Below are 95,408 nucleotides of genomic sequence, written 5' to 3'. Positions count from 1 at the left end.
AAGACAGACACAAAGTGTGGTGGCGATGGCAGGAAGGATACACCTGTAACCATGCCGAACACAGCAGTTAAGCTTCTTAGCGCCGAGGGTAGTGAAGGGTTTCCCTTTGTGAGAGTAGGACGCTGCCGCGCTTTTGTGTTTATTGGAGGTTTAGCTCAGCTGGGAGAGCACCTGCCTTACAAGCAGGGGGTCAGCGGTTCGATCCCGTTAACCTCCATATGACTCGTTAGCTCAGTTGGTAGAGCATCTGACTTTTAATCAGAGGGTCACTGGTTCGAGCCCAGTACGGGTCATTTGCCTTATTTTAATATGCGGGTGTGGCGGAATTGGCAGACGCACTAGATTTAGGATCTAGCGCTTAACGGCGTGGGGGTTCAAGTCCCTTCACCCGCATCGCTAAAAAAGAATAAGCGCCGGCTTAGCTCAGTTGGTAGAGCATCTGATTTGTAATCAGAGGGTCGAGGGTTCAAGTCCTTTAGCCGGCATCACAATGCGGAAGTAGTTCAGTGGTAGAACACCACCTTGCCAAGGTGGGGGTCGCGGGTTCGAACCCCGTCTTCCGCTTATAAGAATGCCAACGCATGGACCTAAACAACCAGCCGGGGTGGCGGAACTGGCAGACGCACAGGACTTAAAATCCTGCGGTAAGTAATTACCGTACCGGTTCGATTCCGGTCCTCGGCATTTTCTAAACAGCGCCCATAGCTCAATTGGATAGAGTGTCTGACTACGGATCAGAAGGTTAGGGGTTCGACTCCTCTTGGGCGCGTAGCAGCATATACGGGAAGTAGCTCAGCTTGGTAGAGCACTTGGTTTGGGACCAAGGGGTCGCAGGTTCGAATCCTGTCTTCCCGATTTTATAGTGTTGATAAGACAATTGGCGAAGAAGTGATTTTTCACCAATTTTATTTTTATTACAAATCAGTTCTGCCTAACCATTTGTTAAGAACAAAAGAGGACACCAAAATTTTTTATTGATTTTGGTGTCCTCTTCTTTTGTTTTTGAGATGTCTTAGCTGGCCCCACTAATCATGCTGTCAAGATAATCTAGTAATACAAGAGTAGTGATATTAGGACAAAAGCACTGGCAAAAAATTCTTTACTTAGAAATCCGGAAACTTTTGTAAATAAATAAAGCATGAGAAAGTTACTGATTGTAAATAACACAAGTGTTAAAACAGACACTCGGTTAAATATTAAAATATATGTCATGATTAATGCAGCGAATGACATAATCAAGTAAGGAAATTTCTTTCTTTGATAAGCATACAAACCTTGTATCAACGAGGTTAACATTAAGAAAAGTGCTGTAGAAATGACAAATGGTTTGAATAAATCAAGATTAAAAACAAACGGACGGTCTACTACTATTACCAGGTTGAACACCATTCCCTTGAAAAAACTGTTTAAGAGTGTATAGGAGATTGATTCGACAAACTTAAATTGTTTTGCAATGCTTAATAATTGAAAAAATTCATAGGCGATAAAAATAAGCGCAAAGTAAAAAGTTGTTTTACTGGTGATGGAATAAATCAAAAGAAAACTGGCAGCAATTTTAATGATATAGAAAATTAACGGTACAAATTTTCCTTTACGATTCATCAGTTTAGCAAACGATTGAAATATTTCGCAAAGGAGTAAATAAAAAATCAGCTGCCACCAAGGTTCAAATACGTTGGAGCTGCTTATGTTAATCTGCCAAGCGGGTAAGATGCTTGCAGCGGTTTGTAGTAAAATTATTGCCGCCCATAATAAAACAGAGAACGTCATTGTTTTTTGCTTGTTCAATTCATCCAACCTCATTTATGTTTAGTACTTATATGTTATTGTAAGAATATCAATTCGTCAACAAGTTATGAATTTATTTTGCAATAAATAAGTTTTTTTTGGTTATTTCTGTTATACTAGCAATGTTGCAAGATTCCCGATAGGATTTATTGATGAAACAATAAAGATTCCTTGTAACCGAAAAAAAATTAGGGGGAATGAAATTGAAAGAAAAAAAATTATTTACATCTGAATCAGTATCTGAAGGGCATCCGGATAAGATTGCTGACCAAATCAGCGATGCCATTTTAGATGCTATCTTAATGCAGGATCCAATGGCTCGGGTGGCTTGTGAAACAGCTGTGACAACCGGGCTCGTCCTTGTCTTTGGTGAAATTACAACTACTGCGTATGTTGACATTCAAAAAATTGTCAGAAATACGATCAAGGAGATAGGCTACACACGTGCCAAATACGGGTTTGATGGCGATACATGCGGTGTCATGGTTGCGATTGATGAGCAGTCACCAGATATTGCTCAAGGAGTCGATGAATCGCTGGAACTGAAAGCAAAAGATGCGGACACCTCTTTTGCAGATGACATTGGGGCTGGCGATCAGGGACTGATGTTTGGTTTTGCAATCAATGAAACACCTGAATTGATGCCTTTGCCGATATCACTCAGCCATAAGCTGACCGAAAGACTTGCTGAAATAAGAAAATCGCGTGAAGTATCGTATTTAAGACCGGATGCTAAAGCACAGGTAACGGTGGAGTATGACGAAAATGATAAACCTTTTAGAATTGATTCCATTGTAATAAGTGCGCAGCACGATGAAACAATCAGCCTTGAACAGTTGAAACAGGATATTATGGATAAAGTGATCAGAGCTGTCGTCCCTGCCGAATTATTGGATGATGAGACTACTTATTATATCAACCCGACGGGCCGGTTTGTGATTGGCGGTCCGCAAGGCGATGCCGGTTTGACAGGGAGAAAGATAATTGTTGATACATACGGCGGGTATGCGAGACATGGCGGCGGTGCTTTTTCAGGCAAAGATGCAACAAAGGTAGATCGGTCGGCTAGTTATGCTGCCCGTTATATTGCCAAGAATATTGTTGCTGCCGGCTTAGCTGAGAAGTGCGAAGTTCAATTAGCCTACGCTATAGGAGTGGCACAACCGGTTTCTATTGCCGTTGAAACGTTTGGAACCGGAAAGGTATCTGAAGACAAACTTGTTGGAGCCATTCGTGAACATTTCGATTTGCGTCCGTCGGGAATTATCGAGATGCTGGATTTGAGACGTCCGGTTTTCAGAAAAACGGCAACGTATGGCCATTTCGGCAGAGAAGATGACGAGTTTACTTGGGAAAAAACAGATAAAGCAGATGTACTTAGAAAAAGTTTGATCGACTAATTGAAGAGCCATCTCACGTTTATACAACGGGAGATGGCTTTTTTTCAATGGCGATAACAGACGGCGGATGATTCCGTTGATTTAAAAACGCATAGTAAAGTACTGAAAAGTCTTCTTGGGGTAGCTGACGAACAAAAGAAAGCAGTGCGTCTTTTTCGACCTTGCCTTCAGCATGACCATCATAGACAACTAACACGATGCGGCCGCCTGATTTTAAAAGAGGCAATATTTTTTTAATAGCTGTAATGGTTGTTTGCGGTTTTGTCGTGACTGATTTATCACCTCTTGGCAAATAACCTAAATTAAACACAGCTGCTGAAATTACTGTTTTAGGTTGAATCACTTGGTCAACGTGTTCATGACTGAGCAGCGACAGACTGGTTTGTTGTATCATGTTGTTTTGTTGTAATCTTTTTTCAGTTTTATCGACAGCCGTTTGTTGGATGTCGAATCCGTATACTTTTCCTGTCTCTCCGACTAATTCAGCAAGAAACAATGTGTCATTGCCATTGCCGATGGTTGCGTCAATCACATAATCACCGGTGTTTATGCAGTCGGAAAGTAATTGATGACTATATTGTAAAGCAGTTCGCAGCATGTTTTCTCCTTTCACTATCAGGCATTTCGCGCGTTGAAAATTCCTTGATAAGTATTTCTTTTTGCGAGTTCTTTGTCTATTTGATTCAGCACTTCCCATTTATTCAGGCTCCACATAGGACCAATGATTGTTTCGCGTGGTGCATCTCCTGTCAGCCGGTGAATGATTATTTCGGGTGGCAGGATTTCCAGCTGATTGCATACAATAGAAACATAATCGTCTTGGCTGAGCAGTTTTAGTTTGCCATTCATGTAATCTTTCACCATTTGCGTGTGCTCCATCAGATGCAGCAGATGCAGTTTGATGCCCTGGATATCAGAATCCAAAACAACTCGCCGAACATTTTCGAGCATCATGTCAGCCGTTTCTCCAGGCAAACCATTGATTAAATGTGTGCAGACATTAATATTATGGCGGCGTAATTTGTCGACCCCTTCTAAATAGGTGTAGTAATCGTGCGCACGGTTGATTAAATCACTTGTTTCTTCGAATGTTGTCTGCAGGCCCAGTTCCACCCAAAGGTAAAAACGCTGATTGAGTTCGGCGAGATAATCCACCACCTCGTCGGGCAGACAGTCCGGTCGGGTTCCGACTGACAGACCAACAACACCTGGTTCATTCAATACTTGTTCAAATCGGTGTCGAATGACGTCAACCGGGGCATGGGTGTTGGTAAAATTTTGAAAATAGACTAGATATTTTTTTGCATTAGGCCATTTTTGATGCATTTTTTGGACTTGTTTTTGAAATTGGACTGGCAGAGGAGCTGATGGGGCGATGATAGTATCTCCCGATCCGGAAACACTGCAAAATGTACAGCCTCCGACAGCAACAGTGCCATCCCGATTCGGACAGTCAAATCCGCCGTCAATTGGTATTTTGGATAACTTGGCACCGAAATTTTTTTGTAATGCCTCATTCCATGTATAGTAACGCTTGCTGTGTTTTTCTTTTAATAATGTCATTTTTGATGTCCTTTAAATCGGTTTATGAATGCTTGTTTTTTATAAATTGGATACGTAGCCAGCAGCCAACTTGATCCCAGGAGAAGACCTCCGAGAATATCTGTGGGGAAATGTACGCCCAAGTAAATGCGACTGAGGCTGATTAAACCGATCAGCATACCTAAAATTAATTGCAGAACACGTCGCAGCGAGTTATTGCTGATAAATTTCGGCAACAAAAATATCAGTGTGCCGTAAAATAAAACACTGCCCATTGCGTGTCCGCTTGGAAAACTGCTGTTGGGTGCATGAACCAGATGGCTGAGCTCTGGTCTGGGTCTGTTGAAAAAGAGTTTAATCAGGTAATTGCCGGCACCGGCGATTAAGGCAGAATTAATCAGAACCCATACCGCTTCAATGACTGCCCGATTTTTGTAGCAAATAGCGACAGTCAATGCGGTTAAGATACCAATAGTCACAGTATTGCCAAATTTGGTGATGTATAGAAAAAACTGCGTCACTGGTACTGACATATTGCTGCGAATCAATTGGCTGACCGGTTGGTCCAGAGCAGACAGTATAGCCGGGTTTGCTTTAACAAAATAGGCGATGAAAGCAAAAAAGAGCAGACAGATGCTTGCGGCATACTGCCAATATAATTTGTTTTTAACCATTTGTATCCTCCTGAAAAAGTAAGAAGAACTCTCTAAACAAGAGTTCTTCCAAATTATAACATGAAATGGTTAATCTTCGTAGTCTTCAAAACGATATGTGTAAAGGGTGATGTCGCCGGTATTTGATGTGGCCGATATGCTGGGGCCGCTAGCGCTCTTCTTGTAAGGATTTCGCTGAGGCTCATCGTCTAAATAGATGTCTCCAAGCTTTGTTTCACCGCTGAATTGTGATTTTTTCCAACCGTCTTCACTAAGGCTGATATAAATGTCCCCATTTTTTGTTGTCAGTGAGGCATCAGCGGTTAATTGAGCAGACTCAATAGAGATGCCCCCATGATCATTTTTAGCAGTCAGCTTTCCTTTAATATTCCTGATGTCGATTTCACCGCTGCCGTTTTCAATAAGTGTGTTTGCTTGAACAGTATCAAGCGACATATCTCCCGAGCTTGTTTTGATAGTAATCTGCTCTGCCGCTTTTTTATCATCTGTTGCCGCTTGTGTTTTTAATTCATAAAGCGACAGATAACCCGAGCTTGATACGAATTGTGCGGTATTAAACACAAATCCTTCAACATTAATACTGCCTGAACGGGTTTCGAGCAGCGCATCTTTTTCAAGAAACACATCATCGATGCGGATGTCTCCAGAGTGACTGGCAAACTTGAGTTCATCTGCTGTGATATCAAATAAACTGGCAGAACCGTTTTCTGAATCTATATCGATGGATTTAGCTGTTATAGTGTTCAGAGAAACAGAGACGTTTGCTCCTTTGACCGCGATTTTTTGATAGGATTTCGGGACACGCAACTGAATTGTTTCGTCAGTGAATTGATTGAAATTATGAAAGAATTTTTTTGTTTGAGAAGCGGGTTCACTGTATGTGATTTTAACGTTTGTTTCATTATTTTTCGTTTTAACTTCCCTCTTGAAGTCGTTTTGTTCAACGAGTGCTCCTTCTTGCGTCAAATGAATGTCATCATCATCGGACACCCTGATATCCACATGAGCTGCGCCGTCAACAGTCAGATTCAGCGTATCTGCTTTTTCGGACGGATAGGTTTCATAAATAGTTCTGGCTGCTCGTTCCTTCTCTAATTGAAAATAGTAATATCCGCTGCCGACAGCTCCAGTTAAGATAAGGAGAACTGCAGTCCCTAAAATGACAAGTGTTCGTCGTTTCATTAGATTCTGTCTCCTCTCAATACGCGTAAGTTCCATTTAAAGTATGATTTAATCAACTGATATGACGCTTTTGTGACAGGATTCATGATGAGAATCCCGATTAATCCAAATCCGCAAAATAGAATGCTTAGAGATAACTGGAACAAGCCAAAGCTGCCTAAAGCTGTTATTACCGAAAAAATGCCAAGCGCAGGACTAAATAGCAACAACCCTGTCGTCAGCCATCCGCAGAATAACAACATAATCCAACAGAAAATAACCCAGAGCATCAAGAAAATATTCAAAAAAATAATCCCAATCACTTGAATGAGTCTGACAAACGCAGAATCAGGCGGTCGCGTATCGATGTCAGTTCCGTGGTAATGACGTGCATCTGAAAATATGTCATCATCATAAATTTCCGTCCAGCCGTTATGGGCTTCGTTAGCTGGTTGATAATCTAAATTTAATTCTTTTAAAATATCTTTGGCAATTTCTTTTGGTGAAGGCAAATCTTTTGTGATTTCGACTTCCTTCATGCCGAGTTCCTGTTTTTCCGCAAAAATAGCTTCATATTTATCTAAAACAGCTTGAAGCTCTTCTTCAGGCAGTTGCCGCAAATGAATTTTAAGTTCGATAAAAAAATGTTCTTTGTTCATTTGTTGTCACCAAACTTCCCTACAGTAATAAGTATTATCTTTAAGGTTAATATACCTGCAAAAAAAACAATACACAAGGACTTGTGATGAAAATCGGGCTAAAGTATGAGGGATTTTAAGTCGTTGGAATTGGGATCAGTTTAAGGTCATATTACTATGTTTCTTTTAGATTACAAATAATTGTTGGGGTAGATAATGCCTTGATATTATTGTGTTGACATGGTTAAATTGAATAAACTGACAAAATAAACTAGTTATTGAAATAGACAAGGAGAATACTGCGAAATGAATGAAAAAACACCGAAAATCAAACCGTCATCAACCAGTTCTTCTTTCGTAAAACGAATTTCTTTATATAGTGTTTCTCTTCTGATGTCTTCTGTTGTATTGCCGATTTTTTCTGTCAAAGTGAATGCAGATGAATTGCCGGCAGGAGAAGAATTGAGTACAGCCAGCGAACCGACAACGCATTCGCAATCAGAGGTGGAATTACAGAATTCATCTGAAACTCAGCAGACGAAAGCAGACGCTCACGCCTTACAGATTGATACACTAAAATTGCCAGAATCTGTGCCATCCGGTACGGATCAGTTTGACGTGGAAGTGCAGCTGTCATTGACAGCCACTGCAAAGGCCGTTTTTCCGTTGACTGCATCTGACAATCTGCGCTTTTTAAATACGGAAGCAGCTGTCGACTTGGAAACTGACACTCATGATGTGATTGGTCATGTCAGCGTGAGTGAAGACGGCAAGCAATTAGAAATCCATGTAACAAATGACTACCAAGGAACAGCCAGCTTCAAGCTTGCTGCAGCATTAAATGATGTGACTCAAGCAGTTCAAACTGTTTCTCTGACGTCGAACGAACAAACTATTTCGCAAACAATAACTGTATCAGGAACAGAGACCACTGATACGGATACTGTGTCAACGGAAAGCGAAACGACGGAAACATCTAGCGACAAAGAAACTGAAACCACGGTCGAAGAGCTTGAAGCAACAGAAACCTCAACATCTAGCGAGGCTGTTTTGGAAACATCTGAATCCACGGAAACCGCCCAGACCGGCACATCCGAGGAATCTTCCCAAGAAACGACAGAGTCTGTTGATACGACAACATCAGAGACCACTGAACCGGCTAGTTCAAGTTCAGAAAAAGCGAAAGAAACTTCTGAAACAAAGACTTCTGAATCAGCTGAGACGAAAAGTAAAGCTGCGGCTCCGACACTGCGGACGTTTTCTGCTCCAGTACTGAGAAGTGCCCCACTGACGATTCAGTCACCGGCTCACTTTGTTTCAGTGGCAGCGTCCCATGCTCAGCAGGTAGCTGCTAGAAATGGGCTGTATGCTTCAGTCATGATTGCACAAGCTTGTCTTGAAAGCGGCTATGGCACTAGCACATTATCAAGTGCGCCAAATTATAACTTGTTTGGTATCAAAGGTTCTTATAATGGGCAGTCGGTGAGAATGAAAACGTGGGAAGTGATTAATGGGAAGAATGTGTATATTAACGCAGATTTCAGAAAATATCCTTCTTACAGCGAGTCGTTTCAGGACAATGCCAATTTATTGAAAACAACTTCTTTTTCTCCGGGCAATTATTTTTACTCCGGGGCATGGAAGGCTAATACTAACTCATACAGGGATGCAACAGCGTGGCTGACCGGACGCTATGCGACTGACCCTAACTACGGCACTAAATTAAATAATATTATTCAGCAGTTTAATTTGACGCAATATGACACACCTTCGACAGGTGTTGTGACACCGCCGACTGATAATTCGGGTTCGCTTATCGGTACTGGTACAGGCTCTACGACGAATGTTGATAAAAACACCAGTTCATATACTGTCAAAAGAGGTGATACGTTATCTGGTATTGCCTCCAGATACGGCGTGACGGTGGCTAACTTGAAGAGCTGGAACGGTTTGAAGAGCGACTTGATATTTGTTGGTCAAACACTGACAATCAAGGGCGGCAACAATAACACTGGTTCGACCGGCAGTACCAGCTCCGGCAATAGCGGCAGCACAGCCAGCGGTTCTTACAAGGTGAAAAGCGGCGACACGCTTTACGGCATCGCCTCTAGATATGGCGTGACGGTGGCTAACTTGAAGAGCTGGAACGGCTTGAAGAGCGACTTGATATTTGTTGGTCAAACACTGGCAATCAAGGGCGGCAACAATAACACTGGTTCGACCGGCAGTACCAGCTCCGGCAATAGCGGCAGTACAGCCAGTGGCTCTTACAAGGTGAAAAGCGGCGACACGTTGTCCGGTATTGCCTCCCGATATGGCGTGACGGTGGCTAATTTGAAGAGCTGGAACGGCTTGAAGAGCGACTTGATATTTGTTGGTCAAACACTGACAATCAAAGGTGGCAGCAGCAGTTCATCAACCAGCAACACAAGTTCTGCTAATACAGGCAACACAAGTGGCAATTATAAAGTGAAAAGCGGCGACACGCTTTACGGCATCGCCTCCAAATATGGCGTGACGGTGGCCAACTTGAAGAGCTGGAACGGTTTGAAGAGTGACTTGATTTATGTCGGTCAAAGCCTATCAATTAAGGGCAGAAGCGTCGTAACTGTCAGCAATACCAGCTCCGGCAATAGCGGCAGTACAGCCAGTGGCTCTTACAAAGTGAAAAGTGGCGACACGTTGTCCGGCATCGCCTCCCGATATGGCGTGACGGTGGCTAATTTGAAGAGCTGGAACGGTTTGAAGAGTGACTTGATTTACGTTGGTCAAAGCTTGTCAATCAAGGGCAAAAGCGTCGTAACCGTCAGTAATACCAGCTCTGGAAGCAACACAAGTGCAGCTTCTTATGCAGTGAAGAGCGGTGACACACTTTACGGTATCGCAGCCAAATATGGTGTGACGGTGGCCAACTTGAAGAGCTGGAACGGCTTGAAGAGTGACTTGATTTATGTTGGTCAGAAGCTCTCAGTGAAACGAAGCGGGAATAACAGCAACACTGTTGTTGCATCCAGAAGTCACAAAGTGAGTTCCGGCGACACGCTTTGGGGTCTGGCTAAAAAATACGGCACAACCACTCAAAAAATCAAAACATTAAATGGTTTGTCTTCTGATACTATTTATATGGGCCAAAGTTTGAAAGTTTAAAGATACAAAGAGGCTGTTAACTTAATGACAGCCTCTTTTTTCAGTTTTAGATTATACAGTTCATTTGAAAACCTTGCGTATTTTTGGTATGATATTGTGAAATGGGACGATGAAAAGAAGTAGTAGAAAGAGGAGTGTTTTCAGAGAGCGCGCGGCTGGTGTGAGCGTGTAACAGAATCTTTTGAACTCGTCTTTGAGTTTCTGCATAGTTGCCGGAGTTCATCCGTTATCATGATGAGATACTTTCTGTGGGAAGTATGAAAATAGGTGGTACCACGTTTATATTGAACGTCCTATAAAAATAGATTTTTCTGTTTTTATGGGACGTTTTTACTTTATAAAATAGAGGAGAGAAGGACATGAGTTTTAACCATAAAACAATTGAAAAAAAATGGCAGGCATACTGGCAGGAAAACGACACATTTAAAACAGGTGAAGAACCGGACAAGCCGAAATTCTACGCCTTGGATATGTTTCCTTACCCGTCAGGACAAGGGCTGCATGTCGGCCATCCAGAAGGATATACAGCAACTGATATTGTGTCGCGGATGAAACGCAGTCAAGGCTACAATGTGCTGCATCCGATGGGCTGGGACGCATTCGGCCTGCCGGCTGAGCAGTATGCGCTGGATACTGGAAATGACCCGGCTGAATTTACCGAAAAAAACATTGCCACATTTAAACGCCAAATCAATTCATTGGGATTCAGTTATGATTGGCAGAGAGAAATCAATACGACTGACCCGGCTTATTACAAATGGACACAATGGATCTTCACTAAGCTATACGAAAAAGGACTGGCGTATGAAGCGGAGGTCGCAGTGAACTGGTGTGAAGCATTGGGGACTGTTCTGGCAAATGAAGAAGTGATTGACGGGAAATCGGAACGCGGCGGTTTTCCTGTTGTCCGCCTGCCGATGAAGCAGTGGATGCTGAAAATCACAGCATACGCTGACAGGTTGCTGGATGACCTGGACGATGTGGACTGGCCGGATAGCATTAAAGAAATGCAAAGAAATTGGATTGGCCGCTCGGTTGGTGCAAATGTAACGTTCAGCATAAAAAACCACTCACAGACGTTTACTGTGTTTACCACAAGACCGGATACATTGTTCGGGGCAACGTATGCCGTGTTGGCACCAGAGCTGTCTTTAGTTAAAGAAATCACAACACCGGAACAGCTGGATGAAGTGCTGTCCTATATTGATACAGCGTCTAAAAAATCTGATTTGAGCCGGACGGATTTGTCGAAGGAAAAGACGGGTGTCTTTACAGGTGCTTACGCGATTAACCCGGTCAATGGCAAAGAAATACCGATTTGGATAGCCGATTACGTGCTGGCATCATATGGTACCGGGGCTATTATGGCAGTTCCTGCCCATGATGAACGGGACTATGAATTTGCGAAAACGTTCGGTCTGGATATTATTCCTGTTTTGGAAGGCGGCGATGTGACGCAAGCAGCCTTTACGGGAGATGGCCAGCATATCAACTCTGATTTCCTGAATGGTATGAATAAGGAAGATGCGATTGAAGCAATGAATAACTGGTTGGAAGAACATCACGTCGGCAAGAAAGAAGTCAGTTACCGATTGCGTGATTGGTTGTTCTCCCGTCAGCGCTACTGGGGCGAACCGATCCCTGTCATTCATTGGGAAGACGGAACAACGACAACTGTACCGGAAGAGGATCTGCCACTGAGACTGCCAAAAACATCCGATATCCATCCGAGCGGGACCGGTGAATCCCCTCTGGCCAATATATCAGAGTGGGTGAATGTAGTAGATGAAAAGACTGGCAAGAAAGGCCGGCGCGAAACAAACACCATGCCGCAATGGGCAGGGAGCTCTTGGTATTACCTGCGTTTTATTGACCCGGAAAATGATAACAAGCTTGCCGATTATGACAAGCTGAAACAGTGGCTGCCGGTTGATATTTATATCGGCGGCGCAGAACATGCGGTTCTTCATTTGCTGTATGTACGTTTCTGGCACAAGTTTTTATACGACATTGGAGTCGTCCCGACAAAAGAGCCGTTCCAAAAGCTGTTTAATCAGGGGATGATTTTGGGTGAAAACAATGAAAAAATGTCCAAGTCCAAAGGAAATGTTGTGAATCCTGATCATGTCGTTGAGAAGTATGGCGCTGATACACTGAGACTGTATGAAATGTTTATGGGGCCGTTGGAAGCATCTATTGCATGGAGTGACAACGGATTGGAAGGCAGCCGCAAATTCCTAGACCGGGTGTGGCGTCTGTTTATTGATGAAGAAGGCAGGCTGAGAGACCGAATCACTATGCATAATGATGGCAAATTGACCAAAGTGTACCATCAAACGGTGAAAAAAGTTACAGAAGATTACGAAAACCTGCAGTTCAACACTGCTATTTCGCAAATGATGGTATTTGTCAATGAAGCCTATAAACAGGATGCATTGCCGTATGAATATATGAAAGGATTTGTCCAGTTGCTGGCGCCAGTCACCCCACATCTGGGTGAGGAACTTTGGGAAAAACTCGGCGGCAAAGAGGGGATTTCTTATGTCAGCTGGCCGACTTATGAAGAAGACTTGCTGGTGGATAATACGGTTGAAGTCGTCTTTCAAATTAACGGCAAAGTGCGCGCCAAGCAGGATGTCCCGCGTGATGCGGATAAAGCAGAACTGGAAAAGATTGCCTTGTCTCACGAGCTGATAAAAGAGCAATTGGCTGGTAAAACGGTTAGAAAAGTAATCGTGGTACCGAACAAACTAGTGAATATTGTTGCCGGTTAATGGTTCTATTTTTCTGCGGACTGTTTTTTCTAAAAGAGTTTGCATATCTACAATTTTACCTTTACAATTAGGTAAGGATTATCGATGAAGAAAGTTGGATGCGAAACTATGTCTAATCAGGAAATTTCATTTAAAGATAAAGATATTGAAACGAAGGAAAAAATGGTCCGCGGTTCTATTTGGATGACTTCCGGCAGTGTTATTTCACGTCTGATTGGGGTAATTTATATATTACCTTGGTATGCGTGGATGGGCGAAAATGGCAGGGTTGCTAACGCTTTGTTTAACAAAGGCTACAATGTTTACGCGCTGTTTTTGATGATTGCTACGGCAGGTATTCCCAGTGCTGTTGCCAAACAAATTTCTCATTATAATTCGTTGAATGAGTATGGTATCAGCAAGAGGCTGTTCAAGCGGTCGATGATGTTGATGGCTATTTGCGGCGTGTTATTTGCAAGCATCATGTTTTTTGCAGCACCTGTTTTGGCTGACGGCAATGCGGATTTGATTCCCGTGATGCGGTCATTGAGCTGGGCGGTCTTGATTTTTCCGTGCATGAGTGTGATTCGCGGGTTCTTCCAAGGGTACCATGACATGATGCCTTCTGCTGTTTCGCAAATCATCGAACAAATTGCACGCGTTTTTTACATGCTTTTGGCGACATTTATCATCATGAAAGTAAGCAGCGGCGATTATGTCAAAGCTGTGACCCAGTCAACCTTTGCCGCATTTATTGGTGCGGTGGTGGCGGTCGCTGCTTTATGCTGGTATTATTACAAACAAAAACCGATGATGGATGAGCTGGTTGAAAACAGCAGCAATGACATTGAAATATCAGAAAATAGTCTGTTGAAGGATATTATTATCGAAGCCATCCCGTTCATTATTGTCGGGTCCGGTATTAATATTTTTAAATTGGTCGACCAATTTACCTTTGAGCGGTTTATGAGCGGGTTTACACATTATTCCGACAAACAGCTGGAAGCTTTGTTCAGTGTGTTCAGTGCGAATCCGGATAAGCTGGTCATGATTATCATCTCTCTGGCAACAGCGTTGGCGGCAACAGGCTTGCCTCTGATTACAGCCGCCTTTACGGAGAAAAACAAAAAAGGCCTGGCCAAACTTGTCAGTGAAAACATCCAATTATTCTTTTTTATTATGATTCCGGCGACGTTTGGCCTTATTGTGCTGGCTGAACCGATGAATACGTTGTTTTATGGTCATGATGTTTTAGGATACAAAGTATTGATAGAAGCCAGTTATGTCGGGTTGTTAATGGGCTTTTTCATGTTGATTTCAACAACTCTTCAAGGCTTGTATAAACATAGTGAAGCTATCCTTTATTTAGGTGTCGGTGTTGCTGTCAAAATCATTTTGCAATACCCGGCTGTTCGCTTATTTGAAGTTTACGGGCCGTTGTTATCGTCGGCTGCCGGTTTTTTGATTACTTGCTATTTAATGTTGAAGTCAGTTCATACATTGACTCGATTTAACTTATCACTGACAGCCAGAAGGACGCTTTTGATTTTCATTTTTAGTCTCGTGATGGTTATCGGTACTTGGCTGATGCGGTCGTTTTTATATTTATTTTTATCGCCTGCAAGCAAAATTCAGTCGTTCATCATTATTTTGCTCGTTGTGGCAGTGGGAGTTGCCATCTACGGCTTCTTATCCCTCAAAGTCCGACTGGCAGACAAGCTTCTAGGGAATAAAGTCAGTCACATTCGTCGAAAGTTGAAAATCAGTTAAGAACATCTTCTGGATGTTCTTTCTTTATTAAGGGGAAAATGAATGCGGTTAGATAAATTATTAAGTCATTCCGGTTTCGGCAGCCGGAAAGAAGTTAAGCAATTATTAAAAAAAGGGCAGGTAGCTGTCAATGAGTTAATTGTGAAGGACGGTAAATTTTCAGTGAACCCGGATAGAGATAATGTGCGGGTCGGTCAGGAGATTGTCAGCTATCAGGCCAATGTGTATTTTCTTTTGAATAAGCCGGCAGGCGTTATTTCAGCGACTGAGGACAAACGGGAAAAAACAGTTGTCGATTTGTTGAAAACAGAAGATTTTCGTAAAGATATTTTTCCTGTGGGCAGATTGGATAAGGATACGACAGGTTTGCTGTTACTGACGAATGACGGGAAGTTGGCACACGAATTATTGTCTCCTAAAAAGCACATTGAAAAAGTCTACACGGCTCTTGTATCAGGGATTATGACAGAGAAAGATGTCCGGCAATTTAAAGAAGGAATAATCATCAGCGGCGGGGAAAAATGTTTGCCGGCGGAACTGATGATTACCTCCGTTGATGAGGAAAAGAAGCAATGTACGATTGCTTTGACGCTTGTTGAAGGCAAGTTCCATCAAGTCAAGCGAATGGTCGCAGCAACCGGCAACAAAGTCGAACAGCTGGAACGTGTCAAAATGGGCAGTTTGCTGTTGGATGACGAACTGGCGTATGGCGCATACCGTCCGCTGACAGCAGCTGAATTATCGGCGTTAAAAACAACTGAAACTTAGCAGTCGGAGTGAGTAGTCTCTGACTGCTAAGTTTCAAATTGTTTCATCGTCCGGCTGATGAGTCCGATGAGTTTTGACGGCAATGCGACATAGTGGGATTTGCCCAGCTGTTCTCCTAAAAGACTGTGTAGATAGACGGCGGCTAACAAAGCTTTGTCTTTTGGCTGGAACTGTGCGGTGAAGCCGGCAATGATACCGGCTAAAGTATCTCCCATACCGCCTGTCGCCATCGCCGGTGTGCCGATAGGGTTCAAATATGTATCTGTCTCAAAGAAAATTTCTGTGCGGTGCTTTTTGAGCACAACGGCAGCAGGGATTTTTTCCTTAGCCAAAAGGTTACGTTCTTCGTTCTGTTCGGTAACCGGTATGCCGCTGAGTCGTTCCCATTCTTTTTTATGGGGTGTGAGAATGAAGGCGGCACTGTGGTTCGGCACTGTCACATCATGTTCGGCCATTAGGGTGATGGCTGACCCGTCGACGACACAAACTTGCTGTCTTGTCACAGATGCGAAGACCAATTTCAGCAGTGCCAGACTTTGGCTGTCCAGCCCTAATCCGGGTCCGATGACAATGACGGATGCTTGGCGGACAATTTCTTTGACGGCAGGCAAATCAGTCCAGTCAACCACCATGGCTTCTGGCAGTCTGGCATGAAGCGAAGCATGGTTTTCAGGAGCGGTGACGGTGGTGACGAGTCCGGCGCCAGTATTTACTGCGGCTTCGCTTGCGAGGATGATGGCGCCGCCGAACTGTTGATTGCCGCCGATTAAGGCGACTCTGCCATAAGTGCCTTTATGGGAGACGGCGGGCCGTTTGGTTATCGTTTGAGAAAGGATGTTGTGCGGGATAATGTGTTGCATGAGCTCACCTCGTTTTGATTCTTTGCTATTGTCATTATATCAAATAAAATAAACGGATTGCCGTACAAGTTGTTTTTCTTGCGCTTTAAAAGTGGTATGATGGGTATGTAATTTAAATATGGAGGGGTTGCATAATGACCATTGACTGGAAAAAAGAAGTCGAAGCTCGAAAAGAGGATTTGCTGAAAGACTTATTTGATTTATTGCGTATTCCTAGCGTGCGTGAGGATGATCAGGCGACTGATGACGCGCCGGTCGGTCCGGGACCTAAGGACGCCTTGTTGAAATTTCTGGAAATTGGAGAACGTGATGGCTTCACGACTAAAAATGTCGGCAACATTGCGGGACATATCGAGTATGGCGACGGCGATGAGATGCTGGGGATTTTCGGGCATGTGGATGTCGTCCCTGTTGGCCCGGGCTGGGAGACAGACCCGTTTGAGCCGGTCATCAAAGACGGCCGTTTATATGCCAGAGGTTCCAGTGATGACAAAGGACCGACTATGGCAGCCTACTATGCATTAAAAATCATCAAGGAACTGAATCTGCCGGTTTCAAAGAAAACACGGCTGATTATCGGGACGGATGAAGAGAGTGATTGGCAGTGCATGGACCATTATTTGGCTGTGGAAGAGACGCCTGATTTTGGGTTTTCACCAGACGCTGAATTTCCGATTATCAACGGTGAAAAAGGAAATGTCACGATGCAGCTGCTCTTTGACGGCGGCAACTCGGGTGATTATCAGCTGCTTCATTTCAAATCCGGACTAAGAGCAAACATGGTGCCGGAACTGGCAGAAGCAACTGTCAAACTGGCAGGTGAGCAGGCCGCGTTTGAACAAGCTTACACTGACTTTTTGGCGAAGCAGCCGGTGACTGGAGAAGTGACTTTCGAAGGCGATGTAGCGAAACTTACGTTGACAGGCAAAGCAGCCCACGGTGCAATGCCGGCTAAAGGAACCAATGCCGGAACCTATTTAGCCACATTTTTAAACCAGTTTGCATTTGTCGGCTCTGCAAAGGATTATTTAGCTGTTGCGGCTCGTTATGTTCATGATAATACAGACGGCGCCAAGCTAGATGTCGCTATTGCGGATGATATTATGGGTGAATTGACAATGAATGCAGGAGTTTTCTCATTTGAGGACGGAGCCTCGGACAACTTCATCACGCTGAACTTCAGATTTCCAAAAGGCATTGATGTGCCGGTCATTCATCAGCGAATTGTCGAAAAATTAGCTGATTACACTGTGCGGGTCAGCGTGGAAAACGGTGCGAAAGTGCCTCATTATGTTTCTCCTGAAGACCCGTTAGTCAAAACATTGTTGAGTGTCTATGAGGAGCATACCGGCCTTAAAGGCTATGAGCAAGTCATCGGCGGCGGCACTTTTGGCCGCTTGCTTGAACGGGGAGTTGCTTATGGTGCGATGTTCCCGGACAGCATCGATACGATGCACCAGGCGAATGAATTTATGGCAGTCGATGATTTGATTAATGCAGCGATTATTTATGCAGATGCGATATACCGGTTGATAAAATAGCGTCTGTATCACTCAAAAAACTCACTGTAGCAGGTTTTTCCCCGTTACAGTGAGTTTTTTCTGTAGCGAATACGTTGTTACATTTCATCTGGCGCATCCAGCCCGAGCAGACGCAAATCTTCTTTCAAAATGGTTTTAACAGCATAGACCAATGCCAAGCGGGATTCTTTTTCCGGATCATCTGCCAGCACTTTGACATGCGCATAATACTTATTGAAGCTTTGTGCCAGTTGAATGGCATGCTTGGCGATAACCGACGGCTCATATTTCTCAGCAGCCCGCAGCACGGTTTCCGGGAAGTTTTGCAGCAGTTTGATGACTTCCCAGCTGTCAGCGTCTCCCAAAGAATAGCGCTGGCTGCTGTCTGGTTGCCAGCCGGCTTTTCGTAAAATGCTTGCAGATCTGGCATGCGTATACTGGACGTAAGGGCCTGTTTCGCCTTCAAAGCGGACAACTTCTTCCAATGTGAAGTCGAAGTTGTTCAGCCGGTCATTTTTTAAATCGTGGAAAATAACGGCTCCGACTCCTACTTGGTGTGCCACAGTTTCCTTATCCGCCAGCGACGGATTCTTTTCCTCAATCTGTTCTTTGGCGGAAGAAATAGCTTCGTTCAGCACTTCTTCCAGCAGCACGATTTTTCCTTTCCGTGTGGACAGTTTTTTTCCGTCCTTGGTTATCAGACCAAATGGAATGTGGTGAATGTCATTGGCCCAGTCAAAGCCCATCTCCAGCAATACGGCTTTTAATTGTTTAAAGTGGACAGACTGCTCGTTTCCTACGACATACAGCGCACTGGCAAAGTCGTACGTTTCTTTCCGGTAAATCGCTGATGCCAAGTCCCGCGTGATGTACAAGGTGGCGCCGTCGGATTTACGGATCAGAGCAGGGTTCAATTGATATTTTTCCAAATCAACGATATCAGCACCTTGGTCGGCTTTCAACAATCCTTTTTGAGATAAAAGTTCGACAACGGCTGCCATCTTGTCATTGTAAAAAGATTCGCCATTGTAAGAGTCAAAGGAGACACCGAGCATATCGTAAACACGTTGAAATTCTTTCAGTGATTCCTCTCTGAACCACTGCCACAAAGACACCGCCTCTGCGTCACCGTCTTCAAGTTTTTTAAACCATGCACGGCCTTCATCTTCAAGTGCGGGGTCTGTTTCTGCTTCTTCATGGAAATCTACATACAATCTCAGTAATTCTTTAATCGGGTTATTTCGGACAGCTTCTTCGCTGCCCCATTTTTTATAGGCAACAATGAGTTTTCCGAATTGAGTTCCCCAGTCGCCGATGTAATTGATTTTGACAGGCGAGTAGTTGATTTTTTCCAGAATTTTAGACAGAGAGTTGCCGATGACAGTGGAACGCAGATGTCCCATTGACATTGGTTTGGCAATGTTTGGCGATGACATGTCGATCGGCACAGCTCTTTTGCCGCCGATGTCTGCGTCACCGAAGTGTTCCTGCTGCGTTAGGATGTCATGCAATGTTTGGGTGCTGACATTTCTTTTATTCAGGAAGAAATTGACGTAAGGGCCGACTGCTTCGACTGTTTCAAAAGAGTCTTTGGCGATGTCTGCGGCAATCTCTTGCGCGATGAGCTGCGGTGATTTGCGCAGCGCTTTTGCCAATGAAAAAGCAGGAAAAGCCAAGTCGCCATGCTGGGCTGTCTTTGGTTTTTCCAGTAAGCTGATGATGTCTTCTTCACTTATATGTTCGCTGATGATGGCTGTTAAAGCATCAGCAACTAATTTTTTTTCAGTCATGATTTTCCTCCCGGTACGAATATCTGTATATAGATGATATAATTACAAAATGCATTGCTATTATAGCAAATTTTTCCCGATAATTCTATTAAGAGTGAATAAAACGGCTGGCAGATAGAAGAAAATTCGAAAAGTATCCGGCTTTTTTGGTATAATCAAAGCATAAAAATACAAGGGAGACACTTTTATGAATAAAAAAAAGCGTCAGGCACTCATTAAACAATTAATTGCCAAACATGATATCGAAACACAAGATGAGTTAATCGACTTGCTGAAAGAAGCAGGGGCGGAAACGACCCAAGCGACGATTTCAAGAGATATTCGCGAAATGCACATTATCAAGGTGAGAGATACAGACGGGCGCGTCAAATATGCGATTTTTTCTCCTCCGGAAGAAGCGACAGAGGACCGGCTGCGGGAAGTCTTTCATGATGCGGTGGTCAATATCACACAAGTCCAGTTTATGAATATTTTGAACACACTGCTGGGCAATGCGGATGTGGTGGCAGCAGAACTGGACGAGCTGAATTACCCGGAAATTGTTGCAACACTTGCTGGAACTGATACAATAGTGTTGATTTCAAAAGATGTGGAAGACGCCCGAATCATCCACGATAAATTACAAGAATACATCATTTAACTCAGGAGGGATTTTTTTGGATAAATTGCAGGCATTACAAAATGGGTCGGACATCAGAGGGATAGCGATTTCTACAGATGAGGCGGCCGCCAACTTAACAGCGGTCGAGGCTTCAGCGATTGCCAACGGCATTGTAGACTGGCTGCAGCAGCATCATGCAACTGACGGACAGCAGTTGCGAATCGCCGTTGGTCATGACAGCCGGCTGTCAGGCCCGACATTAAAACAAGCCCTGATTGACACATTCCTGACACATTCCGTGGAAGTGCTGGATACAGGGATGGCAACGACCCCTGCGATGTTCATGGCGACACAGTTCGAGTCATTTGACTGTGATGCAGGTATCATGATTACAGCCAGCCATCTTCCTTACCACTATAACGGCATCAAACTGTTTTCCAGAAAAGGCGGTGCGGAGCATGAGGATATCGCTTATATTTTAGCCCACAGCTATCCGCTGGACCGTTCGCTGCCAGTGGTAGGGCAAGTTCAAACGGCGGATGTCATACCGGTGTATGCACAAGATATGGTGCGCAAGATTCAACGTGCTACAGGAGAAGAAAAACCGCTGGCTTCTTTTCATATTGTATTGGATGCAGGAAACGGCGCAGGCGGCTTTTTTGCGGAAAAAGTGTTGCAGGAGCTGGGTGCCGATACGACAGGCAGTCAATTTTTAGAACCGGATGGCACGTTTCCCAATCATATTCCTAACCCGGACAATAAAGAAGCCATGGCCAGCATTCAACGTGCTGTATTGACACAGGGGGCTGACCTTGGTGTCATCTTTGACACTGATGTCGACCGTGCCGCAGTCGTTGACCGAAACGGCGAAGCGCTGAACCGCAATAATTTGATTGCCGTCTTGGCAACAATTGTGCTGGAGGAACATCCGGGGACGGCGATTGTCACAAATTCGCCGACTTCCAGTCACTTGAAGACGTTCATCAGTCAATTGGGAGGCAAACAGGTCAGATACTTATCCGGGTACCGTAATGTTATTAATAAAGCAATATCCTTGAATGAACAGGGTGTGGATACCCAGCTGGCTATCGAAACGAGCGGACATGCGGCTTTCAAAGAAAATTATTTTCTGGATGACGGCGCTTATGTGATTGCCAAAATTTTGATGTTGCTGCCTAAATTGAAGAAACAGGGACGCCAGCTGAGTGATTTGATTGCTGATTTAAAACAGCCTGCTGAAACACAGGAAGTCCGTTTTCCGATTGCAGGAAGCGACTATCGTGCGTATGGCGAGCAGGTTATTCAGCAGATGGCTGTGTTTGCAGATGATCATGCAGATTTTAGTATGGATGACGACAATGAAGAAGGCGTCCGTGTCACTGTCCGCGGCGAATACGGGTCCGGCTGGTATTTGCTGCGCATGAGTTTGCATGAGCCGCTGCTGGTACTGCAAGCAGAAAATGATGTGAAAACCAAAAACAGCGCAGTGCTTCATGAACTGCAACCGTTCTTTGGCGCGTATGACCGGCTCGATACCAGCAAACTGACTGCTGTTCTGAATGAGGCGTAATGAAAAAGGGAGTGTTGACTCCCTTTTTTCTTGCCAAGCCGGCAGGACCGGCTGATAATTTTGAGTGGCACTTAAAAATGGTCAGCCTTGCCGGCGGGGCATGTCTTTCAGCCCGAGCGCCGTCCGAACGGTAATGGGTTCATGCGTAAACGGATGCTGCAGCGACAGTTCTCTGGCATGAAGCATCAGCCGCTGGTTGGCGGGAGCGTTTTGCTGATATAACGGGTCGCCGATGACGGGATGGCCGATGGCTTGCAGATGGACGCGGATTTGATGTGTCCGGCCTGTTTCCAGCCGGCACCTCACCCAGGTGCTTTGGTGTGAGCGGTCAGTCACAGTGACGTGGGTAACTGCCGGTTTGCCGTGTTGTTCATCAACCACCCGTTTGCGGCGGTCATGCCGGTGCCGTCCGATTTTTTTGGTGATAGTCAAGGCAGGTTCCGTAATGATGCCGGCAACTTCCGCTTCATAAATACGCTGGATTTCTTTTCTTTCCAAACGTCTGCCTAACAGCGGGAGCACAACGGGATTTTTGGCGAACAGTACGGCTCCGCTAGTTTCTTTGTCAAGGCGATGGACGACGTAAGGGCTGCTGCCAGAGGGAGCCAAGTACGCAGCAATGTGATTAAGCAGTGTGTCGGTTTCGTCCGGTTGATTGGGGTGGGTTTTTATGCCGTGGGGTTTATTGACAATTATCAGGTGGTCATCTTCAAACAAAACGGCTGCTTTGTCTGCATCGCCGAGGGCAATGTCAGGCACTGGATAGTCATTTTCTTCAAATGAAAGTGTCACTTCATCACCAGCTGTGACTGTTTCATGAAAAAGTTTTGCCGAACCGTTTACTTGGACATTTTTCCTGACACGTAAAAAATGGCGGACTTTTCGGGGAATCAGCCAGTCCTCCTCAAGTAAAGTCCGGATGTCTTTGGTTTGAAATGAGCTGGGAAGAGTAATCGTCAGTTTCACCAGTACTTGCCTCCAATACAGTAATTTTGTAAATTCTTAAAAATTGTATCATAAATTATTAATAAGTTCATGCTACTATGATTAAATGAGTCTTTAGACTTATTTGCTACCAGCATTTTTATGATAAAATGATAGTCAACCAGAAGCGATAAAGAAGGAGTTTCTATGGATTTCAAACAGATATTAGCAAAATTATCAGCATCTTTCCAAAAAATCTGGTCGTGGCTGAAACCGTATTGGAATCGGTTCAGAAAATGGCGCAGACACGTTTGGAAGAAATATCATGTCAATAAAATTATACTGCTGACCGCACTGGTCGCGATATTGGGTTTTAGCATGTACTTGTTTTATGTTGCCAAGAGCACGAATGTATCCACGCTGAAATCAGGTCTTGAACAGGTCACTACAGTTTATGACAAAGACGGTGATGAGGCCGGCACGCTGTCTAAATATGGCCAAAAAGGCACGTTTGTCACGATTGACCAAGTATCCCAGCATATTAAAGATGCGGTGATTTCGACGGAAGACAAACGGTTCTATGAACATAAAGGGTTTGATGTGCGGGGGATTGCCCGGGCCGCGGTCAGAATGGTCATCAACCGCAATACCAGCGGCGGCGGCGGCAGTACCATCACACAGCAGCTGGCCAAAAATGCGTATCTGACTCTTGATCAGACATTTGACCGGAAAGCGCGGGAGTTGTTCCTTGCGATTGAAATTGAGAAGCAGTATTCCAAGGACGAGATTCTTGAAATGTATTTGAATAATGCTTATTTTGCCAACGGTGTGTGGGGAGTTGAGGACGCGTCGCACAAGTATTTTGGAAAAAGTGCTGCAGATGTCACCATTGATGAAGCAGCGGTCATTGCCGGTATGCTGAAAGGTCCTGGTATTTATAATCCGATCGACCATTTGGATAATGCCAAAGACCGGCGGGACACTGTTTTAGATTTGATGGTGACAAACGGCAAACTTGATGAAGCTACAGCGGGCCAATTGAAATCAGAGGAGTTGTATGTCAGAGACGATTTTTATCATGTGGATGATTCGTACACGTTTCCTTATTATTTTGATGATGTCATCAATGAAGCGGAGCACAAGGCCGGTATCAAAGATGAAGATTTAGTCAGCAAAGGCTACAAGATTTATACAACGCTTGACCAGAATTATCAGAAAGCAATGAACACGTCGTTTGAAAATGACAGTTTGTTTCCTCCAAATGCCGAGGACGGCGAGAAGGTGCAAGGGGCGTCGATTGCTATCAATCCGACGACAGGCGGAGTCATGGCGGTTGTCGGCGGCCGGGGTGATTACACGCCGCGGGGCTTGAACCGGGCGACTAATTCAACTGTTTCGCTGTCACCCGGCTCAACTCTGAAGCCGCTGGCAGTTTATACACCGGCACTTGAAGCAGGTTATGAACCTAATGATATGCTGAAAGATGAGCCGCTGTCATTTTATGATGTGCAAAACTATACTCGGACTTATAGCGGACAGGCGCCTATGTATCAAGCACTGGCGCAAAGTCTCAACGCTCCGGCTGTCTGGCTGCTGAATGAAATCGGTTTGGACCGGGGCTATAAAAAGGTTGAAAAATTCGGCATTTCCTTAAATGAAAAGGACCGCTATTACGGTCTGGCTTTAGGCGGCTTGACCAAAGGCACCAATCCGCTCAAAATGGCCAGTGCGTACAGTGTGTTTGCCAATCAAGGCGAACGGATCGAACCATATTATATTACCAAAATCGTGGATGCGTCCGGCACGGTGGTTTATGAAAACAAACCTAAATCTGTGCGGGTGACGACACCTGAAGTAGCGGAAGAAATGACCAGCATGATGCAAGGCGTGTTCAGCTCGGGAACAGGCGTCGATGCGCAGCCGTACGGATACACGATGGCAGGTAAAACGGGAACGACTGAAAGTGTCAACGTGGACGATGCATCAAAGGACCAGTGGATTATCGGTTATACTCCGGACGTTGTCATTGCGACGTGGGTCGGTTTTGACGAGAGCAGCGAGACACACTACTTGACGGGCGGCAGCGGCAGTAATTTAGCAACGCTGTTCCGTGACGAATCGCAGCGGATTTTGGCAGCATCGCCGGGCACGCCGTTTTCTGTTGCGGATGCTAGTCAGGAAAATCAGACCACCGAGTCAGAAGAAGACTTTAGACAAAAACTAGGTGAATTCGGTAATAATGTGAAAGAAAATGCCGGTAAACTGGGCGGTAAACTAAAAGAAGGCGCAGAAGTGCTGAAAGATTCTCTTTCTGATTTGCTGGGAGGACTGCGCGAGCGCATCGGCCAATAATTTATGGGAAAGTCTGTTAAAGAATGGTACAATAGCAGAGATGACAATTAAAGAGGGGACGACGAATGTATGACAGTGAATATTTACGACAGCGCTAATCAGATTGAGCGTGAAATCAGACAGTTAGATGAGTTTAAAACATTGGAAGCGGCATTTCATGCTGTGAAGTCAGATGAAACGGCCTATGACTTGTTCAAAAATTTCCAAAAACTGCAGCAGGAATTGCAGACAAAACAGATGCAGGGAGAAGAATTCTCTGAAGAAGATGCCAAGACGGCTCAGGAAATGGCGGAAAAAGTTCAGGCGTCCGAGTTGATCAATGATTTAATGCAGAAGGAGCAGGCGTTCAGTCTGATTATTAATGATTTGAACCGCATCATTATGAAACCTGTGCAAGAATTATATCAGTTAAATGATTAAATAGTTTATGAAAAACGGCCGGAATGTTTCCTGTCGTTTTTCTTTTTGCAGCGGAACATGGTAAAGTAGAAGATATGATAAAAGGGGATGACGCGGATGAAATTTATACACACAGCTGACTTGCATTTGGACCGGCCTTTTTCGCATGTTTACGGATTGCCGGAGCAGTTCCATGAAACATTAAACAGATTGAATCACCAGATGGTCAGCCGCATCGTCGATTGCTGTTTACATGAGCAGTGCGACTTTCTGCTCATCGCAGGCGATACGTTTCATCAATCGCTCTCTTCCATACATGTGCAGACTTTTTTTCTGGAACAACTGACACGATTAAAAGAGGCTGGTATTCCTGTCGTCCTGTCTTTTGGCAATCATGATTACTATACTGCTGACCGCTACTGGTTTGACTGGCCGGACAATGTGCTGCTGTTCGACAGTGCCGAGGTAACGACCAAGCGGTTGACGACTAGGTCAGGAGAAACAGTAGCAATCAGCGGCTTCTCTTATGATGAACGCTGGCTGGCGGAAGGCAAGCTGGCACAATTTCCGCCGCGTGTCAGCGGGGCGGATTACCACATCGGCTTCTATCATGGCGAACAGAGTGACGAGCAGCCGTATGCACCGTTTGCCATCCGGGAAATGCAGAGCAAAGGCTATGATTATTGGGGACTGGGGCACATTCATCAACCGCAGGTTCTGTCTGACGCCCCGCCGATTGTCTATCCCGGTACGCCCCAGGGACGCACGCGCAAAGAATCAGCAGCGAAAGGCGTTCTTGTAGTCGATATAACGCCGGAACGGACAGTGTTTGACTGGCAAGATGTCGCACTGACGGGCTGGCTTGAGGTCCCGGTCGACACATCATCTGCTGAAAGTAAAAACGATGTGCTGCTGGCGATTATCGACAGTTGTTTGGCCCGGTTGTCGGAGGGGAAAGTAATGTTTGTCACGGCAACTCTTCAAGGGTTAAAACAAGAATGGCTGGCCACTATACTGGCAGAAAAAAAAGGACTTTTGGCCTTTTTGAAACAAGAAATTTTCTCGGAAAGTCGGCAGCAAGTGGTGTTGGTTGCCCTTGAAACGGAGGCGCCTGAAGAGGAGCTGCTGTTGACAGGTATCACGCAAGAAGTGATTGATGAATTGAGCCGTGGATATGCGACACAGGAAGTGTATCAGCAGCTGACTAAAGATTTGATGCAGCAGCCGTTACTGGCAGCTAATTTGCAAATCGACCGCCGGTTAGTGACCGAGAGTTTGGCGCAAGCCGTTCAGTTGTTGAGAGAAAAAATAGCCGATAAAAAAGAGGTATGACGATGAGACTCACGAGGATAGAGATATACGGGTTTGGCAAATGGCAAAATCAGCACTTTGAGATAGATACTCCTTGTCTGCTGGTTTTCGGCAGCAATGAATCAGGCAAGTCTACTCTGTATCATTTTATACGTGCGATGCTATTCGGCTTCCCTAAGAAACGCGATAAGATACGCGACTTCACACCGGCAGCAGGTGTGTTGTTCGGCGGCCGGCTGACATGCCGCCATGCTGTTCACGGCGAGCTAATCATTGAGCGTGTCCGGGAGAAAAACAACGGGAAAAGTGTTGTTTACCTGGGCGACCAGCGTATTGTCGGCGATGATTTTCTCGAGCAGCTGTTAGCGCCGTTGACACAGACTGTTTTTGACCAGGTTTTCAGCTTTCAGCAGGAGCAGCTGGGTGATGTTGTTCATCTTAATGAAGAAGTATTGCAGAGAACATTGCTGTCTGTCGGTTTGACCGGCACGCGCCGGCTGGAGATGGCGGAAGCGGATTTTTTTAAACAGCGTCAGGAAATTTACAAACCGGCTGGCCGCAAGCCGCTGCTGAATCAAGAGTTGAGCCGGCTGGCTGAGCTGGAGGCGCAAATCAGTGTCAAGGAAGCGCAAATTCAAGATTATCAGCTGCTGCTTGAAAGAAAAGCGCAGCATCATCAGCAGCTGGAGCGGTTGGCTGAGGCAGCAGATTTATTGGCTGATGAGCTGGCTCAGAAAGAAAAACAACAGCAGCACTGGCCGTTGTTTCAGGAATACCGGGCAATCTCGCGCCAGCTGGACACAGCCGTTGTCTATGAAGCGGAAAGAGAGGCAGTGGAACGTTTGTATCGAGACTGGCAGTATTTGCAAGCTGAAGAACAGCGCTTGCTGCATGAGCAGATGCAGCAGACCGATCTATCCCAATCGGGCGCCTTCTCGTTTTATCTGGCGCATGAAGCGCAATTTGAACAGCTTGCGGCATCTGTGCCTCATGTTGAGAAGTTGTCGCTGTATCAAGCACATTTAGAGGAGCAGCTGCAAGAAACGGCTCGTGAAATGGCTGATTTGGCAGCACGTTACCAGATTGATGAGACAGCTGACCCGACGCCTCTGTCCGTTCATGACGAACAGGCAATCCAACATCTTTCCGGGGAAGAGGAGCGGGTGTCCCAGCGCTTGGCGGCGATTCAGCGGGAAAAAGAAACACAGCTGTCCGACATCGCCCAACTTGAACAACAACTGGCAGACACTGAAAAGAAATTGGGTAAGCTGCCATTGCCTTATCCGGCAGTCGTTTTAGCAGGTGTCTTGGTTATTGTGCTGGCGGCCGTTGGAGTGTTGACGGCACAACTGTGGCTTGCGGCAGCTGCGATTGTTTTGGCGGGCGTCGGTTTCGGCAGCTTCTTGCTAGGTTCAGGCAAACGCCAGCTGGCCGCAAAAGAAATATACCGCACCCAATTATCGCAAATGGATGTGCTGCAAGACAGGCACCGTGTTCTGGAGCGGGAACAAGAGGAATGTGAGAGGGAGCAGCAGACGCAGCAGCAGAAAAAAATCCAATTAGCTGAAACGTTCGGGTTTAATCAAGAGTCATCCTTGAGGGACTGGCTCATACAATTACCGGGCCGCACGCGCATGCAGCAGTTATTAGTCAAGCAGCAGTCGCTGACCAATCAGCTGACAGCTAATAATCAACAGCTGGAACAAAGCCGGCTGGCTGTATCCTTTGCGGAAAAATGGATCCAAATCGCTAATTTGCCTATACTTGACGCCTATGGTCGTGTAAAATCATTTGTAGAAGAACAGCAGCAGCTTAAACAGACGAAACTGGCAGGTACGGCGGAAGACCACAATCGCGAGCAGCTTTCCCGTCTGGCACGCAATAAGACAGAAAAAGAACATGACTTGTCCCTCGTTATGAAGCAAGCGGAAATCAAGCGGTTTGAAGATATTCCCGCTTGGCTGGAGGAACAGCAGCAGCTGCAGGACAAACAGCGGCGCCGTGAAGAACTGCTGCTGATCCTTGATGGTCTGTTTGATTTTCAGACTTCTTATGAAGCAGCGGAACTTGCCGCGCAAATAGCCGCTTGCCATAAAAAAACAGCCCGTATCCGGGAGCAGGTGAAACAAGAACAGTCTGCTTATCATGAAGTGGGTTACGCGCTGCGGCAGATTGAACAAGACGGCACACTGGATGAACTGTACCAGAAGAAAGCAAGCCAGTTGGATGTCACTGAAGAATTGAGCCGGGATTGGTTGAGTTATCGTTTTGCCGAACGTCTGACGCAAGATGTGTTTCAATATTTGTCCGATCAACAGCTGCCGGCTTTGCTGGCGACGGCCGGCAGCTTTTTTAACACATTGACGCTGTCCCGCTATGATAAACTGCTGATTGACGGCCAGCAACTGGCAGTACGGGATGCTCAGCAGCGGACCTTTGGCATCAGGCAGTTGTCAACAGGTGTTCAAGACCAGTTGTATATTGCGTTCCGGCTGGCCTTTGTGCACCTTCATCATGACCATTACCCGTCACCGATGATTATTGATGACGGCTGGCTCCATTTTGATGAAGACCGGAAAAAAGCCTTTCATTCGCTGCTGGTACAGTTGAGCAGCAGGATTCAGATTATCTGTTTGTCTTCGGATATGGCAATGAAACGCTTGTTTGAACAGTCTGACGGGCGGATACTGAGATTGAACGAGGAGGAAAAAGAGTGAAAAAATTAAGAGAGCTTGCGGTTGACGAGACATTTGAACTATTTGCTCTGATAAAAACAGCAGATGTCAGAACTGCCAGAAACGGCAAAAAATTCATCGCTTTTACCTTTCAAGACACTTCCGGCACGATTGACGGAAAGTATTGGGATGCCGGCGAAGATGAGATTTCCCGGTTTACAGCCGGCAAGGTGGTGCTTTTAGGAGGCAAGCGAGAGCTTTATCAAAATATGCCTCAAGTCAAGATTCTTCATCTGCGTTTGGCAAAACCGGGTGAACCGGGCGAACCGTCGTTATACATGGAGAGAGCGCCTGTTAAACCGGCCGATATGGCGGAAGAAATCAACCAGCTGCTCTTTGATATTACGAATGCTAAATGGCAGCGCATCGTCAGACATTTGCTGAGCAAGTATCAGAAAGATTTCTTCAGTTATCCGGCGGCTAAAACCCTTCATCATGCATTCGCCGGAGGGCTGGCTTATCATACAGTCACTATGCTGCATCTCGCCAGAGGCATTTGCGACGAATACCCTGAACTGAACCGGTCATTGTTATACGCAGGGATTATACTGCATGATTTAGGCAAAGTAGTCGAACTGTCAGGTCCGATGTCGACTGAGTATACGCTGGCCGGCAACCTGCTGGGCCACATTGTCATCGCTGATGAAGAGATTTCCAAAGCATGCACGGAACTGAAAATCGATGAGTCGGATGAAGAAGTACTGGTGCTGAAACATGTGATACTGGCGCACCACGGGCAGCTGGAATACGGCTCGCCTGTGCGTCCGAAGATTATGGAAGCAGAGGTGCTGCATATCATTGATAACTTGGATGCATCCATCCAGATGATGCTCGGGGCATTGAAGCAGGTCCAGCCGGGTGAATATACCGACCGGATCTTTGGGATGGACAACCGGAATTTTTATTTGCCTAATCTTTAAAACGTACCCGACAGCGCGCGTTTGCTGTCGGGTACGTTTTTAATTGTTTTTCTTCATGTTAAATGCCTGACTGATTGCATCGGTCGTATAGTCCTTAGCAACGATGCGGGTCAATTCCCCTTGAACAATGAGGCGGTTTTCGCCGGTCGTGTCGCAAGTGACCAGTGTAATCATCCGGCGGTCGTCTTGGTCTTCAATCACATCGATGCGTGTTGGTGCCACATATTCTTTATAAACGATGCGATATTCGTACACGTAAGACAAGTCTGTGATAAAAATGGCAGCACCTAAATCGACATCCACCAGCGGAGAGAACAACAACTCAGGGTTGTTCATATGATGGCTGGCCAACGCGTAATTTCCCTTGCCCATGACTTGTTCTTCTTTCATGGTTCCGGCGCCGACTGCAAGTGCATAGTTGGAGAGTCCTTTGAAGATCGGCAGATTCAGGTTGACACTTGGGATAGCAATCCCGCCGATGACATCCATTCCGATATCTGAATTGCTGGCTTTTACGATGGTTTCAAGATCCAGTGACTCCACTGCATCAAAATCGAAAGAAGCCGCCTTTTGATTATTTTGCTCAATGTCTTTGGAACTGACTGCTGCGATAGCATGTTTGTCAGTCGTCCGTCCCACGATAAAATCTTTGATTTGGCCGTTGAAAATCAGGGCCAAGCCGATTAACAGAAAAACAAACATGATAAAATTGAACAGGGCGTTTTTCACCCTTGCAGCCACTGATTTTTTGGGACGCTGTCTGCTGCTGCGATTATGAGATTGGTGCGAGGCTATAGCAATCCCTCCTTGATTTATTTTACAGTCATCATAACACATTTACTTGAAAAAAAGAAAAATTTAAAATGCGGCTCAACGATTGTTACACATGTATTTCCAAAAATGTTGTATTAATGAAATGATGTAACACAAACTTAACGTTAAAATCAGTCCTTTGTCCTATTAAAACACGCGCCAAAAATGTTATAGTTTAGATAGGAAGGGGGGAAAGCTGTTGATAGATTATTTGTATGTCCATTTGGATACAATGAGTAATGCCGTTTTGACAAAAGGTATTACACACGTTGAATTTAATCATTCAACGCAAAACCGCCCGAAAAACATCCTGTTATTGAATGCAAATGAAACAGATGGAGAGTATGAAAATCATACAGGCTTGAAAGTTGTTCGCGGGGAAGATCAAGTGAACAGCTATTTTTTAAAATTAGAAAACCGCAGCAACAGCGATATAAAGTGGATTGATTTCAAGGAATATGAAATATTGAAGCAGTTGACTGCTTTGGAAATTTCTGAGTTATTGTACTTTTCCCACATGAAGAAATCACTTCATTCGCCTTTTTTTTATAAACTCCAAAATGATTTTGTTTTTTTGGGTCTGGACGATGCGACCAGTAAAATTTATTACCGCCACATTGATGAGTTTTTTTGTTTGATATCGGAAAAATTATCTCAGCAGATGTCGCACTGGTTGAATCGCAGACGCTCTTTTTTGAGCCGGAAAAAAATCGACGTACGCCCCGTCCCCCTGCCGCTTATCAGTGAGCTGAAAGGCTGTATGCAAGACGGCTTAGCCTTTGATTTAGTCAATATAACATCGCAATCATCCTTATCTGAAATACGTGCGTATATCGTGGAAGATAATTTCCGGAATGTGGACAAGCAGTCGTTTGGCGGACAGGAACTGGCCTGCACGATTACTTATGACAGCGAAGAACAGAAATGGCACCTGCAAAAAGAAGAAATGGACTGGGATTTTGCTGAAATAATAACCTAAAGCGAGCTTTAGGTTATTTCTTTTGCTGATAAGGGCATGGTTTTTTCAAAAAAAATAAAGTATAATGAGATGCGGAAGACAAAGGAGGGGTATAATGAAAATAGCTCTTATCTATGGTGGAAAGAGTGCAGAGCATGATATATCTATCTTGTCAGCATTTTCAATTTTGCAAGCCATTTATTATGATTATTATCAAGTTCAGCTTATATATATCACACAGTCAGGTGACTGGTTGAAAGGTCCATTGCTGGCTGAAGCGCCTGCCGAGGAGCATCAGCTGCACATTGATAAAAATGGTCAAGGCAAAAAAATCACACCATGTGAAATCAAAGAAGACGGCATCATTGTGTTTCCCGTGCTTCATGGACCAAATGGCGAGGATGGCACGATTCAGGGGTTATTTGAGATTCTCGAAGTCCCCTATGTAGGAGCCGGTGTGCTTGCCAGCGCATGCGGCATGGATAAAATCATGGCCAAACAAGTGTTTCAGCAGGTGAGTATTCCGCAGCTGCCTTATGTTCCCGTGACAAAAATGAGCTGGAAGCTGAATCCCGAAGAAATCTACAATCAGTGTGAAGGCTCACTGATTTATCCTATGTTTGTCAAACCAGCCAATATGGGCTCAAGTGTCGGCATCAGCAAAGCCGCCGACCGTGATGAGCTGATTGCAGCTATTAAGGAAGCTTTTCGTTTTGACTACCGCGTCGTCGTTGAACAGGGAATTGACGCACGCGAGATTGAAGTTGCGGTGCTCGGCAATGAAGAAATCCGCACCACTCTTGCAGGGGAAATTGTCAAAGATGTGGCTTTTTACGACTATGAATCGAAGTATATCGACAATCAGGTGTCACTGCAGATTCCTGCAAAAGTTTCCGAAGACGTGCACAAAAAAGCCCGGGAATATGCAGAAAAAGCTTATGCTGCTCTGGACGGTTGCGGCTTGACGCGCTGCGACTTTTTCTTGACCAGCAATGGCGAACTCTTTTTAAATGAAGTCAATACGATGCCGGGCTTCACGCCTTACAGCATGTACCCGCTGTTATGGAAGCAGATGGGGCTGAATTATGGCGATTTGCTGGAAGAACTGATTCAGCTGGCTAAACTGCGGTTTGAAGAAAAGCAGAATGTAAGAGTCATAAAGTAGAAGTCGGCTGGACATCAGGTTCAGCCTTTCTTCATTGTATGAAAAGAGGAAGATGTTATGTTAACACTACAGGAAATTGCTGAAGCAGTCCATGCGACAAATGACTGGCAGACATACGGCGAGGTGCAAGTGACCGGAGTAGAGTTTGACACGCGACGCATCCAGCCCGGCAGTTTATTTGTGCCGCTTCAGGGGACGCGCGACGGGCATGACTTCATCGGGCAGGCCTTTGCAGCTGGAGCGGTCTTGACGCTGACCAGTCGTCCGCTGACAGGCGATTACCCGCATTTGCTCGTTCCGGATACGCTGCTTGCGCTTCAGCAGCTGTCAACGTATTATTTGCAAAAGGTCAATCCAAAAGTGGTGGCAATCACCGGCAGCAACGGGAAAACAACGACGAAGGATATGACAGCGTCTGTCTTGGGCACCCGCTACCGCACGTATCACACACAAGGCAACTATAACAACCATATTGGCGTTCCGTACACGATTTTACACATGGCAGCCGACACCGAAATGCTGGTCTTGGAGATGGGGATGGACCACAAAGGGGAAATCAGTGTGCTTTCCCGCATCGCCCAACCTGATGTGGCAGCCATTACGATGATTGGCGAGTCTCATATTGAACACTTGGGCTCACGGGCAGGCATTGCGGAAGCAAAAATGGAAATCACTGATGGTTTGAAATCGGACGGCTTGCTGGTCGTCCCCGGTAATGAACCGCTTTTGACGCCTCTTGTTGCAGCGTGTTCCCAACAAGTGATTACGTTTGGCGGTTCGCAGGATGTGTATCGCAGCCGCGTGTTGTCTGAAGACAAAGAACAGACGGCTTTTGCTGTGCCTGAATTGTCGCCGAAAACATACGTCATCCCGGTTTTAGGCAGTTATAATGTGAACAACGCGTTGATTGCACTGATTATCGGTCAGCATTTTGGTGTGACAGAGGCTGACATTTATCAGGGATTGGTGGCATTCAAACTGACCAAGAACCGGACGGAATGGCTCACTGCCGCTAACGGAGCTGCTATATTGAGCGATGTATACAATGCGAATCCGACAGCGATGCGGCTGGTGCTTGATACGTTTTCAGATTTGGAAACATCAGGGCGTAAGCTGGCGGTATTAGGCGACATGCTCGATTTAGGCGAGCTGACTCAACCGCTTCATGAGAGTATTGCCGACCATCTGCAGCCGGATAAAATCGACAAAGTCTATTTATTTGGTACTCACATGGCGTATTTGGCCGAACGGATTAACGGTGCATTTCCGCCGGGGGCAGTGGCTTATTTTCCGGAAACCGGGAAAGAACAGTTGATTGCTGCTTTACGGCAAGACTTGCAGCCGACGGACACAGTTTTTCTCAAGGCTAGCAACGGAATGGGGTTGAATGCGGTCGTCGCAGCTCTAATTCAGGATTAAATTATTGAAAATTTCTTGAAAACATGATAACATAAATCGGATGTACGTCGTTAGGAAATGAAATACAAAGAAAAATTAGGAGGAACCCTTTTGAAATTTAGTGAACTTGGACTTGCGCAGGAATTACTGACCGCAGTCAAACAAGTTGGGTTTGAAGAAGCAACACCTGTCCAGAAAGAAACAATTCCATTGGCATTGGAAGGCAAGGATGTTATCGGACAGGCTCAGACAGGTACAGGGAAAACGGCAGCGTTCGGCTTGCCGATGCTGCAGAAAATAGATGCGGAAAAGCGGGTCTTGCAAGGACTTGTGATTGCGCCTACGAGAGAACTGGCGATTCAAACTCAAGAAGAATTGTATCGTTTAGGAAAGAACAAACGGATTCGTGTGCAGGCCGTTTACGGCGGTGCCGATATCGGCCGTCAGATCAGAGGCTTGAAAGACCGTCCGCATATCGTGGTCGGGACACCGGGCCGGCTGATCGACCATATCAACCGCCGGACGCTCAAACTGGAAACCATCGAAACACTCGTTTTGGACGAAGCAGATGAAATGCTGAACATGGGCTTTTTGGAAGATATCGAACTGATTATTTCCAAAGTGCCGCAGGAAAGGCAAACATTATTGTTTTCTGCGACTATGCCGGACAGTATCAAACGGATTGGCGTTCAGTTTATGAAAGAACCGGAACATGTCAGAATCAAGGCGAAGGAAATGACAGCGAGCTTGATTGACCAGTACTACGTCCGCTGCAAAGAATTTGAAAAATTTGACATCATGACACGTTTGTTTGATGTGCAAAGCCCGGAACTGACAATTGTCTTCGGCCGGACTAAACGCCGGGTGGATGAGCTGGCAAAAGGTCTGGAATCACGCGGCTACAAAGCAGAAGGAATCCACGGCGATTTGTCCCAGCAAAAACGCATGAGCGTTCTTCGGGCATTTAAAGAAGGCAAACTGGATATTTTGGTTGCTACCGATGTGGCAGCCCGCGGATTGGACATCTCCGGAGTCAGCCACGTGTACAATTACGATATTCCGCAAGACCCTGAGAGCTACGTTCACCGGATCGGCCGGACAGGGCGTGCGGGCAAGGACGGCATGTCCATCACATTGGTCACGCCGAACGAGATGGGCTACTTGCACGTGATTGAAAAATTAACGAAAAAACGGATGTCACCACTGCGTCCACCATCTAAAAAAGAAGCTTTTGAAGGACAAATTGGTACAGCTGTCAAAGAAATCGATGAGCTGCTGGAGCAAAATGGTCTGGAAAATTACATTGACGCAGCAAGTGAATTGCTTGAAAACTACACGGCTGAGAATTTGGCCGCTTTGCTGGTGAAGGTAGTCGCTAAAGATGATGCATCGGCGGTGCCAGTCAAAATTACACCTGAACGGCCGCTTCCGTCTGCTAAAAAAGGCAGTCGCGGAAATTACGACCGTCGCAGCAATTACCGTGGCGGCCGGGACAATCGCCGGTCCAAAGGCGGTTACAATAAAGGCAGCCGTTCCGGCAACAAAAAATCAGGCGGCAACGACAAGCGCGGTTTTGTGATTCGCTCAAAAAATAAGTAACTTAAAAAAAGCTAATTTTAATATTAGCTTTTTTTGTATTATAATGGGAATGACATGTTAATAGGAGGGGATTTGTCCATGATATACGGCATCGGCATTGATGCGGTGGAATTGGTGCGCATTTCAGATATTATTACCCGCAATCCCAAATTCATCAATCGGGTACTGACAGCCCGGGAACGGCTGCTCTTTGATCAATTAGGCAGCCACAAGCGCCAAACCGAATTTCTTGCCGGCAGATTTGCGTGCAAAGAAGCTTTTTCCAAAGCTTACGGCACCGGTATCGGCAAAGTGACTTTAAGAGATATTGAGATACTCAAGCACGACAACGGCAGTCCGTATGTCTCGCAGTCGCCCTTTGACGGACGGGCGCATGTTTCCATTACCCATACCGATACCACGGCTGTTGCGCAAATTATTTTGGAAAAAAAATAACGAAGCGCGTTGCTTCGTTACGGATTGGCTGATAATGTATCAGGTGTACTTGAATTAATCAGGGTGATGCGCTTGATGTTTTTGGCGGAAATCATCCGGACCTGATTAGTCGACTGCAATTTTATGACCAGCGAGTCTGAATTGGTCTGATGCCGGTAAATCCGGCCGACAATTGACTCGAAAGCGGCACGTTGTCGGGAATTAGTGGCTGTACGATATTGAATGACGACGATGCTTCCTTGAGCGACGGCCAAATTGATTTTCTGGGTAATGGTGTCACGCTGTTCCTGCAGCTTGATGTCGTCATCTAAAAATGATGATAAGAACTTCTGTGACGAACGAGATAAAAACTGTGTGAAGCGTTTGACGCTGTTTTCTGAGTCTGCAGCAGTCTTCTCTTTGTCGGTCATTCTTTTCGCCTCCTTTAATCTCACATAGTAATATTATACGAGTGAATGGGTTGTTAGTCAAACAAAGAAATCAAATAGACAGTTTTTTATTGTGGTCATCCGCATGAAGCAATCGGTTTTCAGTGAGGAGGGAATCAGGTGCACTGCGAAAAATTATACCCGTCGGATTGGCCGGCTTTAGCTGAAATGGCTGAAACAAGTTTGCAATTGCTGCCTTTTTATGCGACGCGCAGCCAGTCTTGCGGGCAATTAAAAAAAGCCTTGTACCATCAGAATAAATACAGTCGCGTTTTTGGCTATGCGGCACATAAACGTCTCATGGCTGCGGTCCATGTGGTAATGAAAGACGGTCTGCTGCAAGTTAAGAACGCCTTGGTGCTGGACCGGCCGGACAATCCGCTGACACGCCTGTCGGTATTTGAGCGGGAACTGTGTTTACTGGCCAAAAACTACCGTTTGTCCCAGCTTTCGTTTTGTATTCGGGATATTGATAATCGCGTCAATCATTTTTTTGCCCAAAGACAGTATCAGCAGGAGCAGCTGGCTAATTACCGATGTTTTGCCACACGGCTGTCTTACCGAACCGGTCTTGTGCTCGGCGGGGGCGGCGCAAGAGGCGCTTATCAGATTGGAGTTTGGCGCGCGTTGGAGGAGCTGGGCATCAGCTTTGAAATGGTCAGCGGCACATCAGTCGGTGCGCTGAACGGCGGTCTGATACTACAAGGGGAGCTGGATGCGGCCGTCAAGATGTGGCAGGACATCGACACGCAGCAGATTCTTTCGTTTCCGAGCGAAAAAAAAGCGGGTGTTGAGGCACTGTCGCCGGAAGGACTGGTCTCAGCGATTCAGCAGCTGACAGTGTCAGCTATCAGAAACGTCGGTGTCAGTACGGCCCCTTTGCAGCAGCTGATTGCAGACATGATGGATCAGCAAAAAATCAGCCGCTCAGGCAAAGATTTTTTCATTGTCACAACGCATATCCCGGATATGAAAGAAACCGTCATTTCCCTAGCCGACACTAAAGAGAGCGATTTGCCTTTGTGGCTGCTTGCCTCGGCGTCATTTTTCCCAGCCATGGCAGCCGCTAAAGTGGACGGCGAGTATTATGTTGACGGCGGCTATCGGAATAATATCCCGACAGATGTTTTGCTGGCCCATGGTGCGACAGAAATCATTGAAGTCAATGTCAAAGGACCGGGGCTGACCAAGCCGCTACGGCTGCCGCCGGACATTTCGTATATTCAGCTGGAAAGCCCGTGGAGTCTGGGGACAGTACTGCTGTTCGACGGCAAGCGTTCAGACTGGAACATGAAACTGGGCTATTTCGAAACCATGAAACGATTTGAGCGGTATGCCGGAAAATTCTACACGTTTCCTTTGGCACGTTTCATGCAGGAGAGCCAAGAGTTGACGCAATCGTTTGTCAAATTTCTGGACGCGCGTTATCCTTTGAAGGAGAGCAGGTTGTTTCATGATGACACGTTGCGCGCGTTTCGCAAGCTATATGGCAGCCGGGTCGTTCCTGAAACGGTCGTGACGGTCATTTTAGAATTAAGTGCCCAGCTGTTTGATATCGACCCGACACGCGTCTATACACTGCAGGCGCTGCTGGAGGAACTGACAAGCGAACTCAGCTCCCACCAAGAAGAGCATTCGACTGAAGGCGAGATGCTGTACTCTCTTCCCGAGTGGACACAGCAATTTATCAAACAGCAGCTGCCGATTTCGGATAAACAGCTGATTCTGGACTATTGCAGGTTTTTGCAGGCAGAAGACGAGTCGTCAGTCAAAGGCAATGTCTTGTCGCTGCTTATGGATATGTCAATCGCAAACAGTTACCGGGCTTTATTTTTATTATTTTTACTCAATCAGGAGGATGAGACATAATGGCAGAGGATTTTTCATATGAAATTTTAGAAGAAATAGCCGTTCTTTCAGAAAATGCAAAGGGCTGGCGCAAAGAGCTCAATCTCGTCAGCTGGAACGGACGTCCGGCTAAATTTGATTTGCGGGACTGGGCACCGAACCATGAAAAAATGGGCAAAGGCACTACGTTGAGCAATGAAGAATTTGCGGCACTGAAAACAGCGCTGCAAAAAATGTAGATAAGGAGACCCTGTCTGATGAAAAGTATGACCGGTTTTGGCAAGAGCGTAAAAGTGACGGATGCCTATCAAGTTGAAGTGGATATGAAGGCAGTCAATCACCGTTTTTTGGATGTGCAGCTGCGGATGCCCAGAGAGTGCAATGAGCTGGAGCTGCCGCTGAAAAAGATGATTAAAAAGACGGTGAATCGCGGACGTATCGATTGTTTCATCACGATTCAGAAAGATTTGGACAGTTTTAAAGACATTAAGATTCACTGGCGGCTGCTGGACAAAGTCGTTGATGAATTGACGAGGGCACAGGAAGAACGTTACGGCGACACACCTGTTTCAGTGGCTGATTTTCTGTCCGGTGTCGTTCAACAGGAAACCTTTTTTGAAGTGGTCGACAAACAAATCGCCACGGACGATTTTTTTCAGACGGTGCTGACTGCTTGCGGCGAAGCACTGGCAAAGCTTGATGACTCCAGACAGGCGGAAGGGGAAGAAATCCGCAAATTTATTGTGGATTATGCGGAGCAGTTGCGTGTTTATACGGATGAAGTGCGGGCGCACCATGCTGAGTTCGAAGCAGAGTATGGGGAAAAGCTCCGCCAGAAAGTGACGGATTTGTTAGGCGGCGAGCTGGATGAAGTGCGTCTTCTGACTGAAGTAACCTTGATGCTTGAAAAAGGCGATATCCATGAAGAACTGGATCGTCTGGCCATTCATCTGGCTTCATTAGCCAAAATGACCGGCTCGGATAAACCGATCGGCAAAGAAATGGATTTTTTAATTCAGGAAATCAATCGGGAAATCAATACAATCGGCTCCAAAACAACGCTGATTGCGATTAAAGAACGGGTTGTCAAAATGAAAACGACCCTTGAAAAAATTCGTGAACAAATACAGAATGTCGAATAGATTTTGCTTTTTTTTCTGGAATACTTGAAAAAAGATAAGAAACAGTGCAAAATAGGTAATAAACTATCTAAGAACTTGTAAGTGAAAGGAAGACACCATGTCAGCACAGAAAGGATTACTGATTGTCCTGTCCGGCCCTTCCGGAGTAGGCAAAGGCACTGTACGTAAAGCACTATTCGAAAGTGATGACAATGATTTCGAATATTCAGTATCAATGACGACCCGTCAAAAAAGGGCAGGCGAACAAGAGGGAGTGGATTACTTTTTTCGCACCAGGGAAGAATTTGAACAACTGATAGCTTCCGGAGAGATGCTGGAATATGCGGAATATGTCGGCAATTACTACGGCACACCGCTTGAATATGTGAACAAAACGTTGGAAGAGGGAAAAGACGTTTTCCTTGAAATAGAAGTTCAAGGCGCGATGAAAGTGAAAGAAAAAGTACCGGACGGTGTTTTCATCTTTCTGACTCCGCCGGATTTGGTCGAACTGAAATCCCGGATTGTCGGCAGAGGGACAGATGATATGGCCGTGATCAATGAGCGCATGGAAATAGCCAAGGCAGAAATCGAGATGATGCGTCATTACGATTACGCAGTCGTCAACGACCAAGTCTCGCTGGCCGTTGACCGCATAAAAAAAATTATTGAAAGCGAGCACTACCGAGTGCCGCGCGTGATAGAAAAATACGAAAATATGATAAAGGGGCTATAAATGATGTTACATCCATCAATTGACAATCTATTAGAACGAATTGATTCAAAGTATTCGCTAGTGATTTTGGCCAGCAAGCGCGCCCATGAACTGGACGCCGGCGCCAAGCCGATGATTGAAGAAAAGAAATTTTCCTCACTTAAAAATGTCGGCCGGGCACTTGAAGAAATCGCTAATGGCGATGTGGTGATTGACCCGAATCCGGAATTGAAACGGGCATTATTAAAGAGACAAGAAGAGTTGCGCCGTGCAGCCAGAAGACGGGAACAGCAGGAACTGGAAGAGCGCATTCAAATGGAAGGTAAAATGTAGACATTATAGAGCAGGCAGTCATGCTTGTTCTATTTTTATGAACAAAACAAAAAAGACAAATGCCGGGAATTTTAGTACAATAAAAAGAACGAAAGGTGGTGGCGAAATGCAGCACATTGCACATGTCATCGTAGATGTACCGACCAGACAAACAGATCAGCCGTTCAGCTATGAGATTCCGGAAGAGCTTTTGACATTGGTGGAGACAGGCATGCGCGTGGAGGTGCCTTTTGGCAATGGCAATCGCCACATTCAAGGGTTTGTCGTCGGGGTAAGTCAAACTGACACTCCTGCTTCGCAGCCGCTGAAAAAGATTATCTCGGTACTGGACTTAGCACCAGTTTTAAACGATGAATTACTTTTATTGGCAGATGACATGAAAGAAACGACATTCTCATTTAAAATCACTTGCCTGCAGACGATGCTGCCGAGCGTGATGCGTTCGACTTATCAGAAAAAATTGTGCCTTTTAGATGAAGAGGTGCCCGAACACATCAAAGAAGATGTGTTTCAGGGATTGTCGGAAGTGCCGTGGGAGGACGTGGTATCGTCGCCTTATTTGCGGGAAGTCATCGCTTTGAGGCAAGCCGGCAAAGTGGATATTCAATACGAAGTCAAAACGAAGAACAAAGTCAAAAAAATAACAGTGATGCAGCCGTCCATGTCAGCGGAGGACTTACAGGCAGAAGCGCAGAAGTTACGGAAAAATGCGGTTCAAAAGAAAAAACTGCTGTCATTGCTGCTGTCATTGAAGACAGGCAGCATGACTGTCAATGAAGCAGTGAAAGAGCACGACATCAGCCGTCCGGCGATACGTGATGCTGAATCGGCCGGCTGGCTGACACTGACTGAAAAAGAAGTGTACCGCGACCCGTACGGCTTCCAAACTTTTAAAAAGAGCCTGCCGCTTCCGTTAAATGCGGAACAGCAGTCAGCCCTCGATGCCATTAAGGAGAAGATGGCGGCTAATCAGCACTGTGTGTTTCTGCTGCAAGGAATTACCGGCAGCGGCAAAACGGAAGTCTACTTGCAGGGGATTGCCGAAGCTCTGGCTCGCGGCAAAACAGCCGTCATGCTTGTGCCGGAAATCTCTTTGACGCCTCAAACAGTGACCCGTTTCAAAGAACGCTTCGGGCAGGATGTAGCCGTCTTGCACAGCGGGCTGTCGCAAGGGGAAAAATACGACGAGTGGCGCAAAATCGAGCGGAACGAAGCACGGGTCGTCGTTGGTGCCCGCTCGGCTATTTTTGCGCCGCTGACGAACATCGGGCTGATTGTCATTGACGAGGAACATGAAACAAGTTATAAACAAGACGAGTCGCCCCGCTATCACGCCCGTGATTTGGCCATCTGGCGCGGCAAGTATCATCAGTGCCCGGTTGTTCTGGGCAGTGCGACGCCGTCTTTGGAATCGCGTGCCCGCGCGCAAAAAAATGTGTACCAGCTGTTGCAGCTGCAAGAGCGTGCCAACCCGGAGGCCTCGCTGCCGTCCATCACTATTATTGATATGAAACAGGAATACCAGCAGCGCCGTACCGGCAATTTTTCTCAGATGCTTCTGGACAAACTTTCCCAGCGGCTTGAACGCGGGGAGCAAAGTGTCCTGATGCTGAACCGCAGAGGCTATTCGTCGTTTGTGATGTGCCGGGACTGCGGGTATGTCCTGCCTTGTCCGAATTGCGATATTTCCTTGACGCTTCATATGGATACCAAAAAGATGAAGTGCCATTATTGCGGACACGAGGAGCCGATTCCCAGAGAATGTCCGATTTGCGGCAGTGATAAAATACGCTACTATGGCACCGGTACGCAAAAGGTGCAAGAAGAGCTGGCCCAGCTGCTGCCGGAAAGCCGCATCATTCGGATGGATGTCGATACGACCAGAAGGAAAGGGGCGCACGAACGTCTGCTGGCACAGTTCGGCAACGGCGACGCGGATATTTTGCTGGGAACCCAGATGATTGCCAAAGGGCTGGATTTCCCGAATGTCACGCTCGTCGGGGTGTTGAACGCGGATACGGCTTTAAATTTGCCTGATTTTCGCGCCAGCGAACGGACATTTCAATTGCTGACGCAGGTCAGCGGCCGCGCCGGCAGAGCTGAAAAACCGGGAGAAGTGCTGATTCAAACATTCAATCCGAACCATTACGCGGTCCAGCTGGCCGGCACACAGGACTATGAGGCGTTTTATCAGAAGGAAATGTTTATCCGCCACCGCGGCAACTACCCGCCGTATTATTTTACGGTCCAACTGGTAGTCAGCCACGAAGAAGAAGCTGCGGCGGCTAAAAAAATGTATGAAATCGTTGTGCTGCTCAGACAGTTTTTATCGCCTCAGGCCATTCTTTTAGGGCCGACACCGAAAGCTGTTGCCCGGGTTAATAAACGGTATATGTACCAAACCGTGGTTAAATACAAACAGGAGCCGCGGCTGCATGACGGACTGAAACAGATTTTGAATGACTCTCAGCGGGAAATCAGCCGGGGTCTGCGCATCTCGATTGATGTGGAACCGCAACAATTTATTTAAAGGAGTTTATGATGATTTTACCAATAGTGACGTACCCTGACGAGATACTGACAAAGCGGGCGGCAGCAGTGACAGAAATAACAAACGCCGTGATTCAGCTGCTGGATGATATGCAGGAAACGATGCAGGCTTATGACGGCGTCGGGCTGGCGGCCCCGCAAGTAGGCCAGTCTTTGCGCGTGGCGATTGTTGAAACGGATGACGAGAGCGGACCGCTTGAACTGATTAACCCAAAACTCATCATGCAGGAAGGTGAAGCAGTTGATGTGGAAGGCTGTCTCAGTTTTCCTGATGTGTTCGGCACAGTGAAGCGTGCCGCCAAAATTGCTGTCCGTTATGTGGACAGGGAAGGTTATGAAAATGAGCTGGTTGCGCATGATTATGCCGCACGGATTATTCAACACGAAATAGAGCATTTGGATGGCGGTTTGTTCACTGACCGCATGATTCGGCGATTGACGCCGGAAGAACTTGAGGAATATATGGAGGAACATGACGATGACTAGTATTGTGTTTATGGGTACGCCCCAATTTTCAGTGCCGATTTTGGACGGGCTGGTTGCGGCCGGCTATGATGTGCTGGCTGTTGTCACACAGCCGGACCGGCCAGTCGGCAGGAAAAAAATCGTGACACCGCCGCCAGTCAAACAGGCAGCGCTCGCGCATGGCCTCCCCGTGCTGCAGCCTGAAAAAATATCCGGCTCTCCTGAAATGGCCGAAGTGCTGTCGCTAGCTCCTGACCTCATCGTGACGGCAGCTTTCGGGCAGTTTTTGCCGGAGGCGCTGTTGCATGCACCAGTCTATGGGGCTGTCAATGTGCATGCGTCATTATTGCCAAAGTATCGTGGCGGAGCGCCGGTCCACTATGCAATCATGTCAGGAGAGAGCGAAACCGGCGTGACGATAATGCGAATGGTTAAAAAAATGGATGCCGGCCCGGTTTTCAGCCAAAGAAGCCTGCCCATCGGTGCAGCAGATGATGTCGGCACGATGTTTGACAAACTGAGTCTTTTAGGCCGCGACCTGCTGCTTGAAACATTGCCGGCAATCATTGACGGGTCGGCTGAAGCTGTGCCGCAAGATGAACAGCTGGTCAGCTTTTCGCCGAATATCACCAAAGAGCAGGAACAAATCAATTGGCAGCAATCAGCTGAACAGATTGATTATCATGTCAGGGGACTGCGTCCGTGGCCGGTGGCGTTTACGACTTACCGCGGACAGCGCTGGAAGCTGTGGGATGTCACGCCGACAGACGAAACGACCGGCGCCGAACCGGGGACTATCATTGCTGCTAAGAAACAGGATTTCCGGATTGCGGCAGGAGGCGGGACTGTCCTGCAAATCAATCGTCTGCAACCGGCCGGCAAAGGCCAGCTGACTGCTGTCGATTTTTTAAATGGCGTCGGCAAGGAATTGAAAGTAGGCGATCGTGTTGGGTAAAAAAAAGCCGGAGAGGCGGCGTCTGGCTGCCAACCCGCGGTATGCCGCTTTGGAGCTGCTGATAAAAGTCGACAAACAAAAGGCGTACTCCAACCTGCTCGTTAACGACGTGATAGCCGGTCATCACCTGTCAGGCAAAGATGCCGGTTTGTTTACCGAGATTGTTTACGGCACGCTCAGCCGCCAGCTGACACTGGATTTTTATCTGGAGCCTTTCCTTCAAAAAGCGAAGAAGGTGGACAGTTGGGTGCGGCAGCTGCTGCGCTTGTCTGTTTACCAGATGGTCTATCTGGACCGTGTCCCCGACTACAGCATTTTGCATGATGCGGTAGAAATAGCGAAACAAAAGGGAAATGTCGGCATCGGCAAGTTTGTGAACGGAGTCCTGCGTTCTGTGCAGCGGCAGGGGGTTCCTTCGTTTGACACGATTGCAGACAATCATGAACGCTTATCGGTTGAACTGAGCCTGCCGGTCTGGCTGGTCGCATACTTCACAGAGCTGCTGGGAGAGGAGACGACGCGCAGCATGGGCTTGTCGCTGTTGGTGCCGAGCAGTGCCAGCGCCAGAGTCGACACGACCCGCCTGACTGTTTCCGAGGCGCTGTCTCAGCTGGAAGACGAAGGCATCATCTGCCAAAAAAGTTCTCTCTCGCCTGTCGGCATCATTGCCGAGAAGGGGCATCTCGCCGGCAGCCGCCTGTTTGCAGCCGGCGCCCTGACGATTCAGGACGAAAGTTCGATGTTAGTCGCCCCGGCGATGCAGCTTGAACCACATCATCAGGTGCTGGATGCCTGTGCAGCACCCGGCGGCAAAACGACACACATTGCCGCGTATCTGGATGCGGCGCAAGGCGGTCTGGTGACGGCTCTGGACATTCATGAGCATAAAGTAGCTTTGATTGAAGAAAATGCCCGGCGTCTTCATGTTGCCGACCGTGTCAGGGCGCTGCGTCTGGATGCGCGGCATGCCGCCGAGCAGTTTGCCGATGCGTCGTTCGACCGGATTCTGGTGGATGCACCATGCTCAGGTCTGGGTCTGTTGCGGCGCAAGCCGGATTTAAGGTATAATAAGAAGCCTGAAGACTTTATGAATTTACAACGAATTCAATTAGAAATATTAGACAGTGTTTCCACAAAGGTCAAGCTTTGGGGTATAATAACCTATAGCACGTGTACGATGACCAGAGAAGAAAATGACGAAGTTGTCAGTAAATTTATTGAAACACATCCGAATTTTGACGTGATAACGGTGGACGCCGGCGCTGCGGCTGCTGGAAGTTTGGATGGTAAGTTGTTAAAAATATATCCTCATCATTATCATTCAGACGGCTTTTTCATCAGCTGTTTAAGGAGAAAAGCGTGATTGAATCGCTGAAGGAGTGTAGGTATGCAAATTAGCTTTCAGACCAATATTGGCAGAAAACGCAAAAACAATCAGGACACGGTCGGCATCTTTTTGAATCAAGAAGATGTTTCTCTTGCGATTGTCGCAGACGGCATGGGCGGGCATCAGGCCGGCGATACGGCCAGCAACCTGCTGGTGACCAATCTGGGGGCATCCTGGGAACAAACAGTGCTCTCTGAGCGTGATGCGGTTGTTGACTGGCTGTTGACGTACATCCAAAAAGAGAATACGGCAATTTTTCAGAAAGGCCTCAATAACCCGGCTTTATTTGGCATGGGCACGACGATTGTTGCAGCGATTATGCTGGAAAAAGAACTGATTCTGGCGCATGTGGGCGACAGCCGCGCGTACTTGATTCGGGACAATCATATTTCCCAGCTGACAGAAGACCATTCGCTTGTCAATGAGCTGGTAAAAGCCGGTGAGATCACAGCCGAAATGGCTGCGACACATCCAAGAAGAAACGTGCTGACCCGGTCTGTCGGCATGCCTGAAGAGGTCGAAGTCGACATTTCTTTTGTTGCGGTCTCAGACGGTGATAAAGTGCTGCTGTGCTCTGACGGCCTGACTAACATGCTGAGTGATAATAACATTAAAGACATTGTTTTGGAGACGACCCCGTTGGATGATCGTGTCCGCACATTAATTGACGAAGCAAATGAAGCTGGTGGTTCGGATAATATCACTGTCTTACTGATAGAATTTGCTCCTGCGTCAGGGGAGGGAACAGAATGATTACTGTTGGGACAATAATTGATGAACGTTATGAGATTATTGGCAATGTCGGCAGCGGCGGCATGGCAAATGTTTATTTGGCAAAAGATTTGATTTTAAATCGTGAAGTCGCAGTGAAAGTGCTGCGGTTTGATTTTCAGGATGATCAGGATGCCATCCGCCGGTTCCGCCGGGAAGCATTGGCAGCTACTGAACTGGTCCATCCGAACATTGTCGGCGTGTATGATGTCGGCGAAGAAAACGGCATGCAGTATATCGTGATGGAATATGTGCGCGGCACGGACTTGAAGCATTATATTCACGAGAATCCGTCCATCCCGCTTGAAAAAGTCGTAGACATCATGGGGCAAATCTTGTCGGCCATCTCCCTTGCGCATCAGCACCGGATTATTCACCGCGACTTGAAACCGCAAAATATTTTGATGGATGAAAACGGCGTGGCGAAAATCACCGATTTCGGGATTGCGATTGCACTGTCCGAAACTTCCATCACTCAGACGAATACGTTGTTGGGCTCGGTCCACTATTTGTCGCCTGAACAGGCACGCGGCGGCATGGCAACGCGTCAATCCGATATTTATGCGCTGGGCATCATCCTGTATGAGATGCTGATCGGCGAGGTGCCGTTTGAAGGGGAGTCAGCTGTATCCATCGCACTGAAACATTTCCAAAATGATATCCCGTTTGTACGCGACCACAATCCGGCAATTCCTCAGCCGCTGGAAAATGTGGTGCTTCACGCTACGGCCAAGGAAATCGCTGACCGCTATGTTTCCGTCGATGAGATGTATGCCGATTTGCGCACATCGCTTAATCCCGAACGCGCTAATGAACCAAGATTCGTGCCCACAGTGATGACCGATGAAACCCGGGCAATCACGTCGCTTCAGCCGGAAGCCGTTTCGGCTGCTGCTGAACCGCCGCAGACTGAGACTGCTGAGGCGGCAGCCAAGAAGCCGCCGAAGAAGAAAAAAAGCCGGAAAAAGAAGATGATCATTTTTGCGGTACTGGCGCTGGCGGTAATCGGTGCGGTGTTCTTCCTGGCGCAAGGACGGGAAGAAATCAGGGTGCCGGATGTCACTGACATGACCCGGGCGGAAGCCATAGAAGTTTTGGAAAAAGCCAAACTGCAAGTTGACCCCAATATCGAAGAAATAGCCAGTGACGAGATTGAAGAAGGCCGGATTGTCAAAACCGACCCGGCAGCTAAAAGCATGGTCAAAGAAAATGCCCGCATCACGCTGTTTGTCAGTATCGGGTCTAAAAATATCAAGATGAAAGACTACACTGGGTGGAATGTGGATGAAGCCATATCCGACCTTGTACAGCAGGGATTTAAATCAGAAAATATCAAGACAGATGAAGTGTATGACGAATCAGCTGAACGGAACACGATCGTGAAGCAGAGTATCCGGGAAAATGCGGAAGTCTCTCCGGAAAAAAGCCAAATTACATTTAGTGTCAGCAAGGGTCCGGAAAGTTTTGTGCTGGAGGACATGACCGGGTATTCGCGGTCGCGCGTTGCGGCTTACCTGCAAAGCGTCGGTTTGACAATGGTCGAAGGGGCTGCCGAGCATTCGGAAACGATTGCCGAAGGCCAGCTGTTATACAGTGTGCCCGGCGGAGGCGTTTCGGTGCAGAAAGGCGATACCGTCACCGTTGTTTTCTCGGCGGGACCTAAAGCACCGGAAACGACGGAGACAAGTGCGCCGGAAACTTCGGAAACCACTACGCCGCCGACATCCGATACCAAAACGACTGAGCCAAACGACACACCACAATGATGACAAAACCGGATAAAAAAATTGAGAGGAGTGCATGAGGCATTCCTCTCGCTTTTTTTGTTTAAAAATGTGTTACAATGAAACGTAGCAAAGCGTCAGCAACATGATACGAAAGGAGGAACTCTATGATAGAAGGAGAAGGACAGATTATTAAGGCGCTCAGCGGCTTCTATTATGTTTACAGCGGCGGTGAGATATACCAGACGAGAGCCCGGGGAAATTTTCGGAAGCGGAACATTACCCCGCTGGTCGGTGATTTCGTTGCGTTTGAAAGCACTAGTGCAACAGACGGGTACATACTGGATGTGCTGCCGCGGAAAAATGAACTGATTCGGCCGCCGGTCGCCAATGTGGACCAGGGGGTAGTAGTGACCAGCTGTGTCGACCCGGCTTTTTCTTATAATCTGCTTGACCGGTTTCTGGTGACTCTGTCATACAACCATATCAGCCCAATCATCTACTTGACAAAAATGGATCTGCTTGATGATGACAAGCTGGAAGAAATGGCAGGGGTGAGACGGGCCTATGAAAAAATCGGCTATCCTGTGCTGTTTTCCAGCCAATTTGAAAAAGACCGCCTGACGTCTTTTTTTGCTGACCAGGTAACAGTCTTCATGGGACAGTCCGGTGCCGGAAAATCCACACTGCTGAACCGGCTTTCGCCTGATTTGGAGTTGGCTGTGGGAGAAATATCCGAAGCACTTGGCCGAGGCCGGCACACTACAAGGCATGTTGAGCTGCTGCCGTTGTTCGGCGGCTGGGTAGCGGATACGCCGGGATTCAGTTCAATTGAGTTTTTGGCAATTGAAGCTGCGGATTTATCCAAGCAGTTTCCGGAGTTTGTCAACGCATCCGCATATTGCAAATTTCGCGAATGCCGTCACCGCCATGAGCCGCAGTGTGAAGTGAAAAAAAGAGTGGCTGACGGCCAGATTCTGGAGTCGCGTTATACGAATTATTTACAGTTTTTAGATGAGATAGAAAACAGAAAACCAATGTATCGTAAAAATAATTAATTTGGAGGCATGTCACATGATTAAAATTGCACCATCGATTTTGAGTGCGGATTTCGCTAATTTGGAACGGGATATTGTGAAAGTGGATCAGGCCGGAGCGGATTACATCCATGTTGATGTGATGGACGGCCAGTTTGTGCCAAACATCACGCTGGGACCCAATATTGTTTCAGCTATCCGTCCGGTTACTGAACTGACACTGGATGTTCACTTGATGATTGTTGAGCCGGAACGGTTTATTGATGATTTTGCGCAGGCGGGCGCCGACATCATCACAGTGCATCAGGAAAGCACGGTTCATTTGCACCGGACGCTGCAGATGATTAAAAAAGCAGGCGCTAAAGCAGGTATCGTCATCAATCCGGGCACGCCGGTTTCAGCTATTGAAGAGGTGCTGCATCTGGCTGATTTGGTGCTGATAATGACGGTCAATCCGGGCTTTGGCGGCCAGTCCTTTATTAAAGAATGTCTGAAAAAAGTGACACAGCTGGCTGAGCTCCGCCGTGAACACCAGTACACATACGAGATTGAAGTCGATGGCGGTGTGGCTGATGATACAGCGGCAGCGTGTGTTGAAGCAGGTGCGGATGTGCTGGTTGCGGGTTCGTATGTTTATAACTCGGAAAATGTGGCGGAACGGATAAACAGACTAAGAGAGGCTGTCAAGTAATGACTGGCGGGACAGTCCTGATTGCGGGCGGGAGTCCGGACAGCTGGCCGGACTTGGCATTGCTCGGGTCGGATGTTGCCCTTTGGATCGGTGTGGACCGGGGCGCTTTTTACGCGCTGGAGCAGGGGCTGCCGATATCAGTGGCGGTGGGGGACTTCGATTCTCTTAACCGGACAGAGCTGGCCTATCTGGAAAAAAGGATACCGGAAATCCATTATTCGCAAGCGGAAAAGGACGATACGGATACCCAGCTGGCTTTGCTGACGGCGCTGGAAAAAGCACCGGCGGGGGACATCACCCTGATTGGCGCAACGGGTGGGCGGCTGGACCATTTTCTGTCCAATTTGTGGCTGCCGCTGGAAGAACGGTTTGCGCCGGTTCGGGAACGGCTGGTCATGCGCGACATGCAGAACAGTATCCGTTACTATTCACCCGGCCGCTACCGTATCACGCAGGAGCCGGGGATGACTTACTTGGCGTTTGTTTGTCTGACGCCGGTCACCAAACTCAGCATCCATCAGGCCAAGTACCGGCTGTCAGAAAAAGATTTTGTGCGTCCGACATCGCTGGCAAGCAATGAATTCGTCGTCGGCAGCAGTGAGTTTTCTTTTGAGAGCGGTGTTGTGGCAGTGATACAATCACGGGATAACGAAAAAAGAAGTTGATGCATTTGCATCAACTTCTTTGATTCATTTAATTTATTAGACGCGTTCAACTTTACCTGATTTCAAAGCACGAGTTGAAACCCAAACTTTCTTAGGTTTGCCGTCTACTAAAATACGAACTTTCTGCAGATTGGCTTTCCAAGTACGTTTTGATGCATTCATCGCATGAGAACGTGAGTTGCCGCTTCTTGCTTTACGCCCAGTTATATAACATTCCTTTGCCATGTTTCTTCCTCCTTTGCTTTGAATTGGTTCAGATAGTTTTCTAACCATACTAGAATAATCTATCATATTACGTTTGACAATGCAATAAAAATCCCCAAATTTTTCATCATTTTCAATGAAAAACAGCTGTTCCGATGAATTTTTCTTTAATAAACGCGGCCGCTATGATAAACTTAGGAATGATAATGGGTAACTATGACCCTTTTAATAAGGAGGCAAAAAATATGGCTGTGAAAATTAAAACACAGGCAGGAACCATTGAGATAGCGAATGAAGTCATTGCCACAGTCGTAGGCGGCGCTGCAACGGATATTTACGGCGTTGTCGGCATGGCGAGTAAAAACCAAATAAAAGATAATTTAAATGACATATTAAGAAAAGAGAACTATTCGCGCGGTGTCATTGTTCGTCAAGAGGAAAATGGTGTGGCAGTGGATGTGTACATCATTGTCAGCTACGGCACGAAAATTTCGGAAGTCAGCCGGAATGTTCAGGAAAAAGTCAAGTACAATCTCGAAACCATGCTGGGGATTGTGGCCAATTCCGTTAATATCTTTGTTCAGGGCGTACGCGTACTGCCTGAATAAGTGAGTTTTGAATCAATGAGGAGGATTATTAGTGAAAGTAACAACGATTAACGGTGGACAATTTCAAGCGATGGTACAAGCCGGAGCAAATCGTTTAAATCAAAATGCCGAATATGTGAACTCTTTGAATGTGTTTCCCGTGCCGGACGGAGATACGGGAACGAACATGGATTTGTCCATGAGCAGCGGTGCGCAGGCTGTGAGAGATGCCAGCTCAGAGAAAGTCGGCGAGCTGTCGGCGATTCTTTCCAAAGGACTGCTGATGGGGGCACGGGGCAACTCAGGCGTGATTCTATCACAGCTTTTCCGGGGTTTTTCCAAACGTATTAAGGACGTCGACGTGCTGACTGCAGCGGATATGTCGGCAGCCTTTGCCAACGGTGTTGAAACAGCATATAAAGCAGTCATGAAGCCGGTGGAGGGCACGATTTTAACGGTTGCCCGCGGAGCGGCCATTGCCAGTGAGCGCAAGGCCAAGGATTCTGATGACTGTCTAGCGGTTATGGAGGCTGCGTTGAAAGGTGCGAAAAGAGCACTGGCTAAGACGCCGGAGATGCTGCCTGTCTTGAAAGAAGTCGGTGTCGTCGACAGCGGCGGTCAAGGCCTGGTTTACATCTACGAAGGGTTTTTAGAAGCCCTCTCCGGAAAAGATGTGGAAAGTGACGCGTACCAGCCGACGCCGGCGCAAATGGACGAGATGATTAACGCGGAACATCACCGCAGTGTCCAGAGCCACTTGGCAACAGAAGATATCACTTACGGCTACTGTACGGAAATCATGGTCCAAATCGGCAATGGTCCGACAGTCGACAGCCAGTTTGATTATGACACGTTCAGAAATCATTTGGATAAAATGGGCGATTCCCTTTTAGTGGTTGCAGATGATGAAATCATCAAAGTACACGTCCATACAGAACATCCGGGCGAAGTAATGAATTACGGACAGAAATTCGGTTCGCTGATTAAAGTGAAAGTAGACAACATGCGTCTGCAGCACGAAACTATTTTGGAAGCTGACGAGAAAGAAGATTCAGCTGCGCCGGCAGAACGCATCCCTTACGGTGTGATTGTGATTGCTGCGGGCGAAGGTGTACAGGAATTATTCCGGAGTATGGGCGCCAACTATCTTATTAACGGCGGACAGACGATGAACCCGAGCACAGAAGATATCGTGAAGGCGATTGAGGCGGTGCATGCGGAGCAGGTCATTATTCTGCCGAACAACAAAAATATCTTTATGGCAGCTGACCAAGCGGCAGAAGTCAGTGATGTGCCGGTAGCGGTCGTGCCGTCCAAAACGATTTCCCAAGGAATGACCGCACTGCTGGGCTTCAATGACCAGCTGTCCTTAGAAGAAAATAAAGCGGCAATGAGCGACATGCTGGCTGATGTCGTCAGCGGACAGGTGACCACAGCGGTCCGCGACACGTCCATCGACGGCATGGCAATCCGCAAAGACGATTACATCGGCATGGTGGACGGGAAAATAGTTGTCTCTCTGCCGGACAGATTCGAGTCGTCCTTCAACACACTCAAAGAGATGCTGAATGATGACAGTGAAATAGTCACCATCCTTGTGGGAGAAGAAGGCTCGCAAGCCGAAGCCGAAAAATTGCGGGATGCCGTGTTGACTCTGTCGAAAGACCTGGAAGTTGAAATCTATCAGGGCGACCAGCCGGTTTATCCGTATCTTTTTTCAGTAGAATAATGAAAGATGTAAAGCCAGACTGATGTTGAGTTTGGCTTTGTTTGTTGAGAGGAAAGGAGGACGTTATGACACAGTTGAATCATCCCGTGACCGTCTTAAAAGGGGTCGGGGAAAAAAGACAGGCGGCACTGCAGACATTAGGTATCACGACTGTGGGGGACCTCATGGCATACTACCCGTTTCGGTATGACGATATTCAGGAGAAAAATTTACTGGAAATTCAAGATCAGGAAAAAGTTGTTCTGAAAGGCACGGTCATTTCTGATGCTGTTGTGACACATTACGGCTATCGGAAAAGCCGGCTGGTTTTCCGGATGATGATTGAACAGGCTGTGGTTAATGTGACCTTCTTCAATCAGCCTTTCTTGAAAAAACAAATCAGTTTGTCCGAAGACATCGCTGTTTTTGGAAAGTGGGATGCCCGGCGGCGGGCGCTGACCGGGATGAAAATCATTGCCTCAAAAGAAGGAGAGCTGTCCGATTTTGCCCCGATTTACCATGTCAATAAGCATGTCCGTCAAAGTACGCTGGTGGACTTGATTCGTCAGGCTTTTGCTGAATACGGCGCCGGCATTGAGGAAAATCTGCCGCAATGGCTGCTGGAAAAATACCGGCTGATGCCGAAGGGGCAAGCGATGTTTGCCATGCACTTTCCCCAGACCAATGATGAAAACCGTTTGGCCCGGCGCCGGCTGGTTTTTGAGGAGTTTTTTTTGTTTCAACTGCGGATGGCTTTGCTGAAGCAGGAAGAGACTGCGACCGCATTCGGCAACGCCATCTTGTATGATGTGGAACGATTGAAACAATTTACACGCCAGCTGCCCTTTGAGCTGACGGCAGCCCAGAAACGGGTCATCAATGAAATCTGCGGCGATATGAGGCGGCCGAACCATATGCACCGCCTGCTTCAAGGGGATGTCGGCAGCGGCAAAACAGTCGTTGCAGCCGTCAGTCTTTATGCAGCTGTGACGGCCGGCTACCAAGGGGCGCTGATGGTACCGACGGAAATATTGGCCGAACAACATGCGGAAAGCTTGCAACAGCTGTTTGAGCCATTTGAGGTACAGACGGCGCTGTTGACCAGTTCGACCAAAGCAGCGGAAAAAAAGCAGATTTTGGCAGGACTTGAGAACGGCAGCATCAACGTGGTCGTCGGCACGCATTCGCTGATTCAATCCGACGTGCTATTTCATCGTTTGGGGCTGGTTATTACTGACGAGCAGCACCGCTTTGGTGTCAATCAGCGGAAGATACTGCGGGAGAAGGGGGATAACCCTGACGTCCTCTTTATGACAGCAACACCGATTCCCCGGACATTGGCAATCACTGCTTACGGGGAAATGGACGTGTCGATTATCGACGAACTGCCGGCCGGCCGGATTCCTGTGGAAACCCGCTGGATTCGACCGAAGCAAGTTGATACGGTGCTGGAGTGGATGCGCAAGGAACTGAGGCAGGGAAGCCAGGCGTATGTCATCTGTCCTTTGATTGAGGAATCAGAAGCATTGGATGTCAAAAATGCGACCGAGATTTATGAGCATTTGCGGGCGTTTTTCCTTCCCGAGTTTGCGGTCAGCCTGCTCCACGGCAAAATGAAACCCCAGGAAAAAGAAGCGGTGATGCAGTCTTTTAAAGACAATGAGACACAAGTTCTGGTGTCCACGACAGTCATAGAAGTCGGCGTCAATGTGCCTAACGCCACCATCATGATGATCATGGATGCGGACCGTTTCGGGTTAGCGCAACTGCATCAGCTGCGAGGACGGGTCGGCCGCGGCGATAAGGCATCGTATTGTATCTTGGTTGCTAACCCAAAAGGCGAAACAGGTCAGGAACGCATGACCATCATGACGGAGACGACCGACGGGTTTGTCTTGAGCGAAAAGGACTTGGAGATGCGCGGACCGGGAGATTTCTTCGGCAGCAAACAATCCGGGTTGCCGGAATTTCGCGTTGGTGATATGATGGCAGATGCGGTGATTCTTGAGACAGCGCGCAAAGAGGCGTTTACGCTTTGTCAGGAAACGAACTGGCAAAAGCAGCCCGCTAACCGGCTGCTGGCCGAAGCTGTCGCCTCGCTGGCAGAGCAACAGACATATTTAGACTAATATGCTATTATTATCATTATCACTATGAGTGGGAATTGAGGAGGTTTAGTATGAAAATAGCTGTAGATGCAATGGGCGGCGATTATGCGCCGCAAGCCATCGTTGAAGGTGTGATGCTGGCCAAAAAAAAATTGACCGACATCGAGTTTCAACTGTACGGCGACGAGCAGGCCATCCGTCAATACGTAACGGATGAAACTAACATTCAAATTATTCATACAGATGAAAAAATAGCCAGTGACGACGAGCCGGTCCGAGCCATCCGGCGCAAAAAAAATGCGTCGATGGTACTGGCCGCCCAGGCAGTCAAGGAAGGCCGGGCCGATGCGGTGTTTTCCGCCGGCAACACAGGTGCCTTATTAGCTGCCGGGTTGTTTATCGTCGGCCGGATTAAACAAATTGAACGTCCGGGATTGATGACGACCATGCCGGTGTTTACAGGAGAGGCTGATGCCGGGTTTGATTTTATCGATATGGGGGCGAATGCGGATAATAAACCGGAACATCTGCTCCAGTACGCCATTTTGGCCTCATTCTATGCGAAAAACGTGCGGCATATTGATACCCCGCGGGTCGGCCTGCTCAATAACGGGACGGAAGAAACCAAGGGCAGCGAGCTGACAAAAAATGCGTTTGCGTTACTGTCGGCTGAAAAAAGCATTCACTTTATCGGTAATGTGGAAGCCCGCGACTTGTTCCAAGGCGTCGCCGATGTCGTCGTCACAGATGGATTTACCGGCAATGCCGTGTTGAAATCAGTTGAAGGGACGGCACTTTCCCTGATGGATTTATTAAAGTCCTCAATTATGGACAGCGGCATGAAAGGGAAAGTCGGTGCCCTGATGTTGAAGGACAGCCTGAAACAGCTGAAAAATAAACTGGATTACTCCAGCCACGGCGGGGCAGTCTTGTTCGGGTTGAAGGCGCCGGTCGTCAAAACACACGGCTCGACAGGACCGGAAGCGGTCAGCCATACTATTTCACAAATTCACACAATGCTGTCGACAGATGTCGTCGGTAAACTGGTGACATATTTTGATGCGCAAAGCACATCTTCGGACACGAAATAGTGAAAAAAGGATAGACAAACAAACTGATAAAAAGTAAAATGGCTATAAGTTGACATGACATAATGAGCAAACAGGGAGGTGTATACCGTGACAAGAGAAGAAGTATTAGGAAAAATCCGGGAAATCATTTTAAAACATTTTGATATCGAAGAAGACAAAATTGTTGATGAACTGAACATCGCAGAAGATTTGGGTGCTGATTCAATCAGTATTATGGAGTTCGTACTGGAATTGGAAGATGAATTCGATACGGAAATTTCAGATGAAGATGCGGAAAATATTGCCACCGTGGGCGCAGCAATAGACTACATACTGTCGCATCAATAATATCATATATAGCACCATCTAAGGCAGGCTGGTTATTGCACATATATACGCAATATCTGGCTTGTTTTTTTTCTGCCAAATTTTTTTGTTATGTTTTTTTCTCAAGCGCGTGTTTAATCCAACGCAATTGTATGCGCTTACCAGTGAATAAATCGCCGCATTATGCTAAAATATAGACAAGTATATTAAAAGTTGATGAATTTGTGAAATTCTGATGAGAATACGAACATATTTTAGCATAGTTAAAACCGAACAAATAGTTCTAACTATTGCAAAGGGGGGTCATTTCTAATATAATTATAAGATGCTTCATACTAATTTTTAATTAGCACCTGATTGCATTGTAGGAGTATTTGAATGAATTACTATCGGGAAAAAATCAGGAAAGGGGAATTCTATTGTTTGATGACAATAAGCTATTAGATGTGCGCAATTTGCACACAGGATTTCGCATCAAAGACGACTATTACGATGCGGTGGACGATGTGTCCATCACGCTGGACAAAAATGAAATTTTGGCTATCGTCGGCGAGTCCGGCTGTGGGAAAAGCACACTGGCTACGACAATTATGGGTCTCCATGATCTCAATTATACGCGAATTACCGGTGACATCATATATAACGATTTGAATTTAGTCGGTTTGAGCGAAACGCTGTATAACAAAATCCGTGGAAATGATATAGGGATGGTCTTTCAGGATCCGTTGGCCTCGCTCAACCCGTTGATGAGAATCGGCGACCAAATAGCAGAAAGTTTGTCTTATCACACTGATTTGACAGAGAAGGAGCGCAACGCACGTGTCCTTGAATTATTGAAGCAGGTGGGGCTGCCTTATCCGGAGCGTGTGGCAAAACAGTATCCGCATGAATTGTCAGGAGGGATGCGCCAGCGTGTCATTATCGCAATTGCCATCTCGTGCAAGCCGCCGATTATTATTGCCGACGAACCGACCACTGCACTGGATGTGACGATTCAGGCACAAATACTGGATTTATTGAATGAGCTGCAGCAGGAGACAGAAGCCGGCATTATTTTAATCACGCATGACTTGGGCGTTGTAGCAGAAACCGCTGACCGGGTGGCCGTCATGTATGCCGGACAAATCGTTGAGCAGGCGCCTGTCGACTTGCTTTTCAACAATCCGCAGCATCCTTACACGCGTTCCTTGCTGAACTCTATTCCGCAAGAAGATTCGCATGATGCCGAACTGCACGTCATTGAAGGGGTCGTGCCGTCATTAAAGAACATGGTGCGTGAAGGCTGCCGTTTTGCACCGCGGATCGACTGGATACCGGCCGAGGCACATGAAGAAAATCCGACACTGCATGAAGTGGAACCGGAACATTTTGTCCGCTGTACGTGCTACAAACATTTTCATTTTAGAAATGAAGAAGGAGAAGCGTAATGGGATTATTAGAAATTAAAGACTTAAAAGTACATTATCCGATACGCGGCGGCTTCTTTAATAAAATTGTCGACTATGTGTATGCGGTGGATGGTGTAGACTTTATCATCGAACCAGGCACGACATATGGCTTGGTGGGCGAATCGGGCTCCGGCAAATCGACTATCGGGAAATCCATCGTCGGTTTGGAAAAAGTGACGTCCGGGCAAATCGTTTTTGAAGGTACCGATGTCACGGCGAAAAATGCCCGTAAAAAAATGAACTACAACAAAGAAGTTCAGATGATTTTTCAGGATTCAATGTCAAGTTTAAATCCAAAGAAGCGGGTTATTGATATCATTGCGGAACCGATACGCAACTTTGAACGTTTATCTGTTCAGGAAGAAAAGAAAAAGGTTCAAAGCTTGCTCGATACCGTTGGCATGCCTTCCGATGCGTTGTACAAATATCCACATGAGTTTTCCGGCGGTCAGAGGCAGCGTATAGGTGTTGCTCGAGCGGTAGCAACTAATCCGAAGCTGATTGTGGCAGACGAACCTGTTTCGGCGCTGGACTTGTCTGTACAGGCGCAAGTGCTGAACTTTATGAAACGGATACAGGAAGAATATAACCTGAGCTATTTATTTATTTCCCATGATTTGGGCGTTGTCAAACACATGTGCGACAACATTGCGATTATGAACAAAGGCCGGTTTGTTGAAATCGGCACACGGGAGGATATCTATTCCAACCCCCAGCATATCTACACAAAACGGCTGTTGTCGGCTATCCCGAGAATCGATGTGGACAACCGGGAGGCGCACAAGGCTGAACGCCGCGCCGTTGAACAAGAGTACCAAAACCTTCACAGCCAGTATTACGATGACAATGGCCGTGTCTATGACTTGCAGACAGTCAGTCCGACACATCAAGCCGCTGTGAAACATGTAGAAAGAGGGGGCGCATAATTATGTGGAAGACGATACTGCGACGTGTGCTGCTGATGATTCCGCAAATCATCATTTTGAGTCTGTTTATTTTCCTGATTGCCCAAGCGATGCCGGGCGATCCGTTTACCGGGCTGATTAACCCCAACCAGAGTCAGGAAGTTATTGACCGGTTAAGGGAACAGGCCGGATTGAACGACCCGTGGTACGAACAGTATGCCCGCTGGGTCGGTAATGCGCTCCAGGGCGATTTCGGCCGGAGCTTCCTGTACAAACTACCGGTGACAGACATCATCGGTCAGCGTGTCGGCAATACGATCTGGCTGTCGCTTTTGACAGTTATCCTGACGTATTTGATTGCGTTGCCGCTGGGGCTTTTTTCCGGACGTTATCAAAACTCGCTGTTTGACAAAGCGGTTGTTGTTTACAATTTCTTCAGTTTTGCTGTGCCGCTCTTTATCTTTGCACTGATTATGCTGTTTGTATTCGGCTACCGGCTGGACTGGTTCCCGACCGCGGGCTCAGTATCCAGCGGCGTGACCAAAGGCACATTTGCGTATTTTCTGGACCGGCTGCATCACATGATACTGCCGGCCGTTTCCCAGGCGCTTCTGGGGACGGCAGTGACCATCCAGTATTTGCGGAACGAAGTCATTGATGCCAAACAGATGGACTTTGTCAGAACGGCACGTTCCAAAGGGGTGCCGACAGGTAAGGTCTTTACCCGGCACATTTTCCGGAATGCGTCGTTGCCGATTGCCGCTCAGCTGAGTTATGAAATCACCGCTTTGATCAGCGGTTCAGTCGTTATTGAACAAACATTTGCCTATCCTGGTATCGGGAAGTTGTTTATTGATGCCATCAACGGTCGTGACTATTCAGTGATTACCGCGTTGGTGCTGATTCTCGGTGTGGTGACAGTTGTCGGGAACCTGATTTCCGATATTGTCATGAGTATTGTTGACCCGAGAATTCGTATTCAATAAAACCTGATATAAAGGAAGGAGAAAACAGAAATGACTAAAGAAAAAGAACAAGCTTTAGAACAAGTAAGTATCCCGCCGACAGGTTTTCGGATGATTGCGCGGGAGTTTAAAAAAGATAAAATCGCCATGGTTTCATTGGTTGTTTTAGTCGGCGTGCTGCTGTTTGTGTTTATCGCTGCGATGCTTTTGGACCAGCAGGCTGTAATGAAAGTCAGCATTCTGGATAAATATGCGCCACCCGGCAACGGTTTTCTGCTGGGCGCTGATGAAGGCGGACGTGATGTCTACGGACAGTTGATTATCGGGGCGCGGAACTCCATCTTGATTGGTTTTTCCGTCACCATCATCACCTCCATCGTCGGGGTCGGACTGGGAGTTCTCTCCGGTTATTTTGGCGGTATCGTTGACATCATTGTGATGCGCGTGGTGGATTTTGTCATGATTTTGCCGATTCAGATGATTATTATTGTGTTTGTCACGATTGTTTCGAATTACAATGTCTTTTCATTCGTTGCAATTATGAGTGCTTTTTACTGGGTTGCCAAGGCGCGTCTTTTCAGAGGGAAAACTTTGTCTGAAGTGCGCCGCGATTACATCAGCGCATCCAAAACCTTGGGCACAAATGATTTTAAGATTATGTTTTTTGAACTGATGCCGAATTTAAGCTCGCTGATCATCACTAATTTAACCATGAATTTTGCTGCGAATATCGGCATCGAAACCACACTCTCCTACTTGGGCTTTGGTTTGCCGCCAACGACCCCGAGTTTAGGAACGCTTATCGGTTTTGCCTCAAACGGTGTGGTGCTGTCAGAAAAAACATGGATTTGGGTACCAGCATCAATACTGATTCTAGTGTTGATGTTAAGTATAAATTATGTTGGTCAGGCGTTTAAACGTTCTGCAGACGCAAGACAAAGATTAGGATAAGGGGGAAAAGAAATGAAGAAAAGAAAATTGATTGGTCTGGCGACAATGGGAGTGATTGCCTCATTGACGCTAGCTGCATGCGGTGGCGGCGGCGGGAAAAAGGAAAAAGGCGGCTCTGGCAATGGTGAAACAGAGACAGCCGACATCTCCAAATTCCCGATTAAAACCACTAACGAAGATGAAGCAATCGAAGGCGGTACACTGGAAGCTGCCATGGCAATGGATACGACATTCCAAGGACTGTTTGACCCGGCGTTCAACGAGGATGCTTACGACAGCCGTTTTATGGAAGTGTCGCATGAAACGTTGTTTGGCTTTGATGAGCACTTTATGATTGACGACAGTGGTGTTGCCACATTCAAGCTGGACAGAGAAGCTAAAAAAGGTACGATCCAGCTTGTGAAGGATGCCAAGTGGTCGGACGGCCAGCCGGTCGTAGCTGAAGACATTATCCAGCCGTACTTGATTATTGGTCATAAAGACTATGCAGGTGTCCGTTACGGCGCACAATTTGAGAACATCGTCGGAATGACTGAGTATCACGAAGGCAAGACAGAAGACGTTGCCGGAATCAAGAAAATCGACGACAAGACAGTGGAAATCGAATTTAAGGAAGTCAACCCAGGTCTTGAAATGGCTGACGGCGACGGCGGTATCTGGCAGTTTGCAATGCCTGCGCACATCTTCAAAGATCTGCCGGTCAAAGACATGGAGTCCAGCGACCCTGTCCGTAAAAACATTGTGACTTTCGGTCCTTACAAGATGAGCAAGATTGTCCGCGGCGAAGCAGTGGAGTATACACCGAACGAGTATTACTACCAAGGCAAACCGAAACTGGACAAGATTATCATCCGTCAAACGCCGACAGATTCCATCGTTGAAGCAATGAAATCGAAAAAATACGACATGATTATTTCCATGCCGACAGACAACTACTCTGCTTATAAAGATATCGAGGGCTATGAACTGTTGGGCCGCGGCGAGTTGGCGTACACATATATCGGCTTTAAACTTGGTAAATGGGACACTAAAGCAAAACGTGTTGCGTACGACCCTGAATCCAAGATGGCTAACAAATCCCTGCGTCAGGCAATGGCCTATGCAATCGACAACAAAGCAATCGGCGATAAATTCTACAATGGCTTGAGAACAGCTGCCAACACATTGGTGCCGCCAGTACTGGGCGACTTCCACGCAGAAGAAGTTAAAGGCTATGTTGACCAAGATGTCGACAAAGCCAATAAATTGCTGGACGAAGCCGGCTACAAAGACACAGACGGCGACGGACTGCGCGAAGACCCGAACGGTGAGAAACTGGAAATTAAATTTGCTTCAATGTCCGGCGGTGAAGTGGCACAGCCAATGGCCGAGTACTACATGGACCAGTGGAAAGAAATCGGACTGGATGTGAAACTGACGACTGGCCGTTTGATTGATTTCCAATCCTTCTATGACAAGTTGAAGAACGATGACCCTGAAATCGATATTTACCAAGCAGCATGGAGTATCAGTGTCAACCCGTCACAAGTAGCACTGTTCGGCCCGATTGCCTCCTTCAACTACACACGTTTTGAAGACGACAAGAACACTGAACTGCTGGAAGCAATGGACTCTGAGGAAGCCTTCGACACAGAACGCCGTATCGAAATCTTCCACGAGTGGCAAGAGTATGCAGCAGAAGAAGCATTTGCGATTCCGACATTGTACCGGAATGAGCTGCTGCCTGTCAGCGCACGCGTGAAGAACTTTGACTGGAACCATGCACCAAACGGTAGATTCTGGTACCCAGTTGAACTGACTGCAGAAGAACGTTAAGCATTTTTTAAAAGTATGTAGTTAAAAATCGGACTCTCTAATTTTTAGAGAATCCGATTTTTATTTAATGTTTCAAAAACAGATGAAAAACAAGTATAATAGGATGTGTGCGAAAAAATACGGGAAGGAATGCGGTTAGATGAAAGAAGAACTGTTAAACCTGTTGAAAAAAAATTATCAAATCGTTTTTAATGATATCACCCTGCTGGAGCAGGCCTTTACCCATTCATCCTATGTGAATGAGCATCGCCACTTGGAACTGACAGACAATGAGCGGCTGGAATTTTTAGGTGATGCCGTGTTGGAATTATTGATATCGCAATATCTGTACGCTAATTTTACGGACCTGCCGGAGGGCAAGCTGACCAAATTGCGGGCAACCATTGTCTGCGAGGAAAGTTTGGCTAAATTTGCCAGAGAGTGCGGGTTTGATAAATACGTGCGTTTAGGCAAAGGCGAGGAAAATTCCAACGGCAGAAACCGCCCGTCTTTGTTGTGCGATTTGTTCGAGGCTTTTTTGGGCGCATTGTATCTGGACCAGGGGTTCGACAGCACTAAGGCATTCGTCGAACAAGTCATGGTGCCTAAAATAGAAGCAGGTGCTTTTTCACATGAGATGGATCATAAAACCACGTTGCAGGAAATGCTGCAGCGCAACGGCGACGTCACAATCGACTACCAGCTGGTCAACGAGGAAGGCCCGGCCCATGAGCGGGTATTTTACGTGGAAGTTGTGGCGCACGGCCAAATTCTGGGCACAGGCGCCGGCAAATCAAAAAAAGCGGCGGAACAGCGTGCGGCGGAAGTAGCGCTGATTAATCTGGCCAAAAAGGGCAAATGACAATGCGAAAGGAATTCTGCCAGTCATGTATTTAAAGAGAATTGAACTATCAGGATTCAAATCATTCGCCGACCGGACGGTGATTGAATTTGATGACGGCTTGACAGCGGTTGTCGGCCCCAACGGCAGCGGCAAGAGCAACATCACTGAAGCGATCCGCTGGGTGCTGGGCGAACAGTCAGCGAAAAGCCTGCGGGGCGGCAAAATGCCGGACGTTATCTTTTCCGGTTCAGCTGCGCGCAAACCGTTGAATATTGCAGAAGTGACGCTGGTGCTGAACAATGAGTCACATTTTTTGCCGCTGGATTTCAGCGAAGTCAGTGTCACCAGACGGCTGAACCGCAACGGCGACAGCGACTTTTTTATTAATAAGCAAAGCTGCCGGCTGAAAGATATCGTCGACTTGTTTACGGACTCAGGGCTGGGAAAAGAATCGTTTTCGATTATTTCTCAAGGGAAAGTCGAGAGTATTTTTAACAGCAAACCGGAAGACCGCCGGGGGATTTTTGAAGAGGCCGCCGGTGTTTTGAAATATAAACAGCGGAAACACAAGGCCGAACAGAAACTTTTTGAAACGGAAGACAACCTCAACCGTGTGCAGGATATCATTTACGAGCTGGAAAGCCAGCTTGATCCGCTGTCACGGCAGAGCGAGCAGGCTAAGAAGTATATGATGCTGAAAGAAAAGCTGACGGAAATCGATGTCGGTGTCACGGTGGCTGAAGTGGATGCGGCCAGAGCTCAATGGGAAACGACCAAAGAAACGCTTGCCGGGCTGAATCAGTCCATCGGCGTTTCCAAAACGCAGATCGCCTCTTTTGAAGCGGAACTGGACATGCTGAGGAGTCGGCGGGCGTCGCTGAATGCCGAGCTGGATGACCAGCAGCGGCAGTTGCTGCAGGCGACAGAAGCGTATGAACAGGCGGAAGGCAAGCGTAACGTCTTGACGGAGCGCTCCAAACATACGGCGGAGAATGTGCAGGGGTATCAGCAGACGATTGCCGAGGCGGGCGAGCAGCTGACGGCTGTTCAAGGCGAGCTGACGCAACTTATTGAAACAATCGATGGAAAAAATACTGAAAAAATCCATCTTCAAAAGCAAGTGTCCGAATTGGAAAAACAGCTGGCACGTGTCAGCAAGTCTGCCAAAGAGCAGCTGGAAGAAATGCGCAGCGAGTATGTTGACGTCATGCAGCAGCAGGCGAATGCCAATAATGATTTGAAGCACTTGGAGAAAGAATACCAGCAAATGGTCCAGCGTAATGACAAGGACATTTCGCGTTACGACCAGTTGAGCGCAAGGGAAGAGGAACTGCTTGCCGAGCAGCAGCAGCTGACGGAAACGAAGGACCAAAAAAACCAAGAGCTGGCCGACTGCCGCGGACAATACCAGGACAAGCAGCAGCATCTGGCAAGGTTGAAACAGGAAGCCGGATTTACGGAAAAGCAGATGTACGAGGCGCTGGGAATACTCCAGCAGGCGCGCGCACGCCAGCACAGTTATCGGGAACTTCAGGAAAACTACGCCGGTTTTTATCAGGGCGTGCGCTCGGTGCTGACGCAACGTCAAGAACTGGGCGGCATTGTCGGGGCAGTGGCTGAGCTGATGCAAGTGCCGAAAGAGCTGGCACTTGCCATTGAAACCGCATTGGGCGGTGCCGCACAGCATATCGTAACAGAAGATGAAGCAAGCGCACGTCGGGCGATTGCCTATTTGAAGCGGCAGCGTCTGGGGCGCGCGACATTTTTGCCGCTGACAACGATCAAACCGAGAAAACTGCCTCAATCTGTGATGCAGCAGCTGGCAGGCTGTGACGGGTTTCTCGGCGTGGCGAGCGAGCAGGTGACTTTTCCCGGGCAGGTGGCGCAAATCATGGAAAATCTGCTGGGTGTCACGCTGCTGGCGCAGAATTTGGATACTGCCAATCAGATAGCCCGCCAAGTGTCGTTCCGTTACCGGGTCGTGTCGCTTGAAGGCGACTTGATTCATCCGGGCGGTTCGATGACCGGCGGTGCGACGAAAAAGAGCGGTCAAGGCAATTTGTTCATGCAGGCCAATGAGCTGGAAGAGTTGACGAAGCAGATTGCCAAGATGGAACGGGCATATCAGCAGAAAGAAGTGGCTGTAAACGGGCTGAAAGAGGCTGTTCAGAAAACCGATGTCCTGCTGGAGGAGCTGCGCCGCCAAGGGGAAACGGCTAAAGAAGCTGAGCAGGAGCTGTCCCATCAGCTGACACGCATTGCCTCGGAGCTGGAACAGGTCGTGAAGGAAAAGCAGGCCTCGGATTACGAAAAGCGTGAATTGACCCGTTTCTTGGATGCGTATCATCAGCAAAAAGGGGAACTGACAGCGTTACAGGCTGCGTTACAAGAGCGCCGGGAACAACTTGATGCGGCGATGAGCCGGACGGACGAGACTGAAGCAGAAAATGCCGCCCGCAAAGAAGCGATACAGGGACAGCTGGCTGATGCGAACGCGCAGGTCGCTGTTCTCAGCGAGCAAATCGGCCAGCTGACGACCCGCCGAGACGAGAAAGAGCAGCAGTTGGCTGATATTGAAAACCAGCGGCGGCTGGCAGAGGAACAGCTGACGTTGCTGACAACCAATCAAACGACGGTCGTCGAATCCCGGGAGATGCTTGAACAGCAGATGCGTCAGTTCAGTGCCGCCAAACAGCAAGTGGATGAGCACATTCTGCAAGTGAAAGCCTCCCGTGAGGAGACGCAGGAACGGATTTCAGAGATGGACCAGCTCCTGATGACGGAAAATAAAACCCAGCAGGAGCTGATGGACCGCAGGACACAGGCGGAAGTCGTCAAGAACCGGATGGAAGTGACGATTGACAATGGCTTGACTTATTTGCAGGAGGAGTACAGCTTGACCTTTGAAGCCGGACAGCACTTATACCCGCTGACGGTGGCGATAGATGACGGCAAGGCGACTGTCCGTCAGTTGAAAAAGAGCATCGGCCAGCTGGGACCGGTCAATACGAATGCGATTGAGCAATACGAACAAGTCAAGGAACGGTACGACTTTTTGATGACACAGCGGGATGATCTGGTGGCGGCAAAGGGTGAATTGTTTGATACAATGAGCGAGATGGACAGCATCGTGGCTGAACGATTTGCCAGTATGTTTCAAGCCATCCGCGCAGAATTCCGGCAAGTGTTTCCGAACATGTTCGGCGGCGGTCATGCGGATTTGCAGCTGACAGATGAAGCTGACCTGCTGAATACCGGGATAGAGATTGTGGCGCAGCCGCCGGGGAAAAAACTGCAAAGTCTGAGTCTGCTTTCAGGTGGCGAACGGGCGCTGACAGCTATTGCACTGCTGTTCTCCATCATTCAGGTCAGCCCGGTGCCTTTCTGTGTGCTGGACGAGGTCGAAGCGGCACTGGACGATGCCAATGTCGTCCGTTTCGGGAAATATTTGAGTGAATTTGAAAAGGACACGCAGTTTATTGTGATTACGCACCGTAAAGGGACGATGGAAGCGTCAGATGTGCTGTACGGTGTAACGATGCAGGAATCCGGTGTATCGAAGATTGTGTCGGTGCATTTGGAAGATATCAATGAGCGCGGCGATTTTCAGGTAGCGCAAAGTTAACAGGAGGAAGCAATGATAAAATTAGTAGCCATTGATTTGGACGGGACGCTATTGACAGATGACAAAACAATCAGCAAGCGGAACAAAGATGTGCTGCAGGTTGCCAAACAGCAAGGGACTAAAGTCGTGATTTGCACGGGCCGGCCTTTAAAGGCGATTCTTCATTATTTGGAACGTTTGGAACTGATGGCGCCGGGTGATTACAGCATCACGTTTAACGGCGGGTTGATCCAGAAAAATGATAACGGCGAGCAGCTGTCCGCCATATCGCTGGGGCTGCCGGCTGTTCATGAAGTGGCAGAGGTCATGCAGGAGTTGGTACTGCCTCTGGATGTCATCCGTGATGACACAGTGTATCACATCGAAACCACTCAGGGCATGTACCGGTCCATCTATCAGGAGCTGAACAGTCTGCTGCGATTTGAAACGCGCCGCCTGACTGATTTTCCGCCGGAGACGGAGTTCAACAAAATGGTGGTCGCCATTGAAGCCGCCTATCTGGACACGAAAATCCCGCTGATACCTGCGTCCATGCAGACGTCTTACGCCATCATGAAATCCCGCGACTGCTTGCTGGAAATCATGCCGAAGAATGTTACAAAGGCCAACGGCATTGCCCGGCTGGCTGAGCATCTGGGGATTCATCAAAGTGAAGTCATGGCAATCGGCGATGAAGAAAATGATTTGTCAATGATTGAATATGCCGGCTTCGGCGTGGCAATGGCCAACGGTACCCAGATTGTCAAAGAGGCGGCGAAGTTCGTCACGGACACGAACGAGCGCGACGGGGTAGCCAAAGCCATCGAGCGGTTTGTGCTTAATTAAAGAAAGTGTGGTGATTTTCCAATGGGATTGTTCGATAAATTTAAAAAAGTGTTCTCAGGTGAGACGAAAAATGAAACGGAGCCGGTCGATGAGCTGACGGAAGCTGTCGCTGATGAGGAAGATACGGCGGCCGAAGCGGAGCAGGCATTTGTCGAAACGGCAAAAAAATATGACAAAGGACTGGAAAAATCCCGTAAAACATTCGGTCAGCGGATGAACGAATTGTTTGCGGCATTCCGTACGGTGGACGATGAATTTTTTGAAGAACTGGAAGAAACACTGATCGGCGCAGATGTGGGCTTTGAAACATCGATTCGCATTTCTGAAGAATTGCAGAAAGAAGTCAAGCTGCGCAATGCCAAGAAGAAGTCTGACGTGCAAAATGCCATCATCGAAAAGCTGGTGGCAATCTACGAAGAAGAAGGCGAGGGCGAAAACAACGCCGTCAATCTGCAGACGGACGGTCCGACGATTATCCTGTTTGTAGGTGTCAACGGGGTCGGTAAAACGACGAGTATCGGCAAGCTTGCCCACCGCTACCGGATGCAGGGGAAAAAAGTATTGCTGGCCGCAGCGGATACGTTCCGGGCCGGGGCTATCGACCAGCTGGTTGTCTGGGGTGAGCGGGCCGGTGTGGAAGTCGTGCGCCATAACGCCGGCAGCGACCCGGCGACTGTGGTCTTTGATGCGGTCGCAAAAACGAAGAATGAAGGCTACGATGTGCTGCTTGTGGATACAGCGGGACGCCTGCAAAATAAAGTGAACTTGATGAAAGAGCTTGAAAAGATGAAGCGGGTCATTGAAAAGGAATACCCCGGCGCGCCGCATGAAGTCCTGCTTGTCGTTGACGCTACAACGGGGCAAAATGCGATGGTGCAGGCGAAGCAGTTCAAAGAAACCACGAACGTGACCGGGTTGGTTCTTTCCAAACTGGACGGGACAGCAAAAGGCGGTATCGTTCTGGCGATTCGCAATGAACTTCATTTGCCGGTCAAACTGGTGGGGCTTGGCGAAGGCATCGAAGATTTGGAAGACTTTGATTCAAACCAATTCATTTACGGTTTGTTTAAAGATTTGGTTTCAGAGGAAGAATAGAGGCAAACACGGTATATGCACAATGTGCATTACCGTGTTTTTTTTGAGGGCGCGGCGGTATTTGCCAAAACGGATGACTATTCTAAATCAAGTGTAAATGCTATAATGAAAAAAGCGAACAAATCATACAGAAGTTGAGGAAATAGAATGAAACAATTACAAGAACTCCTAGTCAATGAAAAAGTGCGGAAGTTGTTTCAAGGCATGCGTATCGGGATTGAAAAGGAAAGTCAGCGGGTCACTTTGGACGGTTGTCTTGCAGAAACACCGCATCCCGCAGCGCTCGGCAGCCGCGATTATCACCCGTACATTCAAACAGACTTCAGTGAAACGCAAGTCGAAATGATTACACCGGTTTTTGAAACGATTGACGATACCATGAAATTTCTGTCTGCTCTCCATGAAGTCGTGCTGCGCTCGATGCCTGAGAAGGAGATGTTCTGGCCGCTCAGTATGCCGCCAGTACTTCCTGAACAGGAGAAAGACATCATCATTGCCAGATTGTCCGACCAAGGGGACGTGAATTACCGGCGCTATTTGGCAAAAGTATACGGCAAACGGAAACAGATGGTCAGCGGTATTCATTATAATTTTGAATTTTCCCCGGAATTTCTGGCTAACTTGTTTGAGATTCAAACCGAGTTTTCCACCATCAAAGAGATGAAGACAAACATTTACCTGCAAGTCTCGCGGAAGTATTTGCGCTACCGCTGGCTGATAACCTATTTGTTCGGCGCTGCGCCATACGCGGAAGCCGGGTATTTCGATGCGACTCACGCCAGACCGGAAGAGCCGGTGCGAAGTATCCGCAACAGCGAATACGGCTACACGAACCGTGATGATGTCGTCGTGTCCTACGCTTCTATCCGCGACTACATTCAGGATATCGAAAATCTGGTCGAATCAGGCAAGTTGATTGAGGCCAAAGAATTTTATTCGCCGATTCGTCTCAGAGGCGGCTCGCATTTTGAAGATGTGGAGACAAATGGTGTGAACTATGTGGAATTGCGTAATATTGATTTGCACCCGTTTGTACCCTACGGGACGGACAAAGACACGTTGCAGTTCATCCATCTTTTTATTATGGCAATGCTCTGGCAGCCGGAAAGCGACGTGCCTGCCGACGAACTGCTGGCACAGGGGACGGAAATCAACAATCGTGTCGCACTGGAGCATCCGCTGACGAAAACGAAGTGGTATGATGAGGGCATGATGCTTCTGGACGGCATGTTGGAGATGGCAGAAGCCATCGGCCTGCCGCAGTCTGATGTGGCGCTGATTTTATCTGCCAAAGAAGCACTGGAGCAGCCGGAAAAAACACTGGCGGGGCAAATGGTGCTAAAAGGTCGGAACGGTCTGTCCAATCAGGAATTGGCGATATGTCTCGGCAAAAAGTATCACGACAAAGCACACGCCAAGCCGTATCAACTGGCCGGCTACCGTCACATGGAGCTGTCTACGCAGATTTTCATGTTTGATGTGCTGCAAAAAGGTGTCCGGCTGGAAGTGTTGGACGAAACCGACCAGTTCTTGAAACTAAAACACGGGAATAGAATTGAGTATGTCAAAAATGCCAATATGACGAGCTTGGATTCCTATATCGTGCCATTAATCATGGAGAATAAAACGGTCACGAAAAAAATCTTGGCCAAAGCCGGCTTCCGTGTGCCGAAGGGCAGCGAGTTTTCGTCTTTGGATGAGGCTGTCGCTGCGTATGACTATTTTCGTGAGGACGCTATCGTTGTCAAGCCGAAGTCCACGAATTACGGTATCGGCATCACGATTTTCAAAGACGGCGCTACGAAGGAAGATTACATCGAAGCGTTAGGAATTGCTTTTTCGGAAGACGACAGTGTGCTGGTTGAAGAATTTATGCCGGGGACAGAGTATCGTTTCTTCGTGTTGGATGGTGAGACGAAAGCTATCATGAAACGCATCCCGGCCAATGTCAAAGGCGACGGCGAACGCACCATCGCAGAGCTTGTGGCAGAGAAGAATACCGACCCGCTGCGCGGCACCCATCACCGTTCGCCGCTTGAGCAGATACAACTGGGGGATATCGAACAGCTGATGCTGAAAGAGCAGGGCTACACAGTGGACAGTGTGCCGGCTTGGGATGAGATTGTTTATTTGCGGGAAAATTCAAACGTCAGCACCGGCGGAGATTCGATTAATATTACAGAAGGCATCCACGCCAGCTATAAAACGATCGCTGAGCAGGCAGTCACGGCTTTGGGTGCTAAAATCTGCGGCATTGACCTGATTATCCCTGACGCTGGTGTTCCGAGCGATACTGGAAGCAACACCTACGGCATCATCGAGGCTAACTTCAACCCGGCGATGCACATGCACATCTACCCGTTTGCAGGCGAAAGCCGGCGGTTGACGACAGATGTGTTGAAGACGTTGTATCCTGAACTGTATTAAAGAAAAGGAAAAAGATCTCACCCCGAGTGAGATCTTTTTTTGGTTTAACCCATATCGATTGTCTGTTTTGTCCGGTTGACTTTCAATCCGGTTTTTTGTTCCCACCAGAGATTCAAGTCCTCTTCGTAGCTGGAAGGGAAAACTTTCAACAACTCCAGCAGATTCTCACCTTTGAAATCACAGTCGCTGTAACTCATTTTCAAGTTCTGTTTGAGTTCAGCCAGCAGATTGTAATATTGGAAAGCCGCAAAATACAAATCTTCTTCATTGTCGGAAATCAGGGCATCGGGTACTCTTTCCAGCATGAAACTGAAACTTTTAATGACAAACAGCAAGCCGTCCTGGCAAGCGTCGTCTGCCCGTTCAACTACTTTTAAAAAAACGATATGTTCTCTTAGAGCTTGTGCCAGCTCTTTTTTTATTTCCGAGCTTGTTGCCATATCAACCACTCCTTCTAAAAAAATATCCTGCTCCAAAATGATTTCTTTTTTGGTGTTTCCTGGGTGTCTGCTGGCGGAGGAGAAACAGACGGCGAAGCAGCTTGTTCAGGAACAGTAATGTTTTTGACATCCACGGCAGTATCCGCTGCATAAACGGCGCCCATCGTTTCTTGGTTAGAGGCGTCTGTGTCCAGCACACGGAACATCGTGCCGGCTTCCGTGGCGATGGCAATCAAGCTGTCCTGTGCCGTTTGTTGAATATTGGCATTAATCAGCAAGATGTGACCGGAATGGGTCTGCATCGTTTTTTTCAGGTATGCTTTGTGTCGTTGTTCCTGTGTCTCAGGAATCGTCAGCGCCAGGATGACCCGCTCGCGAAATGTGCCGAGATACTTTTGCTGTTCTTCAGGTTTGAGTTTTGGTGTACCGTACATGCCTTTGTCCAGATGTTGCTGAACAGAGTTTTTTTCCATAAATGCTCCTCCCGCTTGCAGATATGTTACTTAATTATATCACAAACTGCTGGTCAGCATTTGCTTTTTCGGGGAAATAAAAAAAAGATTGCTTTTTTGTGATTTATTGGTTAAACTTAACGTGATAATGATAATCGTTATCAATGAGAAGGATGTGTTCGATTGAAACAAACATATATGTCATTTACCTTTCTTTTTTTGGCCGTTTTTTCCTTATTTGTCGGTGTTCACAGTATTCCAATCCAAGATATCGGCCGTTTGACGGAGCTGCAGCAGACCGTGTTGTGGGGCGTTCGTGTGCCGCGTACCATCAGCCTGATTATCGCCGGCGCAACCACGAGTGTGTGCGGGCTGATTATGCAGCATTTGACGCAAAATAAATTTGTCTCCCCAACGACTGCGGGAACGTCTGACAGTGCGCGTCTGGGAATGGTTGTGGTGATGCTGTTTATGCCGAACAGCTCGATTTTTATGCGGTCATTGGTAGCATTTATTTTTGCGTTCATCGGGACCATGCTTTTTATTCAGCTGATTCGCTTTCTGCCGCAAAAGAATCAGGTCACAGTGCCGCTGATTGGTGTCATGTTCGGCAATGTTATCGGGTCGGTTGTGACATTTTTTGCGTACCAGTTTCAGTTGATTCAAAATATCTCATCTTGGCTGCAGGGAAATTTTTCCACAGTTGTGCGCGGCGACTATGAGTTGATTTATGTGACGGTTCCTCTGTTTATCGTGACGTACGTGTATGCCTACCGGTTTACTATCGCGGGTCTTGGGGAGGACTTGGCGACCACTGTGGGGCTTAATTACCGGCGCACGCAGCTGATTGGTTTGGGGATTGTTGCTCTGGCCAGCAGTGTCATTTTAGTCACCATCGGCAACTTGCCGTTTTTGGGGATTGTCGTGCCGAACATCGTGGCGTTGTTTTACGGTGACCAAATCAAACAAACGTTGTGGCTGACGGCATTGTCAGGCAGTATTTTTTTGCTGGCGTGTGACATTTTGTCCCGGGTGCTGATTAAACCGTACGAAATTCCGGTCAGTCTGATTGTCGGCGTATTGGGCAGCATCCTCTTTGTTTATCTTCTGGCAAGGGGGGCACGGACATGAGAGCCAAGCACTTATCTCCTGCCGGCAAAATCGTATTGCTGCTGCTCATGAATGCGGCGGTCATACTGTTATTCCTGACATTTCAGACTTACGGGAACTGGGAGTTTGCGCTGGAACTGAGAGGTCGTAAAATTCTTGCATTTATGCTGGTCGGTGCCGCCACCAGCTTTTCAACGATTACGTTCCAGACGGTGAGTCACAATCATTTCCTGACACCCAGCATCCTCGGGTTTGATTCGCTGTATGTGTTGATTCAGACACTGCTGTTTTTCTCGTTGGGGACAGCACCGGAAGCAATCACATCAGCCAGTCCGCTATTGTTTTTCAGCAATGTGGTTGTGATGGTTGCGCTGAGTATGCTGTTGTTCATGCTGCTGATGCGCGGTGAGAGGCAGGATTTGTATTTGCTGTTGATGATCGGCATGGTGTTGGGCACCTTGTTCAACAGTGCCAGCACCTTTTTGCAAGTTGTCATGGACCCTAACGAATACGATAAACTGCAAGGCAGGCTGTTCGCAAGTTTTGGAAATGTCAATGTGTCGCTGCTGTTTGTTTCGTTTCTGCTGTTGGGCATGGTGGCCGTCGGTTTGTGGCGGCTGGCTGCGAAGCTGGATGTGCTGCATCTCGGCTATGACCAGGCTGTCAATCTCGGCATCAATGTCCGCCGGCTCAGGGTACTGCTGTTTTTCCTGATCAGCCTCGGTGTGGCAGTTTCAACGGCTCTGGTCGGGCCGGTAACGTTTCTCGGTTTTATCGTTGCCAATCTGACCTATCAATATATGGGCACATTCCGGCACCGGCAGCTTTTTTTGGCAGGCGGTCTGATCAGTGTGTTTCTGTTGATTTTCGGGCAATTTCTGGTGGAGCAGGTGTTTCACCTGAATACAACATTAAGTATAGTGATTGAATTTGTCGGCGGTGTGTATTTTATCGGCAAACTGCTGCGAGAAAGGAGAGGCTGATGCTGATGGATGTCAAAGAAGTATCAAAAAAATACGGTGAGAAACAAGTGGTGACACATGTTGACCTCCGATTAAAAAAGGGGAAGTTGACAGCTTTCATTGGACCTAACGGCGCAGGCAAAAGTACTCTGCTGTCAATGATGAGCCGTTTGATACCCAAAGACAGCGGCGGGATTTATCTTGACGGCACAGAAGTCAAAGCCTGGCACACGAACGACCTTTCCAAGCGGTTGTCGATTTTGAAACAAGCGAATACGGTTCAGCTGAAATTGACTGTGAGGGAGCTGGTCGCTTTTGGCCGCTTTCCTCACAGCAAGGGCCGTTTGACGTCAGCAGACCAGCACCAAATCGACAAGGTCTTGAGCTATCTGGGATTGTCGTCTCTGCAAAATGAATACATCAATACGCTGTCGGGCGGTCAGCTGCAGCGGGCATATATTGCTATGGTATTGGCACAGGACACAGAGTATATTTTTTTGGACGAACCGTTGAATAATCTGGACATGAATCATGCGGTCCAGTTGATGAAGACGATGGTCAGGCTGGTGTCGGAGTTTGACAAGACGATTGTGATTGTTCTCCATGACATAAATTTTGCTGCGAGTTATGCGGATGAAATTGTTGCGATGAAAGACGGGCAGATTTTTGCCCAGGGGCCGACTGAGGATATCATAACCAAAGAAGTTCTAGATGAATTGTATGAAATGAATCTTCGTATTTGCGAATTGGACGGTAAACGTTTTTGTTTATATTTTAATGAATAGGGGACAGATACATGAAAAAAAAGATGATTGGATTTTTAACGATTCTAGCAATGGGCAGCCTGTTTCTGGCAGGATGTTCAACTAACGGTAAAGAGACGGCAACCAGCACAAGCAGTTCAGAGGCTGCCGGCAAGGAAAAACAGGAGTTGGCAGTAAAAGACAGTGAAGGCCATGATGTCACTGTACCTGTCAATCCGAAAAATGTCGTGGTATTTGATATGGGGGTTTTGGATACATTAAAGGCACTGGGCAAAGACAAGGCTGTCACGGCGGTACCGACAGAATCTCTGCCGGCCTATTTGGAAAGCTACGGCAATCTTGAATCTGCCGGCGGCATAAAGGAACCGGATTTAGAAAAAATCAATGCGCTGCAGCCTGAGCTGATTATTATTTCCGGACGTCAAAGCGATGCCAAAGCGGATTTGGAAAAAATTGCGCCGACGCTGTATTTATCCGCTATGACGGATGATATGTGGGGTTCCACTAAAACAAATGTCCAAACACTGGCACGTATTTTTGATGCGGAGAAAGAAGCACAGGCAAAACTTGACGAGCTGGAGACGCAAATTTCCGATTTGAAGAAAAAAGCTGATGCAAGTGATGCTAAAGCACTCATCACGCTGGTCAATGAAGGGTCGTTGTCGGCTTATGGTCACGGGTCGCGTTTCGGTCTGATTCACGATACTTTTGGCGTGAAAGAAGCGGACGACCAGATTGAAGTGTCGACGCACGGACAAGAAGTTTCGTATGAATATGTACTGGAAAAGAATCCGGATATTTTGTTTGTCGTTGACCGGACGAAAGCCATCGGCGGCGATGACAGCAAAAACAATGTGGCTGAAAATGAATTAGTCAAACAGACTAATGCAGGTAAAAACAATCAGGTCATCACACTGACACCGGATGTCTGGTACCTTTCCGGCGGCGGACTGGAATCGACTGAGCTGATGATTAAAGACGTAGCAAAGGCATTTGACTAACGATAGACTGATACGGGAAAACGGGAAACTGTTTTCCCGTTTTTTTTAGCAACAGACCAGCAGGCTGGCAGGCCGTCCATAATATTACCAATTTCAAATTTGTTGCCGTAAAATAGAGGTACAACAAATAAATTTGGTATTGGAGAGTGATAATTATGACTGAACATCATCATGGCCATGAACATGGTGCTCACACACAGCACATGCAGATGCATGACGACGGGCATCAGCCGCACGAACATTCGATGCATATGGGACATATGGGAAATTTAAAGCAGAAATTTATTATTTCTTGCTTGTTGGGGATACCTATTATCATCTTATCGCCGATGATGGGATTATCGCTTCCTTTTCAATTCACGTTTGAAGGCTCCGATTATCTTGTGCTGATATTGGCAACCGTTTTGTTTTTCTACGGCGGCATGCCGTTTTTGCAAGGTGCTAAGATGGAACTGCAGCAGAAAAGTCCGGCGATGATGACGCTGATTTCTTTGGGGATTTCTGTGTCCTACGTGTACAGCTTGTATGCGTTTGTCAACAATCATTTCTTCCATGCCAGCGCGCACGTGATGGACTTTTTCTGGGAGCTCGCCACTTTGATTTTGATTATGCTGCTTGGCCACTGGATTGAAATGAATGCAGTCAGTAATGCGGGCGATGCGCTAAAAAAGATGGCGCAGCTTTTGCCGGGTGAAGCCACGGTGATAGATGAAGAAGGACGGACGAAAGAAGTGCCGCTCACGGACGTGCAAATCGGTACAAAACTGCTGGTCAAAGCCGGCGGAAAAATACCGGCCGACGGTGTCATCGTTTCCGGTCAGACAAATGTGAACGAAGCCATGATAACTGGCGAGGCGAAAGACGTGTTTAAATCTGTGAACGACAGTGTTTTCGGCGGGTCGGTCAACGGGTCCGGCACTATTACCATCAAAGTGACGGGGACGGGCGAGTCGGGGTATCTGTCCCAAGTGATGGCTTTGGTCAAACAGGCGCAGTCTGAAAAATCCCGTATCGAAAGTTTGTCGGACAGAGTTGCAAAATGGCTGTTTTATGTGGCCTTGTTTGTCGGTTTGCTGGCATTTGCGGTCTGGCTGGCAGTCAGCGGAGACGTGTCTGTTGCACTGGAGCGGCTGGTTACAGTACTGGTCATTGCGTGTCCCCATGCGTTGGGGTTAGCGATTCCGCTGGTTGTCGCCCGTTCAACATCGCTGGGCGCCAAGAATGGTCTGCTGATTAAAAAGCGGCAAGTGCTTGAAGTTGCCAAAACAGTCGATGTGGTGATGATGGACAAAACCGGTACATTGACAGAAGGGAACTTCTCGGTCAATGAGGTGACGTCTTTGGCAAGCGAGTGGACAGACCACGGCGTTCTGGCGTGGCTGGCGGCCCTGGAAAAAAATTCAAATCATCCGCTTGCCAAGGGGATCGTTCAAGCGGCGGAAAAACTGGAGCTGGCCATCCCGCAGGCTGCAGATGTGCAAAACATTGCAGGAGTAGGACTCGTGGGAATGGTGGACGGCGCAACAGTCCGCGTGACGAGTGCCGGTTATTTGGATGAGCATCAGCTGCCCTATGACAAAGCCTTGTTCACCGAATTATCGCGCCGGGGCAATACGGTCAGCTTTTTAACCCGGGATGATCAAGTGCTCGGGCTGGTTGCTCAAGGCGATCAAATCAAATATGAAGCAAAAGACATGATTGCTGTCCTGAAAAATCAAGGCATCCAACCTGTTATGTTGACTGGCGATAACGATCAGGTTGCACATCTTGTTGCAGAAAAGCTGGGCATTTCGCAAGTCCACAGCAGACTGCTGCCTGAGGACAAAGAAACAATAATCAAAAATTATCAGGCAGATGGCCACATTGTCATGATGGTCGGTGACGGTGTCAATGATGCGCCGAGTCTGGCCAGAGCGGATGTGGGTGTGGCGATCGGTGCCGGCACTGATGTCGCAGTGGACTCGGCCGATGTGGTATTGGTGAAAAGTGACCCGGCTGATATCATCCATTTATTGTCGCTTGCGAAAAATACTTCACGCAAAATGATTCAGAATTTATGGTGGGGAGCAGGCTACAATATCATCGCCATCCCGCTGGCTGCCGGCGTGTTGGCAAAGGCCGGCCTCATATTGAGCCCGGCAGTGGGAGCGGTCTTGATGTCTTTAAGTACCGTGATAGTGGCTGTCAATGCCATGCTGCTGCGGATAAATGAATAAAAAAAAGACTGTCGCACGAGTTGCGCAGTCTTTTTTAGATAAATCTAGTTGCTATGCTTGCACTTCGCCCCGTTCTTTGGCAAGTTCATTGTTGTCGTACATTTTTACGAATGGGTAGTAGCAGACAATCGACACGATAATCAGCACGACATTCAGCACTGCGGCACGCCAGTCACCGCCGGTTGCCAGAAAGGCGCCAATCGGTCCAGGCAATGTCCATGGTGCTGTAACAGTCACAGCATTAACTAAACCGGCTTTTGTCACAAACCAAGCAATTGTCGCACAAATCATCGGTGTCAGTACGAATGGTACCATCAATATCGGGTTCAATACAATCGGTACACCGAAAATAACCGGCTCATTGATATTGAAAATCGATGGTGTCAAGACGGCTTTCCCTAATTTTGAGCCGTATTTTGATTTAGCTGTAAAGGCCAATAGAATAGCCAAACCGATTGTACAACCGGAACCGCCAATCCAGATGAACCACTGATAAAATGGTTCTGCACCAATACTTGGCAATGCCTCGCCGGCGGCAAGAGCCGATGTGTTGCCTTCAAGCAGCTGCAGCCATAATGGGCGGGCAATTGAGCCGATAATTGAAACGCCGTGGATTCCGAATGACCAGAAGAATGTAATCAGGAAAATCAACAGCAGGACACTCGGCAGTGTATCGGCAGCGTGTACCAATGGTCCCACGACTTTTGCAATAGCAGAATGCCAGTCGAAACCAAGGAAATAAGTAATAGTAGAAATACCAAGAATAACAATCAGTGTTGGTGTTAGTGATTCAAATGACCGTGCAACAGCTGGCGGTACTTGTTCAGGCATGGTAATTTTAAATTTTGATTTGTCCGTCAGACGGTAGATTTCAATAGCTAAAATCGATACAATGATTCCGACAAACATGCCGCCTCCGCCCAAGTTTGCCATTGGCAGAACAAATCCGGCTGTGCCTGCTGCTTCAGCTGCTTCTGGCGGGATGTTAACAGGTATAAATGTCAGAAGGAATGCAATTGTTGCCAGGATACCACCTGAAATAACATCCAGTCCATAAGATTTTGCCAAACTGGCGCCGATGCCGAATGTTGCATACAGCGACATGATATACATCGTCATCCGGTAAGGCAATAAAATCGTTGCGGCATTTTCGGTAAGAAACTGGGAGATTCCCCAGCTTGCCGGCAGCGGCGGGAATGCGACAATCAGGAAAAACGACCCGATAATAATTAACGGCAGTGTGGCGATAATTCCGTCACGTATGGCTCTTAAGTGACGCTGGTTTGCCAATTTGTTCATTGGACCAGCCATTTTTTGTTCAATGAAGTTAGTGAATTTTTCTAACATGATGACACTCCTTTTTTAAAAAATAATTCCTTTAAACAACCAAATGTATGCAAGTGCTGTTAATACGACAAAAGAACAGATAGTGGTAATCCAAAAGCGTTTGCAAAATCCGGATTTAGTTTCGATAAAAAACATACTGTATCCCAAGCTTAATGAAAAACACAATGGTAAGAAGAAAAGAATGGCTAGTGTAAACTTAAGATTTAGGATGTAGAATAAGTAAGGCAATGCAACTCCGCCGACTAAGCCGGATAAAAATAGCAGAAAAGCACTCTTAATAGAAAACTTCGGGATAACGGTTTCTCCTTCATTTTTAAACCCCAATCAATTTCACCTCCTGTTGTTGAAAGTAGAACTGGATAACACAATAATCTTTTGGCATGATGTTTCCATAACTCAAGTATACACTCAAAGAAATATATTTCAACACATTTTTGTAAAAAAAGAAATTAAATTTCCTTTTTGATTTAAATGTTACTTATTTTTTATAAAAAGATTGAAATAAAATTACGCAAGTGATATGATAATGCTAATCAACATGGATTGAATTACCGTTTAGTATGACGTGGTTTTTTTCATAGAACATGATAAGGAGTGGAAAATATGTTAGAGTCACTGACAACGGAAAAGCGTAATCAGCGGACGATGAATCTGGACATGCTGTCAATTGAAGACGCCGTCAGTTTAATGAACAGTGAAGATGCGAACGTGATCGATGCTGTTAGCAAAGAGACTGATGCAATCGTTCAATTAATCACACATGTGGCAAACAGACTAAAAAAAGGGGGACGCCTTTTCTATATCGGTGCGGGTACGAGCGGCCGCTTAGGCGTGCTGGATGCAGCTGAATGTGTTCCGACATTCAGCACTGACCCGGAACTTGTCCAAGGTTTGATTGCCGGCGGAGAAGAAGCCATGACACTGGCTGTCGAGGGAGCGGAAGATTCTTTGACTTTAGCTGAAGAAGATTTAAAAGCGAGAGGGTTAACAGCGGCAGATTTCGTGCTGGGCTTGAGTGCCAGCGGCCGGACACCGTATGTAATCGGCGGTTTGAAGTACGCTGCTTCGGTTGGAGCTGCTACAGGGGCTGTATCGTGCAACAAGCAAGCTGAAATGAGCACGTTTGCCGATTTTCCTGTTGAAGTGTCATGCGGCCCGGAAGTGTTGACCGGTTCGACCCGCTTAAAAGCCGGTACGGCACAGAAGCTGGTGTTAAACATGGTTTCAACCATCACAATGGTGCAGTTGGGGAAAGTTTTCCAAAACTTGATGGTCGATGTGAAACCGACCAATAAAAAATTAGTTGAGCGTGCGAAAAATATCATCATGGCAGCAACCGGTGCCACTGCAGATGATGCTGCATTTTATTTTGAGGATTCGGACCGTCAAGTAAAATTGGCTATCGTGCGTTTGTTAACAGGGACATCAAAAGAAGACGCCAACATACTTTTGGCTAAAAATGCCGGGTTCGTGCGAAAAGCCATGACAGATTCGTTAGGAGCTGAATGATGTGACGTATGTGGTTGGAGTTGATTGCGGCGGGACGTCAACTGAAGCCGCTGCCTACACTCTTTCCGGGCACCTGCTCGTTATGGAAAAGACAGGTCCCGGTAATGTGATTATCGGTTATGATGCTGCTGTACGACATATTAAAGAGGCCCTTGGCAAGATTTTCGACCGGCTCGACCCGTCAGCGTGCCAGCTGATAACACTGGGCGTGGCTGGCATTGACAGCAGCGGACTACGGGCTAAACTGTCAGCAGAGTTGGCCGGTTTTCCTCCTGAAAAAATCTTATTGAGCGATGCCCAACTGGCTTATTATTCTGTTTTGCAGGGTGAAGCGGGAATCTTGCTGATATCAGGTACCGGCTCCATTGCTGTTGCCAAAGATGCTGAAGGAAACTGGCAGCGTGCGGGGGGCTGGGGGCACTTGTTTGGCGACGAGGGCAGTGCTTATGACATCGCGGCTGCTGGTATCAAATCGTGTTTGAAAGAATACGATGAGGGCAAGAAAGCGGGATTGCTCACTCAGCAAATTTTGGCTTACTTTCAGGCGGTTGATGTATTTGACTTGTTGAAAAAAAGCTATCAACTGGATAAAAGCCGGCTGGCGGCATTATCCAAGGTGATTGCAGCATCCGCTGACACCGATCCGCAGGCTGCTGAGATATTGCAGGCTGCCGGCAAGAAGCTGGCGCGACCAGTCATCAACTTGCAAAATAGAGTATACGCCGGGCAAATGGGACTACGTTTGGGGTTGAACGGCAGCGTTCTTGAAAAAAATCTGATTGTCAGAGAGAGTTTGGTTGGGTGCTTGACAGAAGAGCACTTCGATGTGACGGTGCTGAACAAGGAAACGTCATGCGCCAAGGCAGCATATTATATTTACCATGAAAGGATGTAACCATGAGAAAATTAGGTGTATCAATTTATCCGAATCATAGTTCGTTGGAGGAAATCAAACAATATTTGAGTTTAGCGGCAAAATACGGTTTTACCCGTGTGTTCACCTGTCTGCTTTCCGTTGGTGACGACAAAGAAACACTGTTAAAAGAATTTAAGGAAAGTATTTTGCATGCCAGATCATTAGGGATGGAAGTCATTGCGGATGTGAGCCCGCGTATATTTGATGAAATCGGCATCAGTTACAAAGACTTGACTTTTTTTGAGGAAATCGGAACGAACGGTATCAGACTTGATATGGGTTATACTGGAAATGAAGAGTCAATCATGACGTTTAATCCTCAACATCTCGCCATCGAGCTGAATATCAGCAATGGTACGCGTTATTTGGAAAATATTTTAAGTTACAAAGCCAACCGAAGCAAGCTGCTCGGCTGTCACAACTTTTATCCTCACCGATACAGCGGTTTGAGCTACACTCATTTTGTCAATACGACAACTGTTTATAAAGAACACGGCATACGTACAGCCGCCTTTGTTAATTCGCCGACAGCCACAATCGGGCCGTGGCCGGTGGAGGAAGGGCTGTGCACATTGGAAATTCACCGCAACTGGCCGATAACGACACAAGCCAAGCATTTATGGGCAACAGACTTGATTGACGATGTCATTATTGCCAATGCGTTTGCTTCGGAAGAGGAACTGCGTGCATTAGGCGAATTAGACCCTTACAAGTTGACGTTTGATGTGGTGGTGCATCCGGAGACACCGGAAACAGAACGGCGCATTATGTTTGATGAGTTTCATTTCAACCGGGGCGATGTCTCTGATTACTTGGTCCGTTCCACGCAAAGCCGAGTTAAATACAAAGGCCATGAATTTGTGCCGTTTCACACTGCCGATATGGAAACAGGCGATGTGATTATCGACACATCGCTATATGCGCATTATGCGGGAGAATTGCAGATTGCCAAGCGCCCGATGGAAAATTCAGGTAAATCCAATGTGGTCGGAACGATTACCGCATCCGACAAAATTTTGCTGGATTATTTGGAGCCGTGGCAGAAGTTTGCTTTGAAAGAAGTGCATGGTTAAAGACGGATTTTTGATGAAAGGCAGGGACATGTATGACTTATGCAATAGGACTGATGTCGGGCACTTCACTGGATGGGATAGACGCTGCCCTTGTTAAAATCAACTCATTGACAGATTATGAATTAACAGCGTTTCAAAGCTATCCGTTCAGTCAGGACATTAAGGAAAAGATTGTTCGCTGTCTATCGGAGGAAACATCCAGTGTATCCGAGATTTGCAGTTTGAACTTTGAATTGGCGCAATTGTTCGGCAAAGCTGTCACCGACCTTTGCCGAGATAATCAGCTGGATAGTCAAGACTTGGTTTTTGTGGCTTCCCATGGTCAAACACTCTATCATTTACCGGTTGGCGGCAACGGCTTAGTCGCTTCCACTCTGCAAATCGGCGAGTCCAGTTTGATTGCAGAACTGGCGAAGACAACTGTGATTTCAGATTTTCGGTGCCGCGATATGGCTGTCGGTGGTCAGGGCGCACCAATAGTTCCTTTTTCGGAGTATATTTTGTATAATGATGACAGAGTCAACCGGATACTGCAGAATATCGGCGGTATTTCTAATGCGACAGTGATTCCGCGGCAAGCTGATTTTGATGATATAACGGCATTTGACACAGGACCAGGCAACATGATCATCGATGAACTATGTCGTCATTTTTTTCAGACGGAATTTGATCAAGACGGGCAGCTGGCTTCCCAAGGGACTGTTGACCACGATGTTTTGTCAGGACTGATGCGGCACCCTTATTTCCAGAAAAAGCCGCCGAAAACTACTGGTCGTGAAGATTTCGGCAAACAGTTCGTCATGCAGCTTCTTGCAAAGTATCAACTGTCGCCGTTGGACTGGATTGCCACAGCGACGATGTTTACAGCTAAATCGATTGCTGTATCGCTGATGCCGTACATTCAAGGCAGAACAGAAGTGATTATCGGCGGCGGCGGCAGTTACAACAAGACGATGCGGCGTATGCTGCAAGAGCTTTTGCCTGATGCGGTTGTGCTGACTCAGGAAGACCTGGGCCATTCGTCGGAAGCTAAAGAGGCTGTGGCGATGGTCGTTTTAGGAAATCACACGTATCATCATTTGCCAAGTAATGTGCCGAGTGCCACAGGTGCAAACAGACAAGTCATACTCGGCAAGGTAACTTATTATTAGAAAAGGGGATTGTTTGAATGTACACCAGCAGACATGTCAGCCATCTGATTGAAAGTATTTATGACGATTTGCCGAAATCAGAAAGAAAAATCGCCCGCTTTTTATTGGAAAATCCGGAAGCAGTGATTCAAATGACGGCTAGTGAATTAGCCAAATCGTCGGAAACCAGTCCGGCATCGGTCATCCGTTTTTGCAGGTCGGTAGGGATTCCCAGTTTTACGGAATTGAAACTGCAATTGTCAGCGGAAAGAACGCTGCCGGAAACACCGGCTTATTCGGATATTTCGCCTGATGAAAGCGTGTCGGAAATTAAAAGCAAGTTGCTGAGCAATGCTTATTTATCAATGAAGGAGACGTTGCATCTCATCTCGGATGACACAATTGACCGCGCTGTATCGCTTATTAAGGCAGCTCCTCTGATTTACACATTTGGCATCGGCTCGTCCTGTCTGGTTGCAGAAAATATCGCCCAAAAATGGAATCGCATTGGCAAAATCAGTATATGTGTCAGCGACGTGCATCAGCTGATCGCCGGTTTGTCTTCTGCACCGCCGGAGACCGTGTTTATCGGCATTTCCAATTCAGGTGAAACGGCGGAAGTGCTGTCGCTTGTAAGTGTTGCTCAAGAAAACGGCTTGAAGACCATGGGCATCACACAGTTTTCCCCTAATACTCTTAGCAAAAAAGTCGACTTGGTGCTGCAGACAGTCAGGTCCAAAGAGGCTGAAATCAGAAGTGCGGCTACCAGCTCGCTGATGACTCAGTTCATGACAGTGGACACGCTGTTTTATGCGTATGTCATCAGTGACTACGATACTCACTTGGATGCGATCCAGAAATCCAGGGAAGCGGTTGATCAGTACAAAAACAAATCCAAAAAATAAAGGCTTGCAGTCTGTGTCAGAAATAATGGCGCAGACTTTTTTATAGCCCACCTTATACGGTATAATACCGTTATAACTATAAGGGAGGTGCCGTAGGATCATGAAAGTAAACCGGCTGCTGATTTTAGCAGAGAATCAATTTCTGGAAACCGACCGGCTGATATTGCGCCCGGTGGTATTAGCAGATGCAGCGGATATGTACGAGTATGCCTCGGATGAAGAAACGACGCGTTACGTGTTTCCAAGACATGTATCACTTGCTATAACGCGTGCGGTGATTGCCGATTATTTTATGAGCAAGCCGTTGGGGAAATATGCTGTCGTTTTAAAAGAAACAGGCAAAATGATTGGGACGACGGAACTCAAACATGCCGAACAGCCGACTGCCGAACTAGGCTATGCCCTCAACAAAGCGTATTGGGGGCAGGGGATTGCGGCAGAGGCCGCCTCTGCGCTTGTGGCTCTGTCGTTTGATAAGCTGGGGATGATTCGCGTAGCCGCATTGCATGATGTCAGAAATCCCAATTCCGGGCGTGTTATGGAGAAAATCGGCATGACGCGGGAAGGCATATTGAAAAATTACCTGTTGCACGATGGACAGCCGCTGGACATGTGCCTTTACAGTATAACGCAAGAAGGGTATCATAAACGACGAGTAGATCACAACATGCTGCGGGAGGAAATGAACGGATGATGTTTACGGAAGAAAGTTTTGCTGTGTTTGATATTGAAGGGCTGGATGCGCGGATGGCTGCGATACGGGCGGAGATACAGCCGGTGTTTCAGCAGCTGGATGAGTATTTTGTCTCAGAGCTGCGCCCGCTGGTCGGACACGTATTGCCGATACATATTGCCCAGCACAGACGGCGTACCGCACACGCGCCGGATTTCACATGGAGTGCGATGGGCGGTGACAACCGGGGCTATAAAAAGTACCCGCATTTTCAGTTGGGTATCACTGCCGGGTATTGTGTCATGTGGCTGTCATTTATCGACAATCCGCTGAATGAACAAAAAATGGCTGATGCTTTTTTAGCTGACAGTGCGGTGTTTCAGCAGCTGCCGTCTGACTTTGTGATAAATCTGGACCACACCAGAAACACTTACGAACCATTAACAGAGGAAGGCTTGGCAAAAGGGCTGAAGCGCTGGCGCGACGTGAAAAAAGGCGAGTTCCAGATAGGGCGGGTGCTGACACGGGAAGAATTGGTCAAACTGACGCCGGCTGAGGCGCGGCAGTATATGCTGGAAACTTATGTACAATTAGTGCCGCTGTATCAATTGGCGATGTCTGTCAAATAATAAAAAAAAGTTGTCCCGAACCAGCGGGACAACTTTTTTTACGGCATTAAATCGGAATTGGTCAAGGGCATTTTTTCACGCAGGATGGTGTGGCCTTTGCCCATCACTTCGGATGCATCGGTCACTATGACGAAGGCTTCCGGGTCAATGTCGAGGACGGCCTGCTTGATTTTGGTGAATTCACGTGCCCGTATCAGCGTCATGATCATTTTTTTCTCGTCCAGAGACAGTCCGCCTTCAACGGGAATGTAGGTGACGCCGCTGTCGTAGTCATGAATCAAAGACTGACGGATAAGGTCATACTTGCTTGAGATGATAAACACGTTTTTGGAGCGGCTGCCGCCGATTTGAACCAAATCCACCATTCGGCTGGTCAGGAATAAAGCGATGAGCGCGAACAAGACCTGTTCAATGTCGAAAACCAGCAGAGCCGACAATAAAATGATACCGTCCAGTATGCCCAGCAGCACGCCGGATTTCAATTGCGTGATTTTTTGAATGAATAACACTGCCAGTGCTGTTCCGCCGGTCGAGCCGTTGCCGATAAAGACGATTCCCAGTCCGAGACCGGTCATGATGCCGCCGTAAACGGCTGCGAGAAGCTGTTCCTGTGTCCAGGCGCCGATGCCTGACAACAGCTGGATGAACAAGGGGAGCAGCAGGCTGCCCAGAATACTTTTGAAAAAAACATCTTTGCCGAGAAGGATGAATGCCATGACCAGCAAAATGCCGTTGACCGAGTAAAGCACGACACTGGGATGCCAGCCGAACGACGAGTTGAGGATGATTGTCAGGCCGTTTAATCCGCCGGAGACAATTTTATTGGGCAACAAAAAGGCATTAAACCCCAATGCCACTAAAAAACATCCTAATATAACTAAGAGGATGTCTGCTACACGTTTGCCGGTATTGTTGATGATTTGTTGATGCATGTATTGTTTCCTCCTTATAAATAAAACGAACACCATTAGTATAAGCTAAATTCGGGGGAAAAGTCATCATTTATCGCGGTGTCTGTGAATTTTCTTAAAAAAAGATGCCGGGGACGCCGGCATCTGCTTTTTACAACGTATGAACAAAATAATCGAACAGCGCCAAACTCTGCTCATTCACGTCAAAGTCCAGCTCCGGGTGCCACTGCACACCCAATATACGCAAGGCCTCGTCTTTGGCGGTGACGGCTTCGGCCACGTTGTCGCGGCTCTTAGCTGCCACTTGCAGGGCAGGGGCGGTACGTTTGATGATTTGGTGGTGATAGGAGTTGACCGACAGTTCACGGGTGTTCAGAATCTTGCTGAGCGGGCTGTCACCGGTCAGCTGTACACTGTGAGTGGCATAGCTTGGTGACGTTGGTGTCTGCACGTGCTTGACCGTCCAGTCGTCATACAGCGATAGGTCCTGATGCAAAGTTCCGCCGAAATAAACATTCAGCAGCTGCATGCCGCGGCAGACGGCAAAAATGGGCTTGTGCTGTTTCAGCGCCTCTTCAATCAGCGCCAGTTCCCAGTTATCTCTGAGAATGTCTGTCTGTCCCAGCTTGGGATGAGGTTCTTCGCCGTACAGCGCAGGCGTGACATCCTGCCCGCCGGTCAACAGCAGTTTATCGATATGAGAGACATACTCGGAAACGTCCTCGGTGTTTTGGTTGATAGGCATTACAAGCGGCAGTCCGCCGACTTTTTGCAATGCTTGAACAAAGCCTTTTGGTGTATAGGACACATGGTTTCCCTGAAAAATATCAGCGTGGGAAATAATCTGATTGGCAGGAATGCCAATGATTGGTTTCATCAAAATGAATTCCTCCTTTATGTAGGATTAATTGTAGCATGATTGGCAAAAAATAAGGACAAATATGTTTAAAAAGGGCTTTCTCATAAAAATATAAAGAAAAAAGTAAGAGATTATGATATAATATTGAGAAATTATGTCCGTCAATCGGCGGGCAGTTCTTTGTTTGATGAAGAAGGAGGTTATTGCAGGTGGAGGAAAAACAGACGTTTTATATCACGACTCCCATTTATTATCCAAGTGGTAAACTGCATATTGGAAACTCATATACAACAATTGCCTGTGATGTCATGGCTCGTTACAAAAAACTGATGGGTTATGATGTGTTTTATTTGACCGGGCTGGATGAACACGGTCAGAAGATTGAAAAAAAAGCACAAGAGCTTGATATCCCGCCGCAGGAATATGTGGATGGCATGGCGGAAGAAGTCAAAAAACTGTGGAAATTACTGGATATTGATTACACAAAATTTATCCGGACCACTGATGCAGCGCATAAAGAAGGCGTCCAAAAAATATTCCAGCGTCTAGTGGAGCAGGGGGATATTTATTTAGGAGAGTATGAAGGCTGGTATTCTGTTTCCGATGAAGAATATTTCACTGAAAACCAGCTGGCTGAAGTTTACAAAGATGATGAGGGTAATGTCATCGGCGGCAAAGCGCCCAGCGGACATGAGGTGGAGCTGGTCAAGGAACAGAGCTATTTTTTCCGCATGAGCAAATATGCCGACCGTCTGCTGGCGTATTACGAGGAGCATCCGGAATTCATTGAACCGGAATCCCGCAAAAATGAAATGATCAACAATTTCATCAAACCCGGGCTGGAAGATTTGGCAGTGTCCAGAACGTCATTTTCGTGGGGTATCCCGGTCAAAGATGACCCGAAACATGTCGTTTATGTCTGGATTGATGCGTTATCCAACTATATCACGGCTTTAGGCTACGGCTCCGAAGACGACAGCCTGTTCCAGAAATACTGGCCGGCGGATGTGCATATGATTGCGAAGGAAATCGTGCGTTTCCATACGATTTACTGGCCGATATTGCTGATGGCGCTGGATTTGCCGCTGCCTAAGAAAATCTTTGCCCATGGCTGGCTGCTGATGAGCGACGGCAAGATGTCCAAGTCCAAAGGCAACGTCGTCTATCCGGAAATGCTGGTCCGCCGTTACGGACTGGACTCTCTGCGCTATTACTTGATGAGGGCCATTTCTTTCGGGCAGGACGGCGTGTTTACACCGGAAGAATTTATTTCGCGGCTGAACTATGATTTGGCGAACGATTTAGGCAATTTGCTGAACCGGACAGTTGCCATGATTAATAAATATTGTGACGGCCTCGTTCCTGACTATGCGTCCCAAGTGACAGAATACGACAGTGAACTGTCAACGACGGCTGCCAGCGTGATCGCGCAGTATCATAAAGCGATGGAACGCATGGAATTCAACACCGCGCTGAAAGAAATCTGGCGGCTGATTTCCCGGGCGAACAAGTATATTGATGAAAACGAACCATGGGTGTTGGCAAAAGATTCCGAGAAGCAGGCCGAGTTGAACAGTGTGATGGTCCACTTAGCTGAAACTTTGCGGATTGCGGCTATTTTGCTGCAGCCGGTTATGACCCGCGCGCCTAAGGAAATTTTTGAGCAGCTGGGTCTGAATGCGGAAACTGTCTCCATGGAAGACATCCGCTTCGGCGAGTTCCCGAAAGGCACTAAAGTGGTCTCTAAAGGCACACCGATTTTCCCGCGTCTGGATGCGGAAGAAGAAGTTGCCTACATCCGGGAGCAGATGAACACGTCAAAAACAGAAAAAGAAGAAATCTGGCAGCCGGAAGAAACCGAACTAGTGTCTGAGAAGGCCGGCGAGATTAAATTTGAGGCATTTGACAAGGTCGAGTTGAAGGTGGCTGAGGTCATTGATTGCCAAAAAGTCAAAGGCGCGGATAAGCTGCTGAAGTTCCGTCTGGATGCCGGCGACAAGGGCCATCGGCAAATCCTGTCGGGGATTGCGGAATTTTATCCGGACCCTGACGAGCTGATCGGCAAAAAGGTTGTGATTGTTGCCAATCTGAAACCGCGGAAACTGCGCGGGGAAATCAGCCAAGGCATGATTTTATCGGCAGAAACTGACGGCAAACTATTCGTGGTGGAAGCCCCTAAAGGTGCAGCAAACGGCGCAAGTATCTCTTAATCAACTAAGCAAACGATTGAAAGAAACGGCAACTTCTTTCAATCGTTTTATTCTGTGTTAAAATAAAGTGACACGACAGGAGGGTCTGACAACATGATATTCGATACACACACACATTTAAATGTGTCTCAATTTGACGATGATGCGGCTGAGGTTATCCAGCGCGCAGGCGAAATGGGCGTGTCGGAAATGGCGGTGGTGGGGTTTGATACGCCGACGATTGACAAATCACTGGCACTGAGCAGCGCCTATCCGCAAATTTACAGTATTATCGGCTGGCACCCGACAGAAGCCGGCACCTATACTCGGGATGTGGAGAAAAAGCTGCAGCACTTGCTGACAGGGGAGAAAGTCGTGGCGCTTGGCGAGATAGGTCTTGACTACTACTGGATGGAAGATCCGAAAGAGGTACAGGAAAAGGTGTTCCGCCGGCAGCTGGCGATTGCTCGTGAAATGAAGCTGCCGTTCAGTGTCCATATGCGCGACGCAATCGAAGACACGTATAACATATTAAAAACAGAAAAAGTACATTTGACAGGCGGCATCATGCACAGTTTCAGCGGTGACACGGAGTGGATGAAGCGGTTTTTAGATTTAGGACTCCACATTTCACTGAGCGGCGTCGTGACGTTTAAAAAAGCTGCCGAGGTGCACGAAGTAGCACAGACAGTGCCGCTGGATAAACTGCTGGTGGAGACGGATGCGCCTTATCTGACGCCGGTTCCGTACCGCGGCAAACGTAATGAACCAGGGTATACCCGTTTTGTGGTTGAACGAATCGCCGAACTCAGAGGTGCAGCCTTCGAAGACATTGCCACGCAAACAACAAAAAATGCCCACAGGCTGTTTGGACTGATAAACAATGACGATAGAGGATAAACTGACCATTCAGGAAATAATTGTGGTGGAAGGAAAGGACGACACAAAACGCATTAAAGAAGTCGTCAATGCCGACACGATCGAGACTAACGGATCGGCGGTCAGCGAAGACGTGCTGATGCAGATTGAACATGCCCAGGAAGTCAGGGGTGTTATCATCTTCACCGATCCGGATTTTTCCGGGGAAAAGATACGCAAACAAGTGGCAGAAGTCGTGCCCGATGCCAAGCATGCCTTCATATCCAGAAAAAAAGGGACGCCCAAACGGCTGAAGGGCAGCCTCGGAGTCGAACATGCCAGCGATGAGACGATTTTGTATGCGCTGAAAACAGTCGTCACCCCCGTGACTGTACCGCACACTTCGGCAATTTCCGAAGAAGACTTGTTCCGTTACGGGCTGATTGCCGGCCCCAATGCCAAGAAACGGCGGGAACGTCTGGGCGAGTACTTGCGGATTGGCTATACGAACGGAAAACAGCTGAGGAAACGGCTGGCGATGTTTGCTGTTTCGCGGGAAGACTTTTTACGAGCGGCCGAGAAAGCGGCGGAGGAGGAACGACATGGGGAGCTATAAAGAAATTGCAACGCCAAGTCGCACAAAAGAAATACTAGAAAAACACGGATTTTCATTTAAAAAGAGTTTGGGACAGAATTTTTTAACAGACCCGAATATTTTAAAAAAAATAGTCGCTGCTGCCGGCATTGATTCGCACGTGAACGTCATTGAAATCGGCCCGGGAATCGGCGCACTGACCGAGCAGCTGGCCAAGCAGGCCAATCAGGTCCTGGCCTTTGAAATCGACCAGCGTCTGCTGCCGGTCCTGGCAGACACGTTAAGTCCGTACGACAATGTGACCGTCGTTCATCAGGATATTTTGAAAGCTGATGTCAATGCAGAAGCGCAGCGAGTATTCGCTTCAGACTTGCCGGTGAAAGTGGTGGCCAATCTGCCGTACTATATCACGACACCGATTATTCTGCATCTGTTGTCGTCGCCGCTGCCTATTCAAGAGATGGTCATCATGATGCAAAGGGAAGTTGCCGAGCGTATTTCAGCTAAACCGGGCAGTAAAGCCTACGGGTCGCTTTCCATTGCAGTGCAGTATGCGATGGCGGCATCTGTAGCGTTCATCGTCCCGAAAACGGCATTTGTGCCGCAGCCGAATGTCGATTCAGCAATTATGAAACTGACAAGACGCACAAAACCGGCGGTCGACGTGCATAACGAGGCAGCCTTCTTCCGTTTGACCCGGGCAGCCTTCAAACAGCGGCGCAAAACGTTGTGGAACAACTTGCTGAATGAATACGGCAAAGATGAGCAGACCCGGGCCAGACTTGCGGCGGCTTTGGAAAAGGCCGGCATCGATCCGAAACGGCGCGGCGAATCACTGAGTTTGCCGGAATTTGCCGAACTTGCGAACGCTATGGCCGATAAATGATAGGAATGTTCATGATTCACAACTCAATTTGACATCATCCCCATTGTTCTGTATGATAAGACTAAATTATTTGTGTCATAAGGAGAGTGAGTTTGTTTATGCAAAAAAAATCTGTAAATTCTTTGACTTATTCAGCGTTGCTGATTGCCTTGGGGATTTTGATTCCGATGGTGATGCCTGTTAAAGTCGCCATTGGTCCCGCCTCGTTTACACTGGCAAGTCACGTTCCGGTGTTTCTGGCAATGTTCGTCTCTCCTGGTGTTGCGGCAGTAGTTGCTTTAGGCACGGCTTTCGGGTTCCTTCTGTCAATGCCGATTGTTATCGCGATGCGGGCGTTGAGCCATCTGGTTTTTGCTTTGATTGGCGCGTTCATCTTGGCAAAGCGTCCGATGATTGTCGAGTCGCCGCTGAGATTCCAATTATTCAATTTGTTTATCGGTATCATTCATACGATATGTGAAGTCGCAGTTGTCACCGCCTTTTTCATGCAGGACCAGCTGGATGCTGCGACATATACGAGCGGTTTCTTCTATTCGGTGATTCTTCTGGTCGGTGTCGGGGGCTTGATTCACAGCATCGTCGACTACAACATCGCTTATGCAATCGGCAAAAAATTCGGGATGAAATTCAATTTTCCGATTTTCCGCGAGGCGCATCAGGCAGGATTGAAAAAATAAAAAAAGCATCAAGCATTGCTTTCTCCGTTATCTACCAGATAAACGGGCGCAATGCTTGATGCTTTTTTTGTCAGGCGTGTTTTTTTCGGCCGAATAGTTTTCCCAACCAAGATTGCTTAGATGCAGAAGGTGTATCCTCCGCTGGGGTCTCCGTCTCGATTTGCGGTTGTTCAGGTGCTTCAGTCAAAGCATCCAGCTTGTCAATCAAGCGGCTGATGTCTTCGCTTTGCTGCTGAATCATTTGAAACTGCTGTTCAATCATGTCGTTTTGTTTGGACACTACTTGAAACAGCGAAGAGACTACCGCTCCACCCTGTTCTGCTATTGCAACGCTATCCGTTTCAGGTTCTATCTTCTCGGCATGTTCTTCAAAGAAAACCTTTTGCAGCGCCTCTTTGATAGTGATACGGTCTTGTATCACGAGTTGTCCGGCAGACTGGAATTTCATTAACTCATTGATATTGTAGATACGTGTTTTCCGTCCGTTGATGGTTTCCGTTTTGAAGTATTCTTCTTCTGCCAGTTCATTCACGATGTTCGCATACTTGCGCATCGTTGATTTTTTCAGGTCGAATTCGGCTTCAGCTTCGCTGGGCGTGTAATAGCCTTTTTTTGTCACGTGTATCGCCTCCATATCGCTTGCGTGTCACATATAAATATAACACATTTTGTGATAAACGGAAACACTTCGCCGACTATAGCGCAAGGTGCCGTTTCATTTGCTGACGGATAAAAGCCGCAA

At 47.3% G+C, this 95,408-nt stretch carries 83 protein-coding genes, 8 tRNA genes, 1 rRNA gene, 1 riboswitch and 1 other annotated feature; of the genes, 73 read left to right on the top strand and 19 right to left on the bottom strand.

From position 1 onward, the window contains the following. Window positions 1–15 precede the first annotated feature (15 nt). From rrf to CBF27_RS07740, 9 genes are all read left to right on the top strand, one after another. Window positions 16–131 (top strand): 5S ribosomal RNA (rrf, locus tag CBF27_RS07780). A gap of 13 nt (window positions 132–144) precedes the next feature. Beyond that, a tRNA-Val gene (locus tag CBF27_RS07775) sits at window positions 145–217 on the top strand. A 3-nt stretch (window positions 218–220) separates the two neighbouring features. Next, window positions 221–293: transfer RNA gene (locus CBF27_RS07770), tRNA-Lys, on the top strand. 18 nt (window positions 294–311) lie between these two features. Next, window positions 312–393 (top strand) — tRNA-Leu (locus CBF27_RS07765). Window positions 394–412: 19 nt separating this feature from the next. Next, window positions 413–485: transfer RNA gene (locus CBF27_RS07760), tRNA-Thr, on the top strand. A gap of 7 nt (window positions 486–492) precedes the next feature. Continuing rightward, a tRNA-Gly gene (locus CBF27_RS07755) sits at window positions 493–564 on the top strand. Between the two features lie 34 nt (window positions 565–598). After that, window positions 599–684 (top strand) — tRNA-Leu (locus tag CBF27_RS07750). 11 nt (window positions 685–695) lie between these two features. Continuing rightward, window positions 696–769 (top strand) — tRNA-Arg (locus CBF27_RS07745). Between the two features lie 12 nt (window positions 770–781). After that, window positions 782–855, top strand: a tRNA-Pro gene (locus tag CBF27_RS07740). A 192-nt stretch (window positions 856–1,047) separates the two neighbouring features. Here the strand turns inward: CBF27_RS07740 and CBF27_RS07735 are convergent. Then, window positions 1,048–1,788: a hypothetical protein gene (locus CBF27_RS07735; protein ID WP_126813745.1), complete on the bottom strand. Its 741-nt coding sequence runs from the start codon at window positions 1,786–1,788 to the stop codon at window positions 1,048–1,050. Window positions 1,789–1,908: 120 nt separating this feature from the next. After that, window positions 1,909–1,994, top strand: a riboswitch (SMK box riboswitch). Between CBF27_RS07735 and metK the strand changes: the two genes are divergently transcribed. Continuing rightward, the gene (metK, locus tag CBF27_RS07730; protein ID WP_126813744.1) at window positions 1,992–3,188 is read left to right on the top strand and encodes a methionine adenosyltransferase; all 1,197 of its coding nucleotides are present in this window, start codon (window positions 1,992–1,994) and stop codon (window positions 3,186–3,188) included. (Overlaps the previous riboswitch by 3 nt.) A 19-nt stretch (window positions 3,189–3,207) precedes the next feature. On the opposite strand, the gene mnmM is transcribed toward metK, so the two are convergent. The 5 genes from mnmM to CBF27_RS07705 form a co-directional block, all read right to left on the bottom strand. Continuing rightward, window positions 3,208–3,786: a tRNA 5-(aminomethyl)-2-thiouridylate-methyltransferase MnmM gene (gene mnmM, locus CBF27_RS07725; protein ID WP_126813743.1), complete on the bottom strand. Its 579-nt coding sequence runs from the start codon at window positions 3,784–3,786 to the stop codon at window positions 3,208–3,210. A 17-nt stretch (window positions 3,787–3,803) separates the two neighbouring features. Next, window positions 3,804–4,751 (bottom strand): tRNA modification radical SAM protein MnmL/YtqA, encoded by a 948-nt coding sequence (gene mnmL, locus CBF27_RS07720; RefSeq protein ID WP_126813742.1) that lies wholly within the window; start codon window positions 4,749–4,751, stop codon window positions 3,804–3,806. Continuing rightward, complete coding sequence (locus tag CBF27_RS07715) at window positions 4,748–5,404, bottom strand: phosphatase PAP2 family protein (protein ID WP_126813741.1); 657 nt, start codon at window positions 5,402–5,404, stop codon at window positions 4,748–4,750. The genes mnmL and CBF27_RS07715 overlap by 4 nt, the downstream gene beginning before the upstream one ends. A 69-nt stretch (window positions 5,405–5,473) precedes the next feature. After that, on the bottom strand, window positions 5,474–6,586 hold the full coding sequence (locus CBF27_RS07710) for a DUF4097 family beta strand repeat-containing protein (protein WP_170175048.1): 1,113 nt from the start codon (window positions 6,584–6,586) through the stop codon (window positions 5,474–5,476). Continuing rightward, entirely contained in the window at window positions 6,586–7,224 is a 639-nt protein-coding gene (locus CBF27_RS07705) for a DUF1700 domain-containing protein (protein WP_126813739.1), read from the bottom strand. The genes CBF27_RS07710 and CBF27_RS07705 overlap by 1 nt, the downstream gene beginning before the upstream one ends. A gap of 285 nt (window positions 7,225–7,509) precedes the next feature. On the opposite strand from CBF27_RS07705, the gene CBF27_RS07700 reads away from it, so the two are divergent. The 4 genes from CBF27_RS07700 (at window position 7,510) to CBF27_RS14130 (ending at window position 15,641) form a co-directional block, all read left to right on the top strand. Next, the gene (locus tag CBF27_RS07700) at window positions 7,510–10,350 is read left to right on the top strand and encodes a LysM peptidoglycan-binding domain-containing protein (protein WP_126813738.1); all 2,841 of its coding nucleotides are present in this window, start codon (window positions 7,510–7,512) and stop codon (window positions 10,348–10,350) included. A gap of 100 nt (window positions 10,351–10,450) precedes the next feature. Further along, window positions 10,451–10,649, top strand: a binding site (T-box leader). A 60-nt stretch (window positions 10,650–10,709) separates the two neighbouring features. After that, on the top strand, window positions 10,710–13,124 hold the full coding sequence (gene leuS / locus CBF27_RS07695) for a leucine--tRNA ligase (RefSeq protein ID WP_126813737.1): 2,415 nt from the start codon (window positions 10,710–10,712) through the stop codon (window positions 13,122–13,124). Window positions 13,125–13,232: 108 nt separating this feature from the next. Continuing rightward, window positions 13,233–14,873, top strand: a complete 1,641-nt coding sequence (locus CBF27_RS07690; RefSeq protein ID WP_170175047.1) for a putative polysaccharide biosynthesis protein — start codon at window positions 13,233–13,235, stop codon at window positions 14,871–14,873. 42 nt (window positions 14,874–14,915) lie between these two features. Continuing rightward, window positions 14,916–15,641 carry a pseudouridine synthase gene (locus CBF27_RS14130; RefSeq protein WP_170175046.1) on the top strand — a complete coding sequence of 242 codons (726 nt, stop codon included), beginning with the start codon at window positions 14,916–14,918 and terminating at the stop codon, window positions 15,639–15,641. A 26-nt stretch (window positions 15,642–15,667) separates the two neighbouring features. Here the strand turns inward: CBF27_RS14130 and CBF27_RS07685 are convergent, their stop codons facing one another. Next, on the bottom strand, window positions 15,668–16,501 hold the full coding sequence (locus tag CBF27_RS07685; protein ID WP_126813736.1) for an NAD(P)H-hydrate dehydratase: 834 nt from the start codon (window positions 16,499–16,501) through the stop codon (window positions 15,668–15,670). 134 nt (window positions 16,502–16,635) lie between these two features. On the opposite strand from CBF27_RS07685, the gene pepV reads away from it, so the two are divergent. Further along, window positions 16,636–18,042: a dipeptidase PepV gene (gene pepV / locus CBF27_RS07680; protein ID WP_126813735.1), complete on the top strand. Its 1,407-nt coding sequence runs from the start codon at window positions 16,636–16,638 to the stop codon at window positions 18,040–18,042. A gap of 77 nt (window positions 18,043–18,119) precedes the next feature. On the opposite strand, the gene argS is transcribed toward pepV, so the two are convergent. Then, on the bottom strand, window positions 18,120–19,811 hold the full coding sequence (gene argS, locus CBF27_RS07675) for an arginine--tRNA ligase (RefSeq protein ID WP_126813734.1): 1,692 nt from the start codon (window positions 19,809–19,811) through the stop codon (window positions 18,120–18,122). Between the two features lie 187 nt (window positions 19,812–19,998). On the opposite strand from argS, the gene argR reads away from it, so the two are divergent. Together argR and CBF27_RS07665 are read left to right on the top strand one after the other, a co-directional pair. Beyond that, the gene (gene argR / locus CBF27_RS07670; protein WP_126813733.1) at window positions 19,999–20,451 is read left to right on the top strand and encodes an arginine repressor; all 453 of its coding nucleotides are present in this window, start codon (window positions 19,999–20,001) and stop codon (window positions 20,449–20,451) included. Between the two features lie 16 nt (window positions 20,452–20,467). Further along, a complete protein-coding gene (locus CBF27_RS07665) occupies window positions 20,468–21,982 on the top strand; it encodes a phosphohexomutase domain-containing protein (protein WP_126813732.1) in 1,515 nt (504 codons plus the stop codon). 81 nt (window positions 21,983–22,063) lie between these two features. Here CBF27_RS07665 and CBF27_RS07660 read toward each other — a convergent pair whose 3' ends face one another. Beyond that, window positions 22,064–22,948 carry an RluA family pseudouridine synthase gene (locus tag CBF27_RS07660; RefSeq protein WP_126813731.1) on the bottom strand — a complete coding sequence of 295 codons (885 nt, stop codon included), beginning with the start codon at window positions 22,946–22,948 and terminating at the stop codon, window positions 22,064–22,066. A 165-nt stretch (window positions 22,949–23,113) separates the two neighbouring features. Between CBF27_RS07660 and CBF27_RS07655 the strand changes: the two genes are divergently transcribed. The 5 genes from CBF27_RS07655 (at window position 23,114) to CBF27_RS07635 (ending at window position 30,623) form a co-directional block, all read left to right on the top strand. Beyond that, the gene (locus CBF27_RS07655) at window positions 23,114–25,258 is read left to right on the top strand and encodes a PBP1A family penicillin-binding protein (protein WP_126813730.1); all 2,145 of its coding nucleotides are present in this window, start codon (window positions 23,114–23,116) and stop codon (window positions 25,256–25,258) included. A gap of 69 nt (window positions 25,259–25,327) precedes the next feature. Further along, window positions 25,328–25,678, top strand: a complete 351-nt coding sequence (locus CBF27_RS07650; protein ID WP_126813729.1) for a YlbF/YmcA family competence regulator — start codon at window positions 25,328–25,330, stop codon at window positions 25,676–25,678. Window positions 25,679–25,774: 96 nt separating this feature from the next. Beyond that, on the top strand, window positions 25,775–26,989 hold the full coding sequence (locus CBF27_RS07645) for a metallophosphoesterase family protein (protein WP_170175045.1): 1,215 nt from the start codon (window positions 25,775–25,777) through the stop codon (window positions 26,987–26,989). A gap of 2 nt (window positions 26,990–26,991) precedes the next feature. Then, window positions 26,992–29,685 (top strand): ATP-binding protein, encoded by a 2,694-nt coding sequence (locus CBF27_RS07640; protein WP_170175044.1) that lies wholly within the window; start codon window positions 26,992–26,994, stop codon window positions 29,683–29,685. Beyond that, entirely contained in the window at window positions 29,682–30,623 is a 942-nt protein-coding gene (locus CBF27_RS07635) for a 3'-5' exoribonuclease YhaM family protein (RefSeq protein WP_126813726.1), read from the top strand. The genes CBF27_RS07640 and CBF27_RS07635 overlap by 4 nt, the downstream gene beginning before the upstream one ends. A 39-nt stretch (window positions 30,624–30,662) precedes the next feature. On the opposite strand, the gene CBF27_RS07630 is transcribed toward CBF27_RS07635, so the two are convergent. After that, window positions 30,663–31,364: a class A sortase gene (locus CBF27_RS07630; RefSeq protein ID WP_211334636.1), complete on the bottom strand. Its 702-nt coding sequence runs from the start codon at window positions 31,362–31,364 to the stop codon at window positions 30,663–30,665. Window positions 31,365–31,635: 271 nt separating this feature from the next. Here CBF27_RS07630 and CBF27_RS07625 point away from each other — a divergent pair, with 271 nt between their 5' ends. From CBF27_RS07625 to acpS, 5 genes are all read left to right on the top strand, one after another. Beyond that, window positions 31,636–32,415, top strand: coding sequence for a hypothetical protein (locus tag CBF27_RS07625; RefSeq protein ID WP_126813724.1), 780 nt, complete (start codon window positions 31,636–31,638; stop codon window positions 32,413–32,415). 94 nt (window positions 32,416–32,509) lie between these two features. After that, entirely contained in the window at window positions 32,510–33,559 is a 1,050-nt protein-coding gene (locus CBF27_RS07620; RefSeq protein ID WP_126813723.1) for a D-alanine--D-alanine ligase, read from the top strand. 57 nt (window positions 33,560–33,616) lie between these two features. Beyond that, complete coding sequence (locus CBF27_RS07615; RefSeq protein ID WP_126813722.1) at window positions 33,617–34,978, top strand: UDP-N-acetylmuramoyl-tripeptide--D-alanyl-D-alanine ligase; 1,362 nt, start codon at window positions 33,617–33,619, stop codon at window positions 34,976–34,978. Window positions 34,979–35,068: 90 nt separating this feature from the next. After that, window positions 35,069–36,556 carry a degradosome RNA helicase CshA gene (cshA, locus tag CBF27_RS07610; RefSeq protein ID WP_170175043.1) on the top strand — a complete coding sequence of 496 codons (1,488 nt, stop codon included), beginning with the start codon at window positions 35,069–35,071 and terminating at the stop codon, window positions 36,554–36,556. 78 nt (window positions 36,557–36,634) lie between these two features. Then, the gene (gene acpS / locus CBF27_RS07605) at window positions 36,635–36,991 is read left to right on the top strand and encodes a holo-ACP synthase (RefSeq protein ID WP_126813755.1); all 357 of its coding nucleotides are present in this window, start codon (window positions 36,635–36,637) and stop codon (window positions 36,989–36,991) included. A 17-nt stretch (window positions 36,992–37,008) separates the two neighbouring features. Here acpS and CBF27_RS07600 read toward each other — a convergent pair whose 3' ends face one another. Continuing rightward, the gene (locus tag CBF27_RS07600) at window positions 37,009–37,401 is read right to left on the bottom strand and encodes a hypothetical protein (RefSeq protein ID WP_126813720.1); all 393 of its coding nucleotides are present in this window, start codon (window positions 37,399–37,401) and stop codon (window positions 37,009–37,011) included. A gap of 138 nt (window positions 37,402–37,539) precedes the next feature. On the opposite strand from CBF27_RS07600, the gene CBF27_RS07595 reads away from it, so the two are divergent. From CBF27_RS07595 to CBF27_RS07530, 14 genes are all read left to right on the top strand, one after another. Continuing rightward, on the top strand, window positions 37,540–39,288 hold the full coding sequence (locus CBF27_RS07595) for a patatin-like phospholipase family protein (RefSeq protein WP_126813719.1): 1,749 nt from the start codon (window positions 37,540–37,542) through the stop codon (window positions 39,286–39,288). Then, window positions 39,288–39,506 (top strand): YdbC family protein, encoded by a 219-nt coding sequence (locus tag CBF27_RS07590; RefSeq protein WP_126813718.1) that lies wholly within the window; start codon window positions 39,288–39,290, stop codon window positions 39,504–39,506. The genes CBF27_RS07595 and CBF27_RS07590 overlap by 1 nt, the downstream gene beginning before the upstream one ends. Window positions 39,507–39,524: 18 nt before the next feature. Beyond that, window positions 39,525–40,409, top strand: coding sequence for a YicC/YloC family endoribonuclease (locus CBF27_RS07585; protein WP_126813717.1), 885 nt, complete (start codon window positions 39,525–39,527; stop codon window positions 40,407–40,409). 97 nt (window positions 40,410–40,506) lie between these two features. Then, window positions 40,507–41,124, top strand: a complete 618-nt coding sequence (gene gmk, locus CBF27_RS07580) for a guanylate kinase (protein ID WP_126813716.1) — start codon at window positions 40,507–40,509, stop codon at window positions 41,122–41,124. Further along, on the top strand, window positions 41,125–41,436 hold the full coding sequence (gene rpoZ, locus CBF27_RS07575) for a DNA-directed RNA polymerase subunit omega (RefSeq protein ID WP_126813715.1): 312 nt from the start codon (window positions 41,125–41,127) through the stop codon (window positions 41,434–41,436). It abuts the gene before it with no gap. Between the two features lie 106 nt (window positions 41,437–41,542). Next, complete coding sequence (priA, locus tag CBF27_RS07570; RefSeq protein WP_126813714.1) at window positions 41,543–43,966, top strand: primosomal protein N'; 2,424 nt, start codon at window positions 41,543–41,545, stop codon at window positions 43,964–43,966. Window positions 43,967–43,977: 11 nt separating this feature from the next. After that, window positions 43,978–44,472: a peptide deformylase gene (gene def, locus CBF27_RS07565; RefSeq protein ID WP_211334635.1), complete on the top strand. Its 495-nt coding sequence runs from the start codon at window positions 43,978–43,980 to the stop codon at window positions 44,470–44,472. Next, entirely contained in the window at window positions 44,465–45,406 is a 942-nt protein-coding gene (fmt, locus tag CBF27_RS07560; RefSeq protein WP_126813712.1) for a methionyl-tRNA formyltransferase, read from the top strand. The genes def and fmt overlap by 8 nt, the downstream gene beginning before the upstream one ends. Continuing rightward, window positions 45,399–46,769: a 16S rRNA (cytosine(967)-C(5))-methyltransferase RsmB gene (gene rsmB / locus CBF27_RS07555; RefSeq protein WP_126813754.1), complete on the top strand. Its 1,371-nt coding sequence runs from the start codon at window positions 45,399–45,401 to the stop codon at window positions 46,767–46,769. The genes fmt and rsmB overlap by 8 nt, the downstream gene beginning before the upstream one ends. Before the next feature lie 24 nt (window positions 46,770–46,793). Beyond that, on the top strand, window positions 46,794–47,546 hold the full coding sequence (locus tag CBF27_RS07550) for a Stp1/IreP family PP2C-type Ser/Thr phosphatase (protein WP_126813711.1): 753 nt from the start codon (window positions 46,794–46,796) through the stop codon (window positions 47,544–47,546). Then, window positions 47,543–49,330: a Stk1 family PASTA domain-containing Ser/Thr kinase gene (gene pknB, locus CBF27_RS07545; RefSeq protein ID WP_126813710.1), complete on the top strand. Its 1,788-nt coding sequence runs from the start codon at window positions 47,543–47,545 to the stop codon at window positions 49,328–49,330. Before CBF27_RS07550 ends, pknB begins: the two co-directional genes overlap by 4 nt. Window positions 49,331–49,455: 125 nt before the next feature. After that, window positions 49,456–50,346 (top strand): ribosome small subunit-dependent GTPase A, encoded by an 891-nt coding sequence (rsgA, locus tag CBF27_RS07540; RefSeq protein ID WP_126813709.1) that lies wholly within the window; start codon window positions 49,456–49,458, stop codon window positions 50,344–50,346. A 19-nt stretch (window positions 50,347–50,365) separates the two neighbouring features. Further along, the gene (gene rpe, locus CBF27_RS07535) at window positions 50,366–51,016 is read left to right on the top strand and encodes a ribulose-phosphate 3-epimerase (protein ID WP_126813753.1); all 651 of its coding nucleotides are present in this window, start codon (window positions 50,366–50,368) and stop codon (window positions 51,014–51,016) included. Beyond that, window positions 51,016–51,681, top strand: a complete 666-nt coding sequence (locus tag CBF27_RS07530; protein ID WP_126813708.1) for a thiamine diphosphokinase — start codon at window positions 51,016–51,018, stop codon at window positions 51,679–51,681. The genes rpe and CBF27_RS07530 overlap by 1 nt, the downstream gene beginning before the upstream one ends. 36 nt (window positions 51,682–51,717) lie before the next feature. Here the strand turns inward: CBF27_RS07530 and rpmB are convergent, their stop codons facing one another. Further along, window positions 51,718–51,906, bottom strand: a complete 189-nt coding sequence (gene rpmB, locus CBF27_RS07525; RefSeq protein WP_126813707.1) for a 50S ribosomal protein L28 — start codon at window positions 51,904–51,906, stop codon at window positions 51,718–51,720. A 224-nt stretch (window positions 51,907–52,130) separates the two neighbouring features. Between rpmB and CBF27_RS07520 the strand changes: the two genes are divergently transcribed. The 15 genes from CBF27_RS07520 to gshAB all read left to right on the top strand — a co-directional run bounded on the left by CBF27_RS07520 (window position 52,131) and on the right by gshAB (window position 72,564). Then, entirely contained in the window at window positions 52,131–52,493 is a 363-nt protein-coding gene (locus CBF27_RS07520; RefSeq protein WP_126813706.1) for an Asp23/Gls24 family envelope stress response protein, read from the top strand. 31 nt (window positions 52,494–52,524) lie between these two features. Continuing rightward, window positions 52,525–54,201 (top strand): DAK2 domain-containing protein, encoded by a 1,677-nt coding sequence (locus CBF27_RS07515; RefSeq protein ID WP_126813705.1) that lies wholly within the window; start codon window positions 52,525–52,527, stop codon window positions 54,199–54,201. 65 nt (window positions 54,202–54,266) lie between these two features. Further along, the gene (gene recG, locus CBF27_RS07510) at window positions 54,267–56,309 is read left to right on the top strand and encodes an ATP-dependent DNA helicase RecG (RefSeq protein WP_126813704.1); all 2,043 of its coding nucleotides are present in this window, start codon (window positions 54,267–54,269) and stop codon (window positions 56,307–56,309) included. Between the two features lie 50 nt (window positions 56,310–56,359). Further along, window positions 56,360–57,379, top strand: coding sequence for a phosphate acyltransferase PlsX (gene plsX / locus CBF27_RS07505; RefSeq protein WP_126813703.1), 1,020 nt, complete (start codon window positions 56,360–56,362; stop codon window positions 57,377–57,379). Window positions 57,380–57,466: 87 nt separating this feature from the next. Continuing rightward, the gene (gene acpP, locus CBF27_RS07500) at window positions 57,467–57,706 is read left to right on the top strand and encodes an acyl carrier protein (RefSeq protein ID WP_126813702.1); all 240 of its coding nucleotides are present in this window, start codon (window positions 57,467–57,469) and stop codon (window positions 57,704–57,706) included. A 398-nt stretch (window positions 57,707–58,104) separates the two neighbouring features. Further along, on the top strand, window positions 58,105–59,112 hold the full coding sequence (locus CBF27_RS07495; protein ID WP_126813752.1) for an ABC transporter ATP-binding protein: 1,008 nt from the start codon (window positions 58,105–58,107) through the stop codon (window positions 59,110–59,112). Next, window positions 59,112–60,059 (top strand): ABC transporter ATP-binding protein, encoded by a 948-nt coding sequence (locus tag CBF27_RS07490; protein WP_126813701.1) that lies wholly within the window; start codon window positions 59,112–59,114, stop codon window positions 60,057–60,059. Before CBF27_RS07495 ends, CBF27_RS07490 begins: the two co-directional genes overlap by 1 nt. A gap of 2 nt (window positions 60,060–60,061) precedes the next feature. Beyond that, window positions 60,062–61,024, top strand: coding sequence for an oligopeptide ABC transporter permease (opp4B, locus tag CBF27_RS07485; RefSeq protein ID WP_126813700.1), 963 nt, complete (start codon window positions 60,062–60,064; stop codon window positions 61,022–61,024). A gap of 30 nt (window positions 61,025–61,054) precedes the next feature. Continuing rightward, window positions 61,055–61,954, top strand: a complete 900-nt coding sequence (locus CBF27_RS07480) for an ABC transporter permease (protein WP_126813699.1) — start codon at window positions 61,055–61,057, stop codon at window positions 61,952–61,954. Window positions 61,955–61,966: 12 nt separating this feature from the next. Further along, window positions 61,967–63,769, top strand: a complete 1,803-nt coding sequence (locus CBF27_RS07475; protein WP_126813698.1) for an oligopeptide ABC transporter substrate-binding protein — start codon at window positions 61,967–61,969, stop codon at window positions 63,767–63,769. 139 nt (window positions 63,770–63,908) lie between these two features. Next, window positions 63,909–64,610 (top strand): ribonuclease III, encoded by a 702-nt coding sequence (gene rnc / locus CBF27_RS07470; RefSeq protein ID WP_126813697.1) that lies wholly within the window; start codon window positions 63,909–63,911, stop codon window positions 64,608–64,610. A 25-nt stretch (window positions 64,611–64,635) separates the two neighbouring features. Next, a complete protein-coding gene (gene smc / locus CBF27_RS07465; protein WP_126813696.1) occupies window positions 64,636–68,217 on the top strand; it encodes a chromosome segregation protein SMC in 3,582 nt (1,193 codons plus the stop codon). A 12-nt stretch (window positions 68,218–68,229) separates the two neighbouring features. Continuing rightward, a complete protein-coding gene (locus CBF27_RS07460; RefSeq protein ID WP_126813695.1) occupies window positions 68,230–69,042 on the top strand; it encodes a Cof-type HAD-IIB family hydrolase in 813 nt (270 codons plus the stop codon). 21 nt (window positions 69,043–69,063) lie between these two features. After that, a complete protein-coding gene (gene ftsY / locus CBF27_RS07455) occupies window positions 69,064–70,137 on the top strand; it encodes a signal recognition particle-docking protein FtsY (protein ID WP_126813694.1) in 1,074 nt (357 codons plus the stop codon). A 147-nt stretch (window positions 70,138–70,284) separates the two neighbouring features. Further along, complete coding sequence (gshAB, locus tag CBF27_RS07450; RefSeq protein ID WP_126813693.1) at window positions 70,285–72,564, top strand: bifunctional glutamate--cysteine ligase GshA/glutathione synthetase GshB; 2,280 nt, start codon at window positions 70,285–70,287, stop codon at window positions 72,562–72,564. A 44-nt stretch (window positions 72,565–72,608) separates the two neighbouring features. Here gshAB and CBF27_RS07445 read toward each other — a convergent pair whose 3' ends face one another. Both CBF27_RS07445 and CBF27_RS07440 read right to left on the bottom strand, forming a co-directional pair. Beyond that, entirely contained in the window at window positions 72,609–73,004 is a 396-nt protein-coding gene (locus CBF27_RS07445) for a hypothetical protein (protein ID WP_126813692.1), read from the bottom strand. Window positions 73,005–73,018: 14 nt separating this feature from the next. After that, on the bottom strand, window positions 73,019–73,477 hold the full coding sequence (locus CBF27_RS07440; RefSeq protein WP_126813691.1) for a YueI family protein: 459 nt from the start codon (window positions 73,475–73,477) through the stop codon (window positions 73,019–73,021). 177 nt (window positions 73,478–73,654) lie between these two features. On the opposite strand from CBF27_RS07440, the gene CBF27_RS07435 reads away from it, so the two are divergent. The 5 genes from CBF27_RS07435 to CBF27_RS07415 all read left to right on the top strand — a co-directional run bounded on the left by CBF27_RS07435 (window position 73,655) and on the right by CBF27_RS07415 (window position 79,509). Further along, the gene (locus CBF27_RS07435) at window positions 73,655–74,587 is read left to right on the top strand and encodes an ABC transporter permease (protein ID WP_126813751.1); all 933 of its coding nucleotides are present in this window, start codon (window positions 73,655–73,657) and stop codon (window positions 74,585–74,587) included. Next, the gene (gene fitB, locus CBF27_RS07430) at window positions 74,584–75,549 is read left to right on the top strand and encodes an iron chelate uptake ABC transporter family permease subunit FitB (RefSeq protein WP_126813690.1); all 966 of its coding nucleotides are present in this window, start codon (window positions 74,584–74,586) and stop codon (window positions 75,547–75,549) included. The genes CBF27_RS07435 and fitB overlap by 4 nt, the downstream gene beginning before the upstream one ends. Window positions 75,550–75,551: 2 nt before the next feature. Next, a complete protein-coding gene (locus CBF27_RS07425) occupies window positions 75,552–76,313 on the top strand; it encodes an iron ABC transporter ATP-binding protein (protein WP_126813750.1) in 762 nt (253 codons plus the stop codon). A gap of 11 nt (window positions 76,314–76,324) precedes the next feature. After that, window positions 76,325–77,293, top strand: a complete 969-nt coding sequence (locus CBF27_RS07420; RefSeq protein WP_126813689.1) for a siderophore ABC transporter substrate-binding protein — start codon at window positions 76,325–76,327, stop codon at window positions 77,291–77,293. A gap of 155 nt (window positions 77,294–77,448) precedes the next feature. Continuing rightward, window positions 77,449–79,509: a heavy metal translocating P-type ATPase gene (locus tag CBF27_RS07415; protein WP_126813688.1), complete on the top strand. Its 2,061-nt coding sequence runs from the start codon at window positions 77,449–77,451 to the stop codon at window positions 79,507–79,509. 51 nt (window positions 79,510–79,560) lie between these two features. On the opposite strand, the gene CBF27_RS07410 is transcribed toward CBF27_RS07415, so the two are convergent. Next, window positions 79,561–80,856: a PTS sugar transporter subunit IIC gene (locus CBF27_RS07410; RefSeq protein WP_126813687.1), complete on the bottom strand. Its 1,296-nt coding sequence runs from the start codon at window positions 80,854–80,856 to the stop codon at window positions 79,561–79,563. A gap of 15 nt (window positions 80,857–80,871) precedes the next feature. Further along, a complete protein-coding gene (locus CBF27_RS07405; protein ID WP_126813686.1) occupies window positions 80,872–81,180 on the bottom strand; it encodes a hypothetical protein in 309 nt (102 codons plus the stop codon). Between the two features lie 279 nt (window positions 81,181–81,459). Here CBF27_RS07405 and murQ point away from each other — a divergent pair, with 279 nt between their 5' ends. From murQ to CBF27_RS07370, 7 genes are all read left to right on the top strand, one after another. Then, window positions 81,460–82,365 carry an N-acetylmuramic acid 6-phosphate etherase gene (gene murQ, locus CBF27_RS07400; RefSeq protein WP_126813685.1) on the top strand — a complete coding sequence of 302 codons (906 nt, stop codon included), beginning with the start codon at window positions 81,460–81,462 and terminating at the stop codon, window positions 82,363–82,365. Between the two features lies 1 nt (window position 82,366). After that, a complete protein-coding gene (locus CBF27_RS07395; protein ID WP_170175041.1) occupies window positions 82,367–83,260 on the top strand; it encodes an N-acetylglucosamine kinase in 894 nt (297 codons plus the stop codon). 2 nt (window positions 83,261–83,262) lie between these two features. Further along, window positions 83,263–84,354, top strand: coding sequence for a DUF871 domain-containing protein (locus CBF27_RS07390; RefSeq protein ID WP_126813683.1), 1,092 nt, complete (start codon window positions 83,263–83,265; stop codon window positions 84,352–84,354). Window positions 84,355–84,386: 32 nt separating this feature from the next. Continuing rightward, a complete protein-coding gene (gene anmK / locus CBF27_RS07385) occupies window positions 84,387–85,505 on the top strand; it encodes an anhydro-N-acetylmuramic acid kinase AnmK (protein ID WP_126813682.1) in 1,119 nt (372 codons plus the stop codon). Between the two features lie 17 nt (window positions 85,506–85,522). Next, a complete protein-coding gene (locus tag CBF27_RS07380; protein ID WP_126813681.1) occupies window positions 85,523–86,389 on the top strand; it encodes a MurR/RpiR family transcriptional regulator in 867 nt (288 codons plus the stop codon). Window positions 86,390–86,489: 100 nt separating this feature from the next. Then, window positions 86,490–87,083: a GNAT family N-acetyltransferase gene (locus tag CBF27_RS07375; RefSeq protein ID WP_126813680.1), complete on the top strand. Its 594-nt coding sequence runs from the start codon at window positions 86,490–86,492 to the stop codon at window positions 87,081–87,083. Next, complete coding sequence (locus CBF27_RS07370; RefSeq protein ID WP_126813749.1) at window positions 87,083–87,691, top strand: DUF1054 family protein; 609 nt, start codon at window positions 87,083–87,085, stop codon at window positions 87,689–87,691. The genes CBF27_RS07375 and CBF27_RS07370 overlap by 1 nt, the downstream gene beginning before the upstream one ends. Before the next feature lie 38 nt (window positions 87,692–87,729). Here the strand turns inward: CBF27_RS07370 and CBF27_RS07365 are convergent, their stop codons facing one another. Together CBF27_RS07365 and CBF27_RS07360 are read right to left on the bottom strand one after the other, a co-directional pair. Continuing rightward, complete coding sequence (locus CBF27_RS07365) at window positions 87,730–88,623, bottom strand: YitT family protein (RefSeq protein ID WP_170175040.1); 894 nt, start codon at window positions 88,621–88,623, stop codon at window positions 87,730–87,732. A gap of 130 nt (window positions 88,624–88,753) precedes the next feature. Then, the gene (locus tag CBF27_RS07360; RefSeq protein ID WP_126813678.1) at window positions 88,754–89,479 is read right to left on the bottom strand and encodes a gamma-glutamyl-gamma-aminobutyrate hydrolase family protein; all 726 of its coding nucleotides are present in this window, start codon (window positions 89,477–89,479) and stop codon (window positions 88,754–88,756) included. Between the two features lie 191 nt (window positions 89,480–89,670). Between CBF27_RS07360 and metG the strand changes: the two genes are divergently transcribed. The 5 genes from metG (at window position 89,671) to CBF27_RS07335 (ending at window position 94,666) form a co-directional block, all read left to right on the top strand. Continuing rightward, a complete protein-coding gene (metG, locus tag CBF27_RS07355) occupies window positions 89,671–91,671 on the top strand; it encodes a methionine--tRNA ligase (RefSeq protein ID WP_126813677.1) in 2,001 nt (666 codons plus the stop codon). A 93-nt stretch (window positions 91,672–91,764) separates the two neighbouring features. After that, window positions 91,765–92,550 (top strand): TatD family hydrolase, encoded by a 786-nt coding sequence (locus CBF27_RS07350; protein WP_126813676.1) that lies wholly within the window; start codon window positions 91,765–91,767, stop codon window positions 92,548–92,550. Further along, complete coding sequence (rnmV, locus tag CBF27_RS07345) at window positions 92,534–93,124, top strand: ribonuclease M5 (protein WP_126813675.1); 591 nt, start codon at window positions 92,534–92,536, stop codon at window positions 93,122–93,124. The genes CBF27_RS07350 and rnmV overlap by 17 nt, the downstream gene beginning before the upstream one ends. Then, window positions 93,111–93,989, top strand: a complete 879-nt coding sequence (gene rsmA / locus CBF27_RS07340) for a 16S rRNA (adenine(1518)-N(6)/adenine(1519)-N(6))-dimethyltransferase RsmA (protein ID WP_126813674.1) — start codon at window positions 93,111–93,113, stop codon at window positions 93,987–93,989. Before rnmV ends, rsmA begins: the two co-directional genes overlap by 14 nt. 98 nt (window positions 93,990–94,087) lie before the next feature. After that, window positions 94,088–94,666 carry a hypothetical protein gene (locus tag CBF27_RS07335; protein WP_126813673.1) on the top strand — a complete coding sequence of 193 codons (579 nt, stop codon included), beginning with the start codon at window positions 94,088–94,090 and terminating at the stop codon, window positions 94,664–94,666. 70 nt (window positions 94,667–94,736) lie between these two features. Here the strand turns inward: CBF27_RS07335 and CBF27_RS07330 are convergent, their stop codons facing one another. Next, window positions 94,737–95,285 (bottom strand): hypothetical protein, encoded by a 549-nt coding sequence (locus CBF27_RS07330; RefSeq protein ID WP_126813672.1) that lies wholly within the window; start codon window positions 95,283–95,285, stop codon window positions 94,737–94,739. Between the last annotated feature and the right edge of the window lie 123 nt (window positions 95,286–95,408).

The organism is Vagococcus acidifermentans (assembly GCF_003987655.1).
Lineage (GTDB): Bacteria > Bacillota > Bacilli > Lactobacillales > Vagococcaceae > Vagococcus_B > Vagococcus_B acidifermentans.
Note: the sequence above shows the minus strand (reverse complement) of the source record. Positions and strands in the feature narration are given on the sequence as shown.

Coding starts and splice junctions, on each gene's coding strand:
- mnmM (WP_126813743.1), bottom strand. CDS start 3,786: ATGCTGCGAACTGCTTTACAATATAGTCATCAATTACTTTCCGACTGC.
- mnmL (WP_126813742.1), bottom strand. CDS start 4,751: ATGACATTATTAAAAGAAAAACACAGCAAGCGTTACTATACATGGAAT.
- CBF27_RS07715 (WP_126813741.1), bottom strand. CDS start 5,404: ATGGTTAAAAACAAATTATATTGGCAGTATGCCGCAAGCATCTGTCTG.
- CBF27_RS07710 (WP_170175048.1), bottom strand. CDS start 6,586: ATGAAACGACGAACACTTGTCATTTTAGGGACTGCAGTTCTCCTTATC.
- CBF27_RS07705 (WP_126813739.1), bottom strand. CDS start 7,224: ATGAACAAAGAACATTTTTTTATCGAACTTAAAATTCATTTGCGGCAA.
- CBF27_RS07700 (WP_126813738.1), top strand. CDS start 7,510: ATGAATGAAAAAACACCGAAAATCAAACCGTCATCAACCAGTTCTTCT.
- leuS (WP_126813737.1), top strand. CDS start 10,710: ATGAGTTTTAACCATAAAACAATTGAAAAAAAATGGCAGGCATACTGG.
- CBF27_RS07690 (WP_170175047.1), top strand. CDS start 13,233: ATGTCTAATCAGGAAATTTCATTTAAAGATAAAGATATTGAAACGAAG.
- CBF27_RS14130 (WP_170175046.1), top strand. CDS start 14,916: ATGCGGTTAGATAAATTATTAAGTCATTCCGGTTTCGGCAGCCGGAAA.
- CBF27_RS07685 (WP_126813736.1), bottom strand. CDS start 16,501: ATGCAACACATTATCCCGCACAACATCCTTTCTCAAACGATAACCAAA.
- pepV (WP_126813735.1), top strand. CDS start 16,636: ATGACCATTGACTGGAAAAAAGAAGTCGAAGCTCGAAAAGAGGATTTG.
- argS (WP_126813734.1), bottom strand. CDS start 19,811: ATGACTGAAAAAAAATTAGTTGCTGATGCTTTAACAGCCATCATCAGC.
- argR (WP_126813733.1), top strand. CDS start 19,999: ATGAATAAAAAAAAGCGTCAGGCACTCATTAAACAATTAATTGCCAAA.
- CBF27_RS07655 (WP_126813730.1), top strand. CDS start 23,114: ATGGATTTCAAACAGATATTAGCAAAATTATCAGCATCTTTCCAAAAA.
- CBF27_RS07650 (WP_126813729.1), top strand. CDS start 25,328: ATGACAGTGAATATTTACGACAGCGCTAATCAGATTGAGCGTGAAATC.
- CBF27_RS07645 (WP_170175045.1), top strand. CDS start 25,775: ATGAAATTTATACACACAGCTGACTTGCATTTGGACCGGCCTTTTTCG.
- CBF27_RS07640 (WP_170175044.1), top strand. CDS start 26,992: ATGAGACTCACGAGGATAGAGATATACGGGTTTGGCAAATGGCAAAAT.
- CBF27_RS07620 (WP_126813723.1), top strand. CDS start 32,510: ATGAAAATAGCTCTTATCTATGGTGGAAAGAGTGCAGAGCATGATATA.
- CBF27_RS07615 (WP_126813722.1), top strand. CDS start 33,617: ATGTTAACACTACAGGAAATTGCTGAAGCAGTCCATGCGACAAATGAC.
- acpS (WP_126813755.1), top strand. CDS start 36,635: ATGATATACGGCATCGGCATTGATGCGGTGGAATTGGTGCGCATTTCA.
- CBF27_RS07600 (WP_126813720.1), bottom strand. CDS start 37,401: ATGACCGACAAAGAGAAGACTGCTGCAGACTCAGAAAACAGCGTCAAA.
- CBF27_RS07590 (WP_126813718.1), top strand. CDS start 39,288: ATGGCAGAGGATTTTTCATATGAAATTTTAGAAGAAATAGCCGTTCTT.
- CBF27_RS07585 (WP_126813717.1), top strand. CDS start 39,525: ATGAAAAGTATGACCGGTTTTGGCAAGAGCGTAAAAGTGACGGATGCC.
- gmk (WP_126813716.1), top strand. CDS start 40,507: ATGTCAGCACAGAAAGGATTACTGATTGTCCTGTCCGGCCCTTCCGGA.
- rpoZ (WP_126813715.1), top strand. CDS start 41,125: ATGATGTTACATCCATCAATTGACAATCTATTAGAACGAATTGATTCA.
- priA (WP_126813714.1), top strand. CDS start 41,543: ATGCAGCACATTGCACATGTCATCGTAGATGTACCGACCAGACAAACA.
- def (WP_211334635.1), top strand. CDS start 43,978: ATGATTTTACCAATAGTGACGTACCCTGACGAGATACTGACAAAGCGG.
- fmt (WP_126813712.1), top strand. CDS start 44,465: ATGACTAGTATTGTGTTTATGGGTACGCCCCAATTTTCAGTGCCGATT.
- CBF27_RS07550 (WP_126813711.1), top strand. CDS start 46,794: ATGCAAATTAGCTTTCAGACCAATATTGGCAGAAAACGCAAAAACAAT.
- pknB (WP_126813710.1), top strand. CDS start 47,543: ATGATTACTGTTGGGACAATAATTGATGAACGTTATGAGATTATTGGC.
- rsgA (WP_126813709.1), top strand. CDS start 49,456: ATGATAGAAGGAGAAGGACAGATTATTAAGGCGCTCAGCGGCTTCTAT.
- CBF27_RS07530 (WP_126813708.1), top strand. CDS start 51,016: ATGACTGGCGGGACAGTCCTGATTGCGGGCGGGAGTCCGGACAGCTGG.
- rpmB (WP_126813707.1), bottom strand. CDS start 51,906: ATGGCAAAGGAATGTTATATAACTGGGCGTAAAGCAAGAAGCGGCAAC.
- CBF27_RS07520 (WP_126813706.1), top strand. CDS start 52,131: ATGGCTGTGAAAATTAAAACACAGGCAGGAACCATTGAGATAGCGAAT.
- recG (WP_126813704.1), top strand. CDS start 54,267: ATGACACAGTTGAATCATCCCGTGACCGTCTTAAAAGGGGTCGGGGAA.
- plsX (WP_126813703.1), top strand. CDS start 56,360: ATGAAAATAGCTGTAGATGCAATGGGCGGCGATTATGCGCCGCAAGCC.
- CBF27_RS07490 (WP_126813701.1), top strand. CDS start 59,112: ATGGGATTATTAGAAATTAAAGACTTAAAAGTACATTATCCGATACGC.
- opp4B (WP_126813700.1), top strand. CDS start 60,062: ATGTGGAAGACGATACTGCGACGTGTGCTGCTGATGATTCCGCAAATC.
- CBF27_RS07480 (WP_126813699.1), top strand. CDS start 61,055: ATGACTAAAGAAAAAGAACAAGCTTTAGAACAAGTAAGTATCCCGCCG.
- CBF27_RS07475 (WP_126813698.1), top strand. CDS start 61,967: ATGAAGAAAAGAAAATTGATTGGTCTGGCGACAATGGGAGTGATTGCC.
- rnc (WP_126813697.1), top strand. CDS start 63,909: ATGAAAGAAGAACTGTTAAACCTGTTGAAAAAAAATTATCAAATCGTT.
- smc (WP_126813696.1), top strand. CDS start 64,636: ATGTATTTAAAGAGAATTGAACTATCAGGATTCAAATCATTCGCCGAC.
- CBF27_RS07460 (WP_126813695.1), top strand. CDS start 68,230: ATGATAAAATTAGTAGCCATTGATTTGGACGGGACGCTATTGACAGAT.
- ftsY (WP_126813694.1), top strand. CDS start 69,064: ATGGGATTGTTCGATAAATTTAAAAAAGTGTTCTCAGGTGAGACGAAA.
- gshAB (WP_126813693.1), top strand. CDS start 70,285: ATGAAACAATTACAAGAACTCCTAGTCAATGAAAAAGTGCGGAAGTTG.
- CBF27_RS07445 (WP_126813692.1), bottom strand. CDS start 73,004: ATGGCAACAAGCTCGGAAATAAAAAAAGAGCTGGCACAAGCTCTAAGA.
- CBF27_RS07440 (WP_126813691.1), bottom strand. CDS start 73,477: ATGGAAAAAAACTCTGTTCAGCAACATCTGGACAAAGGCATGTACGGT.
- CBF27_RS07435 (WP_126813751.1), top strand. CDS start 73,655: ATGTCATTTACCTTTCTTTTTTTGGCCGTTTTTTCCTTATTTGTCGGT.
- fitB (WP_126813690.1), top strand. CDS start 74,584: ATGAGAGCCAAGCACTTATCTCCTGCCGGCAAAATCGTATTGCTGCTG.
- CBF27_RS07420 (WP_126813689.1), top strand. CDS start 76,325: ATGAAAAAAAAGATGATTGGATTTTTAACGATTCTAGCAATGGGCAGC.
- CBF27_RS07415 (WP_126813688.1), top strand. CDS start 77,449: ATGACTGAACATCATCATGGCCATGAACATGGTGCTCACACACAGCAC.
- CBF27_RS07410 (WP_126813687.1), bottom strand. CDS start 80,856: ATGTTAGAAAAATTCACTAACTTCATTGAACAAAAAATGGCTGGTCCA.
- murQ (WP_126813685.1), top strand. CDS start 81,460: ATGTTAGAGTCACTGACAACGGAAAAGCGTAATCAGCGGACGATGAAT.
- CBF27_RS07390 (WP_126813683.1), top strand. CDS start 83,263: ATGAGAAAATTAGGTGTATCAATTTATCCGAATCATAGTTCGTTGGAG.
- anmK (WP_126813682.1), top strand. CDS start 84,387: ATGACTTATGCAATAGGACTGATGTCGGGCACTTCACTGGATGGGATA.
- CBF27_RS07380 (WP_126813681.1), top strand. CDS start 85,523: ATGTACACCAGCAGACATGTCAGCCATCTGATTGAAAGTATTTATGAC.
- CBF27_RS07375 (WP_126813680.1), top strand. CDS start 86,490: ATGAAAGTAAACCGGCTGCTGATTTTAGCAGAGAATCAATTTCTGGAA.
- CBF27_RS07370 (WP_126813749.1), top strand. CDS start 87,083: ATGTTTACGGAAGAAAGTTTTGCTGTGTTTGATATTGAAGGGCTGGAT.
- CBF27_RS07365 (WP_170175040.1), bottom strand. CDS start 88,623: ATGCATCAACAAATCATCAACAATACCGGCAAACGTGTAGCAGACATC.
- CBF27_RS07360 (WP_126813678.1), bottom strand. CDS start 89,479: ATGAAACCAATCATTGGCATTCCTGCCAATCAGATTATTTCCCACGCT.
- CBF27_RS07350 (WP_126813676.1), top strand. CDS start 91,765: ATGATATTCGATACACACACACATTTAAATGTGTCTCAATTTGACGAT.
- rnmV (WP_126813675.1), top strand. CDS start 92,534: ATGACGATAGAGGATAAACTGACCATTCAGGAAATAATTGTGGTGGAA.
- rsmA (WP_126813674.1), top strand. CDS start 93,111: ATGGGGAGCTATAAAGAAATTGCAACGCCAAGTCGCACAAAAGAAATA.
- CBF27_RS07335 (WP_126813673.1), top strand. CDS start 94,088: ATGCAAAAAAAATCTGTAAATTCTTTGACTTATTCAGCGTTGCTGATT.